The sequence below is a fragment of the Haemophilus pittmaniae genome (assembly GCF_900186995.1).
Lineage (GTDB): Bacteria > Pseudomonadota > Gammaproteobacteria > Enterobacterales > Pasteurellaceae > Haemophilus_D > Haemophilus_D pittmaniae.
The window spans coordinates 1-115,343 of record NZ_LT906463.1; the positions used below are offsets into that span (position 1 = coordinate 1).

Sequence of the window (115,343 nt, forward strand, 5' to 3'; positions counted from 1 at the left end):
GTGAGCCTTTCTACGCTATGGCAAGATTGTCTACTACAGTTACAGGACCAGGTCTCGCCTACGGATTTCAGCACCTGGTTAAGACCATTACAAGCCGATGTCATCTCGGATGATAGCATCGTGCTTTATGCTTCTAATGTGTTTGTTAAAAACTGGGTAGAGACCCATCATTTAGCCCAAATTCAACAGGTTTGCCAGCAGCTTACGCAAAACGCCAATTTACAAATTATTTTAAAAGAAGGCGTTAAGCCTGCCCCTAAAGTAGCACCTGCGGCACCACAAAATAGCGCCCCGGCCAATTCCCCAGCGGAGGACGACTCCGCAACTACGCCGAGTCATTTTGAATCACACCTCAACCGCAAACATTTGTTTAGTAATTTCGTTGAAGGTAAATCCAACCAATTAGCCCGTGCCGTCGGTCAAAAACTGGCGCTAGCACCGGGTGAATCCACCGCCAATCCATTCTTTTTATATGGTGGTACCGGTTTGGGTAAAACCCACTTATTACACGCTATTGGCAATGGTATTTTGGCCAATAAACCTAACGCAAGGGTGCTTTATATTCACGCGAATAACTTTATGCAGCATATGGTTAAAGCGATGCGTGATAATAAAATGGATCAATTTAAAAAATTCTACCGTTCGCTGGATGCGCTATTAGTGGACGATATTCAATTCTTTGCGGAAAAAGAAAAAACCCAAGAGGAATTCTTCCATATTTTTAATAGCCTATTTGAAACCGGCCGACAAATCATTTTAACTTCGGATCGCTATCCAAAAGAAATTGAAAAAATTGAAGAACGCTTAAAATCCCGTTTCGGTTGGGGCTTAACCACCGCGATCGAGCCACCGGATTTGGAAACCCGCGTTGCCATTTTGCTGAAAAAAGCGGAAGAACATAATATGGAATTGCCGGAGGAAGTGGCCTTCTTTATCGCGCAACGCCTACGCACCAATGTCCGTGAACTGGAAGGTGCATTAAACCGTGTGAAAGCAATGCAGGACTTCAAAGGCGGACATATCGATATCGACTTTGTACGCGATACTTTAAAAGATATTCTTGCCCTGCAAGAACGCTTGGTGACCATTGAAAATATTCAAAAAGTCGTGGCAGAATACTACCGCATTAAAGTAGCGGATTTAAAATCCAAAAGTCGCGCTCGCTCGGTGACCCGCCCTCGGCAAATTGCCATGGCATTAGCCAAGGAACTCACCAATCGCAGTCTACCGGAAATCGGCCGCGCCTTTGATCGCGACCACACCACCGTACTCAACGCCTGCCGTGAAGTACCCAAATTCCGCGAAAAAGATAACAGCATTCAAGAAGATTGGGCGAATCTGATTCGTACCTTATCAGCATAAGGAGCCAACCGATGCAATTTAGTATTTCCCGTGAAAATCTATTAAAGCCATTGCAACAAGTATGTGGTGTGTTAAGCAATCGCCCAAATATTCCGGTGTTAAATAATGTGCTACTGCAAATCGAAGACAATCGCCTGACTATTACCGGTACCGATTTGGAAGTTGAGCTTTCCAGCCGTACCCAACTTTCCTCGTCTACGGCTAATGGCGCCTTTACCATTCCGGCGAAGAAATTTTTGGATATTTGTCGTACGCTGTCCGATGAATCCGAAATCACCGTGACCTTCGAAGAAGATCGCGCCATCATACAATCCGGTCGCAGTAAATTTAACCTCACCACCTTACCGGCCGAGGAATACCCGAATCTAACGGATTGGCAATCGGAAGTTGATTTTGCTTTGGAACAATCCACATTACGTCGTTTAATTGAAGCAACCCAATTCTCCATGGCCAACCAAGATGCCCGTTATTTCCTAAACGGCATGAAATTTGAAACGGAAGGCAATCTGTTGCGCACCGTGGCCACCGATGGTCACCGTTTAGCGGTTTGTACCATTGAACTGGAGCAGGAACTGCAAAACCATGCGGTGATTTTACCACGTAAAGGCGTACTGGAATTAAACCGCCTATTGGAAAGCAGTGATGAACCTGCACGTCTGCAAATCGGCACCAATAATTTACGTATCCATTTAAATCATATTGTGTTCACTTCCAAGCTGATCGATGGCCGTTTCCCGGATTATCGTCGAGTCTTACCACGCAATGCGACGCGTATTGTGGAAGGCAGTTGGGAAGCCTTAAAACAAGCTTTTGTGCGTGCTTCTATTCTGTCTAATGAGCGGGTTCGTAGCGTGCGTTTAAACTTGAGTGAAAACCAACTGAATATCACCGCCTCCAACCCGGAACACGAGGTAGCAGAAGAAACCGTGGATGTAAATTATCATGGTGATGAATTGGAAGTGGGCTTTAACGTAACCTATATTTTGGATGTACTTAATGCACTCAAATGCCAACAGGTTCGCATTCGTCTCACCGATGCCTCCTCCAGCTGTCTCATCGAAGACTGCGATGATGCTAGCGCCGAATATGTCATCATGCCGATGCGTTTATAATCGATAATGGCTATTTCCCGCTTAATCGTTGAAAAATTTAGAAATTTAAATGCCGTGGATCTGGAGTTTGATCCCGGCTTTAACTTTTTGGTGGGCAATAACGGTAGCGGCAAAACCAGTCTACTGGAAGCCATTTTCTACCTCGGCCACGGCCGCTCCTTTAAAAGCGCTGTTGCCAATCGAATCATCGCTTACGATGAACCTCATTTCACCCTATTCGGACAAATTCAAGAAAGCCAACATCAATGGTCGGTTGGCTTACAAAAGTTACGCCAAGGTAACACTATTACCAAAATCAACGGTGAAGACGGCAATAAAATCGCTGATCTCGCTCATCTGTTGCCGATGCAATTAATCACTCCCGAAGGCCTGACGCTACTAAATGGCGGCCCCTCTTTTCGACGGGCGTTTTTGGATTGGGGATTATTTCATCACCAAAGCGCCTTTCACAGCGCCTGGCTTGCACTTAATCGACTGTTAAAGCAACGCAACGCCGCATTAAGCCAGCAGCAACCCTATGCAGCGATTAAAATTTGGGATATCGAATTAGCCAACTTAGCCCATCAGGTCAGCGATTGGCGCGCTACCTATGCCGAGGAATTACGACCGGAAATTGAAAAAACCTGTCAATTGTTCTTGCCTGAATTAGAGATTGCCGTCAGTTTTCATCGTGGTTGGGAAAAAGACACCCATTACGGCGAGCTATTACAACAACATTTTGAACGGGATAAGGCCATCGGTTATACCGTTTCCGGCCCACAAAAAGCTGATTTTCGTTTCAAGGCCAACGGTCTTCCCGTCGAAGATGTGCTATCACGCGGTCAATTAAAATTGCTAATGTGTGCATTACGGTTGGCACAGGGCGAGCATTTAATGCAACAAAAACAACGCCATTGCATTTTCCTAATCGATGACTTTGCCTCCGAATTGGATCAAACCAAACGCGCGCTACTCGCCGAACGACTACAACAAAGTGGCTCACAGGTTTTTGTCAGTGCCATTACTCAAAACCAACTAAAAGAAATGCAGCCCACGCAATACAAACTGTTCAGCATTAACAACGGACAAATCAGCGAACTCTAACATTTTTCAATCATATCTAATAAAATCAATAACTTAGACATTATTTTAGGAAAAACTTATATTTTACACAGGGCGTTTGGAAAACCTTCTCCCCCCCGACTCACCCAGTCTACATTCAGAAAAGTAAATGTGCCCACCTGTAATCATTTATCCTCAATAAAAAAGCCGACTTAATGTCGGCTTTTAGGCATAAATGACAATGTTTATTTCAAAGCAACTCTCGCATTTCTAAAAATTCGCATCCAAGCGCCGTCTTCAGACCAATCTTCCGGATACCAAGAGTTGCTCACTGCGCGGAATACGCGTTCCGGGTGTGGCATCATGGCAGCGATGCGGCCATCAACGTTGGAAATCGCGGTGATCCCTAATACGGAGCCATTCGGGTTAGCCGGATAGGTTTCGGTCACATTCAAATAACTGTCCACATATTGACCAACGATCAAATTTTGTGCCTGTAATGCGGCCAATTGTGCTGCATCCTTAAATTCTACACGACCTTCCCCATGGGATACTGCGATCGGCATATGCGAGCCGGCCATGCCGCTGAACCAAAGCGAGTTGGTGTCATTAATTTTCACCATTGCCGCACGGGCTTCAAAGCGTTCGGATTTATTACGCACGAAACGTGGCCAGTTTTCTGCACCTGGGATAATTTCTGCAAGCGTAGAGATAAATTGACAGCCGTTACACACACCAAGAGAAAGCGTATTTTCATTCGCGAAGAATTGGCTAAATTGATCACGCAATTGCGGATTAAACAAAATCGATTTTGCCCAACCGCCGCCGGCACCTAATACGTCACCGTAAGAGAAACCACCACAGGCTACCATCGCATTGAAGTCATTTAGGTTGTAACGACCCGCCATTAAATCACTCATATGTACATCGATTGCCGCAAAACCTGCGCGGTCAAAGGCAGCCGCCATTTCAACATGGCTATTAACGCCCTGCTCACGCAATACAGCAACTTTCGGACGCACACCTTTCACAATATAAGGCGCGGCAATATCTTCATTCACATCATAACTTAAATGTGCAGATAGGCCTTTGTTGTTAGTCGCTTTTTTCGCAGCAAACTCTTGATCGGCACATTCCGGATTATCACGTAAACGTTGCATTTGATGGGTTAATTCAGACCAGATTGCGCGTAACTCGGAGCGTTTTTCGCTTAATAGTTTTTTATTGCCACGGGCAATTACAAATTGATCATCTGCAGTCACTGCACCCAATTCTTTGGTTAAATGAATCAAATTGTGTGCTTTCAAGACATCACGTACCGCGCTCAGATCGTTTTCACGCACTTGGATCACGGCACCAAGCTCTTCATTGAATAACACCGCCAGATTATCATCACCCAACGCGGAAATATCGACTTCCACGCCACAATGGCCGGCAAACGCCATTTCCGCCAAGGTGGTAATTAACCCGCCATCGGAACGGTCGTGATAGGCCAATAATTTACTCTCTGCCACTAAAGCCTGCATTGCATCGAAGAAATCTTTTAAGCTTTGTACATTCACTACATCGGCCGGTTTATCACCCAATTGTTTATAGACTTGAGCCAGTGCGGTAGCCCCTAAACGATTGTGGCCTTCCCCCAAATCAATCAATAACAAACGGGACTCGCCTTTATCGGTACGCAATTGTGGCGTTACAGTTTTACGTACATCTTCTACACGGGCAAAGGCTGAAATCACCAAAGAAAGCGGAGCGGTTACGGATTTCTTCTCACCATTCTCTTCCCAAGTAGTTTTCATTGACATTGAGTCTTTTCCCACCGGAATCGTCAATCCCAAGGTTGGACAAAGTTCTTCACCCACGGCCTTCACTGCTTCGTACAAACCGGCATCCTCTCCGCCATGGCCGGCGGCTGACATCCAGTTAGCTGAAAGCTTAATGCGTTTAATATCGCCGATATTGGTCGCGGCGATATTGGTGATGGACTCCGCTACCGCTAAACGCGCAGAAGCAGCAAAATCCAACAAGGCGACCGGTGCGCGCTCGCCCATCGACATCGCTTCACCATGATAGCTGTCAAGACTTGCCGTAGTCACCGCCACATCGGACACCGGAATTTGCCATGGGCCGACCATTTGGTCACGCGCCACCATACCGGTAACCGAACGGTCACCAATGGTGATGAGGAAAGTTTTTTCGGCAACCACCGGCAAACGTAACACGCGATGCAATGCATCCTTAATTTGTATGCCCTCTTGAGCCAATGGCGCATTCGTTACGGATTTTTTACTGACATCACGGGTCATTTTCGGCGTTTTACCCAATAACACATTCATCGGCAAATCAATCGGATTATTGTCGAAATGTGTGTCATGTAAGGTTAAGTGTTTTTCTTCGGTGGCTTCGCCAATAACCGCAAACGGCGCGCGCTCACGTTCACAGAGTGCGGTAAATAATGCGAGTTTTTCCGGTGCAACGGCTAACACGTAGCGCTCTTGCGATTCGTTACACCAAATTTCTAGTGGCGACATACCTTTTTCATCACAAAGGATTGAACGCAAATCAAATTTACCGCCACGTTCACCATCGTGCACCAATTCCGGCATCGCATTCGATAAACCGCCGGCGCCAACGTCATGGATAAATAAAATTGGGTTGTCATCACCTAGCTGCCAGCAACGGTCAATCACCTCTTGGCAACGGCGTTCCATTTCCGGATTTTCCCGTTGTACGGAAGCAAAATCCAAATCCTCTTTGGATTTACCACTATCCATAGAAGAAGCGGCACCGCCCCCCAAGCCGATATTCATCGCCGGCCCACCCAATACGATCAATTTAGCGCCAACCGGAATTTCCCCTTTTTGCACATGTTCGGCACGAATATTGCCAATACCGCCAGCTAACATAATCGGTTTATGGTAACCACGCACTTCCTCACCGTTAAAACTATTTACTTTTTCTTCATAGGTTCGGAAATAGCCCAATAACGCCGGACGACCAAATTCGTTATTAAACGCCGCGCCGCCCAATGGGCCTTCGATCATAATATCCAATGCTGAAGCAATCCGGCTTGGTTTGGAAAGCGGATTTTCCCAAGGTTGTTCAAAGTTTGGGATCACCAAGTTAGAAACGGAAAACCCCGTTAACCCGGCTTTTGGTTTAGCGCCACGGCCGGTTGCCCCTTCATCACGAATTTCCCCACCAGAACCGGTCGCTGCGCCCGGGAATGGAGAAATTGCCGTCGGATGGTTATGGGTTTCCACTTTCATCAAAATATGTGCATCTTCTTGGTGATAACGGTATTGGCCGTCTTGATCGGCAAAGAAACGACCAACTTTGGAGCCTTCCATTACCGCGGCATTATCCTTATAGGCAGAAAGCACAAAATCCGGGGTTTTCTCAAAGGTATTTTTAATCATTTTAAACAGGGACTTATCCTGTTTTTCGCCGTCGATTATCCAATCAGCATTAAAGATTTTGTGACGGCAATGCTCGGAGTTGGCTTGGGCAAACATGTACAATTCGATATCGTGCGGGTTGCGCCCCAATTTAGTGAAGTTTTCCACCAAATAATCGATTTCATCCTCCGCTAAGGCAAGCCCCAATTCTACGTTGGCGGTCACTAGTGCGGCACGACCACCAGCTAAAACATCCACGGTTTTGAATGGTTTCGGATCTTGGTGACGGAATAAAACATCCGCTTCAGCCGGCGTACGCACCACGGTTTCCATCATTCGATCATGCAACAGAGCACTTAATAAAGTGCTTTCCTGCTCGTTGAGCGCGCGGGTTAATTCAAAATAATAGGCTAAACCACGTTCGATACGTGCCACTTCGCTAAGGCCACAGTTATGGGCGATATCGGTCGCTTTGGAAGACCAAGAAGAAATCGTCCCGATACGCGGAATCACAATAAAACATTCCCCTTTAGCTTCATGCTCTGCCAAAGTCGGACCGTAGTGTAATAAGGCTTTTAGCTTGCTCTCCTGGTCTGTTGAAAACGCTTGCTCAAGTTCCACAAAATGCATGTATTCCGCATAAACGGATTGAACCGGTAACTGATGTTGTTGAAATTTTTGCATTAAAGCATTGATTCGGAATTCGGAAAGGGCCGGTGAGCCACGAAATGTTTGCAACATAGGAGCAACCTTTTATTTTGAATGGAAATGAAAAAACGCGGGCATTATAAAGGAAAAGATAATAAAACGAAAACGTTTGCGTGCCTTGTGTGGCGCAAAAAATAGCGTTTTTAAAGAGGCCATTTGACGAAATATTGGATTTTCAAACCGAACCTAATAAAATCAATGACTTAGGTGGCATTTTAGGAAAAACGTAAATTTTTGAGGGGGCGTTTTATCAGGACGGACAAGTGCCGTCCCGGCTTAATTATCCGTTTGGGAGAGATGGGCTTTTGATAACGCTAATAAACGCGCCAATTCAGCTTTGCCTTTATCAGAAAGCACTTTGTTTTCCTCTTGCAATTGGCTAGCTCGCATCGCGATAAAACGTAAATAATCGGGATTACCGCTTTGTTTAAATTGGCTTTCCGCCTGTTGCATTTCCTGAAAGGCTTTATTAGTTTGGCTAATCAGAATTTTTTGCCCAAGCAACACTAGCAAGGCCGCCACCAATGCGGCTAGCGTGCCGTAACCTTGTGTCGGGTAATACAAGAGCCCTGCCAAAATAAACAGCCCGGTCACCAAACGGGACGAATTTTTTACCCAGCCTTCGGCTGGTGGTGCTTGAATTAAATCTTTTAATTTCATAATAAAAAAGGGCAACCGAAGTTGCCCTGTGCAAGCAAGAATATCGATTAAGCAAGAATGCCGAAATAGTAACCTAAAATTCCCACGCCGAATAGCGCAAAAATAATGTACATTGCGTTAATTTTCTTACGCAATAAATACATACAAAGGAAAGTTAAGCCCAATGCGGCCATTCCTGGCAACAATTCGTCCAACACGCTTTGTACGGTGGTAACCACTTCACTACCTTGTTGGTTTACATAACGGGATAACTCCAACGGAATGTTGATCGTCGTCCATTTAGAAACCAACGCCCCCATCACAAAGAGACCGAGAATAGACGCCCCCTGCGTAAGTTTTTGTAAACGGCCACCGCCCATATCGTTCACGATTTCAGTACCTTTTTCATAACCGTATTTGAAACCGTACCAACGAGTTAAAGCACGGCAGATATTGATACCGATGAAGAATAACAAAGGTCCGAGTAAACTACCGGTAATCGCCAGACCGGCCCCAAGTGCCGCTAATACTGGACGCAAGGTTCCCCAGAAAATCGGGTCACCAACCCCGGCTAATGGTCCCATTAGACCGACTTTAACCCCGCTGATTGCAGCATCGTCAATGTCTTTACCGTTAGCGCGTTCTTGTTCCATCGCAGCGGTAACCCCCATGATGGCCGACCCCACCCAAGGTTGGGTGTTAAAGAATTCCAAATGGCGTTTCAAGGCAGCCGCTTGGTCTTCTTTTTTGCTGTATAAGCGTTTGATCGCCGGAATCATCGATACGCAGAAACCCATTGACTGCATACGTTCGAAGTTGAATGAACCCAAAAGGAAGGTTGAGCGCCAGTAAGTGCTACGAATATCGCCTTTGGTTAAAGAGATTTTTTGTTGTTCGCTCATAATTATAGTCCTTCTAGTTCATCATCGGCCAATTCACGCGCTCTGCTAGTTGCCGGCGCGGCAGTGCCTTGGTTGTTGAAATTTAATTGAATGTAAAGCATTGCCAAACAGGTACCTAAAATACCCAAACCAACTAAGTTGTAGTTGGTGAAGGCGGCAATCACGAAACCTAAGAAGAAGAACGGCATTAATGCACCGGCACGCATCATATTGATCACCATTGCATAACCGACTACAACGATAAAGCCACCGGCAATTTGTAAACCGCGGGTTACCACTTCAGGAATTGAGTTTAAGGCCTCGGTAACTGTATCGGTACCGGCAACCAAAGCAACGAAGAAAGTTGGAATAGCTACACGCAAAGCTTGCAAGAATAAACCGGTGAAATGACACAACTCGATGCCGCGGAAATTGGCATTTGCGGCAAAATCATCCGCTTTATGTTGTAGGAAGATAGTAAGTGTACGCACAAAGATAGTAAGCACTTGGCCGGCAGCCGCTACCGGAATAGCAATCGCTAACGCCGCACCTTTATCTTGACCACCTTTAATCACCAAAATAGTCGCGATAACTGATGCTAGGGCCGCATCCGGAGCCATTGCCGCACCGACGTTCATCCAACCTAGAGCGACTAATTCCAAGGTACCACCGACAATAATACCGGTTTCTAAATCGCCCAAAACAAGACCGACTAATGTACAGGCCACCAACGGACGGTGGGTTTGGCGTTCATCCAACACACTGCCCATCCCGCAAATGGCTGCCACAAGGGTAACCAAAATAATTTCCATGGAAGTCATAAAAATTTACCTCTTAATTAAAATTGAATCTCATTGAGTTTCTCAAGGGTGAGCTGCTCTTTTTTGCTGGATGCGACTTGTTGCAGACTTAAATCAACACCTTTTGCCAATAATTGTTTAAAGGCTTCTACATCGGCTGGGCCCACAGCAACTGCTTGGGAAAGCATCTTGTTGCCTTCGCGGTGGGTCATACCGCCTACATTCACTTTATCGATTTTCACGCCGCCATCGATTAAGCGCAAAATATCCGCCGGATTGGTAACCAACCATAGGATATTCTTACCCGCATATTTCGGGTTGTGATATACCTTGATGGCTTTCTCCACAGGGATCACATAGGATTTCAAATGTGGTGGAGCAACCTGTAACAATAAATCGCGACGTAATGGATCCTGTGCTACATCATCGCTCACCGCAAAGATCGCTTCGCATTTCACCGCTTTCGCCCAAGAGGTTGCCACTTGGCCATGGATCAAACGGCTATCGATACGTAATAGGGAAATATTCATATTACCTTCACGCGGCGTATTGTCGTTGCTGGCTGGTGCAGTCGCTGGCTGGCTAGCCGGTTTTGGTGCGCTTGGCGCTTTCGCTTCGGCTGGTTCACGGAAGGATTTAATTGCAGCCACACCCACTTCCTTGGCAGTTTCTACCAATTCAGGTAATGAAGCACCATCTTTGGCATCCAATACTTCCAATAGCATTGGCAAGCTAATACCGGTAACAATATCGGTATTGTCTCGGCCACTGGCTACGCGGCTGGCCGCGTTGTAAGGGCTACCGCCGAATAAATCGACTAAGAACAACACCGGTTCATCTGCCGGCAGGGTTGCAATAATGGCATTATATTTTTCCACCAAATGCTCACCGCCTTCACCGGGAAGGAATGTAACAACATGGCAGTTTTCGTCTTCGCCATACACCATTGCGGCGGAATTGACGATTTCTTCGGAAAACTTACCGTGTGTCGCAACGATAATATGGGTCATTAAAACCTCCTCTAAATCAACATAAATCTCGTTTAATGCGATTGCTTCTCAACGTAAACGATTGCATAAACGAGCTAGAGTCTAACTATTTGGAGTAATCCGTCAACATAAAAAAATAAAAAAATGTGATTAGGATCAAACTTTTGATATTTTAGAAATGCCATAAAAATTAGCCCTTTTACCGGGAACTCACAATAATTAGTGGGGAATGGTAGCTATTTGTCCCCAATGGCTCCTTTTAATCCAACTCCTCCGATTAGCTAATAGAATGATTTCACTCCATTAATTCACTCCATCTCATCACTTCGGCTTTTCAACCCCACCTCCCCACGACAATTAATGGCGATAAAAAAATACTAATAGCTCGCGCCCTAATTCAACAATCCAAACTCTTGATTATGGATGAACCAACTGTCAGTTTGGATTTTGGCAACCAGATCCGCCTACTGGAAAAGATCCGTCAATTGCGGCATCGGCAAATTTCCCGCATCATTACAACCCATAATCCACAGCAAGCGATGTTTCTAGCACAGGATATTTTGCTGCTAGATCAACAATACGGTGCTCACCAAGGTGCACGGGAAATGCTTTTAACTACCGGCCAATTGGCTAAAATTTATCGTGTTAGCGAAGCACAACTGACCCAATATTTAAGGAGTCCATTCGATGATAATTGATGATATTAACTTTAATGAGCTGTATTTAAATCACCTTAAAGCCAGCAAACATTATTCCCTACCGGCGGATAAATGGGACAAAAAAGCCCGCAATATGGCGCAAAATATGATTGGAAAAATCAGTAAGTACAATGATACGTTGCTGGCAGCCATCCACTTACAGCCTGATGAAACCCTACTGGATATCGGCTGTGGACCCGGTACGCTAGCCATCCCTCTGTGTCGTCAAGGCAAAGCGGTATATGCCTTGGACTACAGCCGTGGAATGTTGGAGGTATTACAGGAATACAAAGAGCAGCTGCATTTGGATAACCTGCATTTGCTACATAAATCCTGGCATGATTCATGGGAAGATGTACCACAGGCCGATGTGTTGCTTGCCTCACGCTCTACCTTGGTGGATGATTTAGACGATATGATAGACAAACTCTGCGCCAAGGCGAAAAAGCGGGTGTACCTCACCTCGGTTACCCAACGGCACTTCTTAGACGAAGGCGTTTTACAGGCTATCGGCCGTCAAAATGCAGGATTTCCAAGTTATATCTATCTACTAAACCGCCTATACCAACGTGGAATCCAAGCCAATTTGAATTTTATCGAAACGGAATCAGGCGTTTTCCAAGGGAAGACTTACGAAGATTTACTCACTTCCGTTGAATTTAGCCTTGGTGCATTGAATGATGGCGAAAAAACTGCACTTGCGAATTTTTATCAACAACGCCAACAAAGTGGACAACCAATCTACCATGGGCAACGTAAATGGGCGTTGATCTGGTGGGAAATTTAGATTTTTACAACAACCATAATGAAATCAATGACTTATAATCAATTTTAGGAAAAACTTTGGTTTTCGCAGGGGCGTTTCAATTTGCATAAAAAAAGCGGCTTTAAGCCGCTTTTTTAGTTTTTTCTAATGACACTCATTAACTTCCCACCTGGTACAACCAGTAAAAAATTTAACATTTCACCCTTGCCCCGAAAAAATAATTTTGTATATTTATTCACAACTTAAGCATATTTATTCATTTTGTTTTTTCGGAGGGCAGCATGCGGGTCGGCATTTTAGGGATCACAGGCTACAGCGGAATGACGCTTTACAGCCTCTTAGCACAGCATCCTAAGGTTACGGAAATCGTTCTTTATGGTAATGCGCAACATCAGGCGGATTTAACCTTGCAGGATGTGGTACCTGCATTTGGCAATAACCCGCAACCAATTCAAGCTTTTGATACGGCCAAAATACAACAGGAAACCGACTGTTTATTTTGTGCGACGCCATCGGGTGTCACCGCACATTTAGTAGGCCCGCTATTAGCCGCCCAGTTTCCGGTTATCGATCTATCCGGCGATTTCCGGCTACACAGCGCCAAACTCTATCAACATTGGTATCACCAAACAGACAGAATCTTACCCAATGCGGCACAAATCACCTATGGTCTAAGTGAATTCACCGACAGCTACCAAAGCTATATCGCCAATCCCGGCTGCTATGCCACCGCGACCTTATTAGCCTTGGCACCACTTGCTAAAGCGGGTTTGTTGAAGAGCGATTTTATCGTTGTTGATGCCAAATCAGGCGTATCCGGTGCAGGAAAAAATCCCTCCGCCTCTGCCCATTTCCCGGCAATCAATGAAAATTTGCAGGTTTATCGCCTCAATCAACACCAACACATTCCGGAAATTATGCAGCAACTCAAGAAATGGGATGGGCAATTGGACGCGATTCAATTTTCTACCACATTACTGCCGATCACTCGGGGTATCATGGTGAATATTTATGCAAAAATTAAAAATTCCATCAGCCAGTCCGCAATAGAACAATTATTTCAGCAGACCTATGCACAAAGCCCTTTTGTGCGGTTTCGCGGAGCCACTCTACCGACCATTAAAGAAGTCGTTGGCTCAAATTTTTGTGATATTGGCATCAACTGGAATCCACGGACTCAAATCGTCACCTTAGTTTCTGTAATTGATAACCTAATGAAAGGCGCTGCCGGTCAAGCCGTGCAGAATTTTAATAAATATTTTGGATTTGAGGAGACGCTGGCGCTTCCTAAATATCCGTTGTTCCCTTAGAAGGAGGATTTATGCAGCACAATTTATGGCAACAACAACCTTTTTGCTGGCCGCAAGGCTTTACTTCCGATGCAGTACATGCCGGTTTACGGTATAGCAGATTGGATCTCGGCTGGTTGGTTTCCGCAGTGCCGGCGAATGCAGCGGGCGTATATACCACCAATAAGGTTTGCGCCGCGCCAACTACCATTACTAAAAATCAGGTACAAACCACCCAGCAATTACAAGCCTTGATCGTTAACAGTGGTTTCGCCAATGCTTGTACCGGCGAACAAGGTACTCAGGATGTGTATACCGAACAACAATTGGTTGCCGATAAACTTGGTATTGCACCGACATTAGTCGGCGTAGCCTCAACCGGCCTGATTGGTAGCCCTTTACCAATGGATAAAATGGCAGCAGGGATCGGCCAATTAAAGCAAACCGATAACCACTTAATCACACAAGCCATTCTAACTACTGATACCAAAGCCAAAACCCTATGCTTGAAACTCTCCGTAGATGGCAAACTCTGCACTCTCACCGGGTTTGCTAAAGGTTCCGGCATGATCCATCCGAATATGGCAACCATGCTCGGTTTTGTAGTTACCGACTGTGCCATTGATGCGCTCACCCAACAAGCATTACTCAGTGAATTAACGCCACAAACCTTTAACCAAATTACCGTGGATGGCGATACTTCCACCAATGATATGGTGCTGCTATTAGCTAATGGTCTGGCTGGTAATCAACCGGTAAACGAAGAGCATCCGGAATATGCCAAAATCAAACAGGCATATCACTTTATGCTTACCGAATTAGCCAAAATGATTGCACAAGATGGCGAAGGAGCCACCAAACTGATTGAGGTCAACGTAAAAGGAGCAAAAAACGAAACCCAAGCACGTATTGCAGCTAAAAATATCGTGGGTTCCAGTTTGGTGAAAAGTGCAATCTTCGGAGCAGATCCAAACTGGGGACGGATTATTAGCTCGCTTGGCGCTTCGCAAATCGAACTGGAACCTACACAAATTGATGTGTCGATTAATCAAATGGCAGTAGTAAAAAATGGAGTCGCCACCAGCTTTAACCCCGATGAGGTGAGCGAATTATTGAAAAATTCCACTATTGTGATTGATGTGCAGCTACATTCCGGAGAAGGACAAGGTCAAGCCTGGGGCTGCGATCTCACCTATGAATACGTCAATATCAATGCATCTTACTCAACATAGGACGATATTATGCAGAATTTAATCGTCATCAAAGTCGGCGGCAATGCCTTAACCGAACTGACCGCTGATTTTTATCAAACCTTGTCAGCCTGGCGGGCACAGGGCAAACAGATTTTACTGGTGCATGGCGGTGGTAATGAAATTAGTCGTTACGCCGAGCTATTACAGTTACCCATCATCAAACAGGATGGCATTCGGGTGACCGATGCGGAAACCTTAAATGTCACCAAAATGGCATTAATGGGGCTGGTGCAACCGCTAATACTGCAACAATTATCCGCCCACGGATTACCGGCCTTAGGTTTAAATGCCGCCACCAATGGTTTGTTGTTGGGGGATTATTTGGATAAGGCAAAATTTGCCGCGGTGGGGCAAATCCAAGCAGTTAATCAAGCTTTCCTACAAAACATTCTGCCGCACTTTATCGGCGTATTAGCACCATTAGCAATGACTGCGCAGGGCGATTGGTTGAATGTCAACGGTGATACTGCAGCCGCCAATATCGCAACCTTATTGGATGCTGAAAAACTTTATCTACTGACCGATGTGGAAGGAGTTCTAGAGCAGGGAAAATTAATCAAAACCCTAACTCACAGTGAAGCTACTGAGCTGATTGAACAAGGAATTATTACGCAAGGGATGCAACCAAAAATCACGGCAGCATTTAGTGCCAAACAAGGCGGCGTAGCGCAAGTACAAATTTGCGGCCAACTCAGCGTTGCCGGTACACAGATTATTTAAATTTTACGGGAGCAAAATATGAGCGCACTTATGCAAACCTACAATCGCTTTCCCTTTGAAATCGTGCAAGGCGAAGGCGTGTATTTAACCGATAATTTCGGTAAGCAATATCTGGATTTCACTAGCGGTATCGGGGTTTGTAATCTCGGCTATAACCATCCGCAACTCAATGCGGCAGTTAATACACAATTAGGCAAAATCTGGCACACCTCAAATCTTTACCAAAGCAGTTTGCAGGAAAAAGTGGCAGAAAAACTGATAGGCAATGCACAAAAGCAGGTGTTTTTCTGCAATTCAGGCACCGAAGCAAATGAGGCAGCAATAAAACTGGCCCGTAAATTTACCGGCAAAAGCAAACTACTCTCCTTTCATCATTCCTTTCATGGACGTAGTATTGGAGCCCTTTCGGTAACCGGCAATGATGCAATTAAACACGGCTTTGGCGAACTGTTGGCTGATATTGAATTCGCCCCTTACAACGACGATGCCGCCTTAACTCAAATCAATGACCAATTGGCAGCAGTTATTTTAGAAGTGATCCAAGGGGAAGGAGGGGTTACTGCGGCTAATGCGAACTGGCTGCAACGGGTTGCACAACAATGTCGTGCAGCCGGTGTCTTGTTAATTATTGATGAAGTACAAACCGGCATCGGCCGTACCGGTAAACTGTTTGCCTATCAGCATTATGCCATCGAACCCGATATCATTACCCTAGCCAAGGGTTTGGCGAATGGTTTGCCATGTGGTGCAATGATTGCTAACAGTAAAATTGCAGCATCCTTTGATTATGGTGCGCACGGCTCCACCTTTGGCGGCAATCCGTTAGCGATGGCTGCCGCAGCGACGGTGTTGGAGTTAATGGATGCGGCCTTATTGAAAAACGTGCAACAAAAAGCCAATGGGTTTTATCAGCTGTTGGAGGATCAATTGAGTGACTGCGCTGCCGTTGAAGCTATTTCCGGTAAGGGGTTGATGTTAGGTATTCGGCTGATTGAATCGGTACCGGTCAAAAATGTGGTAGAAAAGCTGCATCAACAAGGTCTGTTAACCCTTTCCGCGCGTGGCAATACCTTACGCTTGCTACCACCGCTGGTGATCAGCGAAATACAGTTGCAGCAAGGACTGCACCTGATTAAACAAGTGTTAAGCGATGCCGTAGCAAAATAGCAACCACATACTTTTCATCCACCTCTAATAAAATCAATGACTTAGAGTTGATTTTAGGAAAAACTTCGGTTTTCGCAGGGGCGTTTGAATTTGCATAAAAAAAGCGGCTTTAAGCCGCTTTTTATCTGTCAGGTTAGGCGATTTTCATTTGGAAAATTAATAATTCCGCTTGGCAACAGAAAGCAAAAACCGCTTTCAACACATAGCCCCCTTCCACTTTTTCAATTGCCGATTCGATCACACAAGGTTCGCTTTCGATTTCACGGGCTTTAGCGGTGTAATATTCCAAAGCACCTTCAGCATCTTGGCTGGTGGCATAAAACTGTTCAAGCGGAAAACTGCATTCGCTGTTATCCATTAGTGAATTTACATCAAAGGTATTGCAACCTACACATTCAATCGGTTTATCGGTTTGAATTGCCATTTTTTGCTCCTTTTTATTTAAAAATCATAAAAGCCGCCTATCCCGACAGCTTTGCGATTATTTCGCGGCGACAAAACCCACCGCTTGATACACTTTAGCCAGCGTAGCTTGAGCACGTGCTCGGGCTTTTTCGGCACCTTGACGGAGGATCTCATCAAGCAATGCTTCATCGTTACGATATTGGTAGAAACGTTCCTGCAAACCACTCAATAACTGCGATACTTCATCGGCAACTGCAGTTTTTAGATGGCCGTACATTTGGCCGGCAAATTGTGCCTCCAATTCGGCTACAGATTTATCGCTTACCGCGGATAAGATATCCAATAAATTGGAGACCCCCGCTTTATTCTGCACATCATAGCGAATCACCGGTGGCTCATCGGAATCGGTCACCGCACGTTTAATTTTCTTAGCGACGGATTTTGGATCTTCCAATAAGGTCACCACGTTATTACGGTTATCATCGGATTTGGACATTTTCTTTTGCGGATCTTGCAAAGACATAATGCGGGCGCCCGCTTTACCAAGAAAAATTTCCGGAATGGTAAAAATATCACCGTAGAGGGCATTAAAACGAGCAGCGATATCGCGGGTAATTTCTAAATGTTGTTTTTGGTCATCGCCCACCGGCACGCTTTTCGCCTGATACAGCAAAATATCCGCAGCCATTAACACCGGATAATCAAATAAACCAACATTAATGTTTTCCGCATAGCGGGCGGATTTATCTTTAAATTGGGTCATTCGGCTCATTTCACCGAAGTAGGTATAACAATTGAGTACCCAAGCCAATTGGGTATGTTCCGGAACATGGGATTGCACGAAAATGGTGCTCTTGTTCGGATCAATACCACATGCCAAATACAACGCTAATACATCCAACGTGGCTTTGCGCAAGGCTTGTGGATCTTGGCGAACGGTGATGGCATGCAAATCCACCACACAGAAAATGCATTCGTAATCGTCCTGCATTTTCACCCAGTTGCGAAGCGCGCCTAAATAATTGCCGATGGTCAATTCACCGGACGGCTGCACGCCGCTAAACACAATTGGTTTACTCATTGATTATCCTTATAGCTTTTAAAAAACGCGCCTATGATAGCAAAATTTTTTGCGAGAGTTCAAAAGATGCGTGAAAAATGCTAGAATCCGCGCAACTTTTTTTCGGGCAAATTTACGCCGTCGATGATTTTAGACGGTCCTTTCGGATGAGCAATAAATGAAAGATTATCGTGATATTGTGCTGGCCTTAGCCGGCGTCTGCCAAGCCGCACAGCTTATCAACCGCTTAGCGGTGGATGGTGAAGTCAATTCCGATGCATTTGCTACTACCTTAAAAAGTTTACTCAATACAGCGCCGGAAAACACCTTGGACGTGTTTGGCGGGCAACTGAATCATCTCAGAATCGGGCTAGAAACCCTCATCGGACAACTGAATAACGCCGACAACAACAGCTATCTCACCCGTTACTGGCTCAGCCTCATCGGATTAGAAGGTAAACTCAATAAAAATGCCGCAGTGAAACAGGAACTCGGCCAACGCATTGCCCGTTTGCCGGCACAACTAGCCTATTACGATTTATTCGACAGTGAAATGCTAGCCAATTTGGCGGGCATCTACAGCGATTTAATCAGTCCATTGGGACGCAAAATTCATATTGTCGGCTCTGCCGAATTGTTACAACAACCGCTGATCCAACACAAAATCCGCGCCTGTCTGTTAGCCGGTATTCGTGCCGCTGTATTATGGCGCCAGGTCGGCGGCGGTAAACTACAACTGTTGTTCGCCCGCGCCAAATTGGTAAAAACCGCGCAACAACTTCTATCCTCAATCTATTAACTTTGGAGCATCTCATGCAACTTTCCGCACTCACAGCACTTTCCCCTATCGATGGCCGCTATCAAGACAAAGCAAGTGCATTGCGCGCTATTTTTAGCGAATTCGGTTTGTTGAAATTCCGCGTTACGGTGGAAGTTCGTTGGCTACAAAAATTGGCGGCGACCGCCGAAATTAGCGAAGTTTCAGCTTTATCTCAAGAAGCAAACGATTACCTCAATAAAATCGTAGCAGAATTTAGTCTGGCCGATGCCGAACGGATTAAAGAAATTGAGCGCACCACCAACCATGATGTCAAAGCGGTGGAATATTTCCTCAAGGAAAAAAGTGCTGCCTTAGCGGAATTGGCGAAAGTCTCCGAATTCATTCACTTTGCCTGCACCTCAGAGGATATCAATAACCTATCCCACGCCTTAATGTTAAAAACTGCGCGTGAAGAGGTGCTACTCCCACAATGGCAACAATTGATTGATGAAATCAGTCGTTTAGCCAACGAATACAAAACCATCCCATTACTTTCCCGTACCCACGGCCAACCGGCCTCACCAAGTACTGTTGGTAAAGAAATGGCCAACGTAGTGTATCGTTTAAAACGTCAATATAAACAACTACAACACAATGAAATCCTAGGCAAGATCAACGGTGCAGTGGGAAACTACAACGCCCATTTATCCGCTTATCCGAACATTGATTGGCACAAATTCAGCGAAGAATTCGTGACTTCCTTAGGATTAAACTGGAATCCATACACCACACAAATCGAACCGCACGATTACATTGCTGAATATTTTGATGCGGTGGTGCGCTTTAATACCATTATTATCGACTTCGACCGCGATCTTTGGGGCTATATCGCCTTAAATCACTTCAAACAACGCACTATCGCAGGCGAAATCGGTTCATCCACCATGCCACATAAAGTTAATCCAATCGATTTTGAAAACTCCGAAGGCAACCTCGGCCTGGCTAACGCGGTAATGACCCATTTGGCACAAAAACTGCCGATTTCCCGCTGGCAACGCGACCTCACCGATTCCACCGTATTGCGTAACCTCGGTGTCGGTTTGGGATACTGCTTGATCGCCTATGCTGCGACCCGCAAAGGGATCAGTAAATTAGAAGTGAACGAACAGCATTTACGCGATGAACTCAACCAAAACTGGGAAGTTTTGGCAGAACCGATTCAAACCGTAATGCGTCGCTATGGCATTGAAAAACCATATGAAAAACTGAAAGAATTGACTCGCGGTAAACGAGTTGATGAAAAAGCGATGCGCGAATTTATCGAAAAACTGGATATTCCGGCCGATGAAAAAGTCCGTCTACAAGCACTAACACCAGCCACCTACATTGGTGCAGCAATCTCGCTGGTGGAAAAACTTTAATCCTCTCAAGGCCAACGCCAAGTTGGCCTTTTTCTTTTCCCCTATTATTTTGCAAACGCCCCCTCAAAAAGAAACGCTTTTATTAAAACAAGATTTAACTCATTGATTTTATTGACATTACTTTAAAAGTGGAGATTTTATCCACTTACCCTATTCAGTCCTATTTTTTCACTGCAATAGAGAGAATTTTTCTGGTAAAAACAATGAAATATCGCTAAAGTGTCGTCATTTTCCCACTTTGTCAGTCGGAATTATTTAGTGTGAATGAGCGCTTTTACATCAAAAAGGAAAAATTATGTCTCTTGCTACTTTTTTTCAGCAGGCTAAACAGCAAATAAAATCTGCGGTTTCAGCCCATCCAATCGAAATTCTGATGATTGTGACTTTTACCGTCGGAATTTGGTTTGTGGATTGGAATTTAGAAAAAGATCACCTTGCCTATTGGCTATTTGAATCAATTCTATTTGCGGTGGTTTATTTGTCCCGCCCTTATGCCTGGTATCGTTTTTCATGGCTTGTGCCATTGGCGACAATTCTCGCAATTTGGCAGTTTAACGATAGTGCGGAGTTTTATTTAACTAATCCAAAATTCTGGGGAGCACAATTTATTGCGCTACTATTGCTCTGTGGTTTTCCCTTCGTAAAAAACAATCAGGCATTTACCTATCGTAATTTCACCAATCTATTCCATCTGGCATTAGCGATTGCTGTCTGGGGCTTGATAGTTGGTTTGGTGGCAGCAATTGAAGCCTCCATCAGAGCTTTATTTAATGTGAATTTTAGCCGTTCATTTGATGGCCATCTTTATTCCTCATTAGTCATCCTCTGCCCGCCATTATTCTTTTTGGTATTTCAGCAACGACAAAGCAATACGGAAATGACAGTCCACCGTATTTTTGAGATTTTGGTGAATATCATCCTCGCCCCCGCCTGAATGATTTTCACCCTGTTGCTCTATGTCTATGTGGGTAAAATCATATCGGTCGGCGTCTTACCAAAGGGCATGGTTGCCAATATTGCATTACCTTATTTACTGAGCGGTTTAGCCATTTATGCATTACGTAGCATTTGTGCACAAACCCGCTGGAATCTGTTTTTTAAATATTATCCGTACCTTGCCATCGCACCGCTTGTCTTGCTGTGGTTGGCCATTGAGCGTCGTATCGGTGCCTATGCGTGGACGGAACAACGTATCTATTTAGTCGCCTTAGCCTTCGCAATCACTATTGCCTATGGGATTTTGATGCTGCCTAAAATTCGTCAATATCGCTTAATTTCCGGTGTGGTAATGTCAGCCGTTTTTGCCATGACTTGGCTGGTCAATCCGCAAGAGATCGCCTACCAGAGCCAAAGCGCTCGTTTTCAAGAACTGCTCCATAAGCTCGATTTAGCCGATGAGCAAGGTAAAATTCGCAATGATATAAATTTGGTCGATCGCTTAGAAACCATGAACGCGAATGAGCGCGAGGATTGGATTGAATTAGAGCATGTGACAGATTATGTCGTGTTTAACACAATTTCGATAAACTATAGCTCAACAGAATGGGATAAACACATGGAACAACTTGTGCAAACCTATGGTGAGAAGATTAAAGATCTCAATTCTATGAGTATCTATGAGGATGAAATTCGCTTAAATGGTGAAGCCATCGGCACAGAAAACAATCGCTATCACAAAAATTTCAAGCAAAGTGCACAACCCATTGATATTGAAAATTATAGAACCCTTATTCATACAACCACTCATCGTTTCTATCAGGCGGAGCCCGATGATACAGCAAAAGAGCCACATCATCTTTGCTTCCTCGAAGAACAGGACAAATACTGCATCGATATCAATGCACATATCAAGCAACGGTTCCAACAACATCATGTGGATAATATGCAGATACAATCCGATAGCGTATTACAAATGCTCAAGGAGGATCTGTTAAAAATCCAAGGAGATGATTTTGTGATATACCTGTCTGAGCTTGGAATAAGCTTTGATCCGAAAACTGGTTATACCTACAACTTCGCGTTCGGTGACTTTATTTTACAAAAATAACACCAATACCAAGGCGTGCTGAGCACGCCTTTTTACTATCCATCTCGCTCCATGCCATAGCGCAACAATATCCTCGAGGGATCTCCCCCATGTATAGCAAACGCCCCGTTAAAAATCGGAGTTTTCTCCGAAGAACAAGCTAACCCATTGATTTTATTAGCATTGGTTTAAAAAATAAAAAACACGGCATGATGCCGTGTTATTTATTTCGAATTGCGATTAAGCTTTCGCATTAGCACGTTTCACAAACACATAGGAAAGCGAAAATGCAACTACGAAGGAAATTGCCATGCCGATGCTGTACATCGCCAAGCTATCCGGCTTAATTGAAGGTATCCCCAAGAAACCGGCTGCACCTAGCGCAATTGCTTTTACGTTAAAGAACGCAATAAACGCAGAGGCTAAACCGGAACCGATCATCGCCGCAAAGAATGCCTGACGATAACGTAAGTTCACCCCGAACATAGCCGGTTCGGTAATTCCTAATAAAGCGGAAATACCGGATGGAACAGCCAAACCACGCACTTTCGGATCTTTTAACGCAACAGCAACACCTAAACAGGCTGCACCTTGAGCGATATTAGACATGGCAGCGATTGGGAAAATAAAAGTACCACCGGTTTGAGCCATTTCAGCCAATAATTGGGTTTCCACCGCGATAAAGGTTTGATGCATGCCGGTAATTACGATTGGTGCATAGAATGTCCCGAAGATCGCGCCGCCCACAAAACCAAGGGTGTCATATAACCAAGTTAAACCTGCCGCGATTAAAGAACCCGCTTCACGGCCGATAGGTCCAATAACAGTGAACGCTAATAAACCGGCAATAAACAAGGAGAATAACGGAGTAACTAAGTTATCCAAATAGGAAGGAACAAATTTACGGAAGGTTTTTTCCAAAGTCGCCAATACCCAAGCGGATACTAATGTTGGGATTACGGTACCTTGATAACCGACTTTTTCAATTTCAAGACCAAATACATTCCAGTATTGAATTTTGCCTTGAGCAAGCGTTAAAGCGTAGTTCCAACCATCAGCCAACGCCGGGTGTACCAATAACATTCCAAGGGCAGCCCCGAGGAATGGGTTACCACCAAATTTACGGGTTGCCGAGAAACCAAGTAACACCGGTAAGAATACAAATGGAGCATTCGCGATAGTGTTAATGAAATCCACCAAGTCCGCCAACTCCGGATGCATATCGATCACGCTAAGTTCATCGACAAAGAATCCTTTAGCAGTCAACATACTGTGGATACCCATCAACAAACCTCCGGCCACGATCGCTGGAATGATAGGTACGAAAATATCCGCCAAGCCTTTAACCAAGCGTTGCAACAAACTTTGATTACCGCTCGCAGCTTCTGCGACTTCGGCTTTGCTTACATCACCGATGCCTAGTTGCTTGGTCAATTCTGCATGCACTTTATTAACCGTACCAGAACCGAAAATAATTTGATATTGTCCGGCTACGGCAAACTGCCCTTTAACGCCATCAATATTTTCAATTCCTTCCTTATCGACTTTACTTTCATCGTGTAACACGATGCGTAAGCGGGTCGCACAATGAGCCGCTGTGGCGATATTTTCTTTACCACCCAGCTTTTCAATCACTTGTTTGGCGATCTGTGGAAAATCCATAGAGTTGTCTCCTAGAGAGTTGAAGTTAAACGGGCGGATTGTACCCAAAAAGTGGAATAATAACTAGAATAAAAATCTGTCTTCACATTTTTTAATAAATATTAATAAAATCAATAGCTTACAATCTATTTTTTGGAAAAAATAGGCTTTTGAATGGGCGTTTTGATGAGAAAATAACGCAAAAAATGAAAAAAATTTGAAAATAAAAAAGACCGCAATTGCGGTCTTTTTCATTGTTGGTGCTCTGGGCGAGACTTGAACTCGCACGGCCTACGGCCACTACCCCCTCAAGATAGCGTGTCTACCAATTCCACCACCAGAGCGTTAATTCGATTGTAAATTTTTATTATTGTGGGATATCGCTGTTTTTATTTGTAACCGGCGCTGCTTTTTGTTGCTGTTCAACTTGTTGCGCTGCTTTCGATAAATCATCAAATGTACCTTTATGTACATTGCCGCGGTGTGAGTTGAAGTTACCCAATACAAGGGCAATTACAAAAAAGATAGTTGCTAAAATTGCGCTCATTCGAGTCAGGAAATTACCCGCACCGGCAGAACCGAACATAGTGCCGGATGCACCGCCGCCGAATGATGCTCCTGCGTTAGCGCCTTTGCCTTGTTGTAATAGGATTACAACAACCAATGCGATACAGGCTAAAGTGTAAATAAATAAAAGGATGTTATACATTATTCTTTCTTCTCAAGTTGCGGATTTCGCAAGAAAACTGGGGGCGAATACTATAGAAATTTCCTTTTTCCCGCAAGCGTTTTTGGGGATTTTTTTATCAATTGGTGTAACTTTAATCAGTTGCTGCAGTTTTTGCTGCTGCGCCTGCCCGCCCCTTTGTCACTTTACGTTTCGCCGCTGGTACTTGCATGCTTTTCGAGATTTGACTTAAACGCCGTAAAGCATTGAAATCCACAAAACGCACCAAATCCGGCAACATCTGATTTAGGGCAAACATAAATTGCTGATAGCTTGCTTGTTTTTGGCTGATATCGGTTAACTGCGCTTCCCAATGAGCCGTCATATCAGGCTGAGTTGCAATATCCGGCAATGCGGAAATAAGAATTCGACCGGTTTCTGTACTATGGATATTCCGTCCTTTTTTCACCAAAAAGCCTCGTTTAAACAGCAATTCAATAATTCCGGCACGGGTGGCTTCCGTTCCTAATCCATCGGTTTCACGCAAGATTTTTTTCAATTCTTTATCCTGCACAAAGCGTGCAATTCCCGTCATCGCAGAAAGCAACGTCGCATCGGTAAAAGGTTTTGGCGGTTGTGTTTTCTTACTGACCACTTCGCCCCGTTCACAATACAGGATCTGGCCTTTTTTCACGATCGGCAGCAAGGGTTCTTGATTTTCATCCTCGTCTTCTTTGCCGAGCAATTCTTTCCAACCGGCGGTTTGCAAATTACGCGCTTGCGCGACAAAAGTTCCCCCCGCAATGCTTAATGTTATTTTACTTTTGCGATATTCCGCATCCGGACAAAATTGCAGCAAATACTGGCGGACAATTAATTCATAAATACGCTGTTCATCAAGAGTTAAATTTATCGCGCGGATATTAGCAGTAGGAATGATCGCATGATGCGCTTCGACTTTTTTATCATTCCAACAACGATTACGCTGTTCAAGATCTACCACGGTCGGTAGCGTTTGATAAAGTGGACAATGTTGAGCAATCGCATTCACCACTTTCTGCCGTTCGGCAAAATGCTCTTCCGGTAAATAACGACAATCGGAACGCGGATAGGTAATCAAACGATGGGTTTCATAGAGGCGCTGACAAGTATCCAACACCGCCTGAGCCGACATTCCAAAACGTTTTGCCGCATCAATTTGCAATGCCGATAAAGAATAAGGAAGTGGTGCGGTTTCTTTTTCACGCTTATCCACATATTCGGTGACCTCCGCCGGTTGATCGGTAATGCGTTTCACCACATTTTCTGCCAATCCTAGGGAAAGCACTCGTCCATCTTCATCTTGGTAATCTTCACAAGCTTTACTAGGTTGCCAAAGGGCTGAAAAAAGCGCAGTCGGATTTTCTGCGGTTTTATCTTCCTTTACCCAAGCCAAGACTTCGTAGAAATCCTTTGGTTGAAAATTTTCGATTTCTAAATCTCGACGGACAATCAAACCTAGCACCGGTGTTTGCACTCGGCCAACGGAAAGTACGCCATCATAACCGGCTTGGCGGCCGCGAATTGTGTAAGCGCGAGTCATATTAATACCGTACAGCCAATCGGCTCGTGCACGCGCTAACGCAGAAGTGGCTAGAGGAATAAAATCTCGGTTGGGCTGGAGTTTTTGTACGGCTTTTTCCACTGCGCTGGGATTCAGATCACTAATCAAACAACGCAAAATACCATCGCGCTTCTCAGCAGATAAATTGGCATAACTAAACACCTCGTCCACCAACAACTGTCCTTCCCTATCGGGGTCTCCTGCATTCACTAACACATCCGCTTGATGAATCAGTTTTTCCACTACCATAAGCTGTTTTTTCACATCTTTACGCGGTAATAACTGCCATTTTTCAGGAATGATCGGTAAATGTTCTAAGCGCCATTGTTTGTATTTAGGATCGTAGGCATCAGGTTCAGCCTGTTCCAGCAAATGCCCCACACACCAAGTGACGATATCCTCATTGCCGCATTTAATAAAGCCATCCCCCCGTTGATGAGGTTTTGGCAACACATCGGCAATGGCGCGTCCAAGGCTAGGTTTTTCGGCGATAAACAGGCGCATAGGATTAGTCGAGCTGACGACGACCTAGGAAAGAATGGGTTAAGGTAGTGCCATCAACGGTTTCGAGCTCGCCCCCCACCGGAATACCGTGGGCGATTCGGCTCACTTTAATATTGTGCTGACGACACATTTCCGCGATGTAATTGGCGGTTGCATCCCCTTCCACCGTTGGGTTGGTTGCTAAAATCACTTCATGGAAGGATTCTTCATTAAGACGTTTTTGCAATAAATCCAAACCAATTTCCTTCGGGCCAATACCATCTAAGGGGGACAAATGTCCCATTAGCACAAAGTAACGCCCGGAGAATTGGCCGGTTTGCTCGATGGCTTGAATATCCGCCGGCATTTCCACCACACAAAGTAGACCGGAATTTTGTCGGCGCGGGTTATTACAAATATTGCACACCTTTTCTTCGGTAAAATCACGACATTGCGAACAATGCCCAATTTTCGACATAGCTTCCGTAAGTGCGCGCGCCAGATTCATTCCACCGTTACGATTACGTTGCAACAAATGGTAGGCCATGCGCTGTGCCGACTTCGGCCCAACACCGGGCAAACAGCGTAAATTCTCAATAAGATGCTCTAAAAGTGGACTGCTTTGCATACTGGATTAATGGTGGGGAAAATTAGCAAGGGTGTATGAATGGATTCACACACCCAATGGATTAAAATGGAAATTTCATTCCCGGCGGTAACGGCATCCCCGCGGTCACGGCTGCCATTTTTTCTTTTTGCAATTCTTCTGCACGACGTACTGCATCATTGAATGCCGCAGCAATTAAGTCTTCCAACATCTCTTTATCGTCTTCCATTAAGGACGGATCGATTTCAATACGACGGCAATTATGTGCACCATTAATGGTAATTTTCACCAAGCCGGCACCGCTTTCGCCGGTCACTTCCAATTTGGCTACTTCTTCTTGCATCTTTTGCATTTTTTCCTGCATTTGTTGGGCTTGTTTCATCAAGCCACCTAAACCGCCTTTTCCGAACATAGGATTTCCTTCTTGTAACTGAAATTAAAAAACGGGCGGCATTCTAGCGAAAAAATGCCGTTTTGGGAATTGGAAATCAGCCCTCTACGCAAACGCCCCATGAAAAATAGAAGTTTTTGCCAAAATAAATGCTAACCCATTGATTTTATTAGAGTTGATTGAAAAATTGGTTTCTCCGGGGTATTTCCCTATAATGGCGCTCTTTGTTGACTACCGGGATCCCCCATGATCGAACCGCGCTATTATGTTATTTTCGGCCTAGTTTTAGTGCTATTACAGTTGCTGATTTTTGCCACCAACCGCACTTTCTTTTGGTTGTGCGCCGATAAACTCCGCCACCAAACCCGTCGTTGGATAAGCATTGCAATGTTCGTGTTGCCAAACCTGTTGCTATTAGGCACTGTTTTGCGCCTATTTATGCTGCATCGCTTGGTTGCACTGATTTTGTTGATTTTGCTCTACGTCAGCTTCGTTGGCCTTGGTGTGTGGCTGATTCGTCGCTTGACCTATCGCCGCGCCAATTTTGCCAATATTGAACGTGCACTACGTCTTACTGCACCTTTAGCATTTATCGGCCTATTGCTCTTAAGTGTGTACAACGCCTACATGCCACGCATCACTTATTATCAATTAACCATTGATAAACCAATGAAACCCCTACGCATTGGCATGGTCAGCGATTTACACCTGGGACGTTTATTTGGTAATCGGCATTTAGATTGGTTGGCAGAAATCTTCAACCAACAAAAAGTCGATCTGATTCTGATGCCTGGCGATATTATGGATGACAACACCGATGCCTATTTAGCCGAACATATGCAACCACATCTGGCTAAACTTCGGGCACCATTAGGAGTATATGCCACCTTGGGCAACCACGACTTATTCGGTCATCAGCAAGCCATTAGTGCAGAAATCCGCAAAGCAGGCATCACACTATTGCAGGATCAAAGCATCACGTTGAATAATGAGTTGGTGCTGATTGGACGGAATGACGACTTGGATAAAAACCGTCCGAGTACGGCCTCTTTACTTGATGCGGTAGAAAACAAGCAATTGCCTATTATTTTGTTGGATCATCGGCCAAGTGAAATTGAGTTACATGCTAATCTACCGATTGATTTGCAGGTTTCTGGGCACGCTCATAAAGGACAAGTGTTCCCCGCCAATATTATTACCGCATTAACCTATCGCTTGGACTACGGTCACGAACAAATCAATGGTCGACATTTTGTGGTAAGTTCCGGCTATGGCTTCTGGGGGATCCCAATGCGTTTGGGATCGCAATCGGAAGTGGTTATTATCGATTTACAAGGGCGTTAAAGCTAAAACGAAAGGCGGACATTTTTAGTTTCCGCCTTTTGTTAACCGAATATCAATGCCCAATAATGAGATATCGGCATAACTAAAAATAGTGCCGGTAACATATTGGCCACATGAAACATCTGAATATTACAAATTCGAATTCCTACCGCGACCATTAACACACCGCCGGCCGCCCCAAAATCGGCCTGCATGGCCGGTGTTACAAAAGGTATGATAAACACCGCCAAATAAGCCAACACCACCTGCAACAAAGTTTGTGGAATACAAATTGAAGCCACCGCAATCCCTAAACTGGTAGCAAAAATCATGGCGGTAAAGAAATCTAAAAAGGATTTCACTAACAAGATATCGTAATTACCCGTCATTCCTTCATTCATTGCCCCGAAAATGCCGGTACCGCTAAAGGAAAACAAGATCACCACCGCCACGAATTTATTTAAGAATTCTTCCTGACTCGGACTATTCGCACCAGGAGTAGTCAATTTTTCAATCAGCCCTTTAGCCGCTGCTGCCAAACGATTAATGCCATGTTCCAACTGTATAATTTCCCCGACAATAGTGCCTAATAAAATAGCCAAAATCACCGCCGGCATGCTGACGGTTTTGGCCAGCATAACAATTCCCATCGCCATCGAACAAAGGCCGAAAATTAATGTTAAATTAGTGCGTAGCCGCTCTGGAATACGTCCACCGAGTGCCGCACCAAGCAACGCTCCTGCGATAATCGCAGCGCCATTGACATAGGGTCCAATCATAATTCCTCCGAAAAATCTCACGCACATTATACGCAAAAAGTCATCTGCGAAAAAAACGCCCCTATAAAAAAAGATTTTTTCTTTAAAACATAAGTTAACCCATTGATTTTATTAGCAGTAACTTAAAATTAAGAAAACCATCTAATTTAGGTACATATTGAGTCTCTCCACTGGGAAAAGAGATGCTATTTTTTTCACCTTAAGCATAGCAGTATTAACAACTGATAATGCGTATCAGAAAGCCCATCCCACCCCTACCCCTTTAGGTGTATTTTGGAAAATATTTTTGATTAAACGCAAATTTTTTATGGTTACTACTGTTAAAAAAAATCCATTTTGATATTTTACGCTCACCGCAGAACCTTTCTATTTTGTTTAACAAATTCAAAAGGTTAAGAATGAGAATGGTTCGCGTTTTTAGAATTTTAGTTTACTTTCCTATGGAGTGATTATCGTGAACGCATTAAGAAAAAGCCTTTTCGTGGCAACTTCTTTGGCGGCAATCGCCGGTTTTGGTTCGGCTCACGCCGAAATGGTGTATAAGCCAGTTGAACAACCGGTCGAAGCACCAAACCCTAACTTAAAAATTGAAGCAGTGAATGAAAAATTCGCTGAGAAATATCCTAACCAATTCAACTCGTGGAAAGCGACCGAAAAAGGCGACAAAATCATCTATGCAGATGAACAAGACCCTCGTTTAATCGTGTTATGGGGCGGTTATTCTTTCGCGAAAGAATATAATGCACCTCGTGGTCACGTTTATGCGGTAAAAGACGTACGTGATATTTTACGTACCGGCGCACCAAAAACAGCAACTGATGGCCCACAACCAATGGCATGTTGGACTTGTAAAGGTCCAGACGTTCCACGTTTAATCGCGGAATGGGGTGAAGATGGCTACTTTGGTGCTAAATGGGCTAAAGGCGGCGCAGAAATTGTAAACTCAATCGGTTGTGCTGACTGTCACGATACCACTTCAAAAGACTTTGCAGAAGGCAAACCTGCATTACGTATTGCTCGTCCACACGTTCTTCGTGCGTTAGATCACTTAAATAATGCACTTCAAGCAAAAGCGAAAGCTGAAGGTAAAGAGCAACCGAATTTAAGCTTTAACACAGCAGCTCGCACTGAAAAACGCGCTGAAATCTGTGCAAACTGCCACGTTGAATACTACTTCGCAGGCGACTTAAAACAAGTAACCTTCCCGTGGGATAACGGCCAAACTGTTGATGACATCGAAAAATACTACGATGATATCGGTTTCAGTGACTGGACTCACTCTCTCTCCAAAGCGCCTATGTTAAAAGCGCAACACCCTGACTTTGAAATCTGGTCTTTGGGTATGCACGGTAAAAACGGCGTAACCTGTATCGACTGTCACATGCCTAAAGTACAAGGTAAAGACGGTAAAGTTTACACCGACCACCAAATCCAAAACCCATTCGATGCATTTGATACCACATGCGCAAACTGTCACGATCAAAGCAAAGAAAAACTTAAAGACATCGTAGCTTCACGTAAAAAAGAAGTGAAAGATGTAATGGGTCGTTTAGAAGATCAAGTTGTTCGTGCTCACTTTGAAGCGAAAGCTGCATGGGATGCAGGTGCAACTAAAGAAGAAATGGAACCTGCTTTAATGGATATCCGTCACGCTCAATGGCGTTGGGACTACGCTGCAGCAAGCCACGGTGGCCACATGCACGCTCCTGATGTAATGCTTCGCGTATTAGGTTCTGGTTTAGACAAAGCAGCTGATGCACGCACTAAACTTGCTGTAATTCTAACTAAACACGGCGTGAAAACTCCGGTTGAAGTACCAGATATTTCTACAGCTGATAAAGCATGGAAAGTAATGGGTATCGATATCGAAAAAGAACGCAAAGCGAAAAAAGAATTCTTAGAAACTGTTGTACCTCAATGGGTCAAAGAAGCAAAAGCCAATGGCAAATTAGCTGAAGATACCGCAACAAAACAATAAAAAAGAACCGCACTTTTATAAGTGTTGAATAGAAGTGCGGTCATTTTTAACCAAATATTTGAGGTAATCAGAATGAATTTAACTTCTTTAATCAGCAAGCCGGCAAAAGCCTTGGCATTGCTTGCAATGTTGGCGATTGCGCCAATGGCAGCAAATGCTGAAGATGTGGCCAAACCGGCTTCTCAGCTCAGCTATGAGCCACAAATGGATAACCAACGCGATCCAAACCAATACTGTGCAAAATGTCACAAATTTGACCAAGTGGACAAAACCCAAACCGCTGATCAATCTGGTGGTGAATTGCACTTTGGTAAATTCCATGGTACCCATTTGAACCAAAAAAATCCAAATAACGGAAAAGCGATCACTTGTGTTAGCTGTCACGGCAACGTTTCCGAAGATCACCGTCGTGGCGCAAAAGATGTAATGCGTTTTGAAGGCGATATTTTCGGTGATAAAAAACCGATGTATAGCGTACAAGAACAAAACCAAGTTTGTTTTGCTTGCCACCAACCAGACAAATTACGTGAAAAATTGTGGGCTCATGATGTGCACGCGATGAAATTACCTTGCGCAAGCTGCCATACATTGCACCCGAAAGATGATGCAATGAAAGGTATCTCAAGTAAAAACCGCGTAAAACTTTGTGTTGATTGCCACGGCGAACAACAAAAACGCAAAGCCGCAGCAGACGCTGAAAAAGCAATGCCGGCTAGTCCAGCTACCGAACAAAAGGATAAACAATGACCGCCTGCTCACGCCGAAACTTTGTTTCCGGTATGGGAGCGGTGATCCTAATGACCGGAACATCTGTAACGTCTTTAGCGAAAGACGAAACGGCGGATAAACGAAAACGTTATGCAATGGTGCACGATGAGACTTCCTGTATTGGCTGTACAGCCTGTATGGATGCTTGTCGCGAAACCAACCAAGTGCCGGAAGGCGTTTCCCGCTTGGAAATTTTGCGTAGCGAGCCTTATGGCGAATTCCCGAATCAGGAATATGAGTTTTTCCGTCAATCCTGCCAACACTGTACTAATGCGCCTTGTGTTGCGGTTTGTCCGACTGGGGCGTCCTTTATTGATAAAGAAACCGGTATTGTGGATGTGCATAAAGATCTCTGTGTCGGTTGCCAATACTGCATCGCCGTTTGTCCTTATCGCGTGCGTTTCATTCATCCGGTACACCGTACTGCGGATAAATGTAACTTCTGTCGCGATACCAATCTGGCTAAAGGCAAACAGCCAGCCTGTGTGGAGGCCTGCCCGACCAAAGCCCTCACTTTTGGTGATATGAATGATCCAAATAGTGCTGTAGCCCGTAAGGTAAAAGAGCGTCCGGTTTATCGTACGAAAGTGGAATTGGGAACCCAACCTAACCTGTACCATATTCCATTCCAACACGGAGAACCAAGAAGATGACAATGCCAACTTATCCAGTTCCTTTCCACACACCAAATTTAGTGTGGGATTCACCCATTGCAATCTACTTGTTTTTGCTTGGTATTTCGTCCGGTGCAGTACAGTTGGCAATTGCCTACAAACGTAGCCACAAACTAGAAAACCCTAGCCAAAACTGGATTATCAGGGCGGCGGCCGTGCTCGGTAGCGTACCGACACTCATCGGCTTAACCATACTTGTCTTCCACTTGGCGCGTCCTTGGACATTCTGGAAATTGATGTTTAACTATCAATTTAACTCTGTAATGTCTATGGGGGTAATGTTATTCCAAGTCTATATGCTGTTCTTGGTCGTTTGGTGTGCCGTGATCTTCAAAGAAGATATTGCTCGCCTACTCAACCGTTTCTTACCAAAACTGAGTTTCTTGGTGAAATGGATCACGGCCTGTGAACGTGTAATGGGCGCAACTGAAGTGATTTTATTCATTTTAGCTGCAGTGCTTGGTGCTTATACCGGTTTCTTGCTTTCAGCCTTAATTAGTTATCCAATGCTCAATAACCCGGTATTACCGGCCTTGTTCTTGGCATCGGGAACTTCTTCAGGGATTGCCGCAACATTCTTGTTTATCTTGATTGCCGGCCGTCTTAAAGGCGATAGCCATGAATCCCACTTCATTCATAAATTTGAAGTGCCAATTATGGTGACCGAGCTAGGTTTGATCGTCTGCTTCTTCGTCGGATTATATTTCGGTGGCGGACAAAAAGTAGTAGCTCTTGAGAATGCATTCTCCGGTTTCTGGGGGGCGGTATTCTGGATCGGGGTCATGCTTATCGGTATCATCATTCCATTGCTTGCCAACTTGGCAGCCAAAGCGGAATTAAAATACAATCGAAACTTTATTATTATCGTTTCAATCTGTGACCTTATCGGTGTGTTGTGCTTACGTTATTACATTTTGTATGCAGGACAATTAACCGTCGCGTAAACTTCAGGTTTGCAATAGAAAGAAAGGCGTATAAAATGCGCCTTTCTTTTTGTCTAAAATAAAGTTTTTTAGCCATATCTAATAAAATCAATAACTTAGATATTATTTTAGATAAAACTTATTTTTTCCTGGGTGCGTTTAATATGCGGCAGCCCATGTTTTCAACCAATAGCAAAACGTATGATCCCAGAACTCGGTTTTATTTCACTCCTTATCGCCGCCATGGCTTCCCTATTGTTGGCCTTATTACCGCCTATCGGTTTATGGCGTAATAATCTAGCCTTAAGCAGTAGCGCTTGGGGACTGGCTTATTGCACAGCAATTTTCAGCACTGCCTCCATTGGTATCTTGGCCTATTCCTTTGCCATTGATGATTTCACGTTAGAATACGTAGCAGCACATTCCAACTCACAATTACCATTATTTTTTAAAATAGCTGCAACTTGGGGTGGCCATGAAGGCTCCATGCTATTTTGGCTATTCTCCCTAAGCCTTTGGTTGGCGGCATTTGCCTTTATCAATCGTCGTCGGGAACAAGCATTCTCAGCCTTAGTGCTAGCGATTCTTGGCATTATCCTATTTGCTTTCACTATTTTTATTCTGTTTTATTCCAATCCCTTTGGCCGTATTTTTCCTGCACCGCCGGAAGGACGCGATCTTAATCCGATGCTACAAGATATCGGACTTATTTTTCACCCTCCACTACTCTACTTAGGCTACGTCGGATTTGCCGTCAATTTTGCGATTTCCTTAAGTGGACTAATTATCCAACGTCCGCTTAGCCAACTCGCCCAAATGATGCGCCCATGGGTACTAACCGCCTGGTTGCTATTAACTATCGGTATTGTATTGGGCGCTTGGTGGGCTTATTACGAACTCGGTTGGGGGGGATGGTGGTTCTGGGACCCGGTAGAAAATGCCTCTTTAATGCCTTGGTTATTAGGATTAGCGCTCTTACATAGTCAACTCGTCTCCGAAAAACAAGGGCTGTTTGGTTATTGGACTACACTCTTTTCCTTGCTAGCCTTTGCTTTCAGCGTACTGGGGACATTTATTGTACGCTCCGGTGCCTTAACTTCAGTGCATGCCTTTGCCTTAGATAACTCGCGCGGCTATGTATTATTATTGATATTCTTCTTGCTCACGGTAGTATCCTTAGGTCTTTTTGCCTTACGCAGTCGACAAGAAGAAAACCAAGCGCCTTTCGTACTGCTTTCCAAAAACGGGGCAATTTTACTTATTAATGTCATCTTAACCATTGCGACTGTTAGCACCTTTCTCGGGACCTTTTACCCAATGCTTTTCCAAGCGATGGGATGGGGTTCCATTTCCGTAGGGCCTCCTTATTTTAATAGTATCTTCCTACCGTTAGTCACATTGATGCTATTAGCGATGGTACTAAGCCTAAACCTTAATTGGCTACGTAGCGACAAGGGGCAATTCAAGCGCCGTCTAATGTTACTCATCCCGGCGTTAGGCATCGCTTACCTAATGATTGCCCAAGTGCTAAATCATGATCAAACGTTGCGTTTCAATGCTTTTGCCTACATTCTGCTAAGTTTGGCTATTTGGCTACTATTGGCTACCTTGTGGCAAAACTGGCGATTGATGAAGTGCTCTTATTTAGCAATGATTTTGGCCCATTCAGGTGTAGCTATTGCAACTATTGGTGCAGTAATGAGTGGTTATTTTGGAAGTGAAATCGGTGTTCGTTTAGCACCACAGCAAACCCAGCAATTGGGTGAATTCAATTTTCACTATCAGACCTTCTCTAATGAAATCGGTCCAAACTTTACTGCTGAAGTGGCCTGGTTTCGCGTTGATAAGGCGGATAAGCCTTATACCGAAATTATTGCTGAACGCCGTTATTATGATGTGCGCACAATGACCATGAGCGAAGTCGGCCTTGATGCGGGCTTTTGGGGGGATTTGTACATTGTCATGGGCGATAATTTAGGGCAAGGTGAATTTACTTTCCGCCTTCATTATAAACCGCTAATCCGTTGGTTATGGGCCGGTGGCCTATTAATGGCACTTGGCTCACTATTATCGGTATGTTGCAGAAAGAGAAAATCCTATGAATAAAAAAACCCTATTCTTTATTCCGCTTGGTCTGCTCTTAGCCGTATGCCTATTGCTTTTTGCTGGACTAAAACAGGATCCTAAACAAATTGCCTCTGCACTGATTGGCAAACCCGTTCCTGAGTTTTATCAGGCTGACTTAGCTAATCCATCACAAACCAGAAGTCTACGTGATTTGCCCGCCGAACCTTTTCTGTTAAATGTATGGGGCAGCTGGTGCGGTTACTGTCAACAGGAACACCCGTTATTATTGGAAATCACTAAGGAAATTCCTATTATCGGCATCGATTATCGTGACAAACCACAAAATGGCCTAATGATGTTGGAACAAATGGGCGACCCTTACCGCTTTTCCATTAATGATAGTCGGGGGGAACTTGCCCTCAAACTAGGGGTTGATGGTGCTCCGGAAACTTACTTAGTAGACGCTAACGGTATTATTCGCTATCGATTTTCCGGCATGCTCACCGAACAAATTTGGCAAACCGAACTTAAACCGCAAATACAGGCATTAACGCATAAATGAAATATCTAAAATTTTTTTTCCTAATCTGCTATTTAGGGTTATTACCATTTGCTCACGCTGAAATGGTGGATACTTATGCCTTCAAAAACCAAGCGGATCGAACTCGAGCTGTTGAATTGGCTAAATCTCTACGCTGCCCACAATGTCAAAACCAAAATCTAGTTGAATCTAATTCACCAATTGCCTATGACCTACGCCTGGAAGTTTATAAAATGGTCGATGAAGGCCAAACCAATCAACAAATTATTGATGCAATGACGGCGCGTTTTGGGCAATTTGTAAACTATAAACCGCCATTTCAATGGAATACCGCCCTACTCTGGTTAGCACCTATCTTGTTATTTGGTTTGGCCTTTGCGCTTATTTGGTATTCCATGAAACAACCATCGTTGAATATCTATTCATCTGGAACAAGCACATTATCTTCTTCTGATCCTAGAAGCACTCAAAGCAACTATTTACCCGAAGTAACCTCGAGTCCGGCACAACGGCTCAAAACCCTATTACTTATCTTTAGCCTGCTGTTAATTGTGCCGCTCGCCTATTATTTTTCTCTCGATCGACTAGAACGCGTTCAACAGGGGGAACAGCTACAAGTTGCTGCGCTCAATCAGCGTCTAGAAACCTCTGAAAAAGCTCAACAAAGCGATCTGATAGAAACCATTCAAAATCGTCTGCGAGCCAATCCGAATAATGGTGATGATTGGCGTAAATTAGCTGAAGCCTATATGGAGGCGGAACAATATGACAATGCGCTAATTGCCTTGCGTAACGCGGCACAGATTCTTGGAGAAACACCAGAACTATTAGGTTTAGGTGCGACAGCTCAATATTATTTAGCCGGGCAAAAAATTACCCCGAAGGTTCGTCAATTAATTGAAGCCGCACTACAAGACAATAAAAATGAGGTATCGTCCCTAAATCTCCTTGCCGCAGAAGCATTAGCACAAAGAAACTATCCAGTGGCTCTTCGTTATTGGCAACAACTCTTAGATTCTAATAATCCGGCGGTTGATCGTCGCGCGGTAATCCAACATATCAAAATGGTGGAAATTTTTAATCAATAATCGGAAGGTTTCTATACTCACGTAATAAGGAGCATGATTGTTCCGAAATTTGCTAGAACCGATATTAAATTCAACCGTATCATACAAAATAAACATTTTTCTAATCAGTGATGATTCCATGCTTTCTCCATCACTGATTAATTTATTTGAACCAATTTTATGCAAAAGACAAATTTTAAACCTAAATTTATTGCTGCGTTTGTGGCATTGAACCTCAGCTCAATGACCTTCGCTGGACAAGTTTATTCCGGTGTGGATTATCAATATTTCCGTGATTTTGCTGAAAATAAAGGCAAATTCACTCCCGGTGCACAAAATATTGCGGTACTAAATAAAAAAGGCGAATCTATCGGCACAATAATGCAAAATGCACCAATGATGGATTTTTCGGTGGTTAGTCGTAATGGCGTAGCTGCGCTTGTAGGCGATCAATATATCGTCAGCGTGGCACATAACGTAGGCTATAGAAATGTTGATTTCGGTATGGAAGGCAGTAACCCCGATCAGCACCGATTTGCTTATAACATCGTTAAACGAAATAATTATAAAAACGACCGTACTCACCCTTACATGACGGACTACCATAACCCTCGATTAGCCAAATTTGTCACAGAAGCTGCACCGATAGAAATGGTGTCAAATATGCAAGGAAGCACCTATGGTGATTTAGAAAAGTATCCAATGCGGGTGAGAATTGGTAGCGGTTGGCAATTTTTGCGTGATGATAATGACAATGGCAACCATATTGCTATGGCGTATAACTACCTCACCGCAGGCAATACCTTTATGCAAGGTTGGGCGAACAATGGTGAGATCAGTCTAAGTGGTGATGTGCGCCATCCGAATCAATATGGCCCGTTACCGATTTCAGGTTCTAGCGGTGACAGTGGATCTCCGATGTTTATTTACGATAAAACGGCAGGAAAATGGCTGTTAAACGGCGTATTGCGTAGCGGACACCCTTATCAAGGTAAAGAAAATACGTATCAAATTGCACGAAAAGATTATTTGGATGAAATTCTTGATAGTGATTTGCTGACAGTATTTGAATTTACGTCTGCTTCCTATGACTGGACAACGAATGGCAATGGCAGCGGTAAATTAGCTAAAAAAGGCAGCCAAATTGTTGTAAACACTCCGCTTGCCAATTACAACTTACCTTCATCTGGCAAAGATGAATTCTTTGGATATGGTGGGCCGAACCCGTATATGCCGGCACTTCATCATGGTAAGAATATTTATCTTGGAAATATGCAAAGTAGCACAATCACTCTGAAAAATGACATTGATCAGGGAGCCGGTGGGTTGACCTTTGAAGGGGATTTTGTGGTGCAGCCTACCAATGATGAAACCTGGAAAGGTGCAGGTATTTCAGTGGGGGAAGGCAGTACGGTTACATGGAAAATCAAAAATCCGGCAGGCGATCGTTTGTCTAAAATTGGGCAAGGCACGTTATTGGTCAACGGCAAAGGCGAAAACCTTGGCGATATCAGTGTGGGAGACGGTGTTGTCGTTTTAAATCAACAAGCTGACGAACAAGGCAAAAAACAAGCCTTTAATCAATTGGGGATTGTGAGCGGTCGCCCAACGGTAAAATTGGAAAGTGCTGACCAAGTCAATCCCAAGAATATTTATTTCGGTTTTCGTGGTGGCCGTTTAGATCTTAATGGCCATTCACTCACTTTTAACCGCATTCAAAATACTGATGAAGGCGCACAAATTGTCAACCATAACAAAGGCACGGCAGCAACCATCACGATTCTAGGTAATGCTCAAATTAATAATGAAAATAACATTAACCAATCCAAAGCAATGGCATTTAACGGTTGGCTTGGTGAAACCAATACCACACTTCATAACGGTCGATTAAATGTAGTTTATCGCCCTACGCATGCAGACAGCGTCTTTTTATTATCGGGCGGTACTAACTTAAACGGCAATATTACGCAAGAAAACGGTACGTTGGTCCTTAGTGGTCGACCAACACCTCATGCCTATAACCATCAAAACCGACCGGCATTAATAGGTCGTCCCCAAGGGGAAGTGGTGATTGATGATGACTGGTTAAATCGTACCTTTAAAGCGGAAAAATTCGTCATTAACGGCGGAAATGTGGTCGTTTCTAGAAACGTTTCTGCGATAAACGGGGATTGGCAACTAAGCAACAACGCCAATGCTACATTGGGTGTCACCGATAAACAGGCAAATTTAATTTGTGCGCGTTCTGATTGGACAGGATTAACGAAATGCACCGAACAAACCTTATCCGATAAAGTCTTTGCCAGCTTAGAGCGTAGTCAAATCAATGGTAATTTTACCCTTAATGACAATACAACATTATCAGTATTGGGATTTGCGGATGTCACGGGGAATGTGGTGCTACATGGGCAAAGCCTATATCACTTAGCGCATAATGCAACTCAAACAGGCACACTTGCGCTAAATAACCAAACTATGGGCACAGTTGAAAATGCTACCTTAAAGGGTGATATTACTCTCTCTGACCAGGCAAAATTAAATTTCATTAATACCCATTTTGAGCACCAAATTCAAGGTACTAAAGACACCCTGATAGCATTGTCTAACAGTGCGTACTGGACGTTACCGAACAGCACAACAATTGGCAATTTAAGCCTCAATAACAGCCAAATTACACTAAATCCGGATTTTGAAACTCAAGCGAATAACCAAACATTTAACCAACTCACCTTACTAGGTGATTTAAGTGGAAATGGTACTTTTAATTACCGCACTTATTTGCCTGAATACAAGGGTGATCATGTGGCAGTACATGGTTTGGCAACAGGTAATTTTGTATTAAACGTGCACAACTCCGGTACGGAACCACAAACCTTACAACAACTCAGCTTACTGACCCTTAGAAACTCAGCTCAGACAGACAACATCAATATTTCTTTAGCGAATGGTCATGTAGATGTGGGTGTATATCGCTATGAGTTAAAAAATGATAATCATGATTATCGCTTATACAATCCGAGAAAAGAGAAAGAACTTGCTGAACAGGCACATCTAGCGAAAGATGCAAAACGTCTATCCGAAGAACAACGTAAAGCCGAAGAGGCAAAACACAAGCAAAAAGAACTTATTAGTCGTTATTCAAATAGTGCTCTTTCTGAATTGTCTGCAACGGTAAATAGTATGCTTTCAGTTCAACATGAGCTTGATAGAGTTTTGGTTTCAAATTCAGATCTTTCAGTATGGACGAATATTACGCAAGATAAAAAACGTTATGACTCAGATGATTTCCGTGCTTATCAACAAAATATGAATTTACGCCAAGTTGGTGTTCAGAAAAAAGTTGAGAATGGACGGATGGGAGCGATTTTCTCACATGGTCGTGCTAATAATACCTTTGATGAGCAGATCTCCAATCAGATGGGGCTCACGATGGTGTCAGCGTTTGCACAATATCAATGGCATGATTGGCAATTGGGTGTCAACGCAGGTTATGGGGTGAGTTCAAGTAAAATTTCAGGTGAACAAAGCCAAAAAATCCATCGTCGTGTGATGAGTTATGGCCTTAATGCGAACTATCAGTTTCGTTTAGGAGAATTAGGCATACAGCCTTATCTTGGTGTAAATCGTCACTTTATCGAAGGTGAAAATTATCAATACGAAGGTGTCAATATCCAGACACCGAAAATAGCATTTAATAGCTACACTACAGGGGTTAAAGTAGATTACACCTTTACACCAGCTCAAGGTGTGGCAATTAAACCGTATTTCTCAGTAAATTATGTCGATGCATCAAATGCTCGCGTGCAAACTCAAGTCAATCAGGCGACTTTACAACAACAGTTCGGGCGTTATTGGCAAAAAGAATTGGGCGTAAGTGGTGAGGTCGCACATTTCCACACGTCGGTATATGCGGCTCAATCGCAAGGTTCGCAATTAAGTAAACAGAGAACAATTGGTGTGAAATTAGGGTATCGTTGGTAGGCAATGAACTTTAATTAAACAGCCATGAGCAAAATGAGAGTTTTTTTATTTAGCATAGGGATATATCAGAATAAAGAGACTCTCATTTTTTATTCTCATTATCTTTTGATAAATGATCTTTTAAATTTAGTCCGACTAACTTTAATAGCAGGGGAAATTCCACTAAATATAAACCCTAAGATTTTCTACTCCCACTTTTTCGCCTTTATCCACCTTACGGTTTCAAGTATAATGCCCGCATTTTTCATCCATTTATAGAAGCCAAATTATGACAACAAAATTCAACGTAAAAACATTCCAAGGCATGATTTTAGCCTTGCAAGAATATTGGGCAAATCAAGGCTGTACCGTTGTGCAACCTTTTGATATGGAAGTGGGCGCAGGTACCTCTCACCCAATGACCGCATTACGTGCACTAGGCCCTGAACCGATGGCATTCGCTTATGTGCAACCTTCACGTCGTCCGACCGACGGTCGTTATGGCGAAAACCCAAACCGTTTACAACATTACTACCAATTCCAAGTGGTGATTAAACCGTCCCCAGATAACATTCAAGAACTCTATTTAGGTTCCCTTGAAATGCTTGGTTTTGATCCAACACAAAACGACATCCGTTTCGTGGAAGATAACTGGGAAAACCCAACTTTAGGTGCTTGGGGTTTAGGTTGGGAAGTGTGGTTAAACGGTATGGAAGTGACCCAATTTACCTATTTCCAACAAGTGGGTGGCTTAGAATGTAAACCAGTAACAGGTGAAGTCACCTACGGTTTAGAGCGTTTAGCGATGTACATTCAAGGTGTGGATTCTGTGTATGACTTAGTTTGGTCTGATGGTCCACTTGGTAAAACCACTTACGGGGATGTGTTCCATCAAAACGAAGTCGAGCAATCGACTTACAACTTTGAATACGCCGATACCGATTTCTTATTCTACTGCTTCGATCAATACGAAAAAGAAGCGAAAAGCTTATTAGAATTAGAACGTCCGTTACCATTACCGGCTTACGAGCGCATTTTAAAAGCGGCACACAGCTTCAACTTGTTAGATGCGCGTAAAGCGATTTCGGTCACAGAGCGTCAACGCTATATTTTACGCATTCGCGCATTAACCAAAGGCGTGGCTGAAGCGTACTATGCGAGCCGTGAAGCCTTAGGTTTCCCAGGCTGTAAAAAATAGGCAAAAAAACAACCGCACTTTAAGCATTAACACAACGATATAAGGAGAAAATGATGAAAGATTTTCAATACCCAGACGATATTTATACTGAAGCAGAAACTGATCCTAATACGCTCGCGAATTTAGGCCCATTGGCTAGATTAGCGGGTGTTTGGGAAGGTAAGCGTGGTGTGGATATTAACCCGAAAGCTGAAGGGCCAGAAAAAGATCCTTATATCGAACGTTATGAAGCTCATCCAACAGATGCTCAAACCAATGGTCCGCAACTGTACTATGGATTGCGCTACCACGCCCATATTATACAACCAGGTGAAGTAGAAACCTTCCACGACCAAGTGGGTTATTGGTTATGGGAACCTGAAACAGGCAATATTTTATTAACCGGTAGCATTCCTCGCGGCCAAACGTTTATTGCGGTCGGTAATGCGCCGGCTGATGCGAAAGAATTTACGGTAAAAGCGGTACGCGGTTCACTAACAAACGGTATTATTTCAAATCCGTTCTTAGAGCGTTCATTTACCACGGAAAGTTTTGAAATGACGGTGAAATTCCATGATGATGGCACTTGGTCATACGATCAAACCACAATCTTGATTATCCCAAATTATGATGCACCATTTGAACATCGTGATCGTAACCGCTTAAGCAAAATTGGCGAACCGACATTAAACCCAACCGCGGCAGCAGAACAAGAAGGTGAGTAATGAAACCTATTCTTTATTATGCGGCAGATTGCCCGGATACAGCGCCATTTGTGGCGGAGTTAAAACGCTTGGGTGTGGATTATGAGGCCGTGGAAGTATTATCTTCCATTCCAAATTTGAAACAATGGTTGCGTTTGCGTGATCGTCACGCCGCATTTGATGATGCAAAAGCACAAGGCTATGCAGGCTTCCCGGCATTATTGTTAGAGGACGATCGTGTCATTTTAGATGAATCCAAATTAAAAGAGATTTTCTAAAATGATGAAAAAAGCGTTAGCCTTTGCAACTTCAGTGATGATTTTGACCGCTTGTAGCAATGCACAACCGCAAGCTGAAATACCAACCGTGGGCGGGGAAACCGATGCTCACGGTTGCTTACCCAGTGCGGGGCAGTCTTATTCTTATTTGAAAAAAGCCTGTGTACAAGTGTTTGATGTGGCGGATATTAAGTTAGACGATCCCGCCAATAAAACTCAAGCAGTGTACGGCATTCTGTCAGAAGATAAGCAACAGGTTGAAGTGTTTGCCTCTGATTTGCCAGAAAACACAATTTTAGAGGTAGTCAAAGGTGGCTATGTCTCCAAAGACGGCAAAGTGCGTTTAATGAAAACTAAGAAAAGCTGGATAATCCGTAAATAATGGAGAAGGTAAAAATTAGCTTTTGGGAGTTTCTATTTAAGATCGGTGATGATTATTTGATGTTTTTACGTAATTTAACGCCAGCCGTTCTTTTTTTCTCCCTTGCACTTTTTATGTTTGGCAAACTACGCTGGGAATATTTTGATTTAGACCAAGCCATTTTGCTCTTTTTCTCCTTCTCATCAGCATTTATCGCCTTTAGTGTGATGCTGATTAATGTTGTGAGTTTTAGTAAAAAAATGCTGAAATCACTCAACGAGTTGCACCACAATGCTCCCGTTGATGCCAATGGTTGGACGATCTTTAAACAAATCTGGCAACAAACTAATGCCAAGCAATTGGTCTTTTTTCTAAGTGTCAATTTAGCAGCAATATTGCTAGTAATTGTTTACGGAATGAAATACGCCTTTAACTTCTACAGTGCCGTGGCAGCACTTGGCGATTAATTTTTTGACCAACACTAATAAAATCAATAACTTACCTATTGTTTTTGGAAAAACTTTTAAAAGCAGTATAGCGTTTTACAGGAGTGGGTATGCGCGTCCATTTTATTCAACACGAAGATTTTGAGAATCCAGGAGCCTATTTAGATTGGGCTTTAATGCGCAACTACCAGGTTTCTTTTAGCAAGGTTCATCTTTTTGAAGCTCTGCCCGCCAATGCGGATAGTTTCGATATGTTAATTGTACTGGGTGGTCCACAATCGCCTGATGAAGATCGCATAAATTTTCCTTATTATGATCCACAAGCAGAGCAACGCCTAATCCAACAGGCGATTAATGCCAATAAAATTGTAGTGGGGATTTGTCTAGGTGCACAATTAATTGGTGCTAGTTTCGGCATTGGCTACTCTCATAGCCCACATAAAGAAATCGGTAACTTCCCGATTTTACTCAATGAAGAAGGCTTAAAAGATGATAATATTGCGCACTTTGGCCATTCTTTAACTGTCGGCCATTGGCACAATGATATGCCAAATCTGACAAATGATGCAGTTATTCTTGCAGCTAGCCAAGGTTGCCCAAGACAAATTGTGCGTTATTCGCCTTTAGTCTATGGTTTTCAATGTCATTTGGAATTTACCCAAGCAATTGCACAGGATATTGTTCGCCATGAAAATTTAGCAAAGCTCAGTACTGAATACCCTTTTGTACAAAAAACTGAAGATATTCTAACCTTTGACTATCAAGCCATGAACAATGCACTCTGGGTATTTTTAGATAAATTAACAACGGGAAATGCTTAAAGATGAAAAAACTTATCCGAAACTTAATGGTGTTGCTAGTTGGCTTTAGTACGACAAATTTTCTTTGTGCGACAGAAAATCCCCAAAATGCACCGGGTGCAGATTATGAACTTGAGAAAATATTAATCTTCAGTCGCCATGGATTACGCTCGCCAGTGGAAAAAGACCCACAAGAGATGGCGAAATATTCTCCGCATGCATGGGCAAAATGGGATGTGCCATCAGGTTATCTCACGGCAAAAGGGACGGTGTTAGAAACCTATTTCGGCCAATATTTAGGGCAATGGCTTGCGGATAAAGGATTATTAACGACAGATCGTTGTGCATCGGGCGAGGGTATTTTTGCTTATGCGAATGGTGTGCAACGCACAATTGCAACAGGGCAAGCCATTGTGGCGGGAGCTTTTGCGGGCTGCAATGTTCAACTGCAACATCACGGTAAAATTGGTTCAGAAAAAGATCCAATTTTCAACACGCAGGCGCATAATCCAAGTCAAGCCTTGATTGAATCTGCAAAAAATAACGTTGATTTAACCGCTTTACAGCAAAAATTAGCGCCAAATTATGCGCTATTAAGTGAAATCATCGATTATAAAAATTCACCAAACTGCCTGCAAAAAGGCGAGTGTGATTTAGGTGGAAAAGTCGGTGAATACAGTATTAAAGACGGCAAGTCGGTCAAGATTACTGGTTCTATCAGCACCGGGAAGAAGATTGTCAGTGCATTATTGCTTGCGCATTATGTGGGCAAGCCTGATTCAGAAATCGCAAACGGTCGTGTGAATAGCCAAGAAAAATGGCGTGCAATTAACGAAATTAAAAACGAATATTACCGCACGTTATTTAAAAACAACGAAGCGTTGGCACAAAATGCCTCATATCCGTTATTAGCATTTATTCAGCAACAACTAAATAGTGAAAACAAAATTAACTTGTTGGTTGGACACGATTCTAATATCGTCGCTCTGCTTGCAGCACTAGGCGTTGAGCCTTATGAGTTGAATGATTCTTTGGAAAATATCCCAATCGGTGGCAAGTTACTATTTGAAGTGTGGAAACACAAACCAAGTGGCAAACTCAAATTTAAGCTGGATTATGTTTATCAATCCACTGAACAGTTGATTAACATCACGCCATTAAGTTTATCGACACCACCAAACCAAACAGCATTAACCCTCAAAGGCTGTGAGAAAGATGAACATGGTTTTTGTGATTATGAGCGGTTTCAACGGGTATTGAGTAAGAGTATTGAAAACGGCAAAAAATAGCGTTCATGCAACCCTATGAAAAATACTTAAAAGAGAATTCGCAGAAATTGCGAGCGGATCAAACGGATGCGGAAAGAAAGCTATGGCAACGCATCAATCGAGATCAATTATTAGGATTTCGATTTAATCGACAAAAGCCTCTTTTAAGTTATATCGTTGATTTTTATTGTGCGAAAGCAAAGCTGATTATCGAATTAGACGGTAGTCAGCATTTGAACATGGTTTTTGTGATTATGAGCGGTTTCAACGGGTATTGAGTAAGAGTATTGAAAACGGCAAAAAATAGCGTTCATGCAACCCTATGAAAAATACTTAAAAGAGAATTCGCAGAAATTGCGAGCGGATCAAACGGATGCGGAAAGAAAGCTATGGCAACGCATCAATCGAGATCAATTATTAGGATTTCGATTTAATCGACAAAAGCCTCTTTTAAGTTATATCGTTGATTTTTATTGTGCGAAAGCAAAGCTGATTATCGAATTAGACGGTAGTCAGCATTATGAGCCTGATTATCAGGAAAAAGACGCATTGCGAGATGCAGAATTAAATTCACTTGGTTTCACTGTGATGCGATTTAGCAATGATGAAGTAATGCGTGAAATTGAAAGTGTAGTAGAGCAGATTTATTTGTTTTTAGAGAATGTAAGGACTGATTGAATATGAGCGTTAAGTAGCTCCGCCAAATCTCCCCTACCCCTCTTTGCTAAAGAGGGGAATTCTTGGGTAAATTGATAGTAGTGGACTATTTATATTTTGAGAATATGAGGACTGATTGAGTATGAGCGTTAAGTAGCTCTACCAAATCTCCCCCTACCCCTCTTTGCTAAAGAGGGGGGATTCATGAGTAAATTGATAGTAACTGACTCATTTACATTTTAATTTCAATAAAGATTAAATTATCTGCTTTAAAAAAACGTTAAAGTAAAACGTAGATATTTAACTCTGCAAAGATCAAATACCCTCTTTGCTAAAGATGGGGATTCTTGAGTAAATTGATTGTAACTGGCTCATTTACATTTTAATTTCAATAAAGATTAAATTATCTGCTTTCAAAAAGCTTTAAAGTAGAACATAAATATTTAACTTTCCAAAGATCCAATCCCCTCTTTAGCAAAGAGGGGGAGGGGAGATTTGGCAGAAGTGATGACGAAGAAAATAAGAATTTAAACCTACAGAATTTTTAAATAAGAGAAACAAAATGACAACCCAAAACTTCCTAGTAGAAATCGGCACAGAAGAGCTGCCACCAAAAGCTCTCAAAACATTAGCAACCTCTTTTGCGGATAACGTTGAAGCGGAATTGAACCAAGCAGGTTTAACCTTCGATAAAATCGAATGGTTTGCGGCACCGCGTCGTTTGGCGGTGAAAGTATTGAACTTAGCCACACAACAGCCAAGCAAAGAAATCGAAAAACGTGGGCCGGCAGTGTCTGCTGCCTTTGATGCGGAAGGTAAACCAACAAAAGCGGCTGAAGGCTGGGCGCGTGGTTGTGGCATTACCGTTGACCAAGCAGAACGCATTGCGACTGATAAAGGTGAATGGCTCGTTCATCGTGCGAAAATTGAAGGTCAACCGACTAAAAACTTGCTTAACGGCATTGTGGCAAATGCGTTGGCGAAATTGCCAATTCCAAAACCAATGCGTTGGGCAGACAAAACCGTGCAATTTATCCGTCCGGTTCATACTGTGACTATGTTGTTAGGTGATGAGTTAATCGAAGGCGAAATTTTAGGTGTGGCAAGCGCACGCACTATTCGCGGTCACCGTTTCTTAGGCGAGAAAGAATTTGAAATTCAACATGCTGACCAATATCCGCAATTATTACGTGAAAAAGGTTCTGTAGTCGCAGATTTCAACGAACGTAAAGCAGAAATTTTGGCAAAATCTCAAGCAAAAGCGACCGCACTTGGCGGCGTGGCTGACATTGAAGAAAGCTTGCTTGAAGAAGTGACTTCGTTGGTGGAATATCCAAACGTTTTAGCGGCAAAATTTGAAGAACGCTTCTTAGCGGTGCCTTCGGAAGCCTTGGTTTACACCATGAAAGGCGATCAAAAATATTTCCCGATTTATGACAAAGACGGCAAATTATTACCTCACTTTATTTTTGTCTCAAACATCAACCCAGAAGATCCCACCGCGATTATCGAAGGGAACGAAAAAGTGGTTCGCCCTCGTTTAACCGATGCGGAATTCTTCTTCAAAACGGACTTAAAACAAAAACTGGTTGATCGTTTACCACGCTTAGAAACCGTATTGTTCCAACAACAACTCGGTACATTGAAAGACAAAACTGACCGTATTGAACAACTTGCAGGCGAAATTGCAAAACAAATCGGTGCAAACGAAGCGAAAGCAAAACGTGCCGGCTTACTGTCAAAATGTGACTTGATGACCAACATGGTATTTGAATTCACCGATACCCAAGGCGTGATGGGCATGCACTATGCTCGTCATGATGGTGAAGACGAAGAAGTCGCAGTGGCATTAAATGAACAATATATGCCTCGCTTTGCCGGTGATGAATTACCAAAATCACTCGTTGCAAGTGCGGTTGCTTTAGCGGATAAATTTGACACTTTAACGGGTATCTTCGGCATCGGGCAAGCACCAAAAGGTAGCGCAGACCCATTTGCATTGCGTCGTGCGGCATTAGGTGCATTACGTATTATCGTAGAGAAAAACTTACCACTGGATTTAGAAGATTTAGTGAAAAAATCAGCCGCACTTTTCGGTGATAAACTAACGAATAAAAATGTGGTTGCTGATGTCGTGGACTTTATGCTTGGTCGTTTCCGTGCATGGTATCAAGATGAAGGCATTGCGGTGGATGTTATTCAAGCTGTATTGGCGCGTCGTCCAACTCGCCCAGCTGACTTTGATGCGCGTGTGCGTGCGGTTTCACACTTCCGTACTTTAGATTCAGCGGAAGCGTTAGCGGCAGCAAACAAACGTGTAAGCAATATCTTAGCCAAAGCGGATGCTGCAATTGGCGAGATCAATTTGACCGCTTGCGTAGAGCCAGCAGAAAAAGCCCTTGCTGAAGCGGTACTTGCATTACGTACTGAAGTACAACCACTTATCGCAAAAGGCGATTACACGGCAGTATTAGATAAATTAGCGAACTTACGTGCACCGGTAGACAGCTTCTTTGATAACGTAATGGTAAATGCTGAAGATCCGGCATTACGCCAAAACCGCTTAGCGATTTTAAACACGTTACAAGACTTGTTCTTACAAGTGGCGGATATTTCGGTATTGCAATAATTCGTCGGTGATTTTTCCAACGACTAAATTCGCTTATCTAGACTTTGCGGGATTATTTCCCTATAATTCCGCTACTTTCCCCCCTTAGCTCAGTCGGTTAGAGCAGGCGACTCATAATCGCTTGGTCGCTGGTTCAAGTCCGGCAGGGGGGACCAATTTTGAAGATCGCATTATGTGATCTTTTTTTATATCTAAAATATTTGAGGAGTTAGCTATGGCAGCAGAAGGTGCAGGGGATCTCATTCGGGTCGTCGCCTTATTAGGTGCGGCAGTTATTGCCGTCCCCCTATTTAAACGTTTAGGACTAGGTTCGGTGTTAGGCTATTTAGCTGCAGGTTTAATCATTGGGCCATTTGGATTACATATCATCAATGACCCACAAGCTATTATTCATTTAGCCGAATTTGGAGTTGTGATGTTCCTATTCATCATTGGGCTGGAAATGAAACCCTCTCATTTATGGGGACTACGCCGACAAATCTTTGGCCTAGGTAGTCTACAAGTCATCATTTGTGCGGTACTGATGACGGTTGTTTCGGTGCAATTTGGTTTATCTTGGGAAACCGCCTTTGTCTGCTCGTCCGGTTTCGTATTAACCTCAACAGCAATAGTGATGCAGGTATTAGGCGAACGCAAAGAACTCTCCACGAAGCGAGGGCAAAAAATCGTTTCAATTTTATTATTCGAAGATTTACTGATTGTTCCATTACTTGCGGTTATCGCCTTTCTTTCACCATTAGAAAGCCAATCCAGCATGACATGGTGGCAATCCTCTCTGATTGCTATCGTAGCTCTGGCGATCTTAGTCTTTATTGGCTGCTTTATTTTAAATCCGATATTTAGAATTCTGGCTAACTCCAACGCTCGAGAAGTAATGACTGCCGCAGCATTATTTGTTGTGTTAGGCGCAGCTTTATTAATGGAAGAAACCGGATTATCCATGGCATTAGGAGCCTTCGTAGCGGGAGTTATGCTCTCTGAATCCTCATTTCGCCACCAATTAGAAGCGGATATTGAACCGTTCCGCGGGTTATTGCTTGGGCTCTTTTTCCTTGGGGTTGGAATGGCTCTCGATCTCAATGTTGTTGCTGAGAACTGGTTACTCATCGGCATTGGCGTTGTAGTGCTTATGTTAACTAAGGCGCTATGTATCTATTTCGTTGCCCGCATGGCTAAAAGTACCCATGAAACAGCAATTGAACGTGCTTTATTAATGGCTCAAGGTGGTGAATTTGCCTTCGTTCTTTTTTCTTCTGCTAATGCATTGGGCGTCATTGATGCTACCGTGAATGCGAATATGACGGCCATTGTGGTACTTTCTATGGTATTAACCCCCATCGTCCTTATCGCTTATGAGCGTCTGAAGCCATATAAGCAAAGCTTGGAAATCCAAGCTGATGAGATTGATGAACAACACCCTATTCTGGTGGTCGGCATGGGACGCTTCGGGCAAATCGTTAACGATGTCTTACGCTTAAGCGGTTATGCCACCACAATAGTGGATGTAGATCCACAAATGATTAAAGGCTTTAATGAATATGGCATTAAATCCTATTTTGGTGATGCCTCCCGCCCTGAATTTTTACTCGCGGCTGGACTAGAAAATGCCGATTTGCTGGTTGTGGCCATTGATAATCCGGCACAGGCGCATCAAATCGTACATTTTGCCCGAGAAATCAATCCGCATATAAAAATCATTGCGCGGGCTTTTGATCGTTTTGATACCTTTGCATTGCATCAAGCCGGTGCCGATGACGTTATTCGGGAAACCTTCGATTCCGCGGTACGTGCAGGCAAACGCGCGCTCATTCACTTAGGTATGGAATCGCAAACAGCAAAAGCCATCAGCCAATATTATTTTGAAGCAGACCGCCATGAAGTAGCTTTGATGGCTCAAGTCTACGATCCTGATAAAGGAATATTTAAAAACCCGGCGATGGTGGACATTGCCCGCGAATGCGATCAAAAAATGGCTTTAGAAATTCAAGAGATTATCGAACGATTCAAAGATACGGAAAACGAAATTGAATCAGATGATGAAGCATAATCCATCGACAAATAAATACGGCGCAAATGAACTTGCGCCGCATTTTTACTTTATCTCTAATAAAATCAATGACTTAGCATCTATTTTAGAGAAAACTTTGAAAACCGCAATAGCGTTTTAATTCAACCAGAATAGATAGCCAATAGTGGCAATCACAAAGATACACACTAAGTTAAGCACAAAACCCGCTCGAATCATTTCCGATTGCTTAATTTGTCCCGTACCAAACACCACGGCATTTGGCGGTGTAGCTACCGGCAACATGAAGGCACAGGATGCTCCTAAACCGATAATTAACGCTAAACCAACTTCCGGCATTCCCAAGGATTGAGCAATGGAAATAAAGATTGGCACCAATAACGCAGCAGCAGCAGTATTGGAAGTCACTTCAGTTAAGAAAATAATGAAGGCAGCGACCAATAAGCCAATGAGATAGAAATGTTGTCCTTCTACCAAGAACACAATGCCGTTAGCTAAAATATTGCTAGCACCAGAATCTTTTAAAACGGCACTAAGGGTCAGGCCACCGCCAAATAGCATTAACACGCCCCATTCAGTGTTTTCTTGAATTTGTTTCCAACTGGCAATGCCGGTGGCACAAATCACAATTGCAGCCGCCAAGGCTACAACGCTGTCGAAGCTACCGATATTTTTTGATAAACCTAAGAAACCGGAAATCAATGGGTTGAGCTGACTACTAAAAATCCAGCAGAATGCAATAACCACAAACAGCGCTAATGTCAGAATGCGTTTACCATTCAACTCAATTTTTTCAAATGTTTGTTCGAAACGAATATTTAATTTTGGTTTAAATACCAAAAATAATGTTCCTAACATCAACGGCATTAAAATAATCATTACCGGTAAGCCATACCATAACCAATCAGAGAAGGTTAAATGTAAGTTACTCGCAACGATTGCATTCGGTGGGCTTCCCACTAAGGTCCCCATACCACCGATACTGGCACTATAGGCGATACCGAGCAACACGAAAATGTAAGTATTGTGCTCTTTTTCCTTATCCATTTGGCTTAATATCCCCATCGCCAATGGCAACATCATGGCTGCGGTGGCCGTATTACTCATCCACATCGATAAGAAGGCCGTGATACTAAAAAGATATAACACCGCACGCAGTAAGTTGCCTCGTGCCAATGCCATAATCTTGTTAGCGATCATTTTATCGAGCTTTTGAATATGCAATGCGGTCGCTAATGCAAAGCCACCAAAGAAGAGGAAAATCGTCGGATCAGAAAATGCCGCTAGCGCCTGCTTCGTTGTAACCAAGCCTAATAGGATCGCAATTAGCGGAACTAATAACGCGGTGACCGTAACGTGCAACGCCTCGGTTAACCAAAGTACGGCAATAAATGCCAACAATGCCAGTCCAGCGTTTTCTTTTGGATTAAAAGGTAAAAATTTTAACAAAAGAAAAAACAGAACAATAGCGCCGATAAAAATAGGCCCATTTTTGTAGCCTTTCAATAAATTAGCATCCATAAGATTCCTCCAACTAAAGCAACAATAGTGTTTAGATGTTAAAGGAATGTTACGTTCTTGCAATGAGCAATCTTTAAAAGTGTGACAGAGTGCAAAAAATTGGAACAAAAAAAGTGCGGCTATTTAGCCGCACCCTATTTTGTTCATTTATTGCCAATCGAAATTTTCTAAATCCAATGGCTCTTGAGAAAGGATAATTCCCGTTAAATCGGCATATATATAATCTTCGGGAAAGAAAGTCACTCCGCCAAAATTCACCGGAAGATCACTCTCACCTAAATTATTTTCATCACCGCCCACTGGAATTGGAGCAAGGGCATGAATACCAATATCAATATTTTCTAATTGTTGTAATTGACGAACAGCTCCGTAAACGATAATGCCTTCCCAACGATTATCTGCAGCTAATTGTGCTAACTCTGCATCAATTAACGCTCGACGCACAGCCCCACCACCATCTACAACCAACACTCGACCTTCACCGTCTTCTTCCAAAATTTCAGCAATCAAACCTACGTTTTCAAAACATTTTACGGTAGTAATTTTACCGAAAAAGCTGCTCACGCCACCGAAACTGGAAAAAATTGGTTCCACCACATCAACCTGATCGGCATAAAAATCGCAAAGTTCTGAAGTATCGATATACATAACCATTCCCTAATAATTGAAACTCGTTCTAGTATAGGAGGATTTAGCCAATAAGCAACCCTAAACTAAAAAGCACATTGATAATTAATGAAATCATCGACATTTGCGCCAACATCGGGCGTAATGCCATGGGTTCCGGATGGCTCAATACAAAAAAGCCATGTTTAAACAACAACGGTATACCGAGCAAAAATAAATAATGCCACGGACTAGTTGAATAAAGTGCGGTAAATAGCAAATAGCAGAGAGCCGCAGCACTTAATAAAATACTATGATAGACCCGTCCGGCATGTGGCCCTAAACGTACGGCCAAGGTAATCTTGCCCACTTTTGCATCCTGCTCAATATCACGCAGGTTATTAATATTTAGCACCGCGGTGGCCAACAATCCCGATCCCAAGGCAGGTAAAAAGACCCACCAATGCAAATTATGTGCTTGCAAATAATAGGTACCACCTACGCCAAGTAAACCAAAAAATAGCAATACCGATAAATCACCCAAGCCCATATAACCATAAGGTTTTGCACCAACTGTATAGGTAATCGCTGCCACAATGGCCAAAATCCCCAATAAGGCAAATGCTAACAAATCGGCCAATCCTTGGTAAGCCAATCCAATCAGTGCAGCACCGCTGACAAAAGCGGCTAAGGCCACTAGAATGAGCCCCCATTTTAATTCCTGAGCGGAAATAGCGCCTTGCTGAATACCGCGCAACGGGCCGATCCGTTCCTTTGTATCGGAACCTTTTTGATGATCGCCATAATCATTGGCAAAATTAGATAAAATCTGCAATAAAATCGTGGTCAATAAACACAGCCCCATAACGCCGACACTAAATTCTCCGGGCGCGGCCCAATATGCTAATGCCGAACCGGTAAAAATCGAAGCCAAAGCTAAGGGTAAGGTTTTAGGGCGGGCGGTTTGCCACCACATGTGCAATTTTTGATTGGTCATTTTCTTTCTGCTTTTGTTAAAATAAGCGCGTATTCTACACGAAAAAGCACAATGATGAACGATTTACCCCTTTCTCTTTCCCCTATTGCCCGCATTCACACACCCTATCGGGAAAAATTTTCGGTTCCCCGACAAGCTAATTTAGTTGAAGATGGTTGCGGTATTATCGAATTACTCCCGCCTTATAACGTACCGGAAGCAGTGCGTGGACTAGAACAATTTAGCCATTTATGGTTGATCTTCCAATTTGATCGCATCGAAACCGGTAAATGGTCACCGACCGTACGTCCACCCCGTTTAGGCGGTAATCAACGGGTTGGCGTTTTTGCCAGTCGGGCCACCCACCGACCAAATCCATTAGGCCTATCTAAAGTTGCACTAAAGAGTATCGAATGCAAACAAGGCAAAGTATTACTGCATCTTGGGCCGGTGGATTTAGTCGATGGCACTCCGATTTTTGATATTAAACCTTATTTAACCTATGCCGATTGCGAACCCGACGCCCAATGTGGATTTGCTCAAGATAAACCCAATGCTCCCTTGAACGTGGAATTTAGTGAGCGCGCATTATCCCAACTTGCCCGCCTACAAACACAGGAACCGCATCTGATGCGCTTTATCCGAGATGTATTGGCACAGGATCCGCGCCCAGCCTATCAACATGGCAAACAGGATGAGCGGGAATACGGTATTTGGTTGGGCGCATGGAATATCAAATGGCGCCTCAAAACAGGGGAAACCACAGAGGCCGAAGTGCTCTATTTAGAGGAACGAAGATAATTAAATGCATTTTTAAACCACCTCTAATAAAATCAATAACTTAGAGGTGATTTTAACAAAAACTTGCTATTTCAAGGGGGCGTTTGTTAAGCCTAAAAAGAGGCCAACAAACGCTTTTTTATTCAGATTCATCCGGTAAAGCGTTCAGCACAGCTTTTACCAAGGTCGCCAATGGGATCGCGAAGAACACGCCCCAAAAACCCCATAGCCCACCGAAGATTAATACGGAGATAATAATCGCCAACGGATGTAAATTAACGACCTCAGAGAATAAATAAGGCACTAATAAATTGCCATCCAACAATTGACTGATTGCGAAAGCCAAAATGATGTAGCCGAAGGTTGGACTCAAACCAAATTGAAAAAGCGCCACTAAGGCGACTGGAATAGTGACCAATACCGCGCCCACATAAGGCACTAACACAGAAATACCGACAGCCACCGCCAGTAATAACGGGTAATTGAGACCGAAGAAAAGAAAAATCAAATAAGTCACCACGCCGACAACTAAAATCTCCAGCACTTTACCGTGAATGTAATTTGAGATTTGTTGCTGCATTTCCTTCCACACTTGCGATGCCAAAGTACGGTTACGTGGTAAAAAACGACTCACACTAGTCAATAACTCGCCCTTGTCCTTAAGCATAAAGAACATCATCAAAGGTACTAAAAATGCATAAATACCGAAGGACACCAAATTCATTAGAGAAGATAGGGATAATTTTACTGCTGACTCACCAGCGCCTAGAATCTTGGTACGAGCCGCGGAGAAAAAGGCATCGACCATCGAATAATCAATAATTTCCGGATAATGTTCCGGCAGTTGTAACAACCATTCATTGAATAAGTTAAACATCGCCGGCAAATCACTTAACAATGAAAGCATTTGATTCCATAAGGTCGGAACCAATCCTAAAAAGACTAACAGCGCAATACTTAAAAAGCCGCCAAACACCACAATAGTAGCTAACATGCGGGGGAATTTGAGTTTTTCGGTTAAAAAAGCTATCGGTATTTCCAATAAATAGGCCAACACAATGGCGATTAATAGAGGCGCAATAATGTCACTAAAAAAATAAATCGCTACAAAGCCAAACAACAAAATCGCCAATAATCCCATCGCCTGCGGATCGCTTAAACGACGTTGATACCAGCTTTTCAACATTTCAAACATAATGCTTTTCCAAGAGAAATTTGCGCCATTATAAGTTAAAATTCCCACTGATTATAGCGAACAGGAGAAATTCTATGACGATTCGGATTTATCATAATCCACGTTGTTCCAAAAGCCGGGAAACCTTAGCATTATTGGAACAACAAGGCATCGAAGTACAAATCGAGACTTATCTACAAAAACACTACAGCGTTACAGAGCTACAGGCATTAGCGGATAAATTGGGAATCACCGATATTCGAGCAATGATGCGCTGCAAAGATGAGTTATTTAAACAACTACAATTAGATCGTCCGGAAATCACCAATGCTCAGTTGTTAGCCGCCTTAAGCGAGCACTCTGCCCTATTGGAACGGCCAATTGTAGTAAATGGCGACAAAGCACGGATTGGCCGACCACCACAATGCGTGCTGGAAATTTTGTGATTTATCCTTATAATGTGCGGCGTGAATTTTCACGTCGCAAGAGGTAAAAGATGGCAAAAAAAACAAACGGCGCTTATCAACATCGCAAGGGTGCGATTCAAGATAATGCGATTATGGCGCTATTAAGCGATACATTATTTCGCCCGCGTATTGAGCGAAAACGGAAAGGAAAAGGCAGCTATCAGCGAAAAGCCAAACATGTGGGATATGGATTTGAAAAGCCCGATTATAAATCTTCTATTTTAGAGGCTTTATAATCGGGTTTTTATTATCAGACAAAAAATAAAATACTAGGAGTAAATATGACAAAGCACGTCGAACTATTTAATAATACTTGGAATGTACGGATCAGTGATCCCGGTGAAGAAGGCGCGCAAAGCCACTTCTTTGAAACCGTTTATTTAATCTTAACCGCCCATTTGGAAGAAACCATCCGTTATGAGTTTGTCCGTCGAGTAGAAGACCAAGTAAAAATTAAGCGTGACTTTACGGATTTGCAGGAATTATTTAAATTTTTAGGGGATTATTTGGATCCCGTGTCCTTAGGTTTGTTGGGCGTTAAAATTGGCAATTTAGGTGTCACCATCGAATAAATCAGATAAAAAATGCGGCTTAGGAATATCCCTAAGCCGCATTTCTTTTATGTTGCTATTAATGGGCTAACAATTGTGCCAAAGCATTATAAACTGCTTTAGCCGCATCTTCATTTAATGCTTTGCCATCTTCATCACTTAACACTGCAGCACTTTGCTTACCAACTGCGGAAATCTGTAAATGATAAGTGCCCTTCTCCAAATCAGGACGACTCACACCAAAACGCAACCATTCTGATTTATCCAAGGGTTTATATTTCAATTCACGTTGACCACGACCTGCCACTTCAGACACTGTATCAAAGCCTAATTGCGGTAATGCCGAAGCCAATTTACTCCAAGCCTGAGCAAATGTGGCATCCATTGCCAACGCTAAACGACCATTATTATCGGTAATCAAACCGGATTGGAATGCACCTACGACTGTCGAACTTAAATCCTGTTGCTGCTTGTTATAGGCTTCAGTAAGGGCCGCCACTAAACGGTTTAAGCGATCGGAAGTATAACGTTGTTTAGCCGCCACATCCGGAGTAAAAATAACACCATCACGACGCATTTGTTGCACGGAGACAGCCAAAGCACTCGCACCATTAGCATTTATCTGTTCAATTTTATAGCGGATTTCCGTACCGGCAGAATCATCCGCACGACCGGTTGGAGCCCAATCAGAGAGCAAAACCAAGCCATTGATATTGGAGTTAATGCCATCTTCTTTTAATAAACGTTGTACCTGCTGTAAGTTATATACCGCGGCCTGTTGGTCGGAATACACGATCAACGCACGCTCACCATCAAACTGGGTTAGGGAATTTTTAATAATTGCCAATGGTGTTGAAGGCGGACGAATATCTACCGTAGCTCCTTTTTTAATTTCCGCCGGCAATTCATAAAGATTAGATTGACGCGGTAAAGTCACTCCACCGCTATTTAATGGAGAAAAACCGGGTACATCTTCAGCATATTTCTGATAACTATCATTAGCCGTTTGTAGTTTCTCCGGATCGCTTGAGCAACCAGTCAATACAGCAGCAATAACAATACCTAATAATAATTTTTTCATTCCCTATCCTTCATGCGTAATAGTATTTATAAAATAGACCGCGTTTTGACAAAAAACATCACAAAAAGTTTAAAGGGGCTACTGCCCCTTCATCAATTAAATTAAACCGGCGATTTTTAATGCTTCTTCTACTTTTACCTGAGCACCTTCGCTGAGTACAGTTAATGGTAAACGTAAATTCGGTACAGGAATTAAACCTAAACGATAAGCAGCCCATTTCACCGGGATCGGATTACCTTCCAAGAATAAATCATGGTGTAGACGGGCTAAACGTTGGTTAATCACCTCAGCCTCGGCAAATTTACCATTACGCGCCAAATGACACATCTCTGTCATATCCTTCGCCGCTAAGTTATTGGTCACAGAGATCACCCCTTCAGCACCTAATTGCATCGCCTGCAAACCGGTAGCATCATCACCGCTTAACACGATAAATTCATTGCCAGCTAATTGTTTAATTTTTTGAATACGGGACACATCACCGGTAGCTTCTTTGATACCCACAATATTGCTGATTTCCGCCAAACGGGCTACGGTTTCCGGTTGCATATCGCTACCGGTACGGCCCGGTACGTTATAAAGCAATTGCGGTAAATCAGTACATTCGGCAATGGCTTTAAAATGTTGGTACATCCCCTCTTGGGTTGGTTTATTGTAGTAAGGCACCACAGAGAGGCAGCCCGCAACACCGCTATCATGTAATAATTTCGTCATGATAATTGCTTCACTGGTTGCATTTGCGCCAGCACCGGCAATCACCGGAATACGTCCTTTAGCAAATTCCACCGTCTTTTTCACTACCTTCACATTTTCATCGATACTCAATGTTGCAGACTCGCCAGTAGTTCCTACAGATACAATTGCATCGGTACCGGCTTCAATATGGAAATTCACCAACTTCTCAAGTGTTTGGAAATCAACTTCACCGTGACCATCCATTGGTGTAATAAGCGCAACGATACTGCCTGAAAATAAAGGATAAGACGTGGACATAAAAACCTCCGAGGTTAATTATTGGGGAATATTGGAAATACCGACAATGGTCGCTAAAATACCCCTACTTTGCAAATTATTTTTTCTATTTCAAAGGATTTTTTATGAAAACATTGCAAGCCGGCGACAATGCGCCGCAATTCACCTTACTCAATCAAGACAATCAAACTATTTCCTTGGCGGATTTTCACGGACAAAAAGTGCTCGTTTATTTTTATCCGAAAGCCCTCACCCCGGGATGTACAACACAAGCCTGTGGTTTGCGCGACAGCAAAAGCGAATTGGAAAAACTAGGCGTAGTCATTTTAGGCATTAGCCCTGACAGCCCGAAAAAACTGGCGCAATTCAAAGAAAAAAAAGAGCTAAATTTCATGCTATTAGCGGATGAAACCCATCAAGTGGCTGAGCAATTCGGCGTTTGGGGAGAAAAGAAATTCATGGGCAAAACCTATGACGGTATCCATCGTATTAGCTTTCTCATTGATGAACAGGGAAAAATCCTCAAGGTTTTCGATAAATTCAAAACCGGTGAACACCACAAAATCGTCCTTGAATATTTGCAAGGCTAAAAAAAAGGAACCTCTGAGTTCCTTTTCTTGTTGGCTAGGCGAATTAAACCAATATTTCGCCATCAATAATAGCATCTTAAATCAACCCTAATAAAATCAATGACTTAGCAATTATTTTCAAGAAAACTTTTATTTTTGAAGGGGCGTTTATCGCGTTTGGAAGCAGACATTGAGCTAAGGGGCGGGCGCTCCCTCTGATTCAGTTTCAATAAATTAAAAAAAGAAATATCCGCAAGGGATTAAGATCAGCCAAATCAAAGCGCTGAGAATCACGATAAATTTAAAACTGAAGTGTTTGGTTTTATGATGAAAGCGTTGCATAGCACAATAAACACCAATAAAACCACCGCATAGGCTGAGTAGAAAGAAGGTTTTTTCCGAAATTCGCCAGCCATGACGAACTGCGCGGACTTTATCTTTCCACATTAAAAAATAAGCGGCGATGTTCACCGCCGCTAATATGAGTACTAAAAGCTGAATCAGCATTATGCGTAAACCGGCAAGCGTTTGCAGATCGCCAATACTTTTTCTTTGGTCGCAGCAATCACTTGTTCTTCGTTTTCTTTGCCTAGTGAATCTAACACATCGCACATCCAGCCGGCTAACTCACGACAATCCTGTTCGTTAAAGCCACGACGGGTTACCGCCGGTGTACCAACACGAATACCGGAAGTCACGAATGGTTTTTGTGGATCGTTTGGTACAGAGTTTTTATTAACGGTGATATTCGCTTTACCTAACGCTGCATCAGCGGCTTTACCGGTTAAACCTTGTTTGATGAAGCTCACTAAGAATAAGTGGTTTTCTGTGCCGTTAGAAACCACGTCATAACCACGTTGTTTAAACACTTCCACCATCGCTTTGGCATTTTTAATCACGTTCGCTTGGTATTCTTTGTAAGCAGGTTCTAATGCTTCTTTGAAACATACTGCTTTAGCCGCAATAATATGAACTAATGGACCACCTTGGTTTGCAGGGAAAACAGAAGATTGTAAGCGTTTATAAAGCTCTTCATCACCGCAAGAAGAAAGGATTAAACCACCACGTGGGCCACCTAAGGTTTTATGGGTGGTCGTTGTCACAACGTGTGCATATGGTAATGGGTTTGGATATAAACCAGCTGCAATTAAACCCGCAACGTGTGCCATATCGACGAACAGATACGCACCCACTTCATCAGCGATTTCGCGCATTTTTTTCCAGTCTACTACTTGGGAATATGCGGAGAAACCGGCAACGATCATTTTCGGTTTGTGTTCTAAGGCTTTTTGACGCACATCCTCATAGTCGATCAAACCGTCAGCGGTGATGCCGTAAAGCACAGAATGATAAATTTTACCGGAGAAGCTTACTTTCGCCCCGTGAGTTAGGTGACCACCATGCGCTAAATCCATCCCTAAAATAGTATCGCCAGCGTTGATTAATGCACCATAGACCGCCGCATTGGCTTGTGAACCAGAGTGTGGTTGCACGTTCACATAATCCGCACCAAATAATTCTTTCGCGCGATCAATTGCCAACTGTTCCACAATGTCTGCGTACTCACAACCACCATAGTAACGTTTACCCGGATAGCCTTCCGCATATTTGTTGGTAAACTGTGAACCCTGCGCTTCCATTACGCGTGGACTGGCATAGTTTTCAGATGCGATAAGCTCGATATGCTCTTCTTGACGACGATTTTCGTCCTGAATGGCTTGCCATAGAACCGGATCGTAATCAGCGATGTTCATACTTTTTTTAAACATTGTGTTTTCCTCGTTACTTAAATTATTTGTGTATAGTTTACCTGTTTCCAAGTAAGAATTTAATCAGACATTTTGCGCATATTTTTCATTATTACAATGAAAAACATTCACTTATCTAGATTGAGCCCTTTTCTTTAACTAATTTCTCAATCAGTTTTGTTTCTTTAGTTTGCTCACCGGCATTCAATTTACGGCATTGAGCGGTCTCTTTTGTATAGGTATTAAAACTTGTCATCCTTGTTGGACTTTCCATTTTAATCTTCATATCTAAATGATTACCACAGTCACTACAAGATGAAACAAACTCCTTATCATGCGCTTTAAATTCTGGAGATTGTTCAATTATTTTTGCCACTTGCGGTGAATGGGCGGTTTTAAATAGGCGATCGGTAAAATCGTAACTTAACTTACCCTTATCAGCCTGCCATTTGGCCTTTGCCTGTAATAAATAACGCATCCAACCTTCTTGTGTATCGATCTGCGAGATACCACGTAGCAGCACAGTTTGATCCGCGCGATAGGTAATATAATCAAAATGCTCAACCGGTAAAGGCGCCTTGGCGGATGGTTTGACATGGCAAATCCAATCGCCAACTAATGCCTTTTCCTCTGCCGTTTGCTGATGCGCTGTTGCACAACCGGCCAATAACACAGCCAACAGGCTTCCTAAAATCAGCTTTCTCATCATAATACTCCTTTTACTTGATAGGTCATTGAAGTTACAAAAGTATGCTTAAAATTCTATTCATCCTGCGAACAATCGAATAACAAGAGTTAGCGCTTGGCACTAAAGTACTTATTTAATAATTGAATGTCTTTATCACGCTCTGTTACACGTCGGCAAGTCGCATAATCCTTGCCTAAAAGTAGTTCGTTGCCATCTTGTTTCAGCTCAATTGGCATATCCACATGATCGGCAGATTTACTATAAAATGCATCCAATTGTTCTTTTTCTTGTTTTTGCAAAGCCTTATTTTGCTTGATGGCTTTAGCCACATTTTTACTGTGAGCCGGCACCATAGCACGATTGATAAAATCAAAACTTAAGACATTAGTTTGACTCTGCCATTTCACCTTTCCTTTGATTAAATAACGGAGCGTGCTCTCCTTATCTAATTCAATGCTAGAAATACCTCGCAACATACCTGCTCCATCAGATTTCAAAACAAAATGATCTACACGATCGTAAGTTTGTTTATCTTTCGTTGGGATAGTATGGCAAATCCACTCACCGGCTAAAGTTGAACTTTGTGAGACATTTGAAGCTCCTGCACAACCTGTTAATAATACAGCGACAAGACTACCCAATATTAACTTTCTCATAAGATACTCCTTTTATTGACAGTAAGGACGGCATTCATCACAACAAGATGGGAAATTGGGGTTCAATCTGGAATATGTAAAAGGCGGCAGTTACACAAATCATCACTTTCAAATTCTGATATTTCACCTGCAGCCTTATTTGGAATTGGGAATAAACGCACAGTTAGCGGTTTATTTAAGCGAAATGCCATCGTCCCGGTGTCTCGCATAATAGCCGCTATGCTTTCAGCCTTAGCATTTCCCGACACCGGAACCGTATCTAAACCGATACCACATACGGCGCTATAAGTCAGTAAAGCTCGAATATCAAAATATTGTTTTTGTGTACCTTCCGCTAAGCCCAAATCTTCTGTCACCGCCAACATTAATCCAGAAAACCCAACTAATGGTACGCGTTGGATTGATTTAAACACTTTTGTCAGTAACGCAGAAATCTCTACTGAACCAGCCGCACCAAAATATGGCAATCCCATTAATTCATAGATTTTTGTCATGGATGAACAATTTTTCGATGGTGCCGCCGAACTATCAATGCCTGCAAATTCAAATTCACCTGATAATTTGACCGCACTTAGCATCTCTAATACTTGATCTACATGATATTGCAGCGCTTGCGACATCGCTCGATAACAATCCGCATAAAATTGATTATGAGACGATTTTGGTACAGATTTTAATACTTCGACTAATAAATCAGGTGTTTCTAACCCTATGACAAAACTATTTGGTAAATGACTTAGATGATAACCGGCGGGGAAATAAGGAATAAATGGCTTGCAGTTAAAATTCACCGTAAAGTTAAAATTACCTTCGCCACGTGGTGTGATATTTGCAATTCGTTGTACCGCATAAACAGATTGTTCGATAAGTTCATTATCTAACACGCCATTTTCATCTAATGGCACATTAACACAAGCATTACACAAGTCGCCATAAGCTGCGATTAACTCTGGCAATAACGCAATTTCCTCTTTATTTCTCGCCGCGCCTATTGCAAATCGAATACGAATTCCACTTTCATTAAATTTATTCAGTAACTCCGTTAAATACTGCAAATCTGCTTTTGCTGTCTGCAAATTGGTTAAATCCAAATATTCACCAAAAGGATTGGTTATGACCCGAATCGATTGCAAGGTATAACCTGCTTTCTGCACGGCTGGTAATAACAAATCTACATCACGTTTAACTGAATAAAGGGTGTCTTCCCATTGCGTTTTATCTTTATGTAACGTCAGAAAAAAACTGATTGTGCGAATACGACATAATTCCTTATTTTTATAATCCATACGCTCCCTTGAGATTAAATATAGTGGTTTTTATTGTTCGCGAGCCACGGCTCGATAGCCAATATCGCGACGATAAAAACGCCCCGTCCATTGAATTTGCTCAGCCAGTTTTAAGGCTTTTTGTTGTGCTTCAAATACGCTTTTACCTAATGCAGTAACACAAAGCACGCGACCACCATTCGTGACTAATTTGCCTTCTTTTTCTGCTACACCAGCTAAAAAAACTTTCTCATTTTCGACCGCACTTTGTGGTAAACCGCTAATCACATCACCTTTGCGATAATCTCCCGGATAGCCCTCCGCCGCTAATACAATGCCTAAGGACGCTTGCGGGTTCCATTGGGATTCCACTTCGTCCAATTTACCATCACAAGCTTTAAGACAAAGTCCAACCAGATCCGATTCGAGACGCAGCATAATCGGTTGCGTTTCCGGATCGCCAAAACGACAGTTAAATTCAATCACTTTCGGCTGGCCATTCGGCATGATCATTAGTCCTGCATACAAGAAACCGGTGTAAACATTGCCTTCTTCTTCCATACCATTGACCGTTGGATAAATCACTTCTCGCATAATGCGATCATGAATTTCTGGTGTCACCACTGGTGCAGGTGAATACGCCCCCATACCGCCGGTATTCAAACCAGTGTCGTTTTCGCCTACGCGTTTATGATCTTGGCTGGTAGCCATAGGTTCGACGTTTTTACCGTCCACCATCACGATAAAGCTGGCTTCCTCACCATCTAGAAACTCTTCAATCACAACCCGACTACCCGCTTCCCCAAAGGCATTGCCGGAAAGCATATCACGCACAGCGTCTTCCGCTTCTTGCAATGTCATTGCAACGATCACACCTTTGCCCGCAGCCAAACCATCTGCTTTTACGACAATTGGCGCACCTTTCTCACGTAAGTACGCCAATGCAGGTTCTACTTCGGTGAAGTTTTGATATTCTGCCGTTGGGATTTTATGACGAGCGAGGAAATCTTTGGTGAATGCCTTTGAGCCTTCCAATTGCGCAGCTGCTTGAGTTGGGCCAAAAATTTTCAATCCTGCTGCCCGAAATGCATCGACTACCCCAATCACCAAAGGTGCTTCAGGGCCAACAATCGTGAGCCCAATTTGCTTATCTTGAGCAAATTTCACTAAGGCAGGGATATCTGTCGCAGCGATATTCACGTTTTCAACTTTTTGTTCTAATGCTGTACCTGCATTGCCCGGTGCGACAAAAACTTTGTCTGCTAATGGAGATTGTGCTGCTTTCCAAGCCAAGGCGTGTTCACGACCGCCATTTCCGATGATGAGGATGTTCATAATGCTCCTTGTATCTTTTTGAATTTAACCCCCTCTTTAGCAAAGAGAGCAAAGAGGGGTAGGGGAGATTTGGCAGAAGTTATTTCAACCTCATAGTATATTTAGCATCGTTTAAATCTCCCCCCAGCCCCCTCTTTACGAAAGAGGGGGGAGGAATAAGTAAAAAAGTAATTCGCTCATTGAGCGAAGTTACGATATAAATTAATGTCTAAAATGACGCATTCCAGTTAATACCATCACCATATTATGTTCATCCGCTGCATCAATCACTTCTTGATCGCGCATTGAACCACCTGGATGGATAACACATTGAATACCTACTTTCGCCGCTGCATCAATACCATCCCGGAATGGGAAGAATGCATCAGATGCCATCACACAACCCGCTACGGTCAAACCTTCATCCTGAGCCTTAATGCCCGCAATCTTCGCAGAATATACGCGGCTCATTTGGCCGGCACCAATACCGATAGTTTGATTATCTTTGGCATAAACAATCGCATTGGATTTCACAAATTTCGCGACTTTCCAGCAGAACAATAAATCTTTTAATTCCTGTTCAGTTGGTTGACGTTTACTCACCACTTTTAAATCATCCAAACCAACCATGCCTAAATCCGCATCTTGCACCAATAAACCGCCGTTTACACGTTTGAAATCTAAACGTTCAGAACGTGAAGTCCATTCACCGCATTCAAGCAAACGAACATTTTTCTTACGTTTCACCACTTCTTGCGCTTCAGCTGAAACTTTCGGTGCAATAATCACTTCAACGAATTGGCGTTCCACGATTTCAGTCGCGGTCTTTTCATCTAATTCACGGTTGAAAGCAATAATGCCACCAAATGCAGAAGTTGGATCGGTTTGGTAAGCGCGGTTGTAGGCTTCTAAAATATCTTTACCTAAAGCTACACCGCATGGATTTGCGTGTTTAACGATCACACAAGCCGGCTCATCAAATTCTTTCACGCATTCAAGTGCCGCATCGGTATCTGCAATATTATTGTAAGACAAGGCTTTACCTTGGAGTTGGTGAGCCGTAGCCACGCTCGCTTCTTTCACATTTAAATCAACGTAGAAGGCCGCATTTTGATGGGAATTCTCGCCGTAACGCATGGTTTGTTTACGTACGAAGTTAAGGTTTAAAGTCCGTGGGAATTGACCACATTGCGCATTGGCATCTTCTTCCTCTGCTACATGATACGGTTTCACCATTTGTCCAAAGTAGTTAGCAATCATGGAGTCATATTGAGCGGTATGTTCAAATGCTTTAATCGCAAGGTCAAAACGGGTTTCAAGCGTTAGGCTGTTTTGGTGTTTATCCATTTCCGCAAGAATAGCGTTGAAATCATTATTATTCACCACGATCGCCACATCTTTATGGTTTTTCGCGGCAGAGCGCACCATTGTTGGGCCACCGATATCGATATTTTCTACCGCATCAGCCAAGGTGCAATCAGGCTTAGCCACGGTAGCGGCAAACGGATATAAATTCACAACCACCATATCAATGCCCTCAATACCATGTTGTTGCATGATGGCATCATCCGTACCACGGCGACCAAGAATCCCGCCATGAACTTTAGGATGCAGGGTTTTCACGCGACCGTCCATCATCTCCGGAAATCCCGTGTAATCGGAAACTTCGGTGACCGGCAAGCCGTGTTGTTCCAACAATTTCGCGGTACCGCCGGTAGAAAGTAGTTTAACGCCACGCTGCACTAGGCCTTGGGCAAATTCTACAATACCGGTTTTATCAGAAACACTTAATAACGCCTGACGAATTGGACGATCTGTCATTACATTTTCCTTTCATTGAGTGGTTAAAAATAAGCGGCGGCATTATAACGCAAACGTTTGCTTTAATGTAGGAGAAATTAAACAGGCAGATCTCGGAGGAGAAATAAAACGCCCTATCGAACACAAGCGTTTTGTCTAAAAAGCGCTCTAAGTGATTGATTTTATTAACATTGGTTTAAAAAACAAATTTCTGGCAGAAAAAAGCCCGCCAAAGGCGGGCAAATCCTAAGGGAGGGAATGGATTAATAACGTTTGCGGTTATCGATAGAACATGCACCCGCGCCGGTTAAAAAGAAGGTAAAGAATAAAATCGCGTACACCAAGGCTAATTCACCACCGTTCAATAATGGCATAAAGACATTCCCTTTATAAGCCACATGGGCAATAAAATAGCCAACAAACATTTGACCAGAAAGAATAAATGCCGCTGGGCGGGTAAACCAGCCAAGGGCTAATAAAATCGAGCCCACAATTTCAACGATGCCGCCAACAACCATCATTGGATCTGTTACCGGACCATTGCCACCGGTCATGGAAATCGGGAATTCCCAGAATTTTGCTGTCGCATGCCAAATAAACAAATAAACGGTAACCCAACGTAATAGGGCAAGGGCATAAGGGCGAATTTTTTCAATAGTAGCGTTCATAAAGTTTCCTTTTGTTAGAGTAATGTAAAAAACGCGCTCATACTAAAGGCTAAAAATTACTGAAACAATGCGTAAAATTGAAAAAGACTTTTTACCGGTACGAAATAATTTACTCTAATGACGAATTTTCTCTAACCATTGCAGAAAATCAGAGGGTGGCATAAAGCCGGTAATTCGAGCATTTTTCAGCTCATTTCCTTGCTGATCAAAAAACAGAATCGTCGGTAAGCCCAATACCTGATACTGCGCCATTAACGCCTGATTTTCCGGTGAGTTTTGTGTCATATCCACCTGCAATAACAATACCTCTTCAAAGGCCTGTTGCACCGCGGGATCATTGAAGGTTTGATGGTCGAACTCCTTACAAGCCACACACCAATCTGCATATAAATCTAACATCACCAAAGGTTTGCTATTGTCCGCCAGCGCCTGCTGGAGTTCGGCTGTATTATGAATACGTTTAAAAACTGCCTGCGCGTTCTTTGGCTGCATAGCTTCAGTTCCCCACAACCATTGTTGTAACGGTTGCACACACACCATCGCCGCACCGAAAAACACAATTCGCGCTAGCTGACCAATGCCTTGTTTTGGCATTTGTAGAGCAAACCACACAAAAAAAGCAGTGCCTAATAAGGCCCATAAACGTGGAGCCCAAATTTCCGGCAAAATGCGAGAAAGCAAAAAGACCGGCAAAGCTAACATCACAAAACCAAATAACTTCTTCACGGTTTCCATCCACATACCTGATTTTGGCAAGATTTTATTACCAAATAAGGTGATTAGGATTAATGGCACGCCCATACCCAGCGCTAATAAATACAAGGTTAGTGCTCCGGTTAATAGATCTCCGCTTTGAGCAACATACAGCAAGGCTCCGGATAACGGCGCTGAAGTACAAGGTGAAGCTACCAGCCCGGCAATCATGCCCATGAGGAAAACGCCGCCGAATGCACCGGCCTGTTGACGCTGGCTTAATAAGGTTAGTTTGGTCTGCCAGCTTGCCGGTAATTGCAGATTAAACAGACCAAACATGGATAAGGCCAATAAGACGAAAATGACGGAAAGCCCAATCATCACCGCTGGATGTTGTAGAGCAACTTGGAATGGCAAACCAATTGCCGCCACCACTAAACCGAGCAAAGTATAGGTAAGCGCCATTCCTTGCACATATACCACGCTTAACCCCAATGCCCGCCACATATTCGGCCGTTGTTGACTACCAATCACGATGGCCGATAACAATGGCAACATCGGTAGCACGCAAGGGGTGAATGCCAAGCCGAGTCCTAATAGGAAGAACCCCAAAATCGCCCATTTACTTTGATTTAATTCGGCCGCCAAACGCTCTTGTTGGGAGGCTGGCATAACATTGCTTGCCTTGTTGTCTTGGCTTAACGGTATTTGAGCTACAGGAAGGTTTACCACATCAAATTCTTTGGTTTCCGGCGGGTAACAAAATCCTTCGGTACACCCCTGATAAGTTACTTCCAAACGACTATTGGCAGCCAACGGTGGCTGTATAACACGCACTTCAGCATCAAATCCCTGATTGAAGATAAAGGTTTGACCAAAATAGGGATCTTGATAACTCTTAGGTTCTTGAGAAAAAACAGGGGCGCTTAAGACATTTTCTTGATCGACCAAGCGAATTTGAATTTTATCCCGATACAAATAATAACCTTCAGCTACTTGCCAATGCAGTAATAACGCCTCTTGCTGAGCCGTTTGCTGAACCGATAATTGAAATGCGTCATCTACTTTTAAAAAGTTACTACCACGCTCAAAAAGAGCGCTTTGCGCTGTTAGTGTAAAAAAGCAAAACAGCAAAAAAGAAAAAACTCGTTGCATAGGACTGAAAAGAAGTTAGCAAAATGGCGCAAATTCTAGCACAAGTTTACCAATAACAAGGTTGAATTTTTATATTTGACTTCGTCATATCACCTATCACATGCAATAACGATTCAACCAAGACTTGCTACATTGATTATTTCTGTGCAAATAAAAAGAGAAAATGTACTTCCATTTTCCCTTTATATTTTAATTAAAGACTACCTGTTGTATCGTCTATGCTTATCCATTCCAAAAATAGCGAATGATATGGAAGAAAATCGGTGCTGAGAAACAAACAGAATCCATACGATCCAGCATGCCACCATGTCCGTTGATCATTTTACCCCAGTCTTTTACCCCATGATCACGCTTAATGGCAGACATCACTAAACCGCCTAAAAAGCCCATGACGCAGACGATAAAACCAATTAATCCGGCTTGCCAATAAGTAAATGGTGTGATCGGAGCCATTAACATTGCGACTAAAGTCGCAGAAAGAATCCCGCCGACCGTACCGGAAATTGTTTTTGAAGGAGAAAGACTTGGCATAATTTTGGGGCCGCCAATCAATTTCCCCCAAATATATTGCAACACATCACTAGATTGCACGGTCGCAATCATAAAGATCAAGAGCAGCATATTGTTTTCATTAGCAAAACCATCCAAGTTAAGGAATAACAATGCCGGTACATGTGAAATACAGAAAATACAAATCATCGTCATCCATTGGGTTTTGGCCGTACGGGCAAGAAATTGCTCGGTATTGCCACTGAGGCTGCCAACAATCGGCAATAACAAAAAGCCGTAAACCGGAATAAAGATGGAGAACATGCCATACCACTGCATGAGTACAAAACAGTACTGAATTGGTAACAATAGATAAAAACAGGTCACCATACTGTAATAATCACAGCTCTTGCGATAAATCACGGTCATAAATTCCCGCAATGCCATAAACGAAATCAGGAAAAATAAAATAGTTGCACCAATTCTGCCAAATAGGAACGCGATAAATAATACGCCTGTCATAACCCACCAAGCGTTGATGCGCGCAACCAAGTTAGTAATCGTGCTATTTTCCTCACCATATTTCTGGGCTAGCAGTTTGCCGATAGTGCTTGCGACAATTAACAAACCGAATACTACGGCAAAAATAAGATTGGTTTGAGTTAACATTTTTCACTCTCCTTTTTTGCATTCGGATTTAAAGCTAACAACGCATTGCGTGTACGCTCCAGAAAAGTATGCTTTTCTTCGTTTTCTATCAATTTTAACGGTTCACCAATATGTACATCACACAATAATGGAATCGGTAGCCACTTCCCTTTCGGCAGCACTCGGCTAATGTTATCAATCCAAATTGGTACAAATTCAATATCCGGATTTTGTTGCGCGAGATGATAAATACCAGATTTAAAGGGCAATAATTGCTGGGTTTCATCAGTATTTCGAGTCCCCTCAGGGAATAAGATCAATGAATGTTCCATTAAGGCATCACTCATCGTTTGAATAGCCTGTTCAGGATGATCACTTTGACGGGAAATTAGTACACCATTAAATACCTGGCGGATAATGAAACGACGTAAACTATTTTTCTGCCAATATTCTGCAGCGGCTACCGGGCGAGTAACCATCCGCCATACTTGCGGAAGCGACACCCACACCAACATAAAATCACCGTGGCTACTATGATTGGCGTAATAAACCTTGTTCTTCGGGGAAAACTGAAACTGCTTTTCCGATTGTGGGCGAATCCCTGTGATAAAGGACACGAAAAAACATAATCCGCCATCAATCAGTCGTGCGAATAAGCGTGAGAAAAATTGCATAATTACTCCTAAATAAGCCACAACCCCAGCTGAGCCATAGTGGCAAAGAAAGCTTTATACCACAAGTGAATCGAGCCTTTAGCACGTTCTGTGACACTACGTGCCTTGGTCTGTTTTAGCAAGCCTAATGTAACCAAAGTACGATCAAATTCGTTGAAATTTTGACTATTGGCAAAAATACGTTGGTCGAAATCAAGGCGAATATGCAAATAAAGCAAAGCTACCGCTAATAACAGATTGAAAACAATACAATGCTCTTTAATTAGGCTTGCTATCAACAAAACTAAATTTAGCACCGCCATATAACGTGCGGTCGCCAAAAAATGTGCGGTTGTTTTAATTGTAATTTGTTCCAGTTCCATTTTTTGTCTCTATATGAAATTGCTGACTTGCCAGTTCAATCCGCTCGCAAACAATGTGAGAAATTGCCATTTTCGGACGAACACGCTTAACGGTATTAATTGCTTGTTCTAGGTTTGGCTCTCTGCCGGTGGCAAGCAGCCATGTCAGCACTACCGCGACACTACGCCCATACCCCAATGCGCAAGCTACTAGCACTCGTGAGTTTTCAGCCTGCAAGCGGTCTAATTTACGAGCAGCTTGGCAAAGTTCATTGATACTTGGCGGCACCAAATCGAGCATTAAGGCTTGTTCATAAACAGAAGGCAGTTCGCGACAAGGAAGTTCTGCACAGCAATCCAATAGCGCATCAAACTGACGGCTTACGACAATACTGCCCACAAAAACGCCATCACAGACGACCGCACTTTTTGCCTTGCCTTGCAACCAATACACAATATTTAATCTTGCCCCCAGTAGATAAGGCAAACATAAAGCGATACTGCCTGCCGTCAATTTTCCGTTTGACTGTTTTTGAAAAATTGCCACACCTCGCCAATAAGCCATTGCAACCAAGCCAAGCGCTATTGCAGCCCATAAGCACCAAAGCCATCCCCCACCTAAGCAAGCAAGCCCAATACAAACTATTGCGCCAAGCAAATAAAAGCGGATCAATCGATAGTGAGAAGCGGTCAGATTTTGTGAAGATTTTGCAAAAATCGGAGAAGGTTGTTTTTCCGGTAGCAACCACAACACGCCAAAACCAGCAACAGCACCCGTAGGTAAATCTAAAAAATGATGCTGGTAGGTGGTTAAAATCGAAAGCGCAATTAGCCCAAACCATAGGCAAAGTGGTATTCGCCATTTCGGAAAATGACGCCAATAAAACGCACCAACTACAATAGTTAAAATAATGTGTAAGGAGGGGGCCTGATTATAGGGCTGGTCAAAACCCGCTAACGACTCAAATAAAAACCCTGCAACGCCCGAAGTTTCGGGTTTCTGCCACGTTATTTGTAACGGGAAAAGCAAAAATCCCGATACGGCAATTGCCTGAGCAAGCAATAATCGAGCAACATAATGGCGTAGCTGTGTGCGATTTCGGCTCAGAAAAAAAACCAAGGCATACAGCAAATTCAACGACCAATAAGGCACGATTGTCCATGCTACAAATGGAATATGTTGCTCCCAAGCAAACACTATTTCCGGTACATTCTCACGCAATGCGGTGAGATAGTTCGTCAAACCGTAGCTGACATAGAACAATACACCGACACCGAGCAGATACCCCAAGCGGGTTTTGTTATTTAGCATTAAATTTTAACCGCTAGACTAACGGTAAAAATGCCATCTTCATCAATCCATTGGTGGATTTTTCTAAAACCGGCTTTTTCTACCAATTGATCCATTTCTTGCTGACTACGACGGCGCATGACCCAATTCGGGCTTCCCTCTTTGTGACTAGTTAAGCAACGGGCAATCAATTCCAATTGTGGATGCCAAGGCTGTCCGGTATAAATCAGATAGCCGCCAGTCTCAATTGCTGTCCCGAAACCATTGAGAGAATGCATAATCAAATCATTATTGGCAAACAGTTCATGTAAGCCTGAAACGATCCCCAAGGTTGGACGAGGGGTTAATGCTTGGTAATTAGCAGGATCAAAAGCATTCACTTCATCAAAGGAAACAATCTCTTGCAAGCCTCGCTCAGCAATCAACTTACGTCCGGCAGCGACATTAATTGGGCTGTAATCACGCAAACGCACCGAATCCGGATGATTTTCGGCAGTTAATGCATCCAACACGTAACGCCCGTGCCCAGAGGCAATATCCAATACATCAATTGGTTTCCCCGCCTCACGCAATTTAGCCATTGCTAGACTAATTGCCTTGGCGATATTCGCTTTACGTTGACGAATACCCTGCCAGCCTATGGCATTTAAATAATTTTTATCGACCAATCGCCCAAAAGCATTCGTGCCTTGTGGCTGGTTTTGATAGACATAATCCAAAGTACTACCGGAATCGTAGCCCGTTTCTTGACCAATACGTAATCCCTCGCTCCAACGTGAACCTAGCTTCATCAATGCACGATAACTAGCCCAAAATAATCCACGTGGTGAATAAGGTGATAGTGGCGTGGCTAATTCATCCGCCTCTACCCGACTTGGACCGGCAATATGGGCTTGAGTACAATCGATAGTTTGTAATGGCGCCTCAAAGCGTTCACGAATAAAACGTCGCATTGGCTCAAACACAAGGTGATTATTCTGTTCGCCTAAAGTATCGTGATAAAAACCCGACATCACATGGCGTTCTTTGATGTGACTGCCGAGGTGATTATAAAAATCATGCTGTGGCTTGTGATGCACAACCCAATCGGCACCAGAAATAAAAAGTTGAATTGGCGTCGTAATCGCTTGAGCATCAGCTACCACACGTTCTGCGGCTTCATATAAGCCCAATAAAATACGGGCGGAAATCGCGCGGGTAATCAACGGATCTTGATTAAAACTCTCTTGACGCTCCTTGTTGTGAGTGAGGTAATAGGCTTTCACATAGCTATTTACAAAGAAATTGCCCTTCACTTTAGACCATAATGCCAACCCTGGGCGTGCAAAGGGCACATAAAGCTTCACTTTGAATGCTGGAGAGGCCAGCACAGCACAACGGATTTTAGGCGCATAATCATGTAACCAAGTGGACACCAATACTGCACCCACGCTTTGTGCGATCACGCAAATATTTTCCGGAGGGATTTGATATTCCTGTTCAATATGTTGCATAAAGGCTTGAATATCAGAAACCGAAGTGCCAAAACTTGGACTATCTCCGCGCTCACCAGGGCTGTTACCGTGCCCACGGGCATCCCATGCGAAATAGGCAAAATCATCAAAACCCAATTCGTCTGCCACAAACATCATTCTTCCTGAATGTTCATGCCCACGATGAAATAGCACAATCGCCTTATCATTGCTCCCATCTTTGGCAGGGCGATAACGATAAAATAATTCAGTATTATCTGCCGTTTTAAAGAATTTTTGTTGTTCAGTCATGCTTATTTTCCTTCTTCAGATATATCTAATCCCTGTTTCACACGGCGATAAGCGGTCAATATTAAAGCCAGATTTGCCAGCCAAAAGAGCCAGCTTAAATAGGTTGGCAATTCGCTGAAATAAGCATAGGCTAAGCCCAATGCACCGATTAAAAATGCACGGTCGCTTTTACCTAGCGGCCCATCATAGCGACGACCATTACCATGCACTTGTCCTAATACCCCACAAAATTCCGTCATCATCGCCAAGAAAATAAATGCAATCACCGATTCAGCGGAGAACGGTGATACAAAGGCAAAGGGTAAATAAAGGGCTGCATCGGCAACCACATCGGTAATCTCATTCAAATAGCCGCCTAAGGCAGATTTTTGATTAAACTCCCTCGCTAACATACCATCCATTGCATTCAAGGCCATGCGCAGAAATAACCAAATCGGCAACAGATAAAAAAGCTCAGAGATGGAAGCAAAAATAGTGAGAATTGCGCCTAAAATAAGCGAAAGCCCACAAGCGAAAAGCGTTACCTGATTGGCAGTAATACCGCGTTGCTCAAGGCGTTTGACTAACGGACGTAACAGGTTTTGAAAGGCAGGTTTAAGTTGGTAGATGCTCATAATTATGACCGTTTGGAATAAGGTGTTTCCATTATACTTAAATGCCTCAATTAAAACTATGCCACCCAAATAAACGCCATTGGCTCTTACTGTGTCAAATTGATCACCATCGCATTAGATTTAATCCTCGATGCTTATCAGCCAAATAGCCCAATTTTTGGCATCAGTTATAACAATAACCAAGCTCAAATTTTTTATGATTTAGATCACAAAACCACCTACAGAGCCAAATTAGCTATTGTTACGGTAATGTTACAACTATAGAATACCCCACTAGATTTATGTATATTTTAAGGAGAACCCAATGACGACTCCACAAGTGCTGATTGTTGAAGATGAGGCTGTGACCCGTAGTACGTTAAGGGGAATTTTTGAAGCCGAGGGATATGGCGTATTAGAAGCGGAAAACGGCGATGAGATGTATCATTTGCTGGCAGCTAATCGTGTGAATTTGGTGGTGATGGATATCAATCTCCCCGGCAAAAATGGGCTATTACTTGGCAGGGAACTACGCGAAAAAACGGCTCTACCATTGATTTTTCTAACCGGTCGCGATAATGAAGTCGATAAAATACTTGGACTAGAAATCGGTGCCGATGATTATTTAACCAAGCCATTCAATCCACGCGAATTAACAATCCGGGCTCGTAACTTATTACTACGTACCATGCAAAATGGCGAAAACGAAACCTATAATCGGGAAAATTATCGCTTTAACGGTTGGACATTAGATCTCAACAGCCATAATTTAATTACACCGGAAGGAGTCGAATTTAAACTTCCACGCAGTGAATTTCGCGCAATGTTGCACTTCTGTGAAAACCCGGGCAAATTGCAAACCCGTGAGGAATTATTAAAAAAAATGACCGGCCGCGAACTAAAACCACAAGATCGTACCGTCGATGTTACTATTCGTCGAATTCGCAAACATTTTGAAGATCATCCGCACACACCGGAATTAATCGCTACGGTGCACGGCGAGGGTTATCGTTTCTGTGGGGAAATCGAATAAACCGCTCCTTATTCATCGGCCGCGCAAGCGGCCTTTTTATTTACCGACAGACTCGCATTTTGCCGATGACGTAAATTAGAGTAAAATCCTCCGAAATTTTAAATAATGGATAATTATGACCAAGAAAAAAGCTAAAGTTGGCGCAAACACCATCGCATTAAACAAACGCGCGCGCCACGATTATTTTATTGAAGACGAAGTTGAAGCCGGTTTGGAGTTGCAAGGTTGGGAAGTAAAATCCATGCGCGCTGGTAAAGCTAATATCAGCGACAGTTACATTATTTTCAAAAATGGCGAGGCTTATTTATTTGGCGCGACCATTCAGCCTTTATCTCTAGCATCCACCCATGTGGTTTGCGATCCGACCCGCACCCGTAAACTGTTACTCAATAAACGCGAACTGGATAATCTTTTTGGTAAATCAGCACGTGATGGTTTTACCATCGTAGCGCTTTCCCTTTATTGGAAAGGCGCCTGGGCAAAAATTAAAATCGGTTTGGCGAAGGGTAAGAAACAACATGACAAACGCGAAGACATCAAAGAACGCGAATGGAAGTTGGATAAACAACGAATTATGAAAAATGCCAATCGCGGCTAACCAGCAATAAAAAGAGCGCTCCAAAAGGAACGCTCTTTTATTTTTGCTCTGCTAATTTAGCCTGTTTTTTTTGCTCCCGACGCTTCTGAAAAAATGCACTCAACTTTGCGCTACACTCCTCAGTCAATACACCGCCGCATACTTCTACGTTGTGATTCATTTTATAATCATCAAAAAAGTGAAAGCGTGAGCCGACTGCGCCGGTTTTATAATCTGCTGCGCCGAATACGAGGCGTTTGATGCGGCTATGTAAAATGGCACCGGCACACATGGTACAGGGTTCCAGCGTGACATACAGGGTGCAGTCTAACAGGCGATAATTGGCTATTTGGCGGGCGCCATTCCGCAATGCAACAATCTCTGCGTGGGCAGTCGGATCGTTGTGGCTAATGGATAGGTTGTAGCCTTCACCAATCACTTCTCCCTTCGCATCAACCAACACCGCTCCTACAGGAATCTCGCCCAAGGCCTCGGCTTGCTCGGCCAACGCCAGTGCTCTGCGCATCATTTGTTGATCAAATAAGCGGCTTGCTTCGTTCAAAACGCCCTACCCAAAATCAAAGTTTTTGCCAAAATACACTCTAAATCATTGATTTTATTAGAGTTGATTTTAAAATCAAATTTACACAGAAAACGGATATTTAATCGCCTCATGGCACTGGTAACCCGTCACTTTGAAATCGTCCATCGTGACCCAAGTTTCCAAGTCTTCCAAGGTTTTGATATCCGGATTAATCTCTAACTGTGGTGATGGGAATGGTTCGCGCTGCAATTGAACATCACGCATCAGCGCCAATTGGTCTTCATAAATATGTGCGTTAATGATTTTATGGAATGCTTGTCCCGGTTTTTTACCGGTAATTTGCGCCATTAAAGCCAAGAATGTGAACACTTGAATTTGATTAAAATTTAATCCTAAAGGCACATCGCAAGAACGTTGATAGCTGGTTAAATAAAGCGTATCACCTAGCAATGAAAAGGTATGGGTATGCATGCATGGACGCAAGCAGCCTAAATCAAATTCGCCCGGATTATAAAAAGTGAGAATTTCCCCACGATCATCAATTCCACGAGACAGGTTATTGACGATTTTACGCAACTGATCCAAATGACTACCATCGGGTTTACGCCAACTACGTCCCTGCACCCCATACACACGCCCCATATCATCTTCGCCTTTGCGATGCGGATTCGCTAACCAAGCGGCATTTTCATTGGCATTGGCATCCCAGGTTTTAGTGCCGAGACGACGGAAATCGGCGGCATTATCATAGCCTCGGATATACCCTAAAAATTCGGCAATCGCCGCTTTCCAATAGCTTTTTCGGGTCGTAATCAAAGGAAACTGATTATTTGCCACATCGTATTGCAAATCAGCATTAATCACTGTTAAGCAACGCTTGCCGGTACGTGCATTATCCACCCATTGACCTTCATTTACGATGCGGCGGCATAAATCCAAATATTGTTGCATGGCAGTCTCCTTTTAATTGGTTGCAATGGTTGATTGATTACGGCGATAAGCCCAAAGCATAATTAAGGCGCCACCAATGAGCATTGGTAAACAGAGCTGTTGACCGCGCGTAAGCCCTAGAAAATCGCCCACTTCCGGTTCGCGCACATATTCCACCAGAAAACGGAAGAAGCCATAGCAAACCAAAAATAATCCACTTACCGCACCCATTGGACGGGGCTTTTTAATAAATAAATTAAGAATAATAAATAACACCAAGCCTTCTAAAAATGCTTCATACAATTGTGAAGGATGACGTGGTAGAGCACTTGGATCGGTAGGGAAAATCATAGCCCAAGGAACATCAGTCACCCTTCCCCACAATTCCAAATTAATAAAGTTACCAATGCGCCCCATTCCTAAACCGAAGGGAATCAATGGCGCCACAAAATCAGCCGTCTGCCAAAAATTACGATGTTGACTACGGGATGTCCAAAGCATCGCGATAATTACCCCAATCAGTCCGCCATGGAAAGACATGCCACCTTCCCACACACGAAAGAGATATAACGGATCACGGAAAAAATCATCTAAATGATAAAACATCACATCGCCGATACGGCCACCTAAAAATACGCCCATAAAGCCGTTAAATAATAGCGTATCTACCTGCTCTACCGTCCAACCGCTATTAGGTTGACGAGAACGACCTACCGCTAACCAGCGGGCGAATAAAAAGCCTAATAAATACATTAAGCCATACCAGCGTAAACCGATACCGCTATCACCGATCGAAAAAATGACCGGATCAAAATGAGGAACATGCCAATATTGTGAATTCATAGTTATCCTTATTTAACAAACATATCGATGGCAATCACGACTAATAACAAAGCAAAGCCTTTTTTCAAGGTTGGTACCGGTAATTTTGCGGTGGCTGTTGCCCCCAACTTGGATGTGAAGAAGGAAGTTGCGGTAATTCCCAGTACAGCCGGACAATAAATATACCCTAAGGAATAATCCGGCATGGCTGGGTTATTCCAACCGCTAAGCATAAAGCTCAACATACCGGAAATGCCGAGTAACATGCCACAAAAGGCGGAGGAACCGATGGCTTTTTTCATTTCGATACCGCGCGAATTTAAAAATGGCACAATAAAACCACCACCGCCGATCCCCGCAGCACTGGATGCCATACCAATCAAAATACCGCCAATAATTGAGGATTGAAGAGTGAGAGGTTTATCAGTCGAGTTTTTCTGTTTAATTGAAAAGATCATTTTGGCAGCTAAATAAACCACCAAGCAGGCAAACAATTTTGCTGCAATATCGCGATCCAATTTACCGATAAACTGCCCGCAGATAAATACTGACAGCATGATGACCGGCGCCAGAACTTTTACAGCAGGCCACACAACATTACCTAATTTATGATGCCGTTGTGCCGAAGCAAAACCGGTGATCACTATGGTCGCGAAGGAGGTACCTAAAGCCGTTGACATCAATAGCGGCTCGGGAATCCCCATCATCGGTAATAAATACACCAAGGAAGGCACAATAATTAGCCCGCCACCAATGCCAAAAAGGCCGGCTAAAAAGCCGACCAATGCACCAAGAACTAAACAAATGAGTAAGAATGTGAGCATTACTGCCCCCGGGATTTTAATGGACGTTTAAAGGATTTGGGAGATTGATTTTTGCGTACGAAGGTATTCGGTCTTTTCGACTCAAGGTTGGGACCATCCAACTGCGGACGTTCACTAAATAATACCTGCGAAAATTCCTTCATCGCCTTACGGTAAACTTCCCTTTTAAAGGAAACCACCTGACGAACCGGATACCAAAAACTCACCCAGCGCCAACCGTCAAACTCCGGCGATTTCGTGGTATTCATATTGATATTCTTTTCGTCACCGATGAATTGTAGCAAAAACCAACGTTGCTTCTGGCCGATGCACATCGGTTTACTATCATAACGCAATAAGCGTTTAGGCAATTTATAGCGCAACCAATGTTTGGATGCGTACAGTATTTTCACCTCATTGGGTGACAATCCGACTTCCTCAAACAATTCACGATACATTGCCTGTTCGGGCGTTTCGTTATCATTAATGCCGCCTTGGGGAAATTGCCAAGAATTTTGCCCGCAGCGTTTAGCCCATAGCACCTGCCCCTTGCGATTGCAAATGACGATGCCCACATTAGGACGGTAGCCATCAAAATCGATCACTATCGTTTTACCTTAAAATCAAGAAAAAATTAGGCGCGATTGTTTCATAAAATCGCATTTTTATCAATAAAAGCCTTGTGGATAAAGCTGTGACTAAATTCCTCATAACTTTTTATTGACAAGCAAACATTACCGATAGCGCAATCTTAGGAAACCTTAAGATTATCCACAAAGACTTTCCATTTCTTCTTGTAAATTTCTTTTTAGAGGAACGTAAAGCATCGTTACATCCTCTTTTAATTGCAGTTTTTTATTATTTTTTGGCGCTTTTTTAAACGTCTGTGAGTTATGCAACATTTCTGTGGATAAAATTGTGGCTAGCCTTAAAAGGAGAAATGCATAACTTTTGAGAAGCCTTCATGAGTATTTTCAAAAAATAAAAATTAACTTATAAATCAATAAACTAGAAACTTTCCCTTGATCATTTCCATTGTGTATAAAAAGGCCCTTTTGAACTGAACATTTTTTAAGCAAGTTGGCGACGATAATAATTCCAGGCAAAAAAACGACCGGGATCGACCTTTCTGGTCGGTGCTATATCACAATGCCCAACAATTCGTTCAGGGGTTATTTTCGGATAGTAGTGCATAATATCCTTACTCAGGGCAATCAAAGCCAAATACTGCGCAACAGTAAAAGGTTGTTCATTAGAACCCTCTAACTCGATACCAATAGCAAAGTCATTACATTTTTCTCGCCCCTGAAAAGCAGAAACACCGGCATGCCAGGCTCTATCGTTAAAATTAACATATTGTGTCACTCGCCCATTACGTTCGATCAAGCAATGGGCGGATACACGCACATCAGCAATTTCAGCAAAATAAGGATGTGCCTGCGCATCCAGTTTTCCTTGAAAAAAATCATCAATATAACCTCCGCCAAACTGTTCCGGCGGTAAGCTGATGTAGTGGATCACCAATAGCGAAATATCATCGCTATCAGGACGGGCATCAAAATGCGGGGAAAGGATACGGCGGGCATTGACCAACCAACCGTTTTCGATCTTATCGCTCAATTTTTATCTCCTTAAATCATTTTTTTGCGGCAGAAATCGCAAGCTAACGAGGCTTTTCTATGTGAATTCACTTATTTAGCCACAATGATGCCGCCATTTCGGCACTATTCTAACATAAGGAAAATTTATGAAACCGAGTCTCTTTACCGCTCGCCACAAAGGCTTTACTTTAATTGAATTAATGATCGTTATTGCGATTATTGCCATTCTCGCCACAATTGCGATTCCGTCCTACCAAAATTACACTAAAAAAGCAGCTGTTTCTGAATTATTACAGGCTGCCGCTCCCTATAAAGGCGATATTGAGCTCTGCGTGTATAGCACCGGTAAAACTGCCGATTGCGATGGCGGCAAAAATGGTATTAGTAACAATCTCACCTCCGCAAAAGGCTATGTAAAAAGTATCAGTGTAAAAAGCGGTGCTATTACGGTAAACGGTAACAATAGCTTGGATGGGGTGCAATTTACTATGCAGGCAAGTGGCGACAGCAGTACCGGCGTAACTTGGACAACTACCTGTGATGCCAATAATACTCAATTATTCCCTGCCGGTTTCTGCTCCGCTAAGGGTAAATAATGTTAGCCACCGCCCAAAACGGCGCAGTTTTTGAAATTGCGCCGGAACTGCAACAACATAATCGGCAACAGCAACATTTATTGCTACGCTATTTGGCATTACCGCTCAAAGAGGATCAACAGCGCCTATGGTTAGGATTAGATTCGCTGAATAATTTGGCCGCTTGTGAAACCTTTGGTTTTCTCAGCGGTAAATTAATCGAGCCGGTTCTGCTTGATAGCGCCCAACTTAAGCGCCTATTACAATCACTAATACCGCAAAATAAACAGACTATTGAAACGGAAAATTTTTATCAGGCAGAAACCGTTAGCGAACCGCAAATCGATGAAGATGAACCGGTTATTGTGTTATTGAATCAACTGTTTGAGCGTGCGCTTACCCGAAATGCTTCGGATATTCACTTAGAACCTCAACCCCAAGGACTACAAGTTCGTCTGCGCATTGATGGCGTACTGCACAGCGAGCCCGTCATTGCCAAAAGCCTCGCACCTCGGGTCATTTCTCGCTTAAAGCTATTGGCTAAACTCAACATTAGTGAAACCCGCCTACCACAAGATGGGCGTTTTCAATTTAAAACAACCTTTGCCGATATTTTAGATTTTCGACTGTCTACGCTACCCACAAATCTGGGAGAAAAGGCAGTATTGCGGGTACAACAAAATAAACCCGTTCAGCTTCAATTTGCCGAATTGGGAATGACACAATCACAACAAAAACAATTGCGTCATGCCCTTTCCCAACCGCAGGGATTAATTCTCGTCACCGGCCCCACCGGTAGCGGCAAAAGTATTACCCTCTACACCGCACTACAATGGTTAAATACCCCGGATAAACATATTATGACGGCGGAAGATCCCATCGAAATAGAACTAGACGGCATTATTCAAAGCCAAATCAATCCACAGATTGGGCTGGATTTTTCCCGCCTATTACGAACCTTTTTACGTCAGGATCCGGACATTATTATGCTTGGAGAAATCCGTGACGAAGAAAGCGCAGCCATGGCATTACGCGCAGCCCAAACCGGGCATTTAGTACTTTCAACATTACATACCAACGATGCCCGTTCAGCAATTTCCCGTCTGCAACAATTAGGTATCGCAGAGCATGAAATCGAAAATAGTCTGTTGTTAGTCATTGCACAGCGTTTAGTGCGACGGCTTTGCCAAGAATGCCATAAACAGCTGGCAACAACTTGTGCCTGTCAGCATGGCTATAAAGGAAGAGTCGGAATTTATCAATTCTTACATTATGATGGGCGGCAATTTCATACAGATTTCCAAGATTTACGCCAAAGCGCACAACAAAAATTAGATGAAGGCATTACCGACCTAGCGGAAATCGAACGTATTCTGGGAGCTGCAGCATAATGAAAGAAAAGATTTTTTATTACCGTGCCCATAATACCTTAGGACAAGTGCAGCAAGGTAATATCATCGCCCTCAATAAAGTAATTGCCCGCCAGCGCTTAATGGACAAAGGTTTCTACCGTATTCGCCTACAACAGGACTGGCGTCTTTCCAATAAACCCCAAAATAATGAAATCTGTGCACTATTAAGCCAGTTGGCGATGCTCCTACAATCCTCTATCGAATTAAAGCATGCCCTGCATATCGCCCGAGATAATTGTAGTCAACCGGCACTTTACCGGTGGCTACAATCACTCATCGGCCATTTAGAAAGCGGCTTTTCCTTTTCGCAAGCAATTGAAGCTCAAGGTAAATACCTTGATCGCCAAGAGCTCCAATTATTACAAGCAGGTGAGTTGAGTGGTCAATTAGCGAATGTCTGCCTGCACCTTGCGGAGCATCGTAAACGCGCTTTGCTACTCCAGCATAAACTACAAAAAATTATGCTCTATCCTCTGATGGTTTTGGGTATTTCCGTGGTGCTCACAGTGATTTTATTGATTTTTGTGGTACCACAATTTGCTGCGATGTACGGTACAAACGGTAACGAGTTGCCAGCATTAACCGCATTTCTATTAGCACTATCGGAATTTATCCGGCAATACCCTATCCCTCTATTAATCTTCCCTTTACTCATCGCAATTATCTGGCGACAGGCATTACACCACTCTTTAACGCTCAATCAGTATAAAGCTCAGCTTATTGGGCAAGCACCTATTTTCGGCAAAATTATTGCGCTTTCCCGATTAGTCAAATTTTCCCATAGTCTCGCTCTCATGTTGCAATCGGGAGTCCCTTTAAATGCCGCCTTAAACAGCTTTCTAGAAATTCCTAAAAGTTGGCAAAAAAATCCGTTACAACAAGGTGATCCGGTTTTACAGCAGGAAGTACGCAATCTTTTGCAATGGGTAGAACAGGGCTATCTGTTCTCCGCCAGTGTCAGCAGTCTATTATTTCCAATGGAAGCACAACAAATGTTGGCAATTGGTGAACAAAGCGGGCATTTAGCAGAGATGCTGCAAAATATTGCGCAAGACCACCAACACAAACTGGATCACCAAATTGATCTACTCTCACAGATGCTTGAACCCTGTTTAATGCTGATTATTGGTGGGCTTATCGGGATGATTATGCTCGGTATGTATTTACCAATTTTTAATATGGGATCGATAATCCAATGATCACCTTCGCATACTTTTTTTACGGCAGTCTACTTGGTGTGATTTTATGGTGCTACATCGACGGTTTTATACCACGTTTAAGCAAGGATATTTGGCACAATTTTCATGCTCTTTTTCCCATATCTCCGCCACAAAGCTATCCCCTGCTTACAACAAAAGTTAACCCTCATTTATTGAGATATTGCCTGTTGGACGGTCTATTGGCTGGTCTACTCTATCAATACGCCGATGATCCGCTTTTTGCTGCATGGCTATTACTTGTATTCAATTTCTTATGGGCAATTTCGCTCCTGGATTGGCAATATCAATTGATTTCGCCCAATGCTTGTCTGGGGCTTTTATGTCTTGGGTTATTGGGAGCCGAATGGCAATTTTCACGGCTTTCATTATCCCAAAGCCTATACCATGCCCTGATTTTCTTTGCATTGTTTTACTGTATTTACCAATTCGCCAAATACTATTACCACCAAGAAGCCTTAGGTCGTGGCGATTATTGGCTGGCATTAGCCCTAGGCGCCTATTTACCACTCTCGGCACTCCCCTATTTTCTGCTTATTGCCTGTCTTTCCGGCATTCTTACATTACTGCTTAGCCGTCAGCATTACCTGCCTTTTGGCCCTTTCTTATGTGGTGCGATGCTGCTCACTTGGTACACTAATTTGTAAAAAAAAGCCATTTATGGCCTAATACCGCCTATTGAAAAATAAGACAAAGGCAAACATCCCTTGAATGTAAAAAAAACGACTTATGTGATCGGCCTCACTGGAGGCATTGGTAGCGGTAAAAGTACCATTGCCAATTTATTCGGCGAGCTTGGAGTTCCAATCATCGATGCGGATGTAGTCGCCCGCCAGGTTGTGGAAAAAGGCTCTCCCTTATTGGCTCAAATTGCCGAACATTTTGGTACAGAAATCTTAACGCACACAGGAGAACTGGACCGGGCACAGCTGCGCCAACGAGTCTTTCAAGATGAAACTGAGAAAAACTGGCTCAATCAGCTTCTGCATCCGGCTATTCGAACGGAAATGCTCAATCAATTATCCGCCCAACAAGCGCCCTATACGCTATTAGTCGTGCCGTTATTGATTGAAAATAAACTGACTAACCTATGCGATCGAGTGTTGGTTATTGATGTCAGCCCACAAACCCAACTCACCCGTGCAGCCCAACGCGATAATAATTCGCTTGAACAAATCCAACGGATCATGCAGAGCCAGGTATCGCAAAAGGAACGTCTGCAATGGGCCGATGACATCATCAATAACGATCGCGAATTAGCGGACAATTTTATTCATTTGCAACAAAAAGTGCTAGAATTGCACCGTTTCTATTTAACTTTGGCAGGAAAAAACAATGACTGATGATATTTTTGAAGTGCCTTGTCCCACCTGTAAGAAAAAGGTGCGTTGGACGGCTGAAAATCCCTATCGCCCATTTTGCAGTAAGCGCTGTCAGCTGATTGATTTAGGTGAATGGGCTGCAGAAGAAAAAGCGATTCCTAGCGATACCGCAGATTTCGCGATGGATCCCAATATCAGTGATGAATGGAGTGTAAAATGAATTTGCAACACCAAGATGACGGTCAACAAGGCGAATTTTTCCTGCTTGATACCCATGGCTCTAAAATTGCCCGCCTCAGTTATTTTTATGAAACTCCGCAGCGTATTAATGCCAACCATACCTTTGTAGACACTTCACTGCGTGGTCAGGGCATCGCCGATAAACTTTATCAGGCGCTAATGACCTTTATCGAACAACAAGGGCTTGAGCTGCATCCGACTTGCAGTTATATCGAAAAAAAATGGCAACGCCGTTAACCCTACGGCTATACGATGTTTTTACAACACCTCTAATAAAATCAATAACTTACAACCATTTTTAGAGAAAACTCAAAAAACTGAAGGGGCATTGGATAACAAAAAGGCGCACTCTTAGGTGCGCCTTTTACATGGACAAAAGTTATTTCTGATAAATAATCTCTACGCCTTCTTCATCTTCTTCCGACCAATCATCATCCCAATCCTCGTCATCATCAAATTGATGCTCGGCCAATTGTTCTTGATGATAGTCTTCCCATTTGAATTTCACTTCATCCACGGTTTCTTCTTGTGCTTCTTCACGCGGATTAGCTTCGATAAAGTCCATCACTTCACGACATAATTCACGCACATTTTTGCCGGTTGCAGCGGAAATCAAATGATAGCCATCTTGCCAACCTACCCGCTCAGCGATGTCCTGCGCACGTTCAGCCGCTTCTTCATCGCTCATAGTATCGATTTTGTTGAAAACCAGCCATTGTGGTTTATCGGCTAATTTTTCGCTGTATTGGAATAACTCCGATTCAATAATAGCAATATTATCCGCCGGATCACTTTCATCGATTGGCTGAATATCCACCAAATGGATTAACACGCGACATCGTTCTAAATGTTTTAAGAAGCGTGTGCCTAAGCCGGCACCATCTGCTGCACCTTCGATCAAGCCCGGAATATCCGCCACTACGAAACTATGCGCATCATCGACTTTCACCACGCCTAAGCTTGGTACCAAGGTGGTAAACGGATAGTCTGCTACCTTCGGTTTAGCGGCAGATACAGCGCGAATAAAGGTTGACTTACCGGCATTTGGCAAGCCAAGCATGCCCACATCCGCAAGCAACATCAATTCCAACAATAGATCGCGTTTTTCTCCCGGTGTCCCCATGGTTTTTTGGCGCGGTGCGCGGTTTACCGAGGATTTGAAACGGGTGTTACCTAAACCATGATAACCACCTTTAGCCACCAACATTTTTGCGCCATGCTTGGTAAGATCGCCCAATACTTCTTTGGTGTCGTTATCTACCGCACGAGTACCAACCGGTACTAATAGGGTAATATCTTTACCGCGGCGGCCGGTACAGTCGGAACTATGGCCATTTTCGCCTCGTTCGGCAGCAAAACGTTTGTTAAAACGATAGTCAATTAAGGTATTCAGGTTTTCATCGGCCATTAAATACACATCGCCGCCATCGCCACCATCGCCGCCATCCGGGCCGCCCTTCGGAATAAATTTTTCACGTCGGAAGCTGCAACAGCCGTTACCGCCATCGCCCGCTTCCACGCGGATTAATGCTTCATCAATAAATTTCATAAATATGCTGTTCCCTTGGAGAAAAATCGCGCCATTCTATCAGAACAGCGCGATCAAGTCGTGCAAAAAACCTAAACGCCCCCTAGGTTTTTCGAGTTTTTCCAAAAACATCATCTAACCCATTGATTTCATTAGATCTGTTTTCAAAACATAAAAAATGCGGCAGTTGGCCGCATTTTTTCTTCCCTATTATTGTTTGGCTTGGACTTTACCATCAGCATAATCAACGGTCACGACTTTGCCCGGCAATAATTGACCAGATAAAATTTGTTGTGCCAAGCTGTTTTCGATCTCTTGTTGGATTGCACGTTTTAATGGACGTGCCCCATAAATTGGGTCGTAACCCACTTCACCAATGAAATCTAATAACGCTTCAGTAAACACTAATTCGTAACCACGAGTTTCCATACGTTTTGCTAGACGTTCTAATTGGATGCTGGCAATCGCACGGATATTGTCTTTGCCTAGTGGGTGGAATACCACAGTCTCATCAATACGGTTGATAAATTCCGGACGGAAATGTTGGCTCACCACTGACATCACAAGGGCTTTCATTTCACCATAGCTTTCGTCTTTGCTACCTTGGATTAAATCAGAACCCAAGTTAGAGGTCATAATCACCACGGTATTACGGAAGTCCACGGTACGACCTTGACCATCGGTTAAACGACCATCATCCAATACTTGTAATAAGATGTTGAATACATCCGCATGGGCTTTTTCCACTTCATCTAACAAAATGACAGAATATGGACGACGGCGTACAGCTTCAGTTAAGTAACCACCTTCTTCATAGCCAACATAGCCTGGAGGCGCACCCACTAAACGGGATACGCTGTGTTTTTCCATAAACTCTGACATATCAATACGCACCATCGCATCTTCGCTGTCAAAGAGGAATTTCGCCAAAGTTTTGCAAAGCTCGGTTTTACCTACACCGGTCGGCCCTAAGAATAAGAAAGAACCAATTGGGCGGTTAGGATCTGAAAGCCCTGCACGGCTACGACGAATCGCGTTCGCGACGGCATCGACTGCTTCTTCTTGACCAATCACACGTTTGTGCAATTCTTCTTCCATGCGTAAGAGTTTTTCTTTCTCGCCTTCCATCATTTTAAAAACTGGAATGCCCGTTGCTTTAGAAAGCACTTCCGCAATTTCTTCGTCAGTCACACGATAACGCAATAGGCTCATTTCTTTGCCTTCGCCGGTTTCAGCGGCAGCAAGTTGTTTTTCCAATTCTGGAATACGGCCGTATTGAAGCTCAGACATTTTGCTTAAATCGCCAGCACGACGCGCTTGTTCCATTTCAGTTTTCGCTGCATCTAACGCTTGTTTGATGTGTTGAGAACCGGAAAGCGCCGCTTTTTCTGACTTCCAGACTTCTTCAAGTTCAGCATATTCACGTTCTTTGTCAGAAAGTTCTTTTTCTAACATTTCTAAACGTTTACGGCTTGCTTCGTCTTCTTCTTTTTGTAATGCCTGTTGTTCCAATTTTAATTGGATAATACGGCGTTCAAGACGATCAAGCGGCTCTGGTTTAGAGTCAATTTCCATACGGATACTCGAAGCAGCTTCATCGATTAAGTCGATGGCTTTATCCGGCAATTGACGATCGGAAATATAGCGATGTGAAAGCGTTGCTGCTGCCACGATTGCCGGGTCAGTAATATCTACATGGTGATGGATCTCATAACGCTCTTTCAAACCACGTAAGATCGCAATGGTATCTTCCACGCTTGGCTCATCTACAAAGACTTTTTGGAAACGACGTTCTAGTGCCGCATCTTTCTCGATATATTGACGATATTCGTCTAATGTGGTCGCACCCACACAGTGTAATTCACCACGCGCTAAACTTGGTTTTAATAAGTTACCTGCATCCATCGCACCGTCAGTTTTACCCGCACCAACCATGGTATGGATTTCATCAATAAAGAGGATCACGCGACCTTCTTCTTTAGCAAGCTCATTTAAAACGGCTTTTAAACGCTCTTCGAATTCACCGCGATATTTCGCACCGGCAATCAATGCACCCATATCCAAGGAAAGCACACGTTTATTTTTTAAGCCTTCCGGTACTTCACCATTGACAATACGTTGTGCCAACCCTTCCACAATAGCGGTTTTACCTACACCTGGCTCACCAATTAGCACAGGGTTGTTTTTAGTACGGCGTTGCAATACTTGAATGGCTCGACGAATTTCTTCATCACGACCAATAACCGGGTCGAGTTTGCCACTTTCAGCACGAGCTGTTAAATCAATCGTATATTTTTCAAGAGCTTGTCTGCTTTCTTCTGCATTTTGATCGTTCACGCTTTGTCCTCCGCGAATATGTTGAATCGCTTGTAAAATTTGTTCTTTTTTCGCACCACATTTTTTCAAAATGTCATTTAATGCGCCTCGCTCTTCAAGAGCGGCTAATAAGAACAATTCACTGGAAATAAATTTATCTTGTTTTTGTTGCGCTAATTTATCGCATAAATTCAATAAGTTAAGCAATTGACGAGAGATTTGTACATCACCACCATTACCGGAAACCTGTGGTAATTTATTCAACTCAGCATTTAACTCATTACGTAATAAAGCCACATTGACACCACTGGCAGTTAAAATCGGGCCAATGGAGCCATCTTGCTGATTTAACAAGGCACTCAATAAATGCACCGGTTCAATAAACTGGTTATCTTTGCCAAGTGCTAGAGATTGGGCTTCGCTTAATGCTTGTTGGAATTTAGTCGTAAATTTTTCAATATTCATACATTCACCTTCTCTTCATTTAAATCATTGGGAATATTCCCTTTACGGGGTAGTAAATAAGAGCAATTTTTAGTATTTCAAGAGAAAAAATAGACTATTTTTGATTTCTTCTATCAAATATTATTTCTTGATAGGTTTAAGCAACTAAGATTTGATATAGTGGCACATCCCAAACTTCCGTTGGCAATTGTTTGACCTGCTGGCATTGGTGTGCCAATCCCACGGGAATAAAGGATGAATGTGGCCAATCTTGCAATGTGCGATCGTAAAAACCACCGCCCATACCAAGTCGATTCCCCTGTTTATCAAAAGCCACTAGGGGGGTAAAAAGAATATCTAGTTTCTGCAGCGGCAAGACCTGTTGCACATTGAGTTTCGGTTCCCAAATACCAAATTTATTTTTTTGCATCGGGCTATCGGGCAAATAACGTAAAAAAAGTAGATGATTTGAATTGAAAGGATGTAGCACCGGCAAGTAGACCTGCTTGCCCTTCGCCCACAGGGTTTTGATCAGTTTTTGTGTAGAAATTTCACCATCAAAGGAAAAGTATAGAGCAATATGCTGCGCATTTCGCTGGCTGATTAATGATAAAGCCTGCTGAGTAATAGAATCTTCCGCCTGTTGCTGTTGCAATGGAGTTAAATTTGCCCGCATTTTACGCATTTGCTGACGAAGTTGATTGCGAAGGACTTGATTGGAATTTTTCATCGGAAGACAAGGAAGGGTCCCGGAGTGCCGCTATGGGTGGTAGTCCTTGAACCCGACGGTTCAAGGAAATCGATAAGGTCATTTTTAGGTTTCTTTAAGCCCCTGTAAACAGAGGTAAAGCCTACACACCAATGACAGGAAACCGATTTATAAGATTTTAAGTATCGGCTCAGGGACATAACCCTTTCACGAACACCCCAGGAAATCTTTTGCTGAAATACTAGCTCAATTTCCCTACCTTGACCAGACTTTATTTGGCAAATTTCATCAATCGTTTGATCTATATTCAAAAAACGATTTTTCCGTCTGTCCTCATAACTGCTCTCGAAAACAATAAATATTTTTCACTGGCAATTTTCCAGATGCCGATATCGCGCTATAGCCTCTACAACACGTAGAGAAACTCCGGCCCGCCCCTTTTAGCTCAATAAAATAAGCATTGGATTGATAAATTCTATGCTTATTCGTAACAACAAAAAACCCCACCATTTTGGCGGGGTTTTAGCATCTCAAATTAATTATTTGATTGCATCTTTTAATGCTTTACCGGAAACGAATGCAGGCACTTTAGACGCTGCGATTTTGATTTCTGCACCGGTTTGTGGGTTACGACCAGTACGCGCTGCGCGTTGGTTTACTTTGAATGTACCAAAACCGATTAATTGTACTGGCTCACCTTTTTTAAGGCTTGCAGTAATCGCATCTAAAGTTGCTTCTAAAGCTGCTTTAGCTTGCTTTTTATTTAATTCTGCTGCACTTGCAATTGCATCGATTAAATCTGTTTTGTTCATAAGATTTGTACCTTCTGTTAATTGAATCTAATAATGTTTAATATGAAGCGGGTTGCGGGACAACCACAGCTCGGCAAAGGATAATCGAACTTTCCGCTTATGGAAAGGAAGATTTCATAAAATTGTGATAAATCTCACGCTATTGATTATTTTTTATACCGATGTTGGAAATCCCTTCAGCGCGGAGCTCGTTCCGTAGCTCGTTAATCAAGGCGATATCGCGTTCTTCGCAGTCCTTCAAGAGTCGATAAATCTGCCATTGCAAATCTAATTCACTTTCGATCAACTCATTATCCTTTAGTTCATCCGGAGAGAATTCGCGATCATTTTCCGTTTCCAACAAACTCACAACCGTTGTTAAGGAAATCTGACTTACCCGCACCGATTTTTCTAGATATTCACCGGCAATAACTGCATGTAATAATTCACCAAGCGCTTCACAAGCATCCAATGCAGGAACTACGCCAAAGAAATCATATTGATTCACATCCGGAATAATTCCTTCCAATTTTTCCAACTGATTCTCAAAGTTGATCTTGGCGCCCTTTACGGTTAAGGATTCCCAAACTAAACCGAGTACATTGTTAAATACCTTGGCCGCCTGAGGTTGTTCGGTCATTTGGCAAAATAGCGCAAAATTCGGCGCCATTCGCTCACATAAACAAGCCATAAAAGTTAAGTGCTGCCAAGCAGCCAAGTTTTCTAAACGCTTATGAATCGGATTGCGCATAATGGCCCCTTTTATTTGTGATAAGCCTGAGAAAGTGCATGCACGCTATCGACAAAAATCTTCGGTGCGCTTTCCGGTACATCCTGATGAATACCATGACCTAAATTAAAGACATGTCCCGAACCTGCGCCGAAATCCGCCAAAATTGTTTTAACTTCGCTTTCGATACGTGCAGCCGGCGCATATAGCACACTTGGATCCATATTGCCCTGTAATGCCACTTTATGCCCCACACGGGCACGGGCATCGGCTAAATTCACCGTCCAATCAACACCTACTGCATCGCAACCGGTCTCGGCAATCGCCTCCAACCATAAACCACCACCTTTAGTGAATAAAGTGACCGGCACACGACGGCCATCGTGTTCACGAATCAATCCATCGACAATTTTATGCATATATTGCAAAGAGAACTCTAGATATTCACGATGGCCTAACACACCACCCCAAGTATCAAAAATCATTACAGCCTGTGCACCGGCTTTAATTTGACCGTTTAAGTAAAGGGTTACCGCTTCAGCCATTTTATCCAATAAGGCATGTAATACGGCCGGCTCGGCATACATCATTTTTTTGATTTTGGTATAGGCTTTACTCGAACCACCTTCCACCATATAAGTGGCCAACGTCCAAGGACTACCGGAGAAACCAATCAACGGCACTTCACCTTTTAATTCACGACGAATAGTGCGCACTGCATTCATCACATATTGCAATTCCTGCTCAGGATCCGGAATCGGTAAATTAGCTACAGCACTTGCCGAATCAATCGGACGGGCAAATTTAGGTCCCTCACCGGCTCCAAAACTTAATCCCAAGCCCATTGCATCGGGAATCGTTAAAATATCGGAAAACAAAATGGCCGCATCCAACGCATAACGGCGCAACGGTTGCAAAGTCACTTCGCAAGCTAACTCGGCATTACGGCACAAAGACATAAAATCACCAGCCTGTGCACGGGTTGCCTTATATTCCGGCAAATAACGCCCAGCCTGACGCATCATCCAAACCGGAGTCATATCCACAGGTTGACGTAATAAAGCTCTGAGATAGCGATCATTTTTTAATTCTGACATTGTTTTTCCTTTTCTTTGGCATACAACTCAATAGTAGCCTTAATTAATTCGAGCGCGATAGTACCCGTTGGTGGTAATTCTGGCAAGGGGGCATCCAAGGCAAACCAACGAGCATCAGCAATTTCTGATTCCTGAAGACGAATCTCTCCACTGTCATATTCAGCTAAAAAACCGACCATTTGAGAATTCGGGAATGGCCAAGGCTGACTTCCGAAATACCGCAAATTTTTCACCCGAATACCGGTTTCTTCAAAGACTTCCCTAGCAACTGCCTGTTCAAAGGTTTCCCCCACTTCAACGAAGCCCGCTAAGGTCGTGTACATTCCACCGCCATTCGGATTGTAATGGCGGCGATGATTGGCTAATAAAATCTCCCCATCGCGACGTACCGCCACAATAATTGATGGACAAATCACCGGATAGGCACGATAACCGCAAGCGCTACATTGCACCGCCAGCTCATCCTCTACCAATCGGCTAGCGCCACCACATTTACCACAAAAACGATGGGTTTGTAGAAAATGATGGATCTCCACGCCACGGGTCAGGGCAAAGTAATCCTCGTCATTCAGCGGTAATAAACTACGCAAGGAGACAAATTCCCGCTCACTTTCTGCGCCCACTGCCAACCACAGCGGCGCACCGTGCCATGTGCCAACACGCATTTTCTGGCATGCCTGCACGCCCAACTCGGCCGCAATTCCAAAAGGTAGACCGGCTTGCCAAACAATGTTAGAGCCTTGTACCAACAACCAATAACTGCGGCTTTCCTGCTGCAATGACATAATTCCCCTCCCTTTACAAAATGTCCGCCATTATAAATGACAACAACCAATTGATTAATGCGAAATTGCGTAAATTATGTTATTTTTCCGCCCTCATTTTTCGGAGGAGTTATGTCATTTTTTTCCTACGCTTTCTTAGAAGGACACATTACCTTCCAAGGCTATCTGAAATACTTACTGATTTTCCTTTCCCTTGGCGGGCTGTTTCTGATGATTTCCCTGTATTTGCGCCACCGACTGGAAACCAAATACCGCGATCTCAGCATTATTCTATTGCTACTGATCATTTTTCTACTCGGCGTGCAATACAACCAATACCAACAAAATCTGGTATACGCGAGCGACACCTCACGCATGCTGACTTTCCTCAATTCGGTCAAAGATTCACAGGGATTGCAGCCCGAAGAAATCAAAGTAAATCAGCAAAACCTAAGCAATGGCATGATTTTAAATATCCGCGACCAATATTACGAAGTGCATTTTAATAACGACTTCAGCGCTTATACGCTTTCACCAACCAATCTGGTCAACCCGAATATCAATGTTATCGATAAGGATGAGAATTAATGGAAGGCTATACATTACTTGGGCTCAAATTGGCCATGGGCATTATTGGCCTCGTATTACAAATCAATCTAATGGGCAAAGGTAACCTAGCGCCCACTTCTGCCATGGATCAAGTACAAAACTATGTACTGGGCGGCATTATCGGTGGCGTGATTTATAACGACAACATCGGCGTACTCCAATTTTCACTGGTTTTAGTGCTATGGACATTGCTGATTTTCACCCTGCGCTTCGTCAAAAATCATAACTTCTGGGTGAAATTGATCATTGACGGTAAGCCGGTGTGGGTGATTCGAAACGGCCGTGTACAAACTGACGAATGTATGCGTAACGGTATTACTGCCCACGATTTAATGTTCAAACTACGCGCTCAAGGTGTGTATGAAATCCGCTCGATTAAACGAGCAGTGCTGGAACAAGACGGACAGATGTCAATTATTCAGTACGGCGACGATGATTTACGCTATCCATTGATTATCGATGGTCAGCTAGATCCTGATATCTTAGATATTATCGAACGCGATGAGAACTGGGTTGAACAACAACTAAAAGAACAGAATATCAGCGTATCCGATGTTTATATTGGCGAATACCTAAATGGCGAATTAGTCGTGCATCCCTACGGACCTAAATAACGGTAAAAAGGCATAAAAAAACGGGCGTATTCACGCCCGTTTCGCTTAAACGCCCTATTGGCTTTCCGAGTTTTCTCAAAAATAACATCTAACCCATTGATTTTACTAGGGTTGATATAAAAATCGAATCATCCCACCACAAATGGCAGTAAACCGGCGCGAATAAAGAATGGAATGGATGTAATCACCACCCCCAACACCAGTACTAACAGCAATAACCCATTACCGCCGGCAACCCGATACGGCAATTTTGGATGCACGCGACGGGCACGCCATACCAACGCCACCGGCAGCACTACTGCATAAAAGGCAAACATTTGTCCCGCATAACCGAGCGCTAAAACAAAACCTTGCGGATAAAACAACGCAAAGATAATCGGCGGTAAAAAAGTTAAAAAACCTAAGAATAAACGGTTCGCATCAAGATTGAAGCTTTGTTTCAACAAATCCTGAATGCATTCCAGCAATCCCAATCCCACGCCAAGGAAGGAAGTCACCAACGCTAAGGTAGAAAAGATTTTCACAGCACCGGCAATCAATGGGCTTTGGGTAATTTCCAAAGTGGCTTTAACCAAGCCGTTCAAGGTCGCATCCTGTTGCAAAATCTGCATAAATGCATTTTGGGTTAAGATGCCATGGGTGGATAATTGCCACAAAATATAAGCGCTTAAGGTAATTAACGAACCAATTAAAATCGCAAAACGCAGTGCTTTTACATTGCCATTCAAGTATTTATTCAAACTTGGAATCGAACCATGAAAACCAAAAGCGGTAAAAAAGACCGGGCTGGCGGAAATCACCAAGGCATTATCCAAAGGTACAGCCAACAAATTATCTATTTTCACTTCCGGTAGCATCAATCCCAATACCACCACAAAAGTTGCAATCATTGTAAAGAAAAGTAGACGATTAATTTTATCTACGCTTTGAGTACCGATCACGATAAAACTCCCGAAAAACAGCGTAAACAACAGCACAGCAATTTGATTCGTGGTATCTCCCTTGCCGATTGTTGGCAATAAATCCATCAGTAACGATCCACCACCGCTGATATAGGCGGCAATTAATGCATATAAAAAGACAATCAGTACCGCAGTAGCAATAAAGCGCCCGATACCGCCAAAGTATTGTTCAGCTAAGGTGCCAATACCGGCATCTGGTTCAGCGGTTTGATACAATTCAACAAACAATAAGGCTGTGAAGGTGAGCAAACCCCACAAGCCCAACAATAACAATAACGTAAAGCCGAAACCGATGCCCGCTGAAGTCAGCGGCATCGCCAGCATGCCGGCCCCAATCATCGTACCGGCCACCAATAAGGTACTGCCTAAGGTTTTGTTCATATTTAGGTTCCTTTGTCACAAAAAATTTCCGCTGATTGTAATTTAAATTTTACAACCTGTAAATCATGCGTAACATAGAAATTTTCCCCTATTACCGCTACAATAACCGACAATTTTTATCAGGAGCTTTTTTATGATTTACAGTATGACCGCCTTTGCCCGGCAAGAAATCAAACAGGATTGGGGCACCGCCGTGTGGGAAATCCGCTCGGTCAATCAACGTTATTTAGAAACCTATTTCCGTTTACCGGAAAATTTTCGCAGTTTAGAAAATAACCTGCGCGAAAAACTGCGTCCCCGTCTGACCCGCGGCAAAATCGAATGCTCTTTACGCATTGAAAGTGCCCAACAGATTGGTCAATTACAATTAAATCAAGCCCTAGCACAGCAAGTGTTGCAATCCTTGCAATGGTTGAAAAGCGAAAATGCTAATGAAGGCGAAATCAATTTAACCGATGTATTGCGTTATCCCGGTGTAGTGGAAGCACCACAACAGGATTTAGATCGCATCAGTCTGGATTTGCTAAGTGGCTTTGATGCGCTATTGGATGAATTCATTGCGATGCGCGGCCGCGAAGGGGAAAAATTACAAGATATCATTGGTCAACGTCTAACCGCTATCGAAGCTGAAGCTGCCAAAGTTCGGGCGCAAATGCCACAGATTTTACAATGGCAACGGGAACGCTTGCTGCAACGCTTTGAAGAGGTACAAGTACAGCTCGAACCGCAACGTTTGGAACAGGAAATGATCCTGTTGGCCCAACGGGTAGATGTCGCGGAAGAGTTGGATCGACTACAAATGCATGTGAAAGAAACCCAACGCATTTTAAATAAAGGGGGCGCTGTTGGCCGTAAATTGGATTTCATGATGCAGGAGCTCAATCGCGAATCCAACACCCTCGCCTCCAAATCAATTAATGCCGATGTCACCGCTTCCGCCGTGGAATTAAAAGTGCTCATCGAACAAATGCGCGAACAAATTCAAAATTTAGAATAGGAACACACATGGCTACCTTTATTCCTCTTGATTGGGAGCTGATTGAAATCAGCGGTCCGGATGCGCAAAAATACCTGCAAGGCCAGCTTACCTGTGATGTCAATGCCTTAGCGGCCGGAGCCTCAACGCTGACCGCACATTGCGATCCTAAAGGCAAAATGACCTCCATTTTCCGCTTGCTGAAAGTCTCCGAACAACAATTTTTTATGCTGATCAATAAAGGGCTATTTACCGCCCTAGACGCACTAAAAAAATACGCAGTATTTTCTAAAGTGACTTTCACCCCGCTAGATTGGCAAATTGTTGGGGTGATCGATTGCCATTGCGGTAAGGTTAATCCGCAATATCGCCTTGAGCTTGATGAACAACGGGCGATTTTTCTAAACCCAACAGCGTTGGAAGTCAGCCTGAGTGACTGCCCCGAACAATGGGCGACTGCGGATATTTTAGCCGGACTCCCCCACTTAACCGCAGCTACCCAAAATGAATTTATTCCGCAGGCGCTCAATCTGCAGGCTATCGAACAAGCGGTTTCCTTTAGTAAAGGTTGTTATATCGGCCAAGAAACCGTTGCACGGGCCAAATATCGCGGCATCAATAAACGTGCGATGTTTATTTTACAGGGCACAGGCTCAAGCCTGCCGCAATCCGGTAGCGCCTTAGAAATGCAATTGGAGAACGGTTGGCGACAAACCGGCTGTATCATCAATGCCGTACAATACGAGGGTAAACTCTACCTGCTAGCCGTGCTGAATCAAGAAATAGAAGCCCAAACGGCATTACGGCTACCTGATGATCACAGCCCACTACAAATCCTGCCATTGCCTTATACCTTGGCTTAAATACAAATCCCGCCTTACGCGGGATTTTTTATGCCTACAGTAAAATGTCACATTCATTTTACCTTTTTAAATCATATCTAATAAAATCAATCGCTTAGATGTTATTTTTAAGAAAACTCCGGAAAATAAAGGGGCGTTTTTATGTCACATTTCAAATATTCCTGGAGTCAAGTTCAAAATATCCGATAAAAAATACATGAATCCGTCTTTCTTTATCAAAAAAAGTTGAGCCAGCTTTATCAATTTCAGCAAAATTATTAAAAAATTTTAAGATTTCAAACTATGTTAAATTTTCTATCATTTATTTAACATTTATTTAAAGATTTAAACAATTATTCCTCAAAAGAGGTATGGGTTTTCCAATAAAAAAAAACAAAATAGCGCAAATTTTTAACTAGGAGCCGTCGTATGACTTTATCTTTTGCGTTAAGCGTTTTTCCGATTATCTTATTGATTTACCTCATGGTAAAACGCAATGCCTTACCTTCTTATGTTGCCTTACCATGGATCGCCACTTTAGTAATGGGCGTCCATTTATTGCATTTCAATACGGACATTGTCACCATCAGCGCCAATGTTATGGCCGCATTGGTTTCGGTGCAAACACCAATCACCGTTATTTTTGGTGCGATTTTATTTAACAAATTCAGCGAAATTTCCGGTGCTACCAACACCATGCGTAAATGGCTCGGTAACATTAACCCAAATCCGGTCGCGCAATTAATGATCATCGGCTGGGCATTTGCCTTTATGATTGAAGGTGCTAGTGGTTTCGGCACACCGGCTGCAATTGCCGCACCAATTTTAGTGGGGCTAGGATTCCCTCCATTACGCGTTGCTATGTTGGCGTTAGTCATGAACTCCGTACCGGTTTCCTTCGGTGCTGTGGGCACACCAACTTGGTTCGGTTTCGGCCCGCTTAAATTAGCTAGCGAACAAATTCTCCAAATCGGTTCTATAACCGCCTTTATCCACTCCTTTGCGGCATTAGTTATTCCATTGATGGCGTTACGCATGTTAGTGAGCTGGAAAGAAATCCGTCAAAACCTATTATTTATCTATATCAGCGTCTTTGCCTGTGTAATCCCATATTTCTTAATCGCACAATACAACTATGAATTCCCATCGTTAGTAGGCGGTGCTATCGGCCTATTCATTTCGGTTTTCGTGGCAAACAAAGGTATTGGTTTAAGCAAAGTAGAAAACACCTTGGACAATCGTGCGGTCAGCTTCGGCCAAGTTGCCAAAGCCTTATTCCCAACCGGTTTATTGATTCTTTTCCTAATCGTAACCCGTATTCCAAGCCTACCGTTTAAAGCGATGATGAATGATACCCAAGTTTGGTTCTCCACCACCTTAGGTTCATTAGGGACCTTTGAAATTAGTAAAGGCCTAATCTTTAGCCTGAAAAATATCTTCGGTTCCGAAGTAAAAGAAAGCTATAAATTGCTTTACGTGCCGGCATTAATTCCATTTATCATCACCGTGCTGATCGCAATCCCTGCGTTTAAACTGGACTTTGCGAAAACTAAAGAAATCTTCTCAGCCAGCTTAAAACAATCAAAAAGCCCATTTATCGCACTAACCGGTGCCTTAGTGATGGTGAACTTGATGTTGGTGGGTGGTGACCATTCTATGGTGAAAATTATCGGCCGTACCTTCGCGGAAATCACCGGTAATGACTGGACTGTGTTCTCTTCCTTCTTAGGTGCTGTGGGAGCATTCTTCTCCGGTTCCAACACCGTATCCAACCTTACCTTCGGTAGCGTGCAACTATCCACCGCTGAAACCACCGGTATCTCCGTGGCATTAATTCTTGCCCTACAATCCGTTGGCGGTGCTATGGGTAATATGATTTGTATTAACAATATCGTTGCCGTAAGTTCCGTATTGAATACACCAAATCAAGAAGGTGCAATCATTAAGAAAACCATCGTACCTATGTTGGTATATGGTGCAATCGCAGCAGTTGTGGCAGTATTCATCATACCGTTGGTATATCAACTTTAATTTTTATCAAACGACCGCAGCAATGTGATTGCGGTCGTTTTTTTACCCATTTTTTACTTTTTAATTTTCTCAACCTCCTTGGAGTGATTTTTAATGAACGTGAATTTTTACGTGACCTGTATTGCCGATGTGGTGAAAAGCGGCGTGGCAAAAAACTCCGTGCTGCTATTAGAAAAACTCGGCTGCACTATTACCTTTCTAGAAAAACAGGGCTGCTGTGGACAGCCGGCGCTCAATAGCGGCTATGTCAAACAAGCTTTGCCGGGCATGAAAAATCTAGTGGAAACCTTTGAAGTGAACGACTATCCGATTGTTGCACCGGCCGGTTCCTGCGTGTATGCCATCAAAAATTATCCGGAATATTTCAAGCGTGCCGGTGAAGCCGATTGGGCAACCCGCGCACAAAAAGTGGCTGATCGTTTCTGTGACTTAACCGACTTTATCGTAAATCGTCTTGGCATCACCAACGTTGGCGCCAAATTACCAGGTAAAGCGGTTTATCACCCCTCCTGCAGCCTGTCGCGCAAATTAGGCATCGTTAAAGAACCTATTGCCCTCCTGGAAAATGTTGAAGGTTTGGAATTGTTACCTATTGCCAATCAACAAACCTGTTGTGGCTTTGGCGGAACTTTCTCCGTCAAAATGGCGGAAATTTCCGGTGAAATGGTTAAAGAAAAAGTAGAGCATATCGAAGAAGTACAACCGCAATATTTAATCGGTGCCGATGTTAGCTGTCTGCTAAATATCGGTGGCCGTTTGGCCCGTGAAGGCAGTGCCGTCAAAGTGATGCATATTGCCGAAGTGTTAATGCAACAAGGGGAGATCAAAGATGTCGCTTAAAACTAGCAATCTCCCGTTTAAACAACGGGTCGAACATGAAGTGCATAATTTGATTATGCGTAAAGCTGTGGTGAAAGCCCAAGAAACCATCGGCGCTAACCGTCAACGAATGGTCGATGAACTAGGCCATTGGGAAGAATGGCGTGATCTTGCCAAACAAATCCGTAACCATGTCTTGGCTAATCTCGATGCCTATTTATATCAGTTAAGTGAAAAAGTATTGGCTAATGGTGGTCATGTTTATTTTGCTGAAACCGCCGAGCAAGCAGCGGAATATATCCGCCAAGTAGCCTTAGCCAAAAAAGCTAAAAAAATCGTGAAATCCAAATCCATGGTGACCGAAGAAATTGGCCTCAACGATGTGCTACAAAAAGAAGGTATGCAGGTCATTGAAACCGACCTAGGTGAATATTTACTACAAATTTCCGGTGACAAACCATCTCATATCGTGGTGCCGGCAATCCATAAGGATCGTCATCAGATTCGCAAAGACCTGCATGAAAAGCTAGGCTATCAAGGTGAAGAAACACCGGAAGATATGACCCGTTTCGTGCGTCAACGCATTCGTCAGGATTTCTTAGAAGCGGATATTGGTATCAGCGGCTGTAACTTTGCCGTTGCAGAAACCGGTTCTTGCTGCTTGGTCACCAACGAAGGTAACTTACGTTTAGCCACCACCCTACCGAAAACTCATATTGCAGTCATGGGGATGGAACGTATTGCGCCAACCTTTAAGGAAGTGGATGTACTGATCACCATGTTGGCACGCAGTGCCGTTGGCGCCAAACTTACCGGCTATAACACTTGGTTAACCGGCCCACGTCTAGCCGGTGAAACCGATGGCCCGGAAGATTTCCATTTGGTTATCGTTGATAACGGCCGTTCCGATATCTTAGCCTCGGAATTTAAAGAAGTTTTACGCTGTATTCGTTGTGGCGCGTGCTTGAATACCTGTCCTGCCTACCGCCAGATTGGCGGTCATGGTTATGGCTCTATTTACCCGGGCCCGATCGGCGCGGTGATTTCCCCATTACTCGGTGGTTACGATGAGTTTAAGGAGTTGCCATACGCCTGTTCCCTATGTAATGCCTGTAACAGCGTGTGCCCGGTGCGTATTCCATTAGCCCAATTGATTAATCGTCATCGCGAAAAAATGGTGGAATTAGGTAAAACACCAAAACTGGAACAACTCTCCATTTTCGGTTTTACCACAGCTAACGCCCATCCTTATCTCTGGAAAACCGGCGTCAATTTAGGAGCGAAATTCCTTGCTAAATTCATTAAACAAGGTAAATCACCGGTCGCCTTTGGTGCCTTAGCCGAATGGACTAAAGCCCGTGACCTACCGCAAGCCGACGGTGAAAGCTTCCGTCAATGGTTTAATAACAGAGGGAATAAATAATGAATTTGCAAAACCGAGAAGATTTCTTAAATAAATTGGCAACCAAAATGGGCAAAGCTCGTGACTTGGTTCCGCAACCGATGGCAGCACCGGTCAATACATACCCAACCGAGCGCCTTACCCAACTTAGCCCACAACAACGCGCGGAGGAATTTATCAATGCGGCCAAAGCAATGATGACCGATGTCGTTGTGTGCAATGAGGCCGAGGTGCGTAGCGCCCTACTCGCCCTATGTGAAAAATATGATGGTGGCGAAATTGTACTCAATGATGATCCACGTTTAGATGCCCTTGAAATTCCGCAAACCTTAGCCCAACAATACCCATGCTATACCTGGGCAAAGGAAAACGACGAAACCAATATCAGCCAAGCAGAAAAAGCCAATTTGGGCGTAGTCTATGCAGAATACGGCTTAGCCGAAACAGGCGGAATTGTTCTTTTCTCCTCCGCAGAACGTGGCCGTTCAGTCAGCCTGTTACCGGAAAAATCCATTGTTGTTCTACGTAAAAGTCAAGTCGTACCAAGGGTTGCCCAATTGGCTCAAGTTCTGCATGAACGTGCCCAACAGGGGGAACGTATGCCGTCTTGCATCAATATCATCTCCGGCCCAAGCTCGACTGCCGATATTGAATTAATCAAAGTGGTTGGCGTGCATGGCCCGGTCTCTCAGATCTATCTGGTTATTGATGATCTGTAACTTATTGTCTCAGGCGGGTGAAAACCCGCCTTTTTAATTTAAGTGTTTCTATGACAAGGCAGATTTCCCAACAAAATCGATTTTCTATATAATCGGCGCACTTTGAACTCAATCACAATGCCATGCAACCAACCTACTATCTCGGCATGATGTCCGGTACCAGCCTTGACGGTGTCGATATTGCCCTTGTCGATATTCAACAATCCCAAATTAAGCTATTGGCTACGGAATTTACTCCAATGCCTGTGCAATTACGCAGCCAAATCAATCAATTGATCCAACAGGGTCAAACTACCCTACAGGCACTAGGTGAACTGGATCAGCGATTAGGGCAATTATATGCCGATTGTGTTGTCCACTTCTTACACAAACAACAATTAACCCCAACGCAAATTCGCGCTATCGGCTGCCACGGCCAAACGGTGTGGCATTCGCCACAAGGTGATGCACCCTTTACTATGCAATTAGGCGATATGCATTTATTGGCTGCCCGTACGGGAATTGATGTAGTGGGTGATTTCCGACGCAAAGATATTGCTTTCGGCGGGCAAGGTGCACCACTGGTGCCGGCCTTTCATCAGGCAATTTTCCGCCATCCCCAGCAACTCACTGTGGTATTAAATATTGGTGGGATCAGTAATATCTCTATTCTTTCCCCCGATATGCCGGTCAGCGGTTTTGATATTGGCCCCGGTAATACACTGCTTGATCAATGGATTGAACGCCACTTAGGGCAAGCCTACGATAAAGACGGCACTTGGGCGGCAGGAGGGAAAATTGAGCAAGGTCTGTTGAGCCAATTCATGGCAGAACCCTTTTTACAGCAAGCGCCACCGAAAAGTACCGGCCGAGAATTATTCAACTTGGTTTGGTTAGATAAACAATTGCAACTCTACGGCAAACCGCTAGCCGCGCAAGACGTGCAAGCTACTTTGGCCGCCTTTACCGTACGCAGTATCGCCGACAGTTTAAAATCCATTCATACCAGATTACCACGCCGCTTATTGGTCAGTGGTGGTGGCGCTAAAAATTCATTACTAATGGATGGACTAGCTCAAGCGCTACCCGACTGGCAGGTGGCAACCAGCTCACAGGTCGGTTGGCATGAGGATTATGTGGAAGCAGCCGCATTTGCTTGGCTGGCCTATCGCCGCCTACACAATTTACCGGCTAACCTACCGGAAGTAACCGGTGCCGCCCGCGCAGTCTGCTTAGGTGCTATTTTTCCAAAGGAAAACTAAATGAACGAAAATCTATCGGAACGCTTAACCGGCTTGGTGACTGAACAACGCAATCCGCATTCCATGACCTTGGATAGTCTATCGGCCGCGGAAATCGTAAAACTAATGAATGAACAGGATAAAACCGTCCCCTTAGCGGTAGAACGCTGCCTGCCACAAATTACTCAGGCGGTAGAATGCATCACCGCAGCCTTTCAACAGGGAGGACGCTTGGTTTATTTAGGGGCGGGGACCAGTGGCCGTTTGGGCGTTTTGGACGCCTCCGAATGCCCACCAACCTTTGGCGTTAAAGATAGCATGGTACGAGGCATTATTGCCGGCGGTGAATGCGCCCTACGTCAGCCGATTGAAGGTGCGGAAGACAATCCGGCTGCCGCCATCGCCGACCTACAAGCCATTGAGTTTAATGCGCAAGATATTTTGGTCGGGATCGCCGCTAGCGGGCGCACTCCCTATGTCTTAGGTGGATTACAATATGCTAACGGATTAGGTGCACAGACTATTGCGATTGCCGGCAATCCTAATTCCGCTATGGCACAGGCCGCACAAATCGCCATTGAACCCATTGTTGGCCCCGAAGTGCTGACCGGTTCCAGTCGATTAAAATCAGGCACTGCACAGAAACTGATTCTAAATATGCTGACCACCGCATCCATGGTGCTACTCGGCAAGTGTTATCAAAATCTGATGGTGGATGTGCAGGCATCTAACGAAAAATTACGAGCACGGGCACTAAATATTGTGATGCAGGCAACCGAATGTGAAAAATCGCAAGCGGCCAAAGCCTTGGAGGCAGCCGATTACAATGCCAAATTAGCGATTCTGATGCTACTGACCCAGCGTCCGAGAAATGAAGCGATGCAACTGTTAGCTGATAATCAAGGTAAACTGGCGCAGGCAATAAAAAGTCGGGAGTAATCAGCTTTTTAAGCTTTTAAACCAACCATAATAAAATCAATGACTTACGGGTTATTTTTAGAAAAACTTCGATTTTCGAGGGGGCGTTTAGCCAGCGATAAAATGCCGACTTACAAAAAATAAACAATAAAAAGGGCGGATATTTTCCGCCCTGTGTTATTTATTCGTCCTCAAACAAACGCAAAATCTCACGCTCGTAAATGGCAATATTGATTGGATTATCCGGTAGCAAAGTTTCTAAGAAACGGTTGGCACGTTTAACGTAATCCTCATGATGTTTATCGTGGTTTTCAATCACCTGCAGCACCACATTCGCCCCTTCAAATGCATCAAACCCCGAATAATAATAGCCGACACCTTTTGGCAGCAGCGTTGAGTTATGCACAAACGGATAGCCGCCATAAAGCGCATCGTTATAAGCATAATTCAAACCATTTTCCCATTGGTGAGCCACCACAATATCAGTATAACGGGTCAGGAAATCAGGCATTTTATACCGACCTTCCACAGACAAAACACCATCACGCACGGCTTTTGTGCGACCAATAAAATTAAAAAATATAGGATGATCTTTTTTATGGTAAGTGTTAGTCACATAAATATGTCCGATTTTATCGGGCGCTTGGCGATAGGCCTGCTCTCCAATCAAAATTGGGGTGAAACAGTTTTTGAAAATAAAAATGTTCGGTTCAAAATTAGCTAAACGCCATTTTTTCCGTTCCGGATCGGGTTTGTAACCAAATTCAATACCATCTTTACGCAGATTGGCAATCACCTTATCACAGAAAGTCGGTGCCCAAATCGCTGGTACCACTTGTGCCGGGCAATCATACATAATTGAAAAATAGCTACGACAAGTATTATCGTTTTGCGGAATAAGCCACAGGCTATCGAAGGTTGCACCATTAAAAAACCGTCCAGCCGGTTGATCAAAAATGAATTTTTCAATATCCATAATATAATCCGGGCCCATTTTATAACAAACGGTTTTGCCGCCATGTTCATGCATCTTATCGCTTAAATAAGGTTCAATGGACAGCGTACCTTCGATCAACACATCCAATTCATCGATCACATCATTGATATAAGCGAATTTCAGTTCCAAGTCATCTAACATAAAGCCTTGTGGTGGAGTGGTGGTGTTGGTAACTCCCCAACAAACCAGCACTACATCCTCTACAATGGCGGAACGTTTGAACAAATCATAAAGAAAAATAATATTTTGGTTAGCTCCATTCGACCAAATATCGGGAATATTGGTCTCTAAATTGAAGGTAATACCAATTTTATATTTGCGCATAACGGCTCCTATTCAAATAAACGCAATAATTCGCGCTCATAGCAAAGAATATTAATTTTATTGGTCGGTAACAGGGAATTTAAGTAATCATTAGCACGTTTTAAATAGGCCTCATGATGAGCGTCATGATGTTTAATCACATCCAATAACACACGAGCCCCTTCAAATGCATCGAATTCCGAATAATAATATCCCACGCCCTTCGGTAATAAGCGGGAGTTGTGGATAAACGGATAACCACCATATAAGGCATCGTTGTAAGCGTAATTCAAGCCATTTTCCCATTGATGGCTTAATACCACATCCACATAACGGGCAAGAAAATCGGGCATCTGATAGCGGCCTTCAACGGTCATCACACCGCTGCGCACCAAATCGGTACGCCCAATAAAGTTAAAGAATGTCGGATTTTCCCGCTTGTCATAGGTATTACACATATAAACATGCTTGATCAGCTCAGGAGACTCACGATAAGTCTGTTCACAAATCAGGATCGGCGTAAAACTGGTTTTCACAATATCCATATTCGCTTCAAAGGAAGCAATACGTTTCGCTCCAGCTCCCAGGCGATAACCAAATTCCAGATTATGTTGTTCTTTAAGTCGTTTGATAACTTGATCGCAGAACACCGGCGACCAAATCGCCGGCACGACAAAGCTTTCGCAACGATTCATAATCGAAAAATAAGAATGGCAAGTATTTTCATGCTGTGGAATCATCCACACCGCATCAAATTGTGCTCCATTAAATAAACGGCCTGTTGGTCGATCAAATAAAAATTTCTGCATATCCATAATAAAATCGTTGCCCATTTTATAGCATACGGCTTTGGCGCCGCGGGCATGTAATCGATCTATTTTATCAGGCTCAATAGAAAGCGTACCTTCGATCAATACATCCAATTGGTCGGCTATATCATCAAAGAGCGCATATTGAATATCTAATCCCTCAAGCATAAATCCAGATGGTGGCGAAGTACGTTTTTCCGGCCCCCAAGAGACCAAAAAAACATCTTCTGCAATTTCGGAATGTTTAAATAACTCATAGAGATGGATCACATTCTGATTCGCACCATTAGCCCAGATATCGGCCACTTCTGCTTCTAAATTAAAGGTGATCCCAATTTTATATTTACGCATATTCATCTCTCTTTTTATTAGCTAAATCCGCTAAAAAATCAACGGGCTTAGATAATAAAAATCACTCAGACATTGCTGCCTGAGCGATTTTTTTATCGGTTATTCAATTACCATTGGTAACCAATACCGGCACCCACGTTGTAATCGCCTTGGGTTGTGGCGGCTGCGCTAGCCTTAAAGATCACCCTATTGCTATCGCTGGCGCGAGAATACCCGACAGCCACCGCGCTTTGACCTTTATAGTTACCTACGCCAACACCGACCATGTTGCTACCAGCCACAGTAACCTGCGGAATATTCGCAACCGCTGTTGCTCCGGCGATACCCCCACGTAATTTCTTATCAGTCTTACGTAGATCGCGTTTCACTTCATTTAATTGATTCACGTTCACCGCATCGGTGCCTTTCACACCTGGTGCCACATTAGTGATACGACGATTAATCACTTCGTTCGGGTTACTGCTTGAACGACCAACGGAAACAGTATTGTCTTCATCAGCGACAGATCCCTGACCAAGTGCTACGGAGTTATCAGCTGTTGCTTTAGCGCCTTGACCGATCGCGGTAGAGTTTTTACCGGTTGCTTCTGCACTTTGACCTACAGCAGTCGCGTTACCGCCAGTTGCTTTAGAACCAAAGCCTGCCGCAGTACCATTCTCGGCTACCACTGCTCTTGCTGAAGTCGCTGTACTATCTGCTGCATAACCACCGCTGGTAATACCCGCTTGATCTAATCTAGCTGCTGCGCTAGATGCTACCTGGGCAGAACTTGCCGCAGCTGTTGCAGAACTGGATGCAGCTGTTGCAGAGCTATCGGCTGCTGATGCAGAGCTTGAAGCTGCTGTTGCAGAACTATCTGCTGCTGAAGCTGAAGAGCTTGCTGCTTGAGCAGAACTATTTGCTGCAGATGCAGAACTTGAAGCCGCTGTTGCTGAGCTATCCGCCGCAGAAGCTGAAGAGCTTGCTGCTTGTGCAGAGCTATTTGCTGCTGAAGCTGAGCTTGATGCTGCTGTTGCAGAGCTGCCTGCTGCTGACGCAGAGCTGGAAGCCGCTTGTGCAGAACTATTTGCTGCTAAAGCTGAGCTATTTGCGGCTGAAGCTGAGCTTGAAGCCGCTGTTGCAGAACTGTCTGCTGCTGACGCAGAAGAGCTTGCTGCTTGAGCTGAACTATTTGCTGCAGAGGCTGAACTTGAAGCTGCGGTTGCTGAGCTATTCGCTGCTGAAGCTGAGCTTGAAGCTGCAGTTGCAGAACTGTCTGCGGCTGACGCTGAAGAGCTTGCTGCTTGAGCTGAACTGTTCGCTGCAGAGGCTGAGCTGGAGGCAGCTGTTGCAGAGCTGTCTGCCGCAGAAGCTGAAGAGCTTGCTGCTTGAGCTGAACTGTTCGCTGCAGAGGCTGAGCTTGAAGCCGCTTGTGCTGAACTATCCGCCGCAGAAGCTGAAGAGCTTGCTGCTTGAGCAGAGCTATTTGCTGCAGAAGCTGAGCTTGAAGCCGCTTGCGCTGAGCTATCCGCCGCTGACGCAGAAGAGCTTGCTGCTTGAGCTGAACTATTTGCTGCAGAGGCTGAACTTGAAGCTGCGGTTGCTGAGCTATTCGCTGCTGAAGCTGAGCTTGAAGCTGCAGTTGCAGAACTGTCTGCGGCTGACGCTGAAGAGCTTGCTGCTTGAGCTGAACTGTTCGCTGCAGAGGCTGAGCTGGAGGCAGCTGTTGCAGAGCTGTCTGCCGCAGAAGCTGAAGAGCTTGCTGCTTGAGCTGAACTGTTCGCTGCAGAGGCTGAGCTGGAGGCAGCTGTTGCAGAGCTGTCTGCCGCAGAAGCTGAAGAGCTTGCTGCTTGAGCTGAACTGTTCGCTGCAGAGGCTGAGCTTGAAGCTGCGGTTGCAGAGCTATCCGCCGCAGAAGCTGAAGAGCTTGCTGCTTGTGCAGAACTGTTCGCTGCTGATGCAGAACTTGAAGCCGCTTGGGCTGAACTATCCGCTGCTGATGCAGAACTTGAAGCTGCTTGTGCAGAACTGTTCGCTGCTGATGCAGAACTTGAAGCCGCTTGAGCAGAGCTGTCCGCTGCAGACGCTGAAGAGCTTGCTGCTTGGGCAGAGCTATTTGCTGCTGAAGCAGAGCTTGAAGCCGCTTGAGCAGAGCTGTCCGCTGCAGAAGCTGAAGAACTTGCTGCTTGAGCTGAACTATTCGCTGCAGAGGCTGAGCTTGAAGCCGCTTGTGCTGAACTATCCGCCGCAGAAGCTGAAGAGCTTGCTGCTTGAGCAGAGCTATTTGCTGCAGAAGCTGAGCTTGAAGCCGCTTGCGCTGAGCTATCCGCCGCTGATGCAGAAGAACTTGCTGCTTGTGCAGAACTGTTCGCTGCTGAAGCTGAGCTTGAAGCCGCTTGCGCTGAGCTATCCGCTGCTGACGCAGAAGAGCTTGCTGCTTGGGCAGAACTGTTCGCTGCTGAAGCTGAGCTTGAAGCCGCTTGCGCTGAGCTATCCGCTGCTGACGCAGAAGAGCTTGCTGCTTGGGCTGAGCTATTTGCTGCTGAAGCTGAGCTGGAAGCCGCTTGCGCTGAACTGTCCGCTGCTGACGCAGAAGAGCTTGCTGCTTGAGCAGAGCTATTTGCTGCTGAAGCTGAGCTGGAAGCTGCTTGTGCTGAACTATCCGCTGCTGACGCAGAAGAGCTTGCTGCTTGTGCAGAACTATTTGCCGCTGAAGCTGAGCTTGAAGCCGCTTGTGCTGAACTATCCGCCGCAGAAGCTGAAGAACTTGCTGCTTGGGCAGAGCTATTTGCCGCTGATGCAGAACTTGAAGCTGCTTGGGCTGAACTGTCTGCCGCTGAAGCTGAAGAACTTGCTGCTTGAGCTGAACTGTTCGCTGCAGAGGCTGAGCTTGAAGCTGCTTGTGCCGAACTATCTGCTGCAGAAGCAGAAGAGCTTGCTGCTTGGGCAGAACTATTCGCTGCTGATGCAGAACTTGAAGCCGCTTGAGCAGAGCTGTCCGCTGCTGATGCTGAAGAGCTTGCCGCTTTCGCTGAGCTGTCTGCTGCTGACGCTGAAGAGCTTGCCGCTTGGGCTGAGCTATTTGCCGCTGAAGCTGAGCTTGAAGCTGCTTGGGCTGAACTATCCGCTGCTGATGCAGAACTTGAAGCTGCTTGAGCTGAACTATTTGCCGCTGAAGCTGAGCTTGAAGCTGCTTGAGCAGAGCTATCCGCTGCAGATGCTGAAGAGCTTGCTGCCTTCGCTGAGCTATCTGCTGCTGATGCAGAACTTGAAGCCGCTTGTGCAGAACTATCTGCTGCAGAAGCTGAGCTTGAAGCTGCTTGTGCCGAACTATCTGCTGCAGAAGCTGAAGAACTTGCTGCTTGGGCAGAGCTATTTGCCGCTGAAGCTGAGCTTGAAGCTGCTTGTGCAGAGCTATCCGCTGCTGACGCTGAAGAGCTTGCTGCCTTCGCTGAGCTATCTGCTGCTGATGCAGAACTTGAAGCCGCTTGTGCAGAACTATCCGCTGCAGACGCTGAAGAGCTTGCTGCTTGGGCAGAACTATCCGCTGCTGATGCTGAAGAGCTTGCTGCTTGGGCAGAGCTATTTGCTGCTGAAGCAGAGCTTGAAGCCGCTTGAGCAGAGCTGTCCGCTGCTGATGCTGAAGAGCTTGCTGCCTTCGCTGAGCTGTCTGCTGCTGACGCTGAAGAACTTGCTGCTTGGGCAGAGCTATTTGCCGCTGAAGCTGAGCTTGAAGCTGCTTGTGCAGAGCTATCCGCTGCTGACGCTGAAGAGCTTGCTGCTTGTGCTGAGCTATCCGCCGCTGAAGCTGAAGAGCTTGCTGCTTTCGCTGAGCTGTCTGCTGCTGATGCAGAACTTGAAGCCGCTTGAGCAGAGCTGTCCGCTGCAGACGCTGAAGAGCTTGCTGCTTGGGCAGAGCTATTTGCCGCTGAAGCTGAGCTATCTGCTGCTGAAGCTGAGCTTGAAGCTGCGGTTGCAGAGCTGTCCGCTGCTGATGCAGAAGAACTTGCTGCTGTTGCAGAGCTATCCGCCGCTGATGCTGAAGAGCTTGCCGCTTTCGCGGAGCTATCTGCTGCTGATGCAGAAGAACTTGCTGCGGTTGCAGAACTATCCGCCGCAGATGCTGAAGAGCTTGCCGCTTTCGCTGAACTGTCCGCTGCTGATGCAGAAGTACTTGCTGCGCTTGCAGAACTATCCGCCGCAGAAGCTGAAGTTGATGCAGCTTTCGCAGAGCTATCTGCTGCTGATGCAGAAGAACTTGCTGCTGTTGCTGAACTATCCGCCGCAGATGCTGAAGAGCTTGCTGCTTTCGCTGAGCTGTCCGCTGCTGATGCAGAAGAACTTGCAGCTGTTGCTGAACTATCTGCCGCAGATGCAGAAGAACTTGCAGCTGTTGCTGAACTATCTGCCGCAGATGCTGAAGAGCTTGCCGCTTTCGCTGAGCTGTCCGCTGCTGATGCAGAAGAACTTGCTGCTGTTGCAGAGCTATCCGCCGCTGATGCTGAAGAGCTTGCCGCTTTCGCGGAGCTATCTGCTGCTGATGCAGAAGAACTTGCTGCGGTTGCAGAACTATCCGCCGCAGATGCTGAAGAGCTTGCCGCTTTCGCTGAGCTATCCGCTGCAGAGGCAGAACTTGAAGCTGCGGTTGCTGAACTATCCGCCGCAGATGCTGAAGAGCTTGCTGCTTTCGCTGAGCTGTCCGCTGCTGATGCAGAAGAACTTGCTGCTGTTGCAGAGCTATCCGCCGCTGATGCTGAAGAGCTTGCCGCTTTCGCGGAGCTATCTGCTGCTGATGCAGAAGAACTTGCTGCGGTTGCAGAACTATCCGCCGCAGATGCTGAAGAGCTTGCCGCTTTCGCTGAACTGTCCGCTGCTGATGCAGAAGTACTTGCTGCGCTTGCAGAACTATCCGCCGCAGAAGCTGAAGTTGATGCAGCTTTCGCAGAGCTATCTGCTGCTGATGCAGAGCTTGATGCTGCAGTTGCAGAACTATCCGCTGCTGATGCAGAAGAACTTGCAGCTGTTGCTGAACTATCTGCCGCAGATGCAGAAGAACTTGCAGCTGTTGCTGAACTATCCGCCGCAGATGCTGAAGAGCTTGCTGCTTTCGCTGAGCTATCCGCTGCAGAGGCAGAACTTGAAGCTGCGGTTGCTGAACTA

107 protein-coding genes, 2 tRNA genes, 1 other RNA gene and 3 pseudogenes (1 of these 113 running past the window's edge) are annotated in these 115,343 nt (G+C 43.8%); 59 read left to right on the plus strand and 54 right to left on the minus strand.

The window, feature by feature from the left end; all coding sequences use genetic code 11:
• Genes dnaA through recF form a run of 3 tightly spaced genes read left to right on the plus strand, consistent with a single transcriptional unit; the run spans nucleotide 1 to nucleotide 3,557 of the window.
• Nucleotides 1–1,362, plus strand: a complete 1,362-nt coding sequence (gene dnaA / locus CKV74_RS00005; protein WP_095176579.1) for a chromosomal replication initiator protein DnaA — start codon at nucleotides 1–3, stop codon at nucleotides 1,360–1,362.
• 11 nt (nucleotides 1,363–1,373) lie between these two features.
• On the plus strand, nucleotides 1,374–2,474 hold the full coding sequence (dnaN, locus tag CKV74_RS00010) for a DNA polymerase III subunit beta (protein ID WP_007241539.1): 1,101 nt from the start codon (nucleotides 1,374–1,376) through the stop codon (nucleotides 2,472–2,474).
• 6 nt (nucleotides 2,475–2,480) lie between these two features.
• Entirely contained in the window at nucleotides 2,481–3,557 is a 1,077-nt protein-coding gene (gene recF / locus CKV74_RS00015) for a DNA replication/repair protein RecF (RefSeq protein ID WP_095176580.1), read from the plus strand.
• Between the two features lie 203 nt (nucleotides 3,558–3,760).
• Here the strand turns inward: recF and purL are convergent, their stop codons facing one another.
• From purL to CKV74_RS00040, 5 genes are all read right to left on the minus strand, one after another.
• The gene (gene purL, locus CKV74_RS00020; protein WP_007241867.1) at nucleotides 3,761–7,654 is read right to left on the minus strand and encodes a phosphoribosylformylglycinamidine synthase; all 3,894 of its coding nucleotides are present in this window, start codon (nucleotides 7,652–7,654) and stop codon (nucleotides 3,761–3,763) included.
• Nucleotides 7,655–7,897: 243 nt separating this feature from the next.
• Nucleotides 7,898–8,281 (minus strand): hypothetical protein, encoded by a 384-nt coding sequence (locus tag CKV74_RS00025; RefSeq protein WP_007241511.1) that lies wholly within the window; start codon nucleotides 8,279–8,281, stop codon nucleotides 7,898–7,900.
• 47 nt (nucleotides 8,282–8,328) lie between these two features.
• Nucleotides 8,329–9,162, minus strand: coding sequence for a PTS system mannose/fructose/sorbose family transporter subunit IID (locus CKV74_RS00030; protein ID WP_007241783.1), 834 nt, complete (start codon nucleotides 9,160–9,162; stop codon nucleotides 8,329–8,331).
• 2 nt (nucleotides 9,163–9,164) lie between these two features.
• Entirely contained in the window at nucleotides 9,165–9,962 is a 798-nt protein-coding gene (locus CKV74_RS00035) for a PTS mannose/fructose/sorbose transporter subunit IIC (RefSeq protein WP_007241720.1), read from the minus strand.
• A gap of 17 nt (nucleotides 9,963–9,979) precedes the next feature.
• Nucleotides 9,980–10,951, minus strand: a complete 972-nt coding sequence (locus tag CKV74_RS00040; protein WP_007241784.1) for a mannose/fructose/sorbose PTS transporter subunit IIA — start codon at nucleotides 10,949–10,951, stop codon at nucleotides 9,980–9,982.
• Nucleotides 10,952–11,292: 341 nt separating this feature from the next.
• Here CKV74_RS00040 and CKV74_RS00045 point away from each other — a divergent pair.
• The 6 genes and pseudogenes from CKV74_RS00045 to CKV74_RS00070 form a co-directional block, all read left to right on the plus strand.
• Nucleotides 11,293–11,628: pseudogene (locus tag CKV74_RS00045) on the plus strand (ABC transporter ATP-binding protein); the annotation flags it as partial.
• Nucleotides 11,618–12,415, plus strand: a complete 798-nt coding sequence (locus CKV74_RS00050) for a methyltransferase domain-containing protein (protein WP_007241820.1) — start codon at nucleotides 11,618–11,620, stop codon at nucleotides 12,413–12,415. The pseudogene CKV74_RS00045 and the gene CKV74_RS00050, both read left to right, overlap by 11 nt.
• Nucleotides 12,416–12,675: 260 nt before the next feature.
• Nucleotides 12,676–13,704 carry an N-acetyl-gamma-glutamyl-phosphate reductase gene (argC, locus tag CKV74_RS00055; RefSeq protein WP_007241813.1) on the plus strand — a complete coding sequence of 343 codons (1,029 nt, stop codon included), beginning with the start codon at nucleotides 12,676–12,678 and terminating at the stop codon, nucleotides 13,702–13,704.
• Nucleotides 13,705–13,715: 11 nt separating this feature from the next.
• Nucleotides 13,716–14,915 (plus strand): bifunctional glutamate N-acetyltransferase/amino-acid acetyltransferase ArgJ, encoded by a 1,200-nt coding sequence (gene argJ, locus CKV74_RS00060; protein ID WP_095176581.1) that lies wholly within the window; start codon nucleotides 13,716–13,718, stop codon nucleotides 14,913–14,915.
• A 9-nt stretch (nucleotides 14,916–14,924) separates the two neighbouring features.
• Nucleotides 14,925–15,656, plus strand: coding sequence for an acetylglutamate kinase (gene argB, locus CKV74_RS00065; protein ID WP_007241859.1), 732 nt, complete (start codon nucleotides 14,925–14,927; stop codon nucleotides 15,654–15,656).
• A gap of 18 nt (nucleotides 15,657–15,674) precedes the next feature.
• Nucleotides 15,675–16,823, plus strand: coding sequence for an acetylornithine transaminase (locus tag CKV74_RS00070; RefSeq protein ID WP_007241744.1), 1,149 nt, complete (start codon nucleotides 15,675–15,677; stop codon nucleotides 16,821–16,823).
• 133 nt (nucleotides 16,824–16,956) lie between these two features.
• Here the strand turns inward: CKV74_RS00070 and CKV74_RS00075 are convergent, their stop codons facing one another.
• Nucleotides 16,957–17,247, minus strand: a complete 291-nt coding sequence (locus CKV74_RS00075; RefSeq protein WP_007241572.1) for a YfcZ/YiiS family protein — start codon at nucleotides 17,245–17,247, stop codon at nucleotides 16,957–16,959.
• A gap of 57 nt (nucleotides 17,248–17,304) precedes the next feature.
• Complete coding sequence (trpS, locus tag CKV74_RS00080; protein ID WP_007241523.1) at nucleotides 17,305–18,309, minus strand: tryptophan--tRNA ligase; 1,005 nt, start codon at nucleotides 18,307–18,309, stop codon at nucleotides 17,305–17,307.
• 157 nt (nucleotides 18,310–18,466) lie between these two features.
• On the opposite strand from trpS, the gene hflD reads away from it, so the two are divergent.
• The 4 genes from hflD (at nucleotide 18,467) to CKV74_RS10555 (ending at nucleotide 22,516) form a co-directional block, all read left to right on the plus strand.
• Nucleotides 18,467–19,087 carry a high frequency lysogenization protein HflD gene (hflD, locus tag CKV74_RS00085; RefSeq protein WP_007241817.1) on the plus strand — a complete coding sequence of 207 codons (621 nt, stop codon included), beginning with the start codon at nucleotides 18,467–18,469 and terminating at the stop codon, nucleotides 19,085–19,087.
• 14 nt (nucleotides 19,088–19,101) lie between these two features.
• Complete coding sequence (gene purB, locus CKV74_RS00090) at nucleotides 19,102–20,469, plus strand: adenylosuccinate lyase (RefSeq protein ID WP_007241506.1); 1,368 nt, start codon at nucleotides 19,102–19,104, stop codon at nucleotides 20,467–20,469.
• Between the two features lie 295 nt (nucleotides 20,470–20,764).
• Nucleotides 20,765–21,403: a hypothetical protein gene (locus tag CKV74_RS10550; RefSeq protein ID WP_007241785.1), complete on the plus strand. Its 639-nt coding sequence runs from the start codon at nucleotides 20,765–20,767 to the stop codon at nucleotides 21,401–21,403.
• On the plus strand, nucleotides 21,404–22,516 hold the full coding sequence (locus CKV74_RS10555) for a DUF4153 domain-containing protein (protein ID WP_007241735.1): 1,113 nt from the start codon (nucleotides 21,404–21,406) through the stop codon (nucleotides 22,514–22,516). It abuts the gene before it with no gap.
• 219 nt (nucleotides 22,517–22,735) lie between these two features.
• On the opposite strand, the gene CKV74_RS00100 is transcribed toward CKV74_RS10555, so the two are convergent.
• From CKV74_RS00100 to CKV74_RS00125, 6 genes are all read right to left on the minus strand, one after another.
• Nucleotides 22,736–24,157, minus strand: coding sequence for a sucrose-specific PTS transporter subunit IIBC (locus CKV74_RS00100; protein ID WP_007241621.1), 1,422 nt, complete (start codon nucleotides 24,155–24,157; stop codon nucleotides 22,736–22,738).
• 237 nt (nucleotides 24,158–24,394) lie between these two features.
• Nucleotides 24,395–24,480, minus strand: a tRNA-Leu gene (locus CKV74_RS00105).
• Between the two features lie 23 nt (nucleotides 24,481–24,503).
• Nucleotides 24,504–24,845 (minus strand): preprotein translocase subunit SecG, encoded by a 342-nt coding sequence (gene secG, locus CKV74_RS00110; RefSeq protein WP_007241524.1) that lies wholly within the window; start codon nucleotides 24,843–24,845, stop codon nucleotides 24,504–24,506.
• Between the two features lie 112 nt (nucleotides 24,846–24,957).
• Complete coding sequence (locus CKV74_RS00115; RefSeq protein ID WP_007241751.1) at nucleotides 24,958–26,910, minus strand: DNA topoisomerase III; 1,953 nt, start codon at nucleotides 26,908–26,910, stop codon at nucleotides 24,958–24,960.
• A gap of 4 nt (nucleotides 26,911–26,914) precedes the next feature.
• A complete protein-coding gene (gene recR / locus CKV74_RS00120) occupies nucleotides 26,915–27,517 on the minus strand; it encodes a recombination mediator RecR (RefSeq protein WP_039847738.1) in 603 nt (200 codons plus the stop codon).
• 61 nt (nucleotides 27,518–27,578) lie between these two features.
• Nucleotides 27,579–27,908 carry a YbaB/EbfC family nucleoid-associated protein gene (locus CKV74_RS00125; protein ID WP_007241528.1) on the minus strand — a complete coding sequence of 110 codons (330 nt, stop codon included), beginning with the start codon at nucleotides 27,906–27,908 and terminating at the stop codon, nucleotides 27,579–27,581.
• A gap of 228 nt (nucleotides 27,909–28,136) precedes the next feature.
• On the opposite strand from CKV74_RS00125, the gene CKV74_RS00130 reads away from it, so the two are divergent.
• Nucleotides 28,137–29,231, plus strand: coding sequence for a metallophosphoesterase (locus CKV74_RS00130; protein ID WP_039847763.1), 1,095 nt, complete (start codon nucleotides 28,137–28,139; stop codon nucleotides 29,229–29,231).
• A 41-nt stretch (nucleotides 29,232–29,272) separates the two neighbouring features.
• Here the strand turns inward: CKV74_RS00130 and CKV74_RS00135 are convergent, their stop codons facing one another.
• Complete coding sequence (locus CKV74_RS00135) at nucleotides 29,273–29,992, minus strand: DUF554 domain-containing protein (protein ID WP_039847762.1); 720 nt, start codon at nucleotides 29,990–29,992, stop codon at nucleotides 29,273–29,275.
• Between the two features lie 451 nt (nucleotides 29,993–30,443).
• On the opposite strand from CKV74_RS00135, the gene nrfA reads away from it, so the two are divergent.
• The 20 genes and pseudogenes from nrfA (at nucleotide 30,444) to CKV74_RS00235 (ending at nucleotide 52,334) form a co-directional block, all read left to right on the plus strand.
• Nucleotides 30,444–31,967, plus strand: a complete 1,524-nt coding sequence (nrfA, locus tag CKV74_RS00140; protein ID WP_197691635.1) for an ammonia-forming nitrite reductase cytochrome c552 subunit — start codon at nucleotides 30,444–30,446, stop codon at nucleotides 31,965–31,967.
• A 72-nt stretch (nucleotides 31,968–32,039) separates the two neighbouring features.
• The gene (nrfB, locus tag CKV74_RS00145; protein WP_095176583.1) at nucleotides 32,040–32,714 is read left to right on the plus strand and encodes a cytochrome c nitrite reductase pentaheme subunit; all 675 of its coding nucleotides are present in this window, start codon (nucleotides 32,040–32,042) and stop codon (nucleotides 32,712–32,714) included.
• Entirely contained in the window at nucleotides 32,711–33,388 is a 678-nt protein-coding gene (nrfC, locus tag CKV74_RS00150) for a cytochrome c nitrite reductase Fe-S protein (protein ID WP_007241727.1), read from the plus strand. The genes nrfB and nrfC overlap by 4 nt, the downstream gene beginning before the upstream one ends.
• Nucleotides 33,385–34,353, plus strand: coding sequence for a cytochrome c nitrite reductase subunit NrfD (nrfD, locus tag CKV74_RS00155; RefSeq protein WP_039847736.1), 969 nt, complete (start codon nucleotides 33,385–33,387; stop codon nucleotides 34,351–34,353). The genes nrfC and nrfD overlap by 4 nt, the downstream gene beginning before the upstream one ends.
• 180 nt (nucleotides 34,354–34,533) lie before the next feature.
• Nucleotides 34,534–36,438, plus strand: a complete 1,905-nt coding sequence (gene nrfE, locus CKV74_RS00160) for a heme lyase NrfEFG subunit NrfE (protein WP_007241662.1) — start codon at nucleotides 34,534–34,536, stop codon at nucleotides 36,436–36,438.
• Nucleotides 36,431–36,961: a DsbE family thiol:disulfide interchange protein gene (locus CKV74_RS00165; RefSeq protein WP_095176584.1), complete on the plus strand. Its 531-nt coding sequence runs from the start codon at nucleotides 36,431–36,433 to the stop codon at nucleotides 36,959–36,961. Before nrfE ends, CKV74_RS00165 begins: the two co-directional genes overlap by 8 nt.
• Entirely contained in the window at nucleotides 36,958–38,028 is a 1,071-nt protein-coding gene (nrfF, locus tag CKV74_RS00170; RefSeq protein ID WP_095176585.1) for a heme lyase NrfEFG subunit NrfF, read from the plus strand. Before CKV74_RS00165 ends, nrfF begins: the two co-directional genes overlap by 4 nt.
• A gap of 159 nt (nucleotides 38,029–38,187) precedes the next feature.
• A complete protein-coding gene (locus tag CKV74_RS00175) occupies nucleotides 38,188–41,988 on the plus strand; it encodes a S6 family peptidase (RefSeq protein WP_007241849.1) in 3,801 nt (1,266 codons plus the stop codon).
• Nucleotides 41,989–42,256: 268 nt separating this feature from the next.
• Nucleotides 42,257–43,165, plus strand: a complete 909-nt coding sequence (gene glyQ, locus CKV74_RS00180) for a glycine--tRNA ligase subunit alpha (RefSeq protein WP_007241535.1) — start codon at nucleotides 42,257–42,259, stop codon at nucleotides 43,163–43,165.
• Nucleotides 43,166–43,218: 53 nt separating this feature from the next.
• Complete coding sequence (locus CKV74_RS00185; RefSeq protein WP_007241746.1) at nucleotides 43,219–43,869, plus strand: FABP family protein; 651 nt, start codon at nucleotides 43,219–43,221, stop codon at nucleotides 43,867–43,869.
• Nucleotides 43,869–44,126 carry a hypothetical protein gene (locus tag CKV74_RS00190; RefSeq protein WP_007241513.1) on the plus strand — a complete coding sequence of 86 codons (258 nt, stop codon included), beginning with the start codon at nucleotides 43,869–43,871 and terminating at the stop codon, nucleotides 44,124–44,126. Before CKV74_RS00185 ends, CKV74_RS00190 begins: the two co-directional genes overlap by 1 nt.
• A gap of 1 nt (nucleotide 44,127) precedes the next feature.
• Entirely contained in the window at nucleotides 44,128–44,508 is a 381-nt protein-coding gene (locus CKV74_RS00195) for a hypothetical protein (protein ID WP_007241543.1), read from the plus strand.
• A gap of 113 nt (nucleotides 44,509–44,621) precedes the next feature.
• On the plus strand, nucleotides 44,622–44,954 hold the full coding sequence (locus CKV74_RS00200) for a hypothetical protein (protein WP_007241605.1): 333 nt from the start codon (nucleotides 44,622–44,624) through the stop codon (nucleotides 44,952–44,954).
• Between the two features lie 89 nt (nucleotides 44,955–45,043).
• The gene (locus CKV74_RS00205; protein WP_007241718.1) at nucleotides 45,044–45,754 is read left to right on the plus strand and encodes a glutamine amidotransferase-related protein; all 711 of its coding nucleotides are present in this window, start codon (nucleotides 45,044–45,046) and stop codon (nucleotides 45,752–45,754) included.
• A gap of 26 nt (nucleotides 45,755–45,780) precedes the next feature.
• On the plus strand, nucleotides 45,781–47,022 hold the full coding sequence (locus CKV74_RS00210) for a histidine-type phosphatase (protein ID WP_408607457.1): 1,242 nt from the start codon (nucleotides 45,781–45,783) through the stop codon (nucleotides 47,020–47,022).
• A gap of 5 nt (nucleotides 47,023–47,027) precedes the next feature.
• Nucleotides 47,028–47,234 (plus strand): annotated as a pseudogene (locus tag CKV74_RS00215) (DUF559 domain-containing protein); the annotation flags it as partial.
• A 79-nt stretch (nucleotides 47,235–47,313) separates the two neighbouring features.
• Complete coding sequence (locus tag CKV74_RS00220; protein ID WP_007241560.1) at nucleotides 47,314–47,679, plus strand: endonuclease domain-containing protein; 366 nt, start codon at nucleotides 47,314–47,316, stop codon at nucleotides 47,677–47,679.
• Nucleotides 47,680–48,220: 541 nt separating this feature from the next.
• Nucleotides 48,221–50,287: a glycine--tRNA ligase subunit beta gene (glyS, locus tag CKV74_RS00225; protein ID WP_007241734.1), complete on the plus strand. Its 2,067-nt coding sequence runs from the start codon at nucleotides 48,221–48,223 to the stop codon at nucleotides 50,285–50,287.
• Between the two features lie 78 nt (nucleotides 50,288–50,365).
• A tRNA-Ile gene (locus CKV74_RS00230) sits at nucleotides 50,366–50,442 on the plus strand.
• 59 nt (nucleotides 50,443–50,501) lie between these two features.
• On the plus strand, nucleotides 50,502–52,334 hold the full coding sequence (locus CKV74_RS00235; RefSeq protein ID WP_007241647.1) for a monovalent cation:proton antiporter-2 (CPA2) family protein: 1,833 nt from the start codon (nucleotides 50,502–50,504) through the stop codon (nucleotides 52,332–52,334).
• Nucleotides 52,335–52,451: 117 nt separating this feature from the next.
• On the opposite strand, the gene CKV74_RS00240 is transcribed toward CKV74_RS00235, so the two are convergent.
• The 3 genes from CKV74_RS00240 to CKV74_RS00250 form a co-directional block, all read right to left on the minus strand.
• The gene (locus tag CKV74_RS00240) at nucleotides 52,452–53,834 is read right to left on the minus strand and encodes a DASS family sodium-coupled anion symporter (protein WP_095176587.1); all 1,383 of its coding nucleotides are present in this window, start codon (nucleotides 53,832–53,834) and stop codon (nucleotides 52,452–52,454) included.
• A gap of 147 nt (nucleotides 53,835–53,981) precedes the next feature.
• Nucleotides 53,982–54,482: a ribonuclease E activity regulator RraA gene (gene rraA, locus CKV74_RS00245; RefSeq protein WP_007241857.1), complete on the minus strand. Its 501-nt coding sequence runs from the start codon at nucleotides 54,480–54,482 to the stop codon at nucleotides 53,982–53,984.
• 43 nt (nucleotides 54,483–54,525) lie between these two features.
• Complete coding sequence (locus tag CKV74_RS00250; protein WP_095176588.1) at nucleotides 54,526–55,437, minus strand: 1,4-dihydroxy-2-naphthoate polyprenyltransferase; 912 nt, start codon at nucleotides 55,435–55,437, stop codon at nucleotides 54,526–54,528.
• Nucleotides 55,438–55,491: 54 nt separating this feature from the next.
• Between CKV74_RS00250 and tsaA the strand changes: the two genes are divergently transcribed.
• Nucleotides 55,492–56,217, plus strand: a complete 726-nt coding sequence (gene tsaA / locus CKV74_RS00255) for a tRNA (N6-threonylcarbamoyladenosine(37)-N6)-methyltransferase TrmO (RefSeq protein WP_007241708.1) — start codon at nucleotides 55,492–55,494, stop codon at nucleotides 56,215–56,217.
• Nucleotides 56,218–56,335: 118 nt separating this feature from the next.
• Here the strand turns inward: tsaA and CKV74_RS00260 are convergent, their stop codons facing one another.
• Entirely contained in the window at nucleotides 56,336–57,391 is a 1,056-nt protein-coding gene (locus CKV74_RS00260; RefSeq protein ID WP_007241862.1) for an AI-2E family transporter, read from the minus strand.
• 74 nt (nucleotides 57,392–57,465) lie between these two features.
• On the opposite strand from CKV74_RS00260, the gene arsC reads away from it, so the two are divergent.
• The 3 genes and pseudogenes from arsC to CKV74_RS00275 all read left to right on the plus strand — a co-directional run bounded on the left by arsC (nucleotide 57,466) and on the right by CKV74_RS00275 (nucleotide 58,409).
• Nucleotides 57,466–57,816: an arsenate reductase (glutaredoxin) gene (arsC, locus tag CKV74_RS00265; RefSeq protein WP_007241569.1), complete on the plus strand. Its 351-nt coding sequence runs from the start codon at nucleotides 57,466–57,468 to the stop codon at nucleotides 57,814–57,816.
• A 50-nt stretch (nucleotides 57,817–57,866) separates the two neighbouring features.
• Nucleotides 57,867–58,102 (plus strand): annotated as a pseudogene (locus tag CKV74_RS00270) (alternative ribosome-rescue factor A).
• Between the two features lie 16 nt (nucleotides 58,103–58,118).
• Nucleotides 58,119–58,409: a DUF5377 family protein gene (locus CKV74_RS00275; RefSeq protein WP_095176589.1), complete on the plus strand. Its 291-nt coding sequence runs from the start codon at nucleotides 58,119–58,121 to the stop codon at nucleotides 58,407–58,409.
• Between the two features lie 58 nt (nucleotides 58,410–58,467).
• Here the strand turns inward: CKV74_RS00275 and bamC are convergent, their stop codons facing one another.
• Nucleotides 58,468–59,469: an NlpB/DapX family lipoprotein gene (gene bamC, locus CKV74_RS00280; RefSeq protein ID WP_095176590.1), complete on the minus strand. Its 1,002-nt coding sequence runs from the start codon at nucleotides 59,467–59,469 to the stop codon at nucleotides 58,468–58,470.
• Nucleotides 59,470–59,565: 96 nt separating this feature from the next.
• On the minus strand, nucleotides 59,566–60,462 hold the full coding sequence (gene dapA / locus CKV74_RS00285) for a 4-hydroxy-tetrahydrodipicolinate synthase (RefSeq protein ID WP_007241682.1): 897 nt from the start codon (nucleotides 60,460–60,462) through the stop codon (nucleotides 59,566–59,568).
• Between the two features lie 104 nt (nucleotides 60,463–60,566).
• Between dapA and bcp the strand changes: the two genes are divergently transcribed.
• Entirely contained in the window at nucleotides 60,567–61,031 is a 465-nt protein-coding gene (gene bcp / locus CKV74_RS00290; protein WP_095176591.1) for a thioredoxin-dependent thiol peroxidase, read from the plus strand.
• A gap of 213 nt (nucleotides 61,032–61,244) precedes the next feature.
• On the opposite strand, the gene CKV74_RS00295 is transcribed toward bcp, so the two are convergent.
• From CKV74_RS00295 to CKV74_RS00365, 15 genes are all read right to left on the minus strand, one after another.
• Complete coding sequence (locus CKV74_RS00295; RefSeq protein WP_373970127.1) at nucleotides 61,245–61,457, minus strand: DUF1294 domain-containing protein; 213 nt, start codon at nucleotides 61,455–61,457, stop codon at nucleotides 61,245–61,247.
• 59 nt (nucleotides 61,458–61,516) lie between these two features.
• Entirely contained in the window at nucleotides 61,517–62,779 is a 1,263-nt protein-coding gene (gene glyA / locus CKV74_RS00300; RefSeq protein ID WP_095176593.1) for a serine hydroxymethyltransferase, read from the minus strand.
• A 115-nt stretch (nucleotides 62,780–62,894) separates the two neighbouring features.
• Nucleotides 62,895–63,467, minus strand: coding sequence for a hypothetical protein (locus CKV74_RS00305; protein ID WP_007241802.1), 573 nt, complete (start codon nucleotides 63,465–63,467; stop codon nucleotides 62,895–62,897).
• A gap of 86 nt (nucleotides 63,468–63,553) precedes the next feature.
• Nucleotides 63,554–64,102, minus strand: coding sequence for a hypothetical protein (locus CKV74_RS00310; protein ID WP_007241600.1), 549 nt, complete (start codon nucleotides 64,100–64,102; stop codon nucleotides 63,554–63,556).
• A gap of 62 nt (nucleotides 64,103–64,164) precedes the next feature.
• Nucleotides 64,165–65,388, minus strand: coding sequence for a DUF711 family protein (locus tag CKV74_RS00315; protein ID WP_095176594.1), 1,224 nt, complete (start codon nucleotides 65,386–65,388; stop codon nucleotides 64,165–64,167).
• A 30-nt stretch (nucleotides 65,389–65,418) separates the two neighbouring features.
• Nucleotides 65,419–66,702 (minus strand): phosphoribosylamine--glycine ligase, encoded by a 1,284-nt coding sequence (gene purD / locus CKV74_RS00320; protein ID WP_095176595.1) that lies wholly within the window; start codon nucleotides 66,700–66,702, stop codon nucleotides 65,419–65,421.
• Nucleotides 66,703–66,903: 201 nt separating this feature from the next.
• Entirely contained in the window at nucleotides 66,904–68,502 is a 1,599-nt protein-coding gene (gene purH, locus CKV74_RS00325; protein ID WP_007241833.1) for a bifunctional phosphoribosylaminoimidazolecarboxamide formyltransferase/IMP cyclohydrolase, read from the minus strand.
• Nucleotides 68,503–68,744: 242 nt separating this feature from the next.
• Nucleotides 68,745–69,149 (minus strand): DoxX family protein, encoded by a 405-nt coding sequence (locus CKV74_RS00330; protein WP_007241748.1) that lies wholly within the window; start codon nucleotides 69,147–69,149, stop codon nucleotides 68,745–68,747.
• A gap of 114 nt (nucleotides 69,150–69,263) precedes the next feature.
• Nucleotides 69,264–70,997: a protein-disulfide reductase DsbD gene (locus CKV74_RS00335; RefSeq protein WP_095176596.1), complete on the minus strand. Its 1,734-nt coding sequence runs from the start codon at nucleotides 70,995–70,997 to the stop codon at nucleotides 69,264–69,266.
• A 222-nt stretch (nucleotides 70,998–71,219) separates the two neighbouring features.
• Nucleotides 71,220–72,155 carry a phosphatidate cytidylyltransferase gene (locus tag CKV74_RS00340; protein ID WP_095176597.1) on the minus strand — a complete coding sequence of 312 codons (936 nt, stop codon included), beginning with the start codon at nucleotides 72,153–72,155 and terminating at the stop codon, nucleotides 71,220–71,222.
• A complete protein-coding gene (locus CKV74_RS00345) occupies nucleotides 72,149–72,808 on the minus strand; it encodes a lysophospholipid acyltransferase family protein (RefSeq protein ID WP_007241870.1) in 660 nt (219 codons plus the stop codon). The genes CKV74_RS00340 and CKV74_RS00345 overlap by 7 nt, the downstream gene beginning before the upstream one ends.
• 8 nt (nucleotides 72,809–72,816) lie before the next feature.
• Nucleotides 72,817–73,170 carry a hypothetical protein gene (locus CKV74_RS00350; protein ID WP_007241752.1) on the minus strand — a complete coding sequence of 118 codons (354 nt, stop codon included), beginning with the start codon at nucleotides 73,168–73,170 and terminating at the stop codon, nucleotides 72,817–72,819.
• The gene (locus tag CKV74_RS00355) at nucleotides 73,145–74,461 is read right to left on the minus strand and encodes a phosphatase PAP2/dual specificity phosphatase family protein (protein ID WP_095176598.1); all 1,317 of its coding nucleotides are present in this window, start codon (nucleotides 74,459–74,461) and stop codon (nucleotides 73,145–73,147) included. The genes CKV74_RS00350 and CKV74_RS00355 overlap by 26 nt, the downstream gene beginning before the upstream one ends.
• Entirely contained in the window at nucleotides 74,461–76,203 is a 1,743-nt protein-coding gene (locus CKV74_RS00360) for a bifunctional alpha/beta hydrolase/class I SAM-dependent methyltransferase (RefSeq protein WP_007241700.1), read from the minus strand. The genes CKV74_RS00355 and CKV74_RS00360 overlap by 1 nt, the downstream gene beginning before the upstream one ends.
• 2 nt (nucleotides 76,204–76,205) lie before the next feature.
• Entirely contained in the window at nucleotides 76,206–76,817 is a 612-nt protein-coding gene (locus CKV74_RS00365; protein ID WP_007241794.1) for a CDP-alcohol phosphatidyltransferase family protein, read from the minus strand.
• Between the two features lie 304 nt (nucleotides 76,818–77,121).
• Between CKV74_RS00365 and arcA the strand changes: the two genes are divergently transcribed.
• Nucleotides 77,122–77,829 (plus strand): two-component system response regulator ArcA, encoded by a 708-nt coding sequence (arcA, locus tag CKV74_RS00370; protein WP_095176599.1) that lies wholly within the window; start codon nucleotides 77,122–77,124, stop codon nucleotides 77,827–77,829.
• Nucleotides 77,830–77,944: 115 nt separating this feature from the next.
• A complete protein-coding gene (smpB, locus tag CKV74_RS00375) occupies nucleotides 77,945–78,427 on the plus strand; it encodes an SsrA-binding protein SmpB (RefSeq protein ID WP_007241839.1) in 483 nt (160 codons plus the stop codon).
• A 37-nt stretch (nucleotides 78,428–78,464) separates the two neighbouring features.
• Here the strand turns inward: smpB and tadA are convergent, their stop codons facing one another.
• The 7 genes from tadA to ampD form a co-directional block, all read right to left on the minus strand.
• Nucleotides 78,465–78,935, minus strand: a complete 471-nt coding sequence (tadA, locus tag CKV74_RS00380; RefSeq protein WP_094188627.1) for a tRNA adenosine(34) deaminase TadA — start codon at nucleotides 78,933–78,935, stop codon at nucleotides 78,465–78,467.
• Nucleotides 78,936–79,049: 114 nt separating this feature from the next.
• Nucleotides 79,050–79,901 (minus strand): thymidylate synthase, encoded by an 852-nt coding sequence (locus tag CKV74_RS00385; RefSeq protein WP_007241538.1) that lies wholly within the window; start codon nucleotides 79,899–79,901, stop codon nucleotides 79,050–79,052.
• A gap of 12 nt (nucleotides 79,902–79,913) precedes the next feature.
• A complete protein-coding gene (lgt, locus tag CKV74_RS00390; protein ID WP_007241655.1) occupies nucleotides 79,914–80,723 on the minus strand; it encodes a prolipoprotein diacylglyceryl transferase in 810 nt (269 codons plus the stop codon).
• A gap of 8 nt (nucleotides 80,724–80,731) precedes the next feature.
• A complete protein-coding gene (locus tag CKV74_RS00395) occupies nucleotides 80,732–81,526 on the minus strand; it encodes a sulfite exporter TauE/SafE family protein (RefSeq protein WP_007241724.1) in 795 nt (264 codons plus the stop codon).
• Nucleotides 81,526–82,110 carry an RNA pyrophosphohydrolase gene (gene rppH, locus CKV74_RS00400; RefSeq protein WP_007241732.1) on the minus strand — a complete coding sequence of 195 codons (585 nt, stop codon included), beginning with the start codon at nucleotides 82,108–82,110 and terminating at the stop codon, nucleotides 81,526–81,528. The genes CKV74_RS00395 and rppH overlap by 1 nt, the downstream gene beginning before the upstream one ends.
• Before the next feature lie 162 nt (nucleotides 82,111–82,272).
• Nucleotides 82,273–82,407, minus strand: coding sequence for a hypothetical protein (locus CKV74_RS10615; protein ID WP_269457018.1), 135 nt, complete (start codon nucleotides 82,405–82,407; stop codon nucleotides 82,273–82,275).
• A gap of 169 nt (nucleotides 82,408–82,576) precedes the next feature.
• A complete protein-coding gene (ampD, locus tag CKV74_RS00405; protein WP_007241547.1) occupies nucleotides 82,577–83,125 on the minus strand; it encodes a 1,6-anhydro-N-acetylmuramyl-L-alanine amidase AmpD in 549 nt (182 codons plus the stop codon).
• A gap of 127 nt (nucleotides 83,126–83,252) precedes the next feature.
• Between ampD and ppdD the strand changes: the two genes are divergently transcribed.
• From ppdD to CKV74_RS00440, 7 genes are read left to right on the plus strand one after another with little or no spacing between them, the layout of a single operon-like run.
• Entirely contained in the window at nucleotides 83,253–83,702 is a 450-nt protein-coding gene (gene ppdD, locus CKV74_RS00410; protein ID WP_007241769.1) for a prepilin peptidase-dependent pilin, read from the plus strand.
• Nucleotides 83,702–85,072 carry a GspE/PulE family protein gene (locus CKV74_RS00415; RefSeq protein ID WP_007241714.1) on the plus strand — a complete coding sequence of 457 codons (1,371 nt, stop codon included), beginning with the start codon at nucleotides 83,702–83,704 and terminating at the stop codon, nucleotides 85,070–85,072. Before ppdD ends, CKV74_RS00415 begins: the two co-directional genes overlap by 1 nt.
• On the plus strand, nucleotides 85,072–86,292 hold the full coding sequence (locus tag CKV74_RS00420) for a type II secretion system F family protein (protein ID WP_095176600.1): 1,221 nt from the start codon (nucleotides 85,072–85,074) through the stop codon (nucleotides 86,290–86,292). The genes CKV74_RS00415 and CKV74_RS00420 overlap by 1 nt, the downstream gene beginning before the upstream one ends.
• Nucleotides 86,289–86,957, plus strand: a complete 669-nt coding sequence (locus CKV74_RS00425) for a prepilin peptidase (RefSeq protein WP_007241801.1) — start codon at nucleotides 86,289–86,291, stop codon at nucleotides 86,955–86,957. Before CKV74_RS00420 ends, CKV74_RS00425 begins: the two co-directional genes overlap by 4 nt.
• Before the next feature lie 60 nt (nucleotides 86,958–87,017).
• On the plus strand, nucleotides 87,018–87,653 hold the full coding sequence (gene coaE / locus CKV74_RS00430; protein ID WP_007241821.1) for a dephospho-CoA kinase: 636 nt from the start codon (nucleotides 87,018–87,020) through the stop codon (nucleotides 87,651–87,653).
• Nucleotides 87,646–87,852 carry a DNA gyrase inhibitor YacG gene (gene yacG, locus CKV74_RS00435; RefSeq protein WP_007241731.1) on the plus strand — a complete coding sequence of 69 codons (207 nt, stop codon included), beginning with the start codon at nucleotides 87,646–87,648 and terminating at the stop codon, nucleotides 87,850–87,852. Before coaE ends, yacG begins: the two co-directional genes overlap by 8 nt.
• Nucleotides 87,849–88,109 (plus strand): GNAT family N-acetyltransferase, encoded by a 261-nt coding sequence (locus tag CKV74_RS00440; RefSeq protein ID WP_095176601.1) that lies wholly within the window; start codon nucleotides 87,849–87,851, stop codon nucleotides 88,107–88,109. The genes yacG and CKV74_RS00440 overlap by 4 nt, the downstream gene beginning before the upstream one ends.
• Before the next feature lie 142 nt (nucleotides 88,110–88,251).
• Here the strand turns inward: CKV74_RS00440 and cgtA are convergent, their stop codons facing one another.
• The 8 genes from cgtA to nudC form a co-directional block, all read right to left on the minus strand.
• The gene (gene cgtA, locus CKV74_RS00445; protein ID WP_007241610.1) at nucleotides 88,252–89,421 is read right to left on the minus strand and encodes an Obg family GTPase CgtA; all 1,170 of its coding nucleotides are present in this window, start codon (nucleotides 89,419–89,421) and stop codon (nucleotides 88,252–88,254) included.
• 189 nt (nucleotides 89,422–89,610) lie between these two features.
• Nucleotides 89,611–92,181, minus strand: coding sequence for an ATP-dependent chaperone ClpB (gene clpB, locus CKV74_RS00450; protein ID WP_007241717.1), 2,571 nt, complete (start codon nucleotides 92,179–92,181; stop codon nucleotides 89,611–89,613).
• A gap of 136 nt (nucleotides 92,182–92,317) precedes the next feature.
• On the minus strand, nucleotides 92,318–92,890 hold the full coding sequence (locus CKV74_RS00455) for a 5-formyltetrahydrofolate cyclo-ligase (protein WP_095176602.1): 573 nt from the start codon (nucleotides 92,888–92,890) through the stop codon (nucleotides 92,318–92,320).
• 12 nt (nucleotides 92,891–92,902) lie between these two features.
• Nucleotides 92,903–93,097: non-coding RNA, 6S RNA (ssrS, locus tag CKV74_RS00460), on the minus strand.
• A gap of 311 nt (nucleotides 93,098–93,408) precedes the next feature.
• Entirely contained in the window at nucleotides 93,409–93,681 is a 273-nt protein-coding gene (locus tag CKV74_RS00465) for a non-specific DNA-binding protein Hbs (protein WP_077427839.1), read from the minus strand.
• Nucleotides 93,682–93,820: 139 nt separating this feature from the next.
• A complete protein-coding gene (locus CKV74_RS00470) occupies nucleotides 93,821–94,411 on the minus strand; it encodes a YjaG family protein (RefSeq protein ID WP_007241684.1) in 591 nt (196 codons plus the stop codon).
• Nucleotides 94,412–94,422: 11 nt separating this feature from the next.
• Nucleotides 94,423–95,487, minus strand: coding sequence for a uroporphyrinogen decarboxylase (gene hemE / locus CKV74_RS00475; protein ID WP_095176603.1), 1,065 nt, complete (start codon nucleotides 95,485–95,487; stop codon nucleotides 94,423–94,425).
• Entirely contained in the window at nucleotides 95,475–96,275 is an 801-nt protein-coding gene (gene nudC / locus CKV74_RS00480; protein WP_123947604.1) for an NAD(+) diphosphatase, read from the minus strand. The genes hemE and nudC overlap by 13 nt, the downstream gene beginning before the upstream one ends.
• 108 nt (nucleotides 96,276–96,383) lie before the next feature.
• Between nudC and CKV74_RS00485 the strand changes: the two genes are divergently transcribed.
• Nucleotides 96,384–96,839 (plus strand): DUF3290 family protein, encoded by a 456-nt coding sequence (locus CKV74_RS00485; RefSeq protein WP_095176604.1) that lies wholly within the window; start codon nucleotides 96,384–96,386, stop codon nucleotides 96,837–96,839.
• Nucleotides 96,839–97,474, plus strand: a complete 636-nt coding sequence (locus CKV74_RS00490; RefSeq protein WP_007241822.1) for a DUF421 domain-containing protein — start codon at nucleotides 96,839–96,841, stop codon at nucleotides 97,472–97,474. The genes CKV74_RS00485 and CKV74_RS00490 overlap by 1 nt, the downstream gene beginning before the upstream one ends.
• A gap of 128 nt (nucleotides 97,475–97,602) precedes the next feature.
• Here the strand turns inward: CKV74_RS00490 and CKV74_RS00495 are convergent, their stop codons facing one another.
• Entirely contained in the window at nucleotides 97,603–98,817 is a 1,215-nt protein-coding gene (locus CKV74_RS00495) for an aromatic amino acid transporter (protein ID WP_095176605.1), read from the minus strand.
• A 133-nt stretch (nucleotides 98,818–98,950) separates the two neighbouring features.
• Between CKV74_RS00495 and CKV74_RS00500 the strand changes: the two genes are divergently transcribed.
• The 8 genes from CKV74_RS00500 (at nucleotide 98,951) to murQ (ending at nucleotide 107,765) form a co-directional block, all read left to right on the plus strand.
• Nucleotides 98,951–99,814: a YicC/YloC family endoribonuclease gene (locus tag CKV74_RS00500; RefSeq protein WP_007241811.1), complete on the plus strand. Its 864-nt coding sequence runs from the start codon at nucleotides 98,951–98,953 to the stop codon at nucleotides 99,812–99,814.
• A gap of 8 nt (nucleotides 99,815–99,822) precedes the next feature.
• On the plus strand, nucleotides 99,823–100,656 hold the full coding sequence (gene ygfZ / locus CKV74_RS00505) for a CAF17-like 4Fe-4S cluster assembly/insertion protein YgfZ (protein ID WP_007241498.1): 834 nt from the start codon (nucleotides 99,823–99,825) through the stop codon (nucleotides 100,654–100,656).
• 408 nt (nucleotides 100,657–101,064) lie between these two features.
• The gene (locus CKV74_RS00510; RefSeq protein ID WP_007241521.1) at nucleotides 101,065–102,666 is read left to right on the plus strand and encodes a lactate permease LctP family transporter; all 1,602 of its coding nucleotides are present in this window, start codon (nucleotides 101,065–101,067) and stop codon (nucleotides 102,664–102,666) included.
• Nucleotides 102,667–102,759: 93 nt separating this feature from the next.
• A complete protein-coding gene (locus CKV74_RS00515) occupies nucleotides 102,760–103,506 on the plus strand; it encodes a (Fe-S)-binding protein (protein WP_007241623.1) in 747 nt (248 codons plus the stop codon).
• Nucleotides 103,496–104,908: a LutB/LldF family L-lactate oxidation iron-sulfur protein gene (locus CKV74_RS00520; RefSeq protein ID WP_095176606.1), complete on the plus strand. Its 1,413-nt coding sequence runs from the start codon at nucleotides 103,496–103,498 to the stop codon at nucleotides 104,906–104,908. The genes CKV74_RS00515 and CKV74_RS00520 overlap by 11 nt, the downstream gene beginning before the upstream one ends.
• Nucleotides 104,908–105,606 (plus strand): LutC/YkgG family protein, encoded by a 699-nt coding sequence (locus CKV74_RS00525; RefSeq protein WP_007241791.1) that lies wholly within the window; start codon nucleotides 104,908–104,910, stop codon nucleotides 105,604–105,606. The genes CKV74_RS00520 and CKV74_RS00525 overlap by 1 nt, the downstream gene beginning before the upstream one ends.
• Nucleotides 105,607–105,728: 122 nt before the next feature.
• Nucleotides 105,729–106,847 carry an anhydro-N-acetylmuramic acid kinase gene (locus tag CKV74_RS00530; protein WP_007241500.1) on the plus strand — a complete coding sequence of 373 codons (1,119 nt, stop codon included), beginning with the start codon at nucleotides 105,729–105,731 and terminating at the stop codon, nucleotides 106,845–106,847.
• Complete coding sequence (gene murQ, locus CKV74_RS00535; RefSeq protein WP_007241809.1) at nucleotides 106,848–107,765, plus strand: N-acetylmuramic acid 6-phosphate etherase; 918 nt, start codon at nucleotides 106,848–106,850, stop codon at nucleotides 107,763–107,765.
• Between the two features lie 160 nt (nucleotides 107,766–107,925).
• Here murQ and CKV74_RS00540 read toward each other — a convergent pair whose 3' ends face one another.
• The 3 genes from CKV74_RS00540 to CKV74_RS10310 form a co-directional block, all read right to left on the minus strand.
• Nucleotides 107,926–109,065, minus strand: a complete 1,140-nt coding sequence (locus CKV74_RS00540) for a DUF2827 family protein (protein ID WP_095176607.1) — start codon at nucleotides 109,063–109,065, stop codon at nucleotides 107,926–107,928.
• An 8-nt stretch (nucleotides 109,066–109,073) separates the two neighbouring features.
• Nucleotides 109,074–110,204 carry a DUF2827 family protein gene (locus tag CKV74_RS00545; protein ID WP_007241704.1) on the minus strand — a complete coding sequence of 377 codons (1,131 nt, stop codon included), beginning with the start codon at nucleotides 110,202–110,204 and terminating at the stop codon, nucleotides 109,074–109,076.
• Nucleotides 110,205–110,311: 107 nt separating this feature from the next.
• Nucleotides 110,312–110,872, minus strand: coding sequence for a YadA family autotransporter adhesin (locus tag CKV74_RS10310; RefSeq protein ID WP_164703770.1), 561 nt, complete (start codon nucleotides 110,870–110,872; stop codon nucleotides 110,312–110,314).
• A gap of 83 nt (nucleotides 110,873–110,955) precedes the next feature.
• Here CKV74_RS10310 and CKV74_RS10415 point away from each other — a divergent pair, with 83 nt between their 5' ends.
• On the plus strand, nucleotides 110,956–115,343 hold the 5' portion of the coding sequence (locus CKV74_RS10415) for a hypothetical protein (protein WP_164703773.1). The gene runs 1,702 nt beyond the window's last position; only the first 4,388 of its 6,090 coding nucleotides appear in the window; its start codon is at nucleotides 110,956–110,958; its stop codon lies off the right edge, out of view.

What these genes read in the sequence shown, in the direction of transcription:
- dnaN (WP_007241539.1), top strand. Translation starts at nt 1,374, where the DNA reads ATGCAATTTAGTATTTCCCGTGAAAATCTATTAAAGCCATTGCAACAA.
- recF (WP_095176580.1), top strand. Translation starts at nt 2,481, where the DNA reads ATGGCTATTTCCCGCTTAATCGTTGAAAAATTTAGAAATTTAAATGCC.
- purL (WP_007241867.1), bottom strand. Translation starts at nt 7,654, where the DNA reads ATGTTGCAAACATTTCGTGGCTCACCGGCCCTTTCCGAATTCCGAATC.
- CKV74_RS00025 (WP_007241511.1), bottom strand. Translation starts at nt 8,281, where the DNA reads ATGAAATTAAAAGATTTAATTCAAGCACCACCAGCCGAAGGCTGGGTA.
- CKV74_RS00030 (WP_007241783.1), bottom strand. Translation starts at nt 9,162, where the DNA reads ATGAGCGAACAACAAAAAATCTCTTTAACCAAAGGCGATATTCGTAGC.
- CKV74_RS00035 (WP_007241720.1), bottom strand. Translation starts at nt 9,962, where the DNA reads ATGACTTCCATGGAAATTATTTTGGTTACCCTTGTGGCAGCCATTTGC.
- CKV74_RS00040 (WP_007241784.1), bottom strand. Translation starts at nt 10,951, where the DNA reads ATGACCCATATTATCGTTGCGACACACGGTAAGTTTTCCGAAGAAATC.
- CKV74_RS00050 (WP_007241820.1), top strand. Translation starts at nt 11,618, where the DNA reads ATGATAATTGATGATATTAACTTTAATGAGCTGTATTTAAATCACCTT.
- argC (WP_007241813.1), top strand. Translation starts at nt 12,676, where the DNA reads ATGCGGGTCGGCATTTTAGGGATCACAGGCTACAGCGGAATGACGCTT.
- argJ (WP_095176581.1), top strand. Translation starts at nt 13,716, where the DNA reads ATGCAGCACAATTTATGGCAACAACAACCTTTTTGCTGGCCGCAAGGC.
- argB (WP_007241859.1), top strand. Translation starts at nt 14,925, where the DNA reads ATGCAGAATTTAATCGTCATCAAAGTCGGCGGCAATGCCTTAACCGAA.
- CKV74_RS00070 (WP_007241744.1), top strand. Translation starts at nt 15,675, where the DNA reads ATGAGCGCACTTATGCAAACCTACAATCGCTTTCCCTTTGAAATCGTG.
- CKV74_RS00075 (WP_007241572.1), bottom strand. Translation starts at nt 17,247, where the DNA reads ATGGCAATTCAAACCGATAAACCGATTGAATGTGTAGGTTGCAATACC.
- trpS (WP_007241523.1), bottom strand. Translation starts at nt 18,309, where the DNA reads ATGAGTAAACCAATTGTGTTTAGCGGCGTGCAGCCGTCCGGTGAATTG.
- hflD (WP_007241817.1), top strand. Translation starts at nt 18,467, where the DNA reads ATGAAAGATTATCGTGATATTGTGCTGGCCTTAGCCGGCGTCTGCCAA.
- purB (WP_007241506.1), top strand. Translation starts at nt 19,102, where the DNA reads ATGCAACTTTCCGCACTCACAGCACTTTCCCCTATCGATGGCCGCTAT.
- CKV74_RS10550 (WP_007241785.1), top strand. Translation starts at nt 20,765, where the DNA reads ATGTCTCTTGCTACTTTTTTTCAGCAGGCTAAACAGCAAATAAAATCT.
- CKV74_RS10555 (WP_007241735.1), top strand. Translation starts at nt 21,404, where the DNA reads ATGATTTTCACCCTGTTGCTCTATGTCTATGTGGGTAAAATCATATCG.
- CKV74_RS00100 (WP_007241621.1), bottom strand. Translation starts at nt 24,157, where the DNA reads ATGGATTTTCCACAGATCGCCAAACAAGTGATTGAAAAGCTGGGTGGT.
- secG (WP_007241524.1), bottom strand. Translation starts at nt 24,845, where the DNA reads ATGTATAACATCCTTTTATTTATTTACACTTTAGCCTGTATCGCATTG.
- CKV74_RS00115 (WP_007241751.1), bottom strand. Translation starts at nt 26,910, where the DNA reads ATGCGCCTGTTTATCGCCGAAAAACCTAGCCTTGGACGCGCCATTGCC.
- recR (WP_039847738.1), bottom strand. Translation starts at nt 27,517, where the DNA reads ATGCAAAGCAGTCCACTTTTAGAGCATCTTATTGAGAATTTACGCTGT.
- CKV74_RS00125 (WP_007241528.1), bottom strand. Translation starts at nt 27,908, where the DNA reads ATGTTCGGAAAAGGCGGTTTAGGTGGCTTGATGAAACAAGCCCAACAA.
- nrfB (WP_095176583.1), top strand. Translation starts at nt 32,040, where the DNA reads ATGAATTTAACTTCTTTAATCAGCAAGCCGGCAAAAGCCTTGGCATTG.
- nrfC (WP_007241727.1), top strand. Translation starts at nt 32,711, where the DNA reads ATGACCGCCTGCTCACGCCGAAACTTTGTTTCCGGTATGGGAGCGGTG.
- nrfD (WP_039847736.1), top strand. Translation starts at nt 33,385, where the DNA reads ATGACAATGCCAACTTATCCAGTTCCTTTCCACACACCAAATTTAGTG.
- nrfE (WP_007241662.1), top strand. Translation starts at nt 34,534, where the DNA reads ATGATCCCAGAACTCGGTTTTATTTCACTCCTTATCGCCGCCATGGCT.
- CKV74_RS00165 (WP_095176584.1), top strand. Translation starts at nt 36,431, where the DNA reads ATGAATAAAAAAACCCTATTCTTTATTCCGCTTGGTCTGCTCTTAGCC.
- nrfF (WP_095176585.1), top strand. Translation starts at nt 36,958, where the DNA reads ATGAAATATCTAAAATTTTTTTTCCTAATCTGCTATTTAGGGTTATTA.
- CKV74_RS00175 (WP_007241849.1), top strand. Translation starts at nt 38,188, where the DNA reads ATGCAAAAGACAAATTTTAAACCTAAATTTATTGCTGCGTTTGTGGCA.
- glyQ (WP_007241535.1), top strand. Translation starts at nt 42,257, where the DNA reads ATGACAACAAAATTCAACGTAAAAACATTCCAAGGCATGATTTTAGCC.
- CKV74_RS00185 (WP_007241746.1), top strand. Translation starts at nt 43,219, where the DNA reads ATGAAAGATTTTCAATACCCAGACGATATTTATACTGAAGCAGAAACT.
- CKV74_RS00190 (WP_007241513.1), top strand. Translation starts at nt 43,869, where the DNA reads ATGAAACCTATTCTTTATTATGCGGCAGATTGCCCGGATACAGCGCCA.
- CKV74_RS00195 (WP_007241543.1), top strand. Translation starts at nt 44,128, where the DNA reads ATGATGAAAAAAGCGTTAGCCTTTGCAACTTCAGTGATGATTTTGACC.
- CKV74_RS00200 (WP_007241605.1), top strand. Translation starts at nt 44,622, where the DNA reads ATGTTTGGCAAACTACGCTGGGAATATTTTGATTTAGACCAAGCCATT.
- CKV74_RS00205 (WP_007241718.1), top strand. Translation starts at nt 45,044, where the DNA reads ATGCGCGTCCATTTTATTCAACACGAAGATTTTGAGAATCCAGGAGCC.
- CKV74_RS00210 (WP_408607457.1), top strand. Translation starts at nt 45,781, where the DNA reads ATGGTGTTGCTAGTTGGCTTTAGTACGACAAATTTTCTTTGTGCGACA.
- CKV74_RS00220 (WP_007241560.1), top strand. Translation starts at nt 47,314, where the DNA reads ATGCAACCCTATGAAAAATACTTAAAAGAGAATTCGCAGAAATTGCGA.
- glyS (WP_007241734.1), top strand. Translation starts at nt 48,221, where the DNA reads ATGACAACCCAAAACTTCCTAGTAGAAATCGGCACAGAAGAGCTGCCA.
- CKV74_RS00235 (WP_007241647.1), top strand. Translation starts at nt 50,502, where the DNA reads ATGGCAGCAGAAGGTGCAGGGGATCTCATTCGGGTCGTCGCCTTATTA.
- CKV74_RS00240 (WP_095176587.1), bottom strand. Translation starts at nt 53,834, where the DNA reads ATGGATGCTAATTTATTGAAAGGCTACAAAAATGGGCCTATTTTTATC.
- rraA (WP_007241857.1), bottom strand. Translation starts at nt 54,482, where the DNA reads ATGTATATCGATACTTCAGAACTTTGCGATTTTTATGCCGATCAGGTT.
- CKV74_RS00250 (WP_095176588.1), bottom strand. Translation starts at nt 55,437, where the DNA reads ATGACCAATCAAAAATTGCACATGTGGTGGCAAACCGCCCGCCCTAAA.
- tsaA (WP_007241708.1), top strand. Translation starts at nt 55,492, where the DNA reads ATGAACGATTTACCCCTTTCTCTTTCCCCTATTGCCCGCATTCACACA.
- CKV74_RS00260 (WP_007241862.1), bottom strand. Translation starts at nt 57,391, where the DNA reads ATGTTTGAAATGTTGAAAAGCTGGTATCAACGTCGTTTAAGCGATCCG.
- arsC (WP_007241569.1), top strand. Translation starts at nt 57,466, where the DNA reads ATGACGATTCGGATTTATCATAATCCACGTTGTTCCAAAAGCCGGGAA.
- CKV74_RS00275 (WP_095176589.1), top strand. Translation starts at nt 58,119, where the DNA reads ATGACAAAGCACGTCGAACTATTTAATAATACTTGGAATGTACGGATC.
- bamC (WP_095176590.1), bottom strand. Translation starts at nt 59,469, where the DNA reads ATGAAAAAATTATTATTAGGTATTGTTATTGCTGCTGTATTGACTGGT.
- dapA (WP_007241682.1), bottom strand. Translation starts at nt 60,462, where the DNA reads ATGTCCACGTCTTATCCTTTATTTTCAGGCAGTATCGTTGCGCTTATT.
- bcp (WP_095176591.1), top strand. Translation starts at nt 60,567, where the DNA reads ATGAAAACATTGCAAGCCGGCGACAATGCGCCGCAATTCACCTTACTC.
- CKV74_RS00295 (WP_373970127.1), bottom strand. Translation starts at nt 61,457, where the DNA reads ATGTGGAAAGATAAAGTCCGCGCAGTTCGTCATGGCTGGCGAATTTCG.
- glyA (WP_095176593.1), bottom strand. Translation starts at nt 62,779, where the DNA reads ATGTTTAAAAAAAGTATGAACATCGCTGATTACGATCCGGTTCTATGG.
- CKV74_RS00305 (WP_007241802.1), bottom strand. Translation starts at nt 63,467, where the DNA reads ATGATGAGAAAGCTGATTTTAGGAAGCCTGTTGGCTGTGTTATTGGCC.
- CKV74_RS00310 (WP_007241600.1), bottom strand. Translation starts at nt 64,102, where the DNA reads ATGAGAAAGTTAATATTGGGTAGTCTTGTCGCTGTATTATTAACAGGT.
- CKV74_RS00315 (WP_095176594.1), bottom strand. Translation starts at nt 65,388, where the DNA reads ATGGATTATAAAAATAAGGAATTATGTCGTATTCGCACAATCAGTTTT.
- purD (WP_095176595.1), bottom strand. Translation starts at nt 66,702, where the DNA reads ATGAACATCCTCATCATCGGAAATGGCGGTCGTGAACACGCCTTGGCT.
- purH (WP_007241833.1), bottom strand. Translation starts at nt 68,502, where the DNA reads ATGACAGATCGTCCAATTCGTCAGGCGTTATTAAGTGTTTCTGATAAA.
- CKV74_RS00330 (WP_007241748.1), bottom strand. Translation starts at nt 69,149, where the DNA reads ATGAACGCTACTATTGAAAAAATTCGCCCTTATGCCCTTGCCCTATTA.
- CKV74_RS00335 (WP_095176596.1), bottom strand. Translation starts at nt 70,997, where the DNA reads ATGCAACGAGTTTTTTCTTTTTTGCTGTTTTGCTTTTTTACACTAACA.
- CKV74_RS00340 (WP_095176597.1), bottom strand. Translation starts at nt 72,155, where the DNA reads ATGTTAACTCAAACCAATCTTATTTTTGCCGTAGTATTCGGTTTGTTA.
- CKV74_RS00345 (WP_007241870.1), bottom strand. Translation starts at nt 72,808, where the DNA reads ATGCAATTTTTCTCACGCTTATTCGCACGACTGATTGATGGCGGATTA.
- CKV74_RS00350 (WP_007241752.1), bottom strand. Translation starts at nt 73,170, where the DNA reads ATGGAACTGGAACAAATTACAATTAAAACAACCGCACATTTTTTGGCG.
- CKV74_RS00355 (WP_095176598.1), bottom strand. Translation starts at nt 74,461, where the DNA reads ATGCTAAATAACAAAACCCGCTTGGGGTATCTGCTCGGTGTCGGTGTA.
- CKV74_RS00360 (WP_007241700.1), bottom strand. Translation starts at nt 76,203, where the DNA reads ATGACTGAACAACAAAAATTCTTTAAAACGGCAGATAATACTGAATTA.
- CKV74_RS00365 (WP_007241794.1), bottom strand. Translation starts at nt 76,817, where the DNA reads ATGAGCATCTACCAACTTAAACCTGCCTTTCAAAACCTGTTACGTCCG.
- arcA (WP_095176599.1), top strand. Translation starts at nt 77,122, where the DNA reads ATGACGACTCCACAAGTGCTGATTGTTGAAGATGAGGCTGTGACCCGT.
- smpB (WP_007241839.1), top strand. Translation starts at nt 77,945, where the DNA reads ATGACCAAGAAAAAAGCTAAAGTTGGCGCAAACACCATCGCATTAAAC.
- tadA (WP_094188627.1), bottom strand. Translation starts at nt 78,935, where the DNA reads ATGATGCGCAGAGCACTGGCGTTGGCCGAGCAAGCCGAGGCCTTGGGC.
- CKV74_RS00385 (WP_007241538.1), bottom strand. Translation starts at nt 79,901, where the DNA reads ATGCAACAATATTTGGATTTATGCCGCCGCATCGTAAATGAAGGTCAA.
- lgt (WP_007241655.1), bottom strand. Translation starts at nt 80,723, where the DNA reads ATGAATTCACAATATTGGCATGTTCCTCATTTTGATCCGGTCATTTTT.
- CKV74_RS00395 (WP_007241724.1), bottom strand. Translation starts at nt 81,526, where the DNA reads ATGCTCACATTCTTACTCATTTGTTTAGTTCTTGGTGCATTGGTCGGC.
- CKV74_RS10615 (WP_269457018.1), bottom strand. Translation starts at nt 82,407, where the DNA reads ATGTTGCATAACTCACAGACGTTTAAAAAAGCGCCAAAAAATAATAAA.
- ppdD (WP_007241769.1), top strand. Translation starts at nt 83,253, where the DNA reads ATGAAACCGAGTCTCTTTACCGCTCGCCACAAAGGCTTTACTTTAATT.
- CKV74_RS00415 (WP_007241714.1), top strand. Translation starts at nt 83,702, where the DNA reads ATGTTAGCCACCGCCCAAAACGGCGCAGTTTTTGAAATTGCGCCGGAA.
- CKV74_RS00420 (WP_095176600.1), top strand. Translation starts at nt 85,072, where the DNA reads ATGAAAGAAAAGATTTTTTATTACCGTGCCCATAATACCTTAGGACAA.
- CKV74_RS00425 (WP_007241801.1), top strand. Translation starts at nt 86,289, where the DNA reads ATGATCACCTTCGCATACTTTTTTTACGGCAGTCTACTTGGTGTGATT.
- yacG (WP_007241731.1), top strand. Translation starts at nt 87,646, where the DNA reads ATGACTGATGATATTTTTGAAGTGCCTTGTCCCACCTGTAAGAAAAAG.
- CKV74_RS00440 (WP_095176601.1), top strand. Translation starts at nt 87,849, where the DNA reads ATGAATTTGCAACACCAAGATGACGGTCAACAAGGCGAATTTTTCCTG.
- cgtA (WP_007241610.1), bottom strand. Translation starts at nt 89,421, where the DNA reads ATGAAATTTATTGATGAAGCATTAATCCGCGTGGAAGCGGGCGATGGC.
- clpB (WP_007241717.1), bottom strand. Translation starts at nt 92,181, where the DNA reads ATGAATATTGAAAAATTTACGACTAAATTCCAACAAGCATTAAGCGAA.
- CKV74_RS00455 (WP_095176602.1), bottom strand. Translation starts at nt 92,890, where the DNA reads ATGAAAAATTCCAATCAAGTCCTTCGCAATCAACTTCGTCAGCAAATG.
- CKV74_RS00465 (WP_077427839.1), bottom strand. Translation starts at nt 93,681, where the DNA reads ATGAACAAAACAGATTTAATCGATGCAATTGCAAGTGCAGCAGAATTA.
- CKV74_RS00470 (WP_007241684.1), bottom strand. Translation starts at nt 94,411, where the DNA reads ATGCGCAATCCGATTCATAAGCGTTTAGAAAACTTGGCTGCTTGGCAG.
- hemE (WP_095176603.1), bottom strand. Translation starts at nt 95,487, where the DNA reads ATGTCAGAATTAAAAAATGATCGCTATCTCAGAGCTTTATTACGTCAA.
- CKV74_RS00485 (WP_095176604.1), top strand. Translation starts at nt 96,384, where the DNA reads ATGTCATTTTTTTCCTACGCTTTCTTAGAAGGACACATTACCTTCCAA.
- CKV74_RS00490 (WP_007241822.1), top strand. Translation starts at nt 96,839, where the DNA reads ATGGAAGGCTATACATTACTTGGGCTCAAATTGGCCATGGGCATTATT.
- CKV74_RS00495 (WP_095176605.1), bottom strand. Translation starts at nt 98,817, where the DNA reads ATGAACAAAACCTTAGGCAGTACCTTATTGGTGGCCGGTACGATGATT.
- CKV74_RS00500 (WP_007241811.1), top strand. Translation starts at nt 98,951, where the DNA reads ATGATTTACAGTATGACCGCCTTTGCCCGGCAAGAAATCAAACAGGAT.
- ygfZ (WP_007241498.1), top strand. Translation starts at nt 99,823, where the DNA reads ATGGCTACCTTTATTCCTCTTGATTGGGAGCTGATTGAAATCAGCGGT.
- CKV74_RS00510 (WP_007241521.1), top strand. Translation starts at nt 101,065, where the DNA reads ATGACTTTATCTTTTGCGTTAAGCGTTTTTCCGATTATCTTATTGATT.
- CKV74_RS00515 (WP_007241623.1), top strand. Translation starts at nt 102,760, where the DNA reads ATGAACGTGAATTTTTACGTGACCTGTATTGCCGATGTGGTGAAAAGC.
- CKV74_RS00520 (WP_095176606.1), top strand. Translation starts at nt 103,496, where the DNA reads ATGTCGCTTAAAACTAGCAATCTCCCGTTTAAACAACGGGTCGAACAT.
- CKV74_RS00525 (WP_007241791.1), top strand. Translation starts at nt 104,908, where the DNA reads ATGAATTTGCAAAACCGAGAAGATTTCTTAAATAAATTGGCAACCAAA.
- CKV74_RS00530 (WP_007241500.1), top strand. Translation starts at nt 105,729, where the DNA reads ATGCAACCAACCTACTATCTCGGCATGATGTCCGGTACCAGCCTTGAC.
- murQ (WP_007241809.1), top strand. Translation starts at nt 106,848, where the DNA reads ATGAACGAAAATCTATCGGAACGCTTAACCGGCTTGGTGACTGAACAA.
- CKV74_RS00540 (WP_095176607.1), bottom strand. Translation starts at nt 109,065, where the DNA reads ATGCGCAAATATAAAATTGGTATTACCTTCAATTTAGAGACCAATATT.
- CKV74_RS00545 (WP_007241704.1), bottom strand. Translation starts at nt 110,204, where the DNA reads ATGCGTAAATATAAAATTGGGATCACCTTTAATTTAGAAGCAGAAGTG.